The organism is Bacillus sp. FJAT-29937 (assembly GCF_001509555.1).
Lineage (GTDB): Bacteria > Bacillota > Bacilli > Bacillales > Cytobacillaceae > Cytobacillus.
In genome coordinates, this window is sequence record NZ_LMAS01000007.1 from 1 (window position 1) to 115,343 (window position 115,343).

132 protein-coding genes, 2 pseudogenes and 1 riboswitch (1 of these 135 running past the window's edge) are annotated in these 115,343 nt (G+C 33.8%); of the genes and pseudogenes, 74 read left to right on the top strand and 60 right to left on the bottom strand.

Annotated elements, in window-relative coordinates; genetic code table 11:
* The 25 genes and pseudogenes from AR328_RS22860 to AR328_RS15680 all read left to right on the top strand — a co-directional run.
* Positions 1-1,089 (top strand): hypothetical protein (locus tag AR328_RS22860; protein WP_066297373.1); only part of this gene is annotated, 1,089 nt, incomplete at its 5' end.
* A 102-nt stretch (positions 1,090-1,191) separates the two neighbouring features.
* Positions 1,192-2,142 carry a hypothetical protein gene (locus tag AR328_RS15565; protein WP_066297376.1) on the top strand — a complete coding sequence of 317 codons (951 nt, stop codon included), beginning with the start codon at positions 1,192-1,194 and terminating at the stop codon, positions 2,140-2,142.
* A gap of 168 nt (positions 2,143-2,310) precedes the next feature.
* Positions 2,311-2,601, top strand: a pseudogene (locus AR328_RS15570) (aminotransferase class I/II-fold pyridoxal phosphate-dependent enzyme); the annotation flags it as partial.
* Between the two features lie 82 nt (positions 2,602-2,683).
* Positions 2,684-2,726, top strand: a riboswitch (PreQ1 riboswitch).
* 54 nt (positions 2,727-2,780) lie between these two features.
* Positions 2,781-3,440, top strand: coding sequence for a 7-cyano-7-deazaguanine synthase QueC (gene queC, locus AR328_RS15575; RefSeq protein WP_066297387.1), 660 nt, complete (start codon positions 2,781-2,783; stop codon positions 3,438-3,440).
* A gap of 3 nt (positions 3,441-3,443) precedes the next feature.
* A complete protein-coding gene (gene queD / locus AR328_RS15580) occupies positions 3,444-3,917 on the top strand; it encodes a 6-carboxytetrahydropterin synthase QueD (RefSeq protein ID WP_066297389.1) in 474 nt (157 codons plus the stop codon).
* The gene (gene queE, locus AR328_RS15585) at positions 3,910-4,626 is read left to right on the top strand and encodes a 7-carboxy-7-deazaguanine synthase QueE (protein ID WP_066297391.1); all 717 of its coding nucleotides are present in this window, start codon (positions 3,910-3,912) and stop codon (positions 4,624-4,626) included. Before queD ends, queE begins: the two co-directional genes overlap by 8 nt.
* 369 nt (positions 4,627-4,995) lie before the next feature.
* A complete protein-coding gene (locus AR328_RS23515) occupies positions 4,996-5,088 on the top strand; it encodes a putative holin-like toxin (RefSeq protein WP_335354603.1) in 93 nt (30 codons plus the stop codon).
* Between the two features lie 754 nt (positions 5,089-5,842).
* Positions 5,843-7,033, top strand: coding sequence for a replication initiation protein (locus tag AR328_RS15590; RefSeq protein ID WP_066297399.1), 1,191 nt, complete (start codon positions 5,843-5,845; stop codon positions 7,031-7,033).
* A gap of 124 nt (positions 7,034-7,157) precedes the next feature.
* A complete protein-coding gene (locus AR328_RS15595; RefSeq protein ID WP_066297401.1) occupies positions 7,158-7,799 on the top strand; it encodes a hypothetical protein in 642 nt (213 codons plus the stop codon).
* A 297-nt stretch (positions 7,800-8,096) separates the two neighbouring features.
* Positions 8,097-8,558 carry a hypothetical protein gene (locus AR328_RS15600; protein ID WP_066297403.1) on the top strand — a complete coding sequence of 154 codons (462 nt, stop codon included), beginning with the start codon at positions 8,097-8,099 and terminating at the stop codon, positions 8,556-8,558.
* Entirely contained in the window at positions 8,542-9,168 is a 627-nt protein-coding gene (locus AR328_RS15605) for a hypothetical protein (protein WP_066297409.1), read from the top strand. Before AR328_RS15600 ends, AR328_RS15605 begins: the two co-directional genes overlap by 17 nt.
* Positions 9,169-9,326: 158 nt before the next feature.
* Positions 9,327-9,596 (top strand): hypothetical protein, encoded by a 270-nt coding sequence (locus tag AR328_RS15610; RefSeq protein ID WP_066297411.1) that lies wholly within the window; start codon positions 9,327-9,329, stop codon positions 9,594-9,596.
* A gap of 632 nt (positions 9,597-10,228) precedes the next feature.
* A complete protein-coding gene (locus tag AR328_RS15615) occupies positions 10,229-11,674 on the top strand; it encodes a hypothetical protein (RefSeq protein ID WP_066297413.1) in 1,446 nt (481 codons plus the stop codon).
* A gap of 763 nt (positions 11,675-12,437) precedes the next feature.
* Positions 12,438-13,835, top strand: coding sequence for a CHC2 zinc finger domain-containing protein (locus AR328_RS15620; protein WP_066297415.1), 1,398 nt, complete (start codon positions 12,438-12,440; stop codon positions 13,833-13,835).
* Between the two features lie 11 nt (positions 13,836-13,846).
* Positions 13,847-14,155, top strand: coding sequence for a single-stranded DNA-binding protein (locus AR328_RS15625; RefSeq protein WP_066297419.1), 309 nt, complete (start codon positions 13,847-13,849; stop codon positions 14,153-14,155).
* Positions 14,156-14,190: 35 nt separating this feature from the next.
* Positions 14,191-14,676 carry a single-stranded DNA-binding protein gene (ssb, locus tag AR328_RS15630; protein WP_066297425.1) on the top strand — a complete coding sequence of 162 codons (486 nt, stop codon included), beginning with the start codon at positions 14,191-14,193 and terminating at the stop codon, positions 14,674-14,676.
* A 191-nt stretch (positions 14,677-14,867) separates the two neighbouring features.
* Entirely contained in the window at positions 14,868-15,986 is a 1,119-nt protein-coding gene (gene dnaN, locus AR328_RS15635; protein ID WP_066297427.1) for a DNA polymerase III subunit beta, read from the top strand.
* A gap of 301 nt (positions 15,987-16,287) precedes the next feature.
* Positions 16,288-16,716, top strand: a complete 429-nt coding sequence (locus tag AR328_RS15640) for a hypothetical protein (RefSeq protein ID WP_066297430.1) — start codon at positions 16,288-16,290, stop codon at positions 16,714-16,716.
* Positions 16,717-16,737: 21 nt separating this feature from the next.
* Complete coding sequence (locus AR328_RS15645; RefSeq protein ID WP_066297438.1) at positions 16,738-17,091, top strand: hypothetical protein; 354 nt, start codon at positions 16,738-16,740, stop codon at positions 17,089-17,091.
* A 72-nt stretch (positions 17,092-17,163) separates the two neighbouring features.
* Complete coding sequence (locus tag AR328_RS15650) at positions 17,164-18,408, top strand: hypothetical protein (protein ID WP_066297442.1); 1,245 nt, start codon at positions 17,164-17,166, stop codon at positions 18,406-18,408.
* Between the two features lie 47 nt (positions 18,409-18,455).
* On the top strand, positions 18,456-18,638 hold the full coding sequence (locus AR328_RS15655; protein ID WP_066297443.1) for a hypothetical protein: 183 nt from the start codon (positions 18,456-18,458) through the stop codon (positions 18,636-18,638).
* A 569-nt stretch (positions 18,639-19,207) separates the two neighbouring features.
* The gene (locus AR328_RS15665; RefSeq protein ID WP_066297449.1) at positions 19,208-19,525 is read left to right on the top strand and encodes a hypothetical protein; all 318 of its coding nucleotides are present in this window, start codon (positions 19,208-19,210) and stop codon (positions 19,523-19,525) included.
* The gene (locus AR328_RS15670) at positions 19,526-20,656 is read left to right on the top strand and encodes a PD-(D/E)XK nuclease family protein (RefSeq protein ID WP_066297451.1); all 1,131 of its coding nucleotides are present in this window, start codon (positions 19,526-19,528) and stop codon (positions 20,654-20,656) included. It abuts the gene before it with no gap.
* A gap of 79 nt (positions 20,657-20,735) precedes the next feature.
* Positions 20,736-21,110: a DUF4262 domain-containing protein gene (locus tag AR328_RS15675; protein ID WP_066297456.1), complete on the top strand. Its 375-nt coding sequence runs from the start codon at positions 20,736-20,738 to the stop codon at positions 21,108-21,110.
* A gap of 28 nt (positions 21,111-21,138) precedes the next feature.
* Entirely contained in the window at positions 21,139-21,498 is a 360-nt protein-coding gene (locus AR328_RS15680) for a hypothetical protein (protein WP_156422705.1), read from the top strand.
* A gap of 247 nt (positions 21,499-21,745) precedes the next feature.
* Here the strand turns inward: AR328_RS15680 and AR328_RS15685 are convergent, their stop codons facing one another.
* Together AR328_RS15685 and AR328_RS15690 are read right to left on the bottom strand one after the other, a co-directional pair.
* A complete protein-coding gene (locus AR328_RS15685; RefSeq protein WP_066297461.1) occupies positions 21,746-22,027 on the bottom strand; it encodes an HU family DNA-binding protein in 282 nt (93 codons plus the stop codon).
* Between the two features lie 117 nt (positions 22,028-22,144).
* Positions 22,145-23,170 (bottom strand): hypothetical protein, encoded by a 1,026-nt coding sequence (locus AR328_RS15690; RefSeq protein WP_066297462.1) that lies wholly within the window; start codon positions 23,168-23,170, stop codon positions 22,145-22,147.
* Between the two features lie 368 nt (positions 23,171-23,538).
* On the opposite strand from AR328_RS15690, the gene AR328_RS15695 reads away from it, so the two are divergent.
* From AR328_RS15695 to AR328_RS15750, 12 genes are all read left to right on the top strand, one after another.
* Positions 23,539-23,832 carry a hypothetical protein gene (locus AR328_RS15695; RefSeq protein WP_066297470.1) on the top strand — a complete coding sequence of 98 codons (294 nt, stop codon included), beginning with the start codon at positions 23,539-23,541 and terminating at the stop codon, positions 23,830-23,832.
* Positions 23,833-23,845: 13 nt separating this feature from the next.
* A complete protein-coding gene (locus tag AR328_RS15700) occupies positions 23,846-24,769 on the top strand; it encodes a 5'-3' exonuclease (RefSeq protein ID WP_066297472.1) in 924 nt (307 codons plus the stop codon).
* Positions 24,770-24,883: 114 nt separating this feature from the next.
* Complete coding sequence (locus tag AR328_RS15705) at positions 24,884-25,087, top strand: hypothetical protein (protein WP_066297475.1); 204 nt, start codon at positions 24,884-24,886, stop codon at positions 25,085-25,087.
* Between the two features lie 87 nt (positions 25,088-25,174).
* The gene (locus AR328_RS15710) at positions 25,175-25,510 is read left to right on the top strand and encodes a hypothetical protein (RefSeq protein WP_066297481.1); all 336 of its coding nucleotides are present in this window, start codon (positions 25,175-25,177) and stop codon (positions 25,508-25,510) included.
* Between the two features lie 13 nt (positions 25,511-25,523).
* Positions 25,524-26,066 carry a hypothetical protein gene (locus AR328_RS15715; protein WP_066297489.1) on the top strand — a complete coding sequence of 181 codons (543 nt, stop codon included), beginning with the start codon at positions 25,524-25,526 and terminating at the stop codon, positions 26,064-26,066.
* The gene (locus AR328_RS15720) at positions 26,067-27,167 is read left to right on the top strand and encodes a hypothetical protein (RefSeq protein ID WP_066297494.1); all 1,101 of its coding nucleotides are present in this window, start codon (positions 26,067-26,069) and stop codon (positions 27,165-27,167) included.
* Positions 27,168-27,379: 212 nt separating this feature from the next.
* Positions 27,380-27,733 (top strand): phage minor head protein, encoded by a 354-nt coding sequence (locus AR328_RS15725; RefSeq protein WP_066297499.1) that lies wholly within the window; start codon positions 27,380-27,382, stop codon positions 27,731-27,733.
* 398 nt (positions 27,734-28,131) lie between these two features.
* Complete coding sequence (locus tag AR328_RS15730) at positions 28,132-28,491, top strand: hypothetical protein (RefSeq protein WP_066297502.1); 360 nt, start codon at positions 28,132-28,134, stop codon at positions 28,489-28,491.
* Positions 28,482-29,129, top strand: coding sequence for a hypothetical protein (locus AR328_RS15735; RefSeq protein ID WP_066297513.1), 648 nt, complete (start codon positions 28,482-28,484; stop codon positions 29,127-29,129). The genes AR328_RS15730 and AR328_RS15735 overlap by 10 nt, the downstream gene beginning before the upstream one ends.
* 52 nt (positions 29,130-29,181) lie before the next feature.
* Positions 29,182-30,069 (top strand): ThiF family adenylyltransferase, encoded by an 888-nt coding sequence (locus AR328_RS15740; protein WP_066297521.1) that lies wholly within the window; start codon positions 29,182-29,184, stop codon positions 30,067-30,069.
* Between the two features lie 12 nt (positions 30,070-30,081).
* Positions 30,082-32,055: a DNA polymerase III subunit gamma/tau gene (gene dnaX, locus AR328_RS15745; RefSeq protein WP_066297532.1), complete on the top strand. Its 1,974-nt coding sequence runs from the start codon at positions 30,082-30,084 to the stop codon at positions 32,053-32,055.
* A gap of 138 nt (positions 32,056-32,193) precedes the next feature.
* Positions 32,194-32,382, top strand: a complete 189-nt coding sequence (locus tag AR328_RS15750; RefSeq protein ID WP_066297547.1) for a hypothetical protein — start codon at positions 32,194-32,196, stop codon at positions 32,380-32,382.
* 127 nt (positions 32,383-32,509) lie between these two features.
* Here AR328_RS15750 and AR328_RS22590 read toward each other — a convergent pair whose 3' ends face one another.
* Positions 32,510-32,683, bottom strand: a complete 174-nt coding sequence (locus AR328_RS22590; protein WP_156422706.1) for a hypothetical protein — start codon at positions 32,681-32,683, stop codon at positions 32,510-32,512.
* Positions 32,684-33,022: 339 nt separating this feature from the next.
* Here AR328_RS22590 and holB point away from each other — a divergent pair, with 339 nt between their 5' ends.
* The 26 genes from holB to AR328_RS15880 all read left to right on the top strand — a co-directional run bounded on the left by holB (position 33,023) and on the right by AR328_RS15880 (position 59,620).
* Entirely contained in the window at positions 33,023-34,021 is a 999-nt protein-coding gene (gene holB, locus AR328_RS15755) for a DNA polymerase III subunit delta' (RefSeq protein WP_066297551.1), read from the top strand.
* 260 nt (positions 34,022-34,281) lie between these two features.
* Positions 34,282-34,542: a hypothetical protein gene (locus AR328_RS15765; RefSeq protein ID WP_156422707.1), complete on the top strand. Its 261-nt coding sequence runs from the start codon at positions 34,282-34,284 to the stop codon at positions 34,540-34,542.
* A 260-nt stretch (positions 34,543-34,802) separates the two neighbouring features.
* Positions 34,803-34,976 carry a hypothetical protein gene (locus tag AR328_RS22600; RefSeq protein ID WP_156422709.1) on the top strand — a complete coding sequence of 58 codons (174 nt, stop codon included), beginning with the start codon at positions 34,803-34,805 and terminating at the stop codon, positions 34,974-34,976.
* Positions 34,977-35,213: 237 nt separating this feature from the next.
* Complete coding sequence (locus AR328_RS15770) at positions 35,214-36,332, top strand: hypothetical protein (RefSeq protein ID WP_066297563.1); 1,119 nt, start codon at positions 35,214-35,216, stop codon at positions 36,330-36,332.
* Positions 36,333-36,388: 56 nt separating this feature from the next.
* Positions 36,389-38,611: a DEAD/DEAH box helicase gene (locus AR328_RS15775; RefSeq protein ID WP_066297565.1), complete on the top strand. Its 2,223-nt coding sequence runs from the start codon at positions 36,389-36,391 to the stop codon at positions 38,609-38,611.
* Positions 38,612-38,639: 28 nt separating this feature from the next.
* Positions 38,640-39,707 carry a hypothetical protein gene (locus AR328_RS15780; RefSeq protein WP_066297567.1) on the top strand — a complete coding sequence of 356 codons (1,068 nt, stop codon included), beginning with the start codon at positions 38,640-38,642 and terminating at the stop codon, positions 39,705-39,707.
* A gap of 406 nt (positions 39,708-40,113) precedes the next feature.
* Positions 40,114-40,995, top strand: a complete 882-nt coding sequence (locus AR328_RS15785; protein WP_066297570.1) for a helix-turn-helix domain-containing protein — start codon at positions 40,114-40,116, stop codon at positions 40,993-40,995.
* A 259-nt stretch (positions 40,996-41,254) separates the two neighbouring features.
* Positions 41,255-41,800 carry a hypothetical protein gene (locus AR328_RS15790; RefSeq protein WP_066297573.1) on the top strand — a complete coding sequence of 182 codons (546 nt, stop codon included), beginning with the start codon at positions 41,255-41,257 and terminating at the stop codon, positions 41,798-41,800.
* Positions 41,801-41,812: 12 nt separating this feature from the next.
* The gene (locus AR328_RS15795) at positions 41,813-42,832 is read left to right on the top strand and encodes a hypothetical protein (RefSeq protein WP_066297576.1); all 1,020 of its coding nucleotides are present in this window, start codon (positions 41,813-41,815) and stop codon (positions 42,830-42,832) included.
* Positions 42,833-42,860: 28 nt separating this feature from the next.
* Positions 42,861-43,583 (top strand): hypothetical protein, encoded by a 723-nt coding sequence (locus AR328_RS15800; RefSeq protein ID WP_066297578.1) that lies wholly within the window; start codon positions 42,861-42,863, stop codon positions 43,581-43,583.
* A 341-nt stretch (positions 43,584-43,924) separates the two neighbouring features.
* Positions 43,925-44,713, top strand: a complete 789-nt coding sequence (locus tag AR328_RS15805; RefSeq protein WP_066297587.1) for a hypothetical protein — start codon at positions 43,925-43,927, stop codon at positions 44,711-44,713.
* Positions 44,714-45,054: 341 nt separating this feature from the next.
* The gene (locus AR328_RS15810) at positions 45,055-45,462 is read left to right on the top strand and encodes a hypothetical protein (RefSeq protein WP_066297590.1); all 408 of its coding nucleotides are present in this window, start codon (positions 45,055-45,057) and stop codon (positions 45,460-45,462) included.
* A gap of 139 nt (positions 45,463-45,601) precedes the next feature.
* Positions 45,602-45,895 carry a hypothetical protein gene (locus tag AR328_RS15815; protein WP_066297594.1) on the top strand — a complete coding sequence of 98 codons (294 nt, stop codon included), beginning with the start codon at positions 45,602-45,604 and terminating at the stop codon, positions 45,893-45,895.
* Positions 45,896-45,952: 57 nt separating this feature from the next.
* Complete coding sequence (locus AR328_RS15820) at positions 45,953-46,258, top strand: PrgI family mobile element protein (protein ID WP_066297597.1); 306 nt, start codon at positions 45,953-45,955, stop codon at positions 46,256-46,258.
* A 14-nt stretch (positions 46,259-46,272) separates the two neighbouring features.
* A complete protein-coding gene (locus AR328_RS15825; protein ID WP_066297600.1) occupies positions 46,273-47,211 on the top strand; it encodes a hypothetical protein in 939 nt (312 codons plus the stop codon).
* Positions 47,168-49,132 (top strand): VirB4 family type IV secretion system protein, encoded by a 1,965-nt coding sequence (locus AR328_RS15830; RefSeq protein WP_082677272.1) that lies wholly within the window; start codon positions 47,168-47,170, stop codon positions 49,130-49,132. The genes AR328_RS15825 and AR328_RS15830 overlap by 44 nt, the downstream gene beginning before the upstream one ends.
* Positions 49,132-51,417: a hypothetical protein gene (locus AR328_RS15835; protein WP_066297603.1), complete on the top strand. Its 2,286-nt coding sequence runs from the start codon at positions 49,132-49,134 to the stop codon at positions 51,415-51,417. Before AR328_RS15830 ends, AR328_RS15835 begins: the two co-directional genes overlap by 1 nt.
* A 41-nt stretch (positions 51,418-51,458) precedes the next feature.
* A complete protein-coding gene (locus AR328_RS15840) occupies positions 51,459-53,450 on the top strand; it encodes a hypothetical protein (protein WP_066297605.1) in 1,992 nt (663 codons plus the stop codon).
* 15 nt (positions 53,451-53,465) lie between these two features.
* Positions 53,466-55,547: a peptidoglycan DD-metalloendopeptidase family protein gene (locus tag AR328_RS15845; protein WP_066297607.1), complete on the top strand. Its 2,082-nt coding sequence runs from the start codon at positions 53,466-53,468 to the stop codon at positions 55,545-55,547.
* A gap of 19 nt (positions 55,548-55,566) precedes the next feature.
* On the top strand, positions 55,567-56,190 hold the full coding sequence (locus AR328_RS15850; RefSeq protein ID WP_066297610.1) for a hypothetical protein: 624 nt from the start codon (positions 55,567-55,569) through the stop codon (positions 56,188-56,190).
* Between the two features lie 5 nt (positions 56,191-56,195).
* Positions 56,196-56,681: a hypothetical protein gene (locus AR328_RS15855; protein WP_066297613.1), complete on the top strand. Its 486-nt coding sequence runs from the start codon at positions 56,196-56,198 to the stop codon at positions 56,679-56,681.
* A 203-nt stretch (positions 56,682-56,884) separates the two neighbouring features.
* Positions 56,885-57,448 carry an AbrB/MazE/SpoVT family DNA-binding domain-containing protein gene (locus AR328_RS15860; protein WP_066297616.1) on the top strand — a complete coding sequence of 188 codons (564 nt, stop codon included), beginning with the start codon at positions 56,885-56,887 and terminating at the stop codon, positions 57,446-57,448.
* Between the two features lie 49 nt (positions 57,449-57,497).
* A complete protein-coding gene (locus tag AR328_RS15865; RefSeq protein WP_197414477.1) occupies positions 57,498-58,127 on the top strand; it encodes an XF1762 family protein in 630 nt (209 codons plus the stop codon).
* Between the two features lie 27 nt (positions 58,128-58,154).
* On the top strand, positions 58,155-58,757 hold the full coding sequence (locus AR328_RS15870; RefSeq protein WP_066297622.1) for a hypothetical protein: 603 nt from the start codon (positions 58,155-58,157) through the stop codon (positions 58,755-58,757).
* Positions 58,754-59,320: a hypothetical protein gene (locus AR328_RS15875; protein WP_156422710.1), complete on the top strand. Its 567-nt coding sequence runs from the start codon at positions 58,754-58,756 to the stop codon at positions 59,318-59,320. The genes AR328_RS15870 and AR328_RS15875 overlap by 4 nt, the downstream gene beginning before the upstream one ends.
* A 6-nt stretch (positions 59,321-59,326) precedes the next feature.
* Positions 59,327-59,620, top strand: coding sequence for a hypothetical protein (locus tag AR328_RS15880; protein WP_066297629.1), 294 nt, complete (start codon positions 59,327-59,329; stop codon positions 59,618-59,620).
* Positions 59,621-60,070: 450 nt separating this feature from the next.
* Here AR328_RS15880 and AR328_RS22305 read toward each other — a convergent pair whose 3' ends face one another.
* Positions 60,071-60,244: an aspartyl-phosphate phosphatase Spo0E family protein gene (locus AR328_RS22305; RefSeq protein WP_082677273.1), complete on the bottom strand. Its 174-nt coding sequence runs from the start codon at positions 60,242-60,244 to the stop codon at positions 60,071-60,073.
* Between the two features lie 161 nt (positions 60,245-60,405).
* Between AR328_RS22305 and AR328_RS15885 the strand changes: the two genes are divergently transcribed.
* From AR328_RS15885 to AR328_RS15895, 3 genes are all read left to right on the top strand, one after another.
* Complete coding sequence (locus AR328_RS15885) at positions 60,406-60,612, top strand: hypothetical protein (protein ID WP_066297635.1); 207 nt, start codon at positions 60,406-60,408, stop codon at positions 60,610-60,612.
* 51 nt (positions 60,613-60,663) lie between these two features.
* Positions 60,664-61,626, top strand: coding sequence for a DNA/RNA non-specific endonuclease (locus AR328_RS15890; RefSeq protein WP_231734916.1), 963 nt, complete (start codon positions 60,664-60,666; stop codon positions 61,624-61,626).
* Positions 61,627-61,853: 227 nt separating this feature from the next.
* The gene (locus AR328_RS15895; RefSeq protein ID WP_066297644.1) at positions 61,854-62,051 is read left to right on the top strand and encodes a hypothetical protein; all 198 of its coding nucleotides are present in this window, start codon (positions 61,854-61,856) and stop codon (positions 62,049-62,051) included.
* Positions 62,052-62,496: 445 nt separating this feature from the next.
* Here the strand turns inward: AR328_RS15895 and AR328_RS15905 are convergent, their stop codons facing one another.
* Together AR328_RS15905 and AR328_RS15910 are read right to left on the bottom strand one after the other, a co-directional pair.
* Positions 62,497-63,756 carry a Y-family DNA polymerase gene (locus tag AR328_RS15905; RefSeq protein ID WP_066297651.1) on the bottom strand — a complete coding sequence of 420 codons (1,260 nt, stop codon included), beginning with the start codon at positions 63,754-63,756 and terminating at the stop codon, positions 62,497-62,499.
* A 9-nt stretch (positions 63,757-63,765) separates the two neighbouring features.
* Complete coding sequence (locus AR328_RS15910) at positions 63,766-64,098, bottom strand: YolD-like family protein (RefSeq protein WP_066297656.1); 333 nt, start codon at positions 64,096-64,098, stop codon at positions 63,766-63,768.
* Between the two features lie 178 nt (positions 64,099-64,276).
* Here AR328_RS15910 and AR328_RS15915 point away from each other — a divergent pair, with 178 nt between their 5' ends.
* From AR328_RS15915 to AR328_RS15930, 3 genes are all read left to right on the top strand, one after another.
* A complete protein-coding gene (locus AR328_RS15915; RefSeq protein WP_231734919.1) occupies positions 64,277-64,531 on the top strand; it encodes a YolD-like family protein in 255 nt (84 codons plus the stop codon).
* Positions 64,532-64,851: 320 nt separating this feature from the next.
* Positions 64,852-65,838, top strand: a complete 987-nt coding sequence (locus tag AR328_RS15920; protein ID WP_066297663.1) for a hypothetical protein — start codon at positions 64,852-64,854, stop codon at positions 65,836-65,838.
* A gap of 355 nt (positions 65,839-66,193) precedes the next feature.
* Complete coding sequence (locus AR328_RS15930; RefSeq protein ID WP_066297674.1) at positions 66,194-66,394, top strand: hypothetical protein; 201 nt, start codon at positions 66,194-66,196, stop codon at positions 66,392-66,394.
* Between the two features lie 58 nt (positions 66,395-66,452).
* Here the strand turns inward: AR328_RS15930 and xerS are convergent, their stop codons facing one another.
* The 23 genes and pseudogenes from xerS to AR328_RS16035 all read right to left on the bottom strand — a co-directional run bounded on the left by xerS (position 66,453) and on the right by AR328_RS16035 (position 85,561).
* A complete protein-coding gene (xerS, locus tag AR328_RS15935) occupies positions 66,453-67,562 on the bottom strand; it encodes a tyrosine recombinase XerS (protein WP_066297681.1) in 1,110 nt (369 codons plus the stop codon).
* A gap of 148 nt (positions 67,563-67,710) precedes the next feature.
* Complete coding sequence (locus AR328_RS15940; RefSeq protein WP_066297684.1) at positions 67,711-68,763, bottom strand: RES domain-containing protein; 1,053 nt, start codon at positions 68,761-68,763, stop codon at positions 67,711-67,713.
* Positions 68,764-68,858: 95 nt separating this feature from the next.
* On the bottom strand, positions 68,859-69,176 hold the full coding sequence (locus AR328_RS15945; protein ID WP_066297689.1) for a DUF3895 domain-containing protein: 318 nt from the start codon (positions 69,174-69,176) through the stop codon (positions 68,859-68,861).
* A 47-nt stretch (positions 69,177-69,223) separates the two neighbouring features.
* Complete coding sequence (locus tag AR328_RS23120) at positions 69,224-69,985, bottom strand: NERD domain-containing protein (RefSeq protein WP_066297693.1); 762 nt, start codon at positions 69,983-69,985, stop codon at positions 69,224-69,226.
* Positions 69,986-70,158: 173 nt separating this feature from the next.
* The gene (locus AR328_RS15955) at positions 70,159-70,704 is read right to left on the bottom strand and encodes a hypothetical protein (protein WP_066297698.1); all 546 of its coding nucleotides are present in this window, start codon (positions 70,702-70,704) and stop codon (positions 70,159-70,161) included.
* Positions 70,705-71,472: 768 nt separating this feature from the next.
* The gene (locus AR328_RS15960; RefSeq protein ID WP_066297714.1) at positions 71,473-72,168 is read right to left on the bottom strand and encodes a GNAT family N-acetyltransferase; all 696 of its coding nucleotides are present in this window, start codon (positions 72,166-72,168) and stop codon (positions 71,473-71,475) included.
* A 161-nt stretch (positions 72,169-72,329) separates the two neighbouring features.
* The gene (locus AR328_RS15965) at positions 72,330-73,268 is read right to left on the bottom strand and encodes a hypothetical protein (RefSeq protein ID WP_066297716.1); all 939 of its coding nucleotides are present in this window, start codon (positions 73,266-73,268) and stop codon (positions 72,330-72,332) included.
* 26 nt (positions 73,269-73,294) lie between these two features.
* A complete protein-coding gene (locus AR328_RS15970) occupies positions 73,295-73,876 on the bottom strand; it encodes a hypothetical protein (RefSeq protein ID WP_066297724.1) in 582 nt (193 codons plus the stop codon).
* A gap of 51 nt (positions 73,877-73,927) precedes the next feature.
* Positions 73,928-74,080 (bottom strand): hypothetical protein, encoded by a 153-nt coding sequence (locus AR328_RS22605; RefSeq protein WP_156422711.1) that lies wholly within the window; start codon positions 74,078-74,080, stop codon positions 73,928-73,930.
* A 109-nt stretch (positions 74,081-74,189) separates the two neighbouring features.
* Entirely contained in the window at positions 74,190-75,107 is a 918-nt protein-coding gene (locus tag AR328_RS15975) for a DUF4359 domain-containing protein (RefSeq protein ID WP_066297726.1), read from the bottom strand.
* 204 nt (positions 75,108-75,311) lie between these two features.
* Entirely contained in the window at positions 75,312-75,884 is a 573-nt protein-coding gene (locus AR328_RS15980) for a hypothetical protein (RefSeq protein WP_066297729.1), read from the bottom strand.
* Positions 75,885-76,018: 134 nt separating this feature from the next.
* Positions 76,019-76,294 carry a hypothetical protein gene (locus AR328_RS15985; RefSeq protein ID WP_066297734.1) on the bottom strand — a complete coding sequence of 92 codons (276 nt, stop codon included), beginning with the start codon at positions 76,292-76,294 and terminating at the stop codon, positions 76,019-76,021.
* Positions 76,295-76,664: 370 nt separating this feature from the next.
* Positions 76,665-77,627: a methyl-accepting chemotaxis protein gene (locus AR328_RS23520; protein WP_442854459.1), complete on the bottom strand. Its 963-nt coding sequence runs from the start codon at positions 77,625-77,627 to the stop codon at positions 76,665-76,667.
* Positions 77,622-78,788, bottom strand: a pseudogene (locus AR328_RS23525) (HAMP domain-containing protein); the annotation flags it as partial. The gene AR328_RS23520 and the pseudogene AR328_RS23525, both read right to left, overlap by 6 nt.
* 40 nt (positions 78,789-78,828) lie before the next feature.
* Complete coding sequence (locus AR328_RS15995) at positions 78,829-80,076, bottom strand: PcsB-like coiled-coil domain-containing protein (RefSeq protein WP_066297738.1); 1,248 nt, start codon at positions 80,074-80,076, stop codon at positions 78,829-78,831.
* 33 nt (positions 80,077-80,109) lie between these two features.
* Positions 80,110-80,277, bottom strand: coding sequence for a hypothetical protein (locus AR328_RS22610; RefSeq protein WP_156422712.1), 168 nt, complete (start codon positions 80,275-80,277; stop codon positions 80,110-80,112).
* Between the two features lie 86 nt (positions 80,278-80,363).
* Entirely contained in the window at positions 80,364-80,552 is a 189-nt protein-coding gene (locus AR328_RS16000; protein ID WP_066297742.1) for a hypothetical protein, read from the bottom strand.
* A 43-nt stretch (positions 80,553-80,595) separates the two neighbouring features.
* Entirely contained in the window at positions 80,596-81,483 is an 888-nt protein-coding gene (locus AR328_RS16005; protein ID WP_231734921.1) for a helix-turn-helix transcriptional regulator, read from the bottom strand.
* 515 nt (positions 81,484-81,998) lie between these two features.
* Positions 81,999-82,514 carry a hypothetical protein gene (locus tag AR328_RS16015; protein ID WP_066297747.1) on the bottom strand — a complete coding sequence of 172 codons (516 nt, stop codon included), beginning with the start codon at positions 82,512-82,514 and terminating at the stop codon, positions 81,999-82,001.
* A gap of 12 nt (positions 82,515-82,526) precedes the next feature.
* Complete coding sequence (locus AR328_RS16020) at positions 82,527-83,102, bottom strand: hypothetical protein (protein WP_066297750.1); 576 nt, start codon at positions 83,100-83,102, stop codon at positions 82,527-82,529.
* A gap of 220 nt (positions 83,103-83,322) precedes the next feature.
* The gene (locus tag AR328_RS16025) at positions 83,323-83,688 is read right to left on the bottom strand and encodes a hypothetical protein (protein ID WP_066297755.1); all 366 of its coding nucleotides are present in this window, start codon (positions 83,686-83,688) and stop codon (positions 83,323-83,325) included.
* A 96-nt stretch (positions 83,689-83,784) separates the two neighbouring features.
* Positions 83,785-85,116: a helix-turn-helix domain-containing protein gene (locus AR328_RS16030; protein WP_066297757.1), complete on the bottom strand. Its 1,332-nt coding sequence runs from the start codon at positions 85,114-85,116 to the stop codon at positions 83,785-83,787.
* A 115-nt stretch (positions 85,117-85,231) separates the two neighbouring features.
* Positions 85,232-85,561, bottom strand: coding sequence for a hypothetical protein (locus AR328_RS16035; RefSeq protein ID WP_066297759.1), 330 nt, complete (start codon positions 85,559-85,561; stop codon positions 85,232-85,234).
* A 358-nt stretch (positions 85,562-85,919) separates the two neighbouring features.
* Here AR328_RS16035 and AR328_RS16040 point away from each other — a divergent pair, with 358 nt between their 5' ends.
* Positions 85,920-86,804: a hypothetical protein gene (locus AR328_RS16040; RefSeq protein ID WP_066297761.1), complete on the top strand. Its 885-nt coding sequence runs from the start codon at positions 85,920-85,922 to the stop codon at positions 86,802-86,804.
* A gap of 100 nt (positions 86,805-86,904) precedes the next feature.
* Positions 86,905-87,099, top strand: a complete 195-nt coding sequence (locus tag AR328_RS16045) for a hypothetical protein (protein ID WP_066297763.1) — start codon at positions 86,905-86,907, stop codon at positions 87,097-87,099.
* A 164-nt stretch (positions 87,100-87,263) separates the two neighbouring features.
* Here the strand turns inward: AR328_RS16045 and AR328_RS16050 are convergent, their stop codons facing one another.
* The 5 genes from AR328_RS16050 to holA all read right to left on the bottom strand — a co-directional run bounded on the left by AR328_RS16050 (position 87,264) and on the right by holA (position 92,649).
* Positions 87,264-87,509, bottom strand: coding sequence for a hypothetical protein (locus AR328_RS16050; RefSeq protein WP_066297765.1), 246 nt, complete (start codon positions 87,507-87,509; stop codon positions 87,264-87,266).
* Between the two features lie 31 nt (positions 87,510-87,540).
* A complete protein-coding gene (locus AR328_RS16055) occupies positions 87,541-89,598 on the bottom strand; it encodes an ATP-dependent helicase (RefSeq protein ID WP_066297767.1) in 2,058 nt (685 codons plus the stop codon).
* An 18-nt stretch (positions 89,599-89,616) separates the two neighbouring features.
* Positions 89,617-91,317: a phosphoadenosine phosphosulfate reductase domain-containing protein gene (locus tag AR328_RS16060; protein WP_066297769.1), complete on the bottom strand. Its 1,701-nt coding sequence runs from the start codon at positions 91,315-91,317 to the stop codon at positions 89,617-89,619.
* Positions 91,318-91,433: 116 nt separating this feature from the next.
* Positions 91,434-91,643, bottom strand: coding sequence for a hypothetical protein (locus AR328_RS16065; RefSeq protein ID WP_066297776.1), 210 nt, complete (start codon positions 91,641-91,643; stop codon positions 91,434-91,436).
* 31 nt (positions 91,644-91,674) lie between these two features.
* Positions 91,675-92,649, bottom strand: a complete 975-nt coding sequence (gene holA / locus AR328_RS16070) for a DNA polymerase III subunit delta (RefSeq protein ID WP_066297779.1) — start codon at positions 92,647-92,649, stop codon at positions 91,675-91,677.
* A 91-nt stretch (positions 92,650-92,740) separates the two neighbouring features.
* Between holA and AR328_RS23125 the strand changes: the two genes are divergently transcribed.
* Complete coding sequence (locus AR328_RS23125; protein ID WP_082677276.1) at positions 92,741-92,929, top strand: hypothetical protein; 189 nt, start codon at positions 92,741-92,743, stop codon at positions 92,927-92,929.
* Positions 92,930-93,149: 220 nt separating this feature from the next.
* Here the strand turns inward: AR328_RS23125 and AR328_RS22615 are convergent, their stop codons facing one another.
* The 6 genes from AR328_RS22615 to AR328_RS16090 all read right to left on the bottom strand — a co-directional run bounded on the left by AR328_RS22615 (position 93,150) and on the right by AR328_RS16090 (position 97,983).
* A complete protein-coding gene (locus AR328_RS22615) occupies positions 93,150-93,305 on the bottom strand; it encodes a hypothetical protein (protein ID WP_156422713.1) in 156 nt (51 codons plus the stop codon).
* Positions 93,306-93,366: 61 nt separating this feature from the next.
* Complete coding sequence (locus tag AR328_RS16075) at positions 93,367-93,564, bottom strand: hypothetical protein (RefSeq protein ID WP_066297781.1); 198 nt, start codon at positions 93,562-93,564, stop codon at positions 93,367-93,369.
* The gene (locus AR328_RS16080) at positions 93,554-95,152 is read right to left on the bottom strand and encodes a DNA cytosine methyltransferase (protein ID WP_066297787.1); all 1,599 of its coding nucleotides are present in this window, start codon (positions 95,150-95,152) and stop codon (positions 93,554-93,556) included. Before AR328_RS16080 ends, AR328_RS16075 begins: the two co-directional genes overlap by 11 nt.
* Before the next feature lie 738 nt (positions 95,153-95,890).
* Positions 95,891-96,709 carry a DUF7828 domain-containing protein gene (locus AR328_RS16085; protein WP_066297790.1) on the bottom strand — a complete coding sequence of 273 codons (819 nt, stop codon included), beginning with the start codon at positions 96,707-96,709 and terminating at the stop codon, positions 95,891-95,893.
* A 48-nt stretch (positions 96,710-96,757) separates the two neighbouring features.
* Positions 96,758-96,928 (bottom strand): hypothetical protein, encoded by a 171-nt coding sequence (locus AR328_RS22620; protein WP_156422714.1) that lies wholly within the window; start codon positions 96,926-96,928, stop codon positions 96,758-96,760.
* A gap of 125 nt (positions 96,929-97,053) precedes the next feature.
* Positions 97,054-97,983 carry a hypothetical protein gene (locus AR328_RS16090; protein ID WP_066297793.1) on the bottom strand — a complete coding sequence of 310 codons (930 nt, stop codon included), beginning with the start codon at positions 97,981-97,983 and terminating at the stop codon, positions 97,054-97,056.
* A 217-nt stretch (positions 97,984-98,200) separates the two neighbouring features.
* On the opposite strand from AR328_RS16090, the gene AR328_RS16095 reads away from it, so the two are divergent.
* Positions 98,201-98,626, top strand: coding sequence for a hypothetical protein (locus AR328_RS16095; protein WP_066297796.1), 426 nt, complete (start codon positions 98,201-98,203; stop codon positions 98,624-98,626).
* A 425-nt stretch (positions 98,627-99,051) separates the two neighbouring features.
* Here the strand turns inward: AR328_RS16095 and AR328_RS16105 are convergent, their stop codons facing one another.
* From AR328_RS16105 to AR328_RS16180, 15 genes are all read right to left on the bottom strand, one after another.
* Positions 99,052-99,237 carry a hypothetical protein gene (locus AR328_RS16105; protein ID WP_066297798.1) on the bottom strand — a complete coding sequence of 62 codons (186 nt, stop codon included), beginning with the start codon at positions 99,235-99,237 and terminating at the stop codon, positions 99,052-99,054.
* Positions 99,238-99,495: 258 nt separating this feature from the next.
* The gene (locus tag AR328_RS16110; protein ID WP_066297806.1) at positions 99,496-99,675 is read right to left on the bottom strand and encodes a hypothetical protein; all 180 of its coding nucleotides are present in this window, start codon (positions 99,673-99,675) and stop codon (positions 99,496-99,498) included.
* Between the two features lie 77 nt (positions 99,676-99,752).
* A complete protein-coding gene (locus AR328_RS16115; protein ID WP_066297809.1) occupies positions 99,753-100,106 on the bottom strand; it encodes a hypothetical protein in 354 nt (117 codons plus the stop codon).
* A gap of 727 nt (positions 100,107-100,833) precedes the next feature.
* The gene (locus AR328_RS16125) at positions 100,834-101,061 is read right to left on the bottom strand and encodes a hypothetical protein (RefSeq protein WP_066297814.1); all 228 of its coding nucleotides are present in this window, start codon (positions 101,059-101,061) and stop codon (positions 100,834-100,836) included.
* Positions 101,062-101,139: 78 nt separating this feature from the next.
* Positions 101,140-101,910 (bottom strand): hypothetical protein, encoded by a 771-nt coding sequence (locus AR328_RS16130; RefSeq protein WP_231734924.1) that lies wholly within the window; start codon positions 101,908-101,910, stop codon positions 101,140-101,142.
* Positions 101,911-102,453: 543 nt separating this feature from the next.
* The gene (locus tag AR328_RS16135; protein WP_231734927.1) at positions 102,454-102,912 is read right to left on the bottom strand and encodes a hypothetical protein; all 459 of its coding nucleotides are present in this window, start codon (positions 102,910-102,912) and stop codon (positions 102,454-102,456) included.
* A 63-nt stretch (positions 102,913-102,975) separates the two neighbouring features.
* The gene (locus AR328_RS16140) at positions 102,976-103,188 is read right to left on the bottom strand and encodes a DUF2187 family protein (protein ID WP_066297823.1); all 213 of its coding nucleotides are present in this window, start codon (positions 103,186-103,188) and stop codon (positions 102,976-102,978) included.
* Between the two features lie 264 nt (positions 103,189-103,452).
* Positions 103,453-104,691, bottom strand: coding sequence for a hypothetical protein (locus AR328_RS16145; RefSeq protein WP_231734945.1), 1,239 nt, complete (start codon positions 104,689-104,691; stop codon positions 103,453-103,455).
* A 319-nt stretch (positions 104,692-105,010) separates the two neighbouring features.
* The gene (locus AR328_RS22625) at positions 105,011-105,157 is read right to left on the bottom strand and encodes a helix-turn-helix domain-containing protein (RefSeq protein ID WP_156422715.1); all 147 of its coding nucleotides are present in this window, start codon (positions 105,155-105,157) and stop codon (positions 105,011-105,013) included.
* 898 nt (positions 105,158-106,055) lie between these two features.
* Positions 106,056-106,562 (bottom strand): hypothetical protein, encoded by a 507-nt coding sequence (locus AR328_RS16155; protein ID WP_066297830.1) that lies wholly within the window; start codon positions 106,560-106,562, stop codon positions 106,056-106,058.
* A 91-nt stretch (positions 106,563-106,653) separates the two neighbouring features.
* Positions 106,654-106,869: a hypothetical protein gene (locus AR328_RS16160; protein WP_066297833.1), complete on the bottom strand. Its 216-nt coding sequence runs from the start codon at positions 106,867-106,869 to the stop codon at positions 106,654-106,656.
* 118 nt (positions 106,870-106,987) lie between these two features.
* Positions 106,988-107,368: a DUF4258 domain-containing protein gene (locus AR328_RS16165; protein ID WP_066297836.1), complete on the bottom strand. Its 381-nt coding sequence runs from the start codon at positions 107,366-107,368 to the stop codon at positions 106,988-106,990.
* A gap of 58 nt (positions 107,369-107,426) precedes the next feature.
* Positions 107,427-107,714, bottom strand: a complete 288-nt coding sequence (locus AR328_RS16170) for a hypothetical protein (protein WP_066297837.1) — start codon at positions 107,712-107,714, stop codon at positions 107,427-107,429.
* A gap of 312 nt (positions 107,715-108,026) precedes the next feature.
* Entirely contained in the window at positions 108,027-108,980 is a 954-nt protein-coding gene (locus AR328_RS16175) for a helix-turn-helix domain-containing protein (protein WP_066297840.1), read from the bottom strand.
* A 106-nt stretch (positions 108,981-109,086) separates the two neighbouring features.
* A complete protein-coding gene (locus AR328_RS16180) occupies positions 109,087-109,371 on the bottom strand; it encodes a hypothetical protein (protein ID WP_066297842.1) in 285 nt (94 codons plus the stop codon).
* 290 nt (positions 109,372-109,661) lie between these two features.
* Between AR328_RS16180 and AR328_RS16185 the strand changes: the two genes are divergently transcribed.
* Positions 109,662-110,810 carry a tyrosine-type recombinase/integrase gene (locus AR328_RS16185; protein ID WP_066297843.1) on the top strand — a complete coding sequence of 383 codons (1,149 nt, stop codon included), beginning with the start codon at positions 109,662-109,664 and terminating at the stop codon, positions 110,808-110,810.
* Between the two features lie 189 nt (positions 110,811-110,999).
* On the opposite strand, the gene AR328_RS16190 is transcribed toward AR328_RS16185, so the two are convergent.
* The 5 genes from AR328_RS16190 to AR328_RS16215 all read right to left on the bottom strand — a co-directional run.
* Entirely contained in the window at positions 111,000-111,464 is a 465-nt protein-coding gene (locus AR328_RS16190; RefSeq protein WP_066297844.1) for a hypothetical protein, read from the bottom strand.
* A 754-nt stretch (positions 111,465-112,218) separates the two neighbouring features.
* Positions 112,219-112,419 (bottom strand): cold-shock protein, encoded by a 201-nt coding sequence (locus tag AR328_RS16200; RefSeq protein WP_057775982.1) that lies wholly within the window; start codon positions 112,417-112,419, stop codon positions 112,219-112,221.
* 715 nt (positions 112,420-113,134) lie between these two features.
* The gene (locus tag AR328_RS16205; protein ID WP_066297855.1) at positions 113,135-114,628 is read right to left on the bottom strand and encodes an ATP-binding protein; all 1,494 of its coding nucleotides are present in this window, start codon (positions 114,626-114,628) and stop codon (positions 113,135-113,137) included.
* 179 nt (positions 114,629-114,807) lie between these two features.
* Positions 114,808-115,077: a hypothetical protein gene (locus AR328_RS16210; protein WP_066297857.1), complete on the bottom strand. Its 270-nt coding sequence runs from the start codon at positions 115,075-115,077 to the stop codon at positions 114,808-114,810.
* A 120-nt stretch (positions 115,078-115,197) separates the two neighbouring features.
* Positions 115,198-115,343, bottom strand: partial view of a hypothetical protein gene (locus tag AR328_RS16215; protein ID WP_066297859.1) — the 3' end only. 460 nt of this gene lie beyond the right edge of the window; the window shows 146 of its 606 coding nt (coding positions 461-606); its start codon lies beyond the right edge, outside the window; it ends in the stop codon at positions 115,198-115,200.

Here is a 115,343-nt window from a genome sequence, read left to right on the forward strand (position 1 = left end):
TATAATTATTTTGCCCGATATTATTTGGGCGATATTCTTACAACCCTGATAAAATTTGGATTAACAAATTCCGCCCAAGCTATTGACAGGATACAATTGAACCGATTTATCTATGAAGTATCGGATAAGCTAGAATTGCCTATGTTAATTCATTCAGCTGGTATAACTCCGCTTCAGCTCATGTTTGAGAAGAAATTGGTATATAACAGTCGTTTTGCCGATTGTTCCAAGCTGCTTAAAATGAAAGTAGCAAGTGATTATCTAAAGAAGGGGATTGTCCCTAAAATAGAAAAGTGGCATAATAAGCATTTTCTTAAACATAGTGACTTCACAACGAACGCTAAATTGTACTTCGGTATTGATTTTTTTGAAGCTCACCGGAAAAATTCGATAAAAACCAACTGGCTTCCTTACACTACCGAGTTTCCTTTAATCGAAAATTTCATTGATAACAATGAGGTATTAGAACGTCATTCAATCCTCTTGCCAGAGTTGTATCGGTTAGGTTTTAGTCACAATAATTGTGCTGCTAAATGTGTCAAAGCTGGTGCTGGGCACTACCTGAACTTCGCTAAAAAGATGCCAAATGAATTCAAGAAACACATGGAGGAAGAACATTATCTAAAGCTATATGTATCTTCTTACCGTTATATCAAAGCCATTCAATCCGATGGCAGAGATGGCTGGGATGAAGATGTTCGTCAATCATTATATTCCGAATTGGATGACGCTTATCGCGATTATTTCTACGGTAGAGCAGAGAAACCCAAGGTTTATGTACATCCCTGTATAACAGCTACTCCTGAATACAGCTACTTAAATCAGTATATATTTATCATTAATAAAGCTGATAGAACAGTAAGAAGAAGGGCTTCTAAACCGCACAGAAAAGTGTATACAGAACACATGAACTTGAGACATTATAGTTTTATGAAAAAAGGCGGTAAGCCTTATCCTCTTACTCAATTTATGAGGGATCTAGGAAAGAGTCCTAAAAAAATTGATAAATTTGATATTGCAGGCTGCGGATGTTTTGTTGAGTTTGAAAATAGCTCGTTTGATGATGGACAATTATCATTAAACATTTAGAAAGCTTGCAGCAAAACTTAGATAACTAAAGAGTAATTATTCAAAGACAGGATGGTAACCCATTCTGTCTTTTTATTTATAAAATGAGCGGGAGAGGTTAATATGAACACTTTTTTTAATAATGGAAAAATGCTTTTTGCCACTTCTTATCGGGAAGACGAAATTACATGTTTAAAGGCTGTAAAACCACCACATATCTTAGCTTCTTTTGCTATGTGGAGAAATGACAAGGAAGATAAGCATCTTCAACATAATCTATTAGATCGAATAGGGTATAGGCCTGAAACGCTGTATATAGATTGTGGATCCTTTACCTTTAAGGACACTGATTATGGCTTATGGGAAATGATAAATACATATCAAGAAATGAGGGAGGAAGATGGATTCACATTTAATATTCATGATGACCAGGATTTGGTGATGTTTTCTCATTGGTGGTTTAGCCAGTTTGATGAAGATGCATATGTAGAAGATAAGAGTCAATTTAATCTATTTGAACAATACTTAAACTTCTTATGGATGAATAGAGGCTTATATGATTATTGTTTTGCGTTTGACCGACTAGGGGATAACCAGGAGTCCCTACTTGCCTTTCGCATCATGGATGCTTTAGGTTTACCTGTTATACCTGTTTATCAGGCAACTTATTTCCAAGTAAACAAAGAGGGCCAGCAACAGCTCGTTCCCAATACTCTTGACTATGACATTTTAGACTACTATGCTGCCAAATGTGATTATATCGCTATTGGTGGAACCGCCGCATCAAAAGTGAAAGGATTTACTAAAAATATTAGAATTGAAATAGTAAACAATATCCTTAGTAAGTATCAAGATAAGAGCTTCCATTTGCTTGGCACTTTGGATCCCTATATTATTAATGCTTGTCCCAATCTTTATTCAGTAGACGGACAAGCATGGTTACAAAAAGTTGAAAAAGAGAAAAAGATTAGTGCCTCGATTAAATATCTAAATAATAAACTAGCCTGGTTTGAATCAAAAAGAAACCAAGATATTTATGCAAATAACCAAGGACAATTACAGTTTATTATTTAATGCGGCCTTATTTTTAAGGTGAATGTAAAAAAAAATAAAAAGGATAGATGAACAGGGGATATATTAAATAGACTAAAATAATAAGAGGATATTTGTTCAATATATGAGCAAATATCCTCTTTTCTTATGCATATAAACTGGTTAATCAACTATACTTATTTAAGGTGCCGCCGCAGAAATTATATTGTGCAATCCTTTAATGAAATCGGCTTGACATGTCATATTCTAGGAGGGGATTTTTATGCTTTTCCTTCCATTGATTCAACAGGACTAAGCTCAGAACAATTTGCTGAAAGATTGTTAATCGAAGAAGGTGTAGCCGTTGTGCCTGGAAATGACTTTGGTGAGAGTGGTCAGGGCCATATTCGCTGTTCGTATGCAACGTCGCTGGAGCAGCTTCAAGAAGCAGTGGAGCGAATAAAGCGATTCATCGAAAAATTGGACTGCAAAACCTTCTAAATAGTTCGATTCTTTTTGCATTAATGTTTTGAAATTTTTATCTGATATAATAATTGATGAATGATATATAAAATCCGCAAATGCGGTAGAGGTTCTAGCTACCCTCTCAAAAAAACTAAGGAAAACAGGTCTGCTTTCTTAGTGGAGCTGTTTTTTCTTTTTAAAAGGAGATTTTTAACATGAAAAATGATAAAGCCGTTGTCGTATTTAGCGGAGGCCAGGATAGCACAACATGTTTATTCTGGGCATTAGAGAATTTTAAAGAAGTCGTTGCTGTTACATTTGACTATAATCAAAGACATGTTTCCGAAATTGAATGTGCTCAAAACATAACAAAAGAACTTGGGATCAAACATTATATTTTGGATATGAGTCTATTAAATCAATTAGCACCTAATGCATTAACAAGGGATGATATCGAGGTGAAGGATGGAGAGAATGGGGAGCTCCCATCTACTTTTGTTCCAGGGAGGAACCTGCTATTCATTTCTTTTGCAGGTGTATTGGCAAGTCAAGTGGGGGCTAAGCATATCATTACAGGCGTGTGTGAGACAGACTTCAGTGGCTATCCTGATTGCCGTGACGTCTTCATTAAATCTTTAAATGTATCATTAAATCTGTCAATGGAACAGGGCTTTGTTATTCATACCCCATTAATGTGGTTAAATAAAGCAGAAGCATGGAAGCTTGCTGATGAGCTTGGCGCATTCGATTTTGTCCGTGAAAAAACTTTAACATGCTATAACGGGATTATTGCGGATGGCTGTGGCGAATGCCCGGCTTGTATACTCAGAAAAAATGGTTTAGAAGAGTATTTACTGGAAAGAGGGGAGTTTTAGATTATGTATGGTTTTCGCATCGTTGACAAACTCCAAAAAATAGATGTTGATATTAAAAGAGATCAATTGAAGTATCATAATAAGCGTGTGCTAGTCAGTAAAGAATTTACATTTGATTCCGCACACCACTTACATGACTATGAAGGAAAGTGCAAAAACCTTCATGGGCACACGTATAAAGTAATCTTTGGCATTAGCGGTTTTGTAGATGATCGTGGGTTATTAATCGATTTCGGTGATATTAAAGAGATTTGGAAAAATGACATCGAAATTTATTTAGATCATCGATATCTGAACGAAACACTGCCGCCAATGAATACAACAGCTGAGAATATGGTTGTTTGGATCTATGAAAAAATGCAAGAAAGTCTAGATCGCCAAGAAAACGAGGGCGATGCAAGGGTTGAATTTGTTCGATTATATGAAACTCCAACTAGCTATGCAGAAGCAAGAAGGGAGTGGATGAGCGTTGAGTAAAGTACCTGTAATGGAAATTTTTGGACCAACGATTCAAGGGGAAGGAATGGTTATTGGCCAGAAGACCATGTTTGTCAGAACAGCAGGCTGTGACTATTCATGTGCTTGGTGTGATTCTGCTTTTACATGGGACGGTTCTGGCAAGGATTTAATCAAACAAATGGATGCAGAGGAAATTTGGGCTGAACTCAAAAGAGTTGGAGGAGACCGATTTTCATTTGTTACCATTTCAGGAGGAAATCCTGCTTTATTGAAAAACTTGAATGAATTGATTCATCTGTTAAAGAAAAATTCAATTAAAATTGGACTTGAAACCCAAGGCAGCAAATGGCAGGACTGGTTTTACGAAATCGATGAATTGACGATTTCCCCAAAACCACCAAGCTCAAAGATGAAAACGAATTTTGACGTATTAGATGAGATCATTGGAAAGCTTCCATTGAACCAAATGAGTCTAAAAGTAGTTATCTTTGATGATGAAGATTATCTTTATGCAAAGAAAGTTCATGAGCGCTATCCTCATGTTCCGTTCTATTTACAGGTGGGGAATGATGATATTACGACAGCAGATCAAGATACGCTTGTTAATCAATTAATAGAAAAATATACTTGGCTGATTGATAAAGTGGTAGAAGACAGCGATCTAAATAATGTAAAAGTGCTTCCGCAGCTGCATACGTATATTTGGGGGAATAAGCGGGGAGTATAGCTAGCATTTTGTTAGCAAGATTAATTGGATACTGAAATATAATTGCTGATAATAATATTATGCAAACTACAAAGTAATCATTTCGGAATAACCCTGCGTAGCTAACTGCCCCTATAAATGGGAATAATACTAAGAACATAAGGGCGATGTTATAGTTCCCGCCTGTACTATCTACAATGTATCCCATGATTGTTATCACAAAACGACCCACGATGTTCAGAACTCCCATGATACCAACAGCTTTTCCTGTATCTTTTGGATTGGAATACTTAACGAAATTAGATATTAGGTACAAATAACCAACTTATTTTCGCTTGTATAGGACAAGCTGGAATCTGGGAAGGCTGAAGGTAAGGAGGCGATGTATGGATGGAGACGTTTGAAGCGTTGTCGTTGATGATTAGCTTTGGGATGTTGGTAATCGCCGTTCTACAATTTAAAGATAAGGATAAGAATTCTTGAACACGCTGAATTAGCGTGTTTTTTGTTTAAGGGGAATCACTTAGGGAGGTTGGTTGTAGTTGTAAATCAATGAACAACAAAGGGGCTACAGCCGGGAACATAGTTCTATTCCTTTTTTGGTTCTAAAATTAACCTTCTTATAAAAATAGTTAATGATAATAACTTGCTGCTTAGTAATAAAACAAAAAAATAAATAATAAATAATAAATATATACATTAGCGCATATGTTTTATTGTTTTATATATATTTATATTGTTTTAATATAATGTTTTAATGTTTTATATGTTTTATAGGGTCTTAAAACGCTGATAGAGATAGCTTTATAGCCATTTAATATCACAAAAATAACGTTAAGTATCACGAATATAACTGAATCTATCACTTTTTTAACTTTTCCAATCACAAATATAACGCAAACTATCACAAAAATAACGTGTAAGTATCACAAAATTAACGTTAACCCTCACAAATTTAACTTTAATACTATGTATCATCACAAATATAACGCCAGACTAAATACAGTCTAAAATATATTGCTTTAATGAAAAAAACATGCTCATTTTTGGAAAAATTTATCGAAAAATGGTTGATTCTACGGTCTTTTAATGGGATTAATCATATTAAGTATCACAAAAATAACGCTGAACTATCACAAAAATAACGCTAAATATTGATTGATATTTAGTATCACAAAGTGTAAGTTTAGTGATAGATACACTTGATAGATTGCATATCCAGGGGGAAGCTTCGCAAATGATGGAAAAATTAAATGCAGATATTTATGAAATTGATACCAAAGACTGGATCACAAAGTCAAATTCGATTATTGAGTCACAATATAAACTTACTCTGCAGGAACAAAGGATCTTATTAATTACAGCAAGCAAAGTGCAACCAAGTGACGAAGATTTTAAGCCCTACAAGTTTCGAGTAACCGACTTAATTGAGAAAATGGGTGTAGGTAGTCAAACGAGTATGTACTCTTACATAAAAAATGTCGTAAAGGGATTGCAAAGTAAGACGGTTGAATTTAAAAAGGGGAACAGGACCATGATAGCCAACTGGCTGGTTACCTCTATTTATGAAGATCAAGAAGGTACAGTCATATTAAAGTTTAATCCCGATTTAAAAGACTTCTTTTTACAGTTAAAAGAGCGATTTACTACATATCAATTAGAAAATGTCATACAACTTAATTCCGTTTACTCTATTCGTATTTATGAGCTATTAAAGCAATACGAGAACCTTAAAAAGAGAAGTTTTACGATAGATGAGCTTCGCGATAAGCTTGGAATTGAAAAAACAAAATATAAACAATATGGTCACTTTAAGGACAGAGTAATAAATGCAGCACAACAAGAATTAGCAGAAAAAACAGATATTAGTTTTACGTTTGAAGAAGAAAAGAAGGGTCGAAAAGTTGTTGGCATAATATTTCGTATAAATGGTAAAAAGGGAACCATACCAAAACAGCAGCATATTGCCACAATCATTGAGAAATCCGAAGAAAAAGAGTTAAAAGACCGACTGAAAGATTTAGAAGTAAATGAGCGTTTATTTGATTATATTTTTAATGCTTTTTCCTATGAACAAATTAGAAGAAATATTGTTTATTCTGAGGAACGAAAGGGATCTGTTACCTCCATTGGTGGATTTACTTATAAGGCCATTACATCGGATTATGCTTTAACCAAGGAAGAGTCAATTACTGTCGAAAACAGTGTTAAAATTGATAAGCAAGAGGATATACTCTTTCATTTAATTAAATATTGGCGTAAAACAAAGGAACCTCTTACGTATTGGCTAGTAGATGAAATTTCAGTAGAAGAGATCCAAAGATTTTGCAACATGACTACTGAAGAAGCACTGTCTGCATATGATCAGATAAAAAATGAACTTTGTTTGGTAATAAAGGTTAAAAGACCTTCTGCCAGTCACCAGTAGCTTAAGTTTGCATCACAAAAATTGATATTATGTTTAACTAATAATCTATAATAAACTTCCTCCCCCTTATTATTAGAAATGGTATAATTTTCAAAGAATTATTAATATTGGGGGAAGATAAATCGTGTTTAAGCCTAAAGAACTTCAAAGTATTATTGAGGGAATTACAGAAATCCAAACAGATGAATTTGCATTTCGCTTGGCTCAAAGCAGCATGGAGAACTATATGCGAGACGTACTTATCATGAGACTTCAAAAAAAAATAGGAACGAAGAATCCAAATGAACTTGTTATTCCGGAATGGGATAGATACGACATTTCTATTCATAGTTCCTATCAGTTAAGGAATAATCCTTCTCTTGTTATAGAATTAAAATGGAGTACAGTGGGTTTTGCATTAATGGGTCATCCTATTGATTTTTTGGATAAGGAAATTAAAAAAGATGTAGATGGTTTATTAGAATTATCAGTAGCCAGCCCTAAATATCAAATCTTTTTTATGCGGCATCCACAGACATTACCAGGAAGTAATTATTCCACTTTTATAAAAGGCTATGACCATCATGAAAAAGGTTTTTCTATCCTTAAAGATTACAATGTTACGAACAGATCATCATATTCGTTTGAGCAACTTCTGCACCTAAAAATGGAAGGTTACTATAAGAATCTCGATCCAAGGATAAACGTTGATATATTTCAAATTCCTAGTGGAGAAGTACTTGGTACAGATTGGAGTATTTATGTGACCATAGCAACTATTCCCTGAAAAGCAAAGACAGTGCACTTGAATGTACACTGTCTTTTTAATATACCAGCTATTTGATTTTTACTTTCACTACTTTGGAACCCGTTTTTTTATTTGCATTGAGCATTCCCTCTAGGAATTTCTTTTTTATCTCTTTTTCTTCTTTTTTCTTCTTCATTACTCTCACCCTCATATAACCTATTTGTTACTCATTCTCGCCAGGTTCATATTTTTTATTCAAAAATGGTTCTAAATTTATTCATAGACTCTTATATTGATATAAATTGGAAAAATGACCATGAGAAAAGAGGGTCCTTTATGAATAATATTAACCCGCTCTTTGCTGAATTGAATCAGTACACTCCTGAAAAGATTAAAGTTCAACGACCGGTAAAAGTTAGAGCTGAAAGAAGGGACAAGCAGCATAATGTAAAATTCCCTGTGGATCACCTATTTCATATGAAATTACGAACCCTTTGCAAGCAGCTCGAACCACTCTATAAACAAAAATATCAAAAGCCGCTTTCTCAAACTAAATTCAATACTCTTCTTCTTAGGTACGTCCTTAATCATAAAGAAATGGTTGATTGGGACCTAGAATATGTAGATTCAAAAAGGTACATGCACACGAACCTTTTAAAGCTTGAATACAGGGAAATTGGAGGCTCCTATGGGATTGCCATTAGAAAAGGGTATTCAGATAGAAAAACTGTCTATCTGATGATGAGAGCGGGTTTGGCGTGGGTTGAAAGAGGTGGGGATATTGAAAAAATCATTTAGTCAACTAAACTTATTACAGAAAAAGCTCTCAAATATCGGTGAGAAAAGCTGGTTTGATAATTTTTTCACCTCCAAATATCGTTTTATAGAATTAAAATTGCCCCTATATGAATATTTACGTGGAAAGGTGTTCATTGAGGATATAGTAGATTTATATGAAGAGGAAGAAGAATCTATAGATATTTCTATCAATCAATTGATCGACATATTATATATTGATTTTTTATCCCAGATTAAAAAAGGCGTAAGTTTTGAAAATATGGCCAACTATTTAGTTAGTAAAAAACAACAGTATTTAAGTCCTCCAACTAGTCAAAAACGCATTATGAAAAGAGTGAATACAAATCTATTTACATTTAAAACTGTAGAAGAAGAAGTCTCCATAACACCCGAAGAAGAATCACAGCATGCCTATATAACATTAAAGATCAAGGAAGCTGCTTTACTACGAGGTGAGGTCTTTTTACACGATTTAACTCCTTATCTTGCTGGTCACTCCTTGCAAATCGAAGAAGTGATTATTATCCTTTATCTGGATTTTATCGAAAAAATAAAAGACAAGGGGAATAATTTAGAAGTGATGAAAGCCATCGTAAATAGGCTAGAATAGTTATCCCTCCATAAAGGCATCTTGACAAATAGAAGTCTATTAAGGATAATAAAGACAACTTTATAGCAAAATGAATGTGAAAAATCTGGAAGCACCAGGCACATGGGTACCTACTACCCGTGTGCCTTTTTTCATTATCTTGGAGGTAAGTTTGTACTATGGTAACAGTTTCCTTAGAGGATATTGACCAAGCTTTAAAGGCTAAAAGTATTTCTAAAGAACATTTGATTAGCCACTTTCAAAATATTTTTATTAGTACAGGGGTAGATGATTTTTTTATTCATTATCAAATTGAGGCACTGGAAGCAGCATTTGAAGAATCAAAAAGTAAGGATCTACGAAGTATTCTATTAAAAGTATTAGAAATAACCAGCCAAGATATAAACTCTATTGGCTTAAGAAATCTAGCAACAATTTTAATAAAATAGACAAAGCAAAAGCCCTTCACCAGAGGTAAAGGGCCTTCGCAACCGAGATATAATATTAAGTTACCCCTATTATAATTGGATAGAAGAAGGAAGTCAACCACTTTGTACCAAAAATTTCTTTTACTATTTTAGTAGGTTATGGTAGAATGGAAACAACCGAGATTTCTAGATAGATACGTCTATCCTTAACGGGATAAGTGTATACTTTTCTAGGGCTATTTGACGCATTCTTTATCTCGGTTGATGATATGATGCGTTTTTTATTTTTCTTAAAATATAAAATAAAAAAGCCGGCCGCTACCAACGGACCGACTGGAATTTAAAATGGATGTCCATCAAAACTACCAATTTTGATAGACAGGTGAATTAGTTTGCTACCAACAATCTAATTCAAGAGTCTTTTACCAAAACTTAAACTTAAAACTTTAAAACTTTAAAACTAAATAAAATAAAAACCTTCGAAAAAAAATTAACACTTCGAGGGCGTCTTTCTTATTGCCTTATTTAACTGTTACTTACATTATATCATTTTCTTTAATATAAGCAATGCTTTTCACTACTACATATAGTACTTTTGTTAGCAAATTATTACACAAATAGACAAATAATTTTGGGAAAGGAGCGGGACAGACATGATCTATGAAGAAACTTATCGATATTTATTAACCAACGTGTCTTCAACTGAGTTTGATGTCTGTCTCTATTCCTTATTAAATACTGATTGGGATGGCCATGTACGAGTATCAATGAATGAAATAGCTGAAAGAATTGGTACTACTAAGAAATATATGAAAGAGATGATGAGGAAATTTACCTCAAAAGCTAAGGGAAGATTTGTGTTTGTTCCAGAAAGAGCAATAGATGGGGATGTTTACCGCTTTAACTTAGGGAAAACAGGGAACTTAGACTTTAACGAAAACACAGATAGATACTGCAAAAAATACAACTTCTTTTATACTGAGGAATTTCGTCAATTGCCTATTAATGCAAAAAGACTTGTTTTAATGGGTGCGTTTCGTATGTCTACATCCAAATCTGAACTTATATCAATTCCAGTAGACACTATTGTTCCTAACACAAAAAATAAAAGTATCCTCCCATTTACAAAACAAAGACTATCAGCAGCTATTGAGGAGATTAATTCTTCTAAACTGAACCAAGTAGTAAATGTATCGTTAGCTAGTAATGTCTTTACACGAGAAGAATTGGTTATTTTAACGTTTAAACCTGGAACATTACATAACTTTAAAAATAATCATACGGAAAGATTCATGCTGCGAAAGAAATTATTTGAAGCAGGCTATCAATCGTTTCTACCTGATGCATTTTGCATTGAAATAGAAAAGGTAGGAAAATTTATATATAACTCCTTGCTACGCATTGAAAAAGAAAATGCGAAAAAACAAGGTGTTATTTCTAATGCAAAAAATGAGATGTTGCAGCTGGCACGTTTTATTTATAATGCGGCCATCGTAAAATTAGCTCATGCTTTAAATTCCAAAAAGGAAGAGTTATCAGAACCCAAACAGGTATCTGCTTATTTTAGTTCCATTGTATATGAGTTAGCATTAGAAGAAATGACTAAATATTCTCACCAAGCAGAAAGTGTTAGAAGTTTGCTAGAGATGGAGCATCTACATAAAGATATTTGTTCTCAAGAACAAGAACGTGAGGTTGACTATTTAGAGGTCCGTAATTTTATTTCTCCGATCAGAGAAAAATATAAATTCCTTTCTCACATAGCTTTGGTTTTAGAAAACTGGTGTGAAGAATGGGTGGTTGCCCGCGTCAATACATTGAATGAAGATATTCAAGCCATTGCACAGGATCCAGACAATGAAGCAGTAAAGGAAAAGAGAGGTTGGTCAGCTCCGTTAGATGGAGAAGAACAACGAAATAATTTGAAACACAGCATACTTGAAAAGCTTTCAACTCTTTCACATTGGTTGTCCAATAATGGGAATGCTGCCGTTGAAAAGAAAGAGCGTGGAAAACTCTTAACCCAAATGCAAGAATCACTGGTTTCCTATTTTGCAATAAATTCAGATAATCAAAAAAATAAACGTTTGGCATTTTAAGACAACACTGGCTCTGAGGGCGAGTGTGCTTTGTGCTGTATCTTTCTCAGATTAAACCTCCACTTCCTATTGATCTAAGTGATTTTACTCAATTATGAACCTGATATTAGCTATATATTTTATGTAATAAAGTGAACTGTGACCAGTTCCTTTATTTTTTTATCGCTAAAACGTCTGTGAATTGCAAAGAAAAGTTGTGATTAAATGATTACTTATGGGAATTGTATTCGTATACTGTTGATTCATATTACTAGCATGTTATTTAAAAATTTTTACATCTGAATAAGAATTAAGTTATGTGAAAATGAACTGTCGAGACTAAACGGCTTTTTATTTTTGCTGAAGGCATTGATATAACAAGGTTTTTATTAAAAAGTTATTAAAGGTACTAAATCTTATTGTTCTAAAAGTGGTACTGGTCAAAGAAATAATAATAGATATTAATAATTCACTTAAAAAATGTATATATTTCTATTAATAATAAATAATTAAATCTATTTAAATTGACTCAACAATGGTTCTCTTTTTCTATGATTAAAAATTGTTTATCAAATAAAGAATAATATGGTATAGTATTCATATAATTTCTTATTTTCCTTTATCAACCCATGCGGGATGATAGTTGTATCCGATTTAGAGAAACACTCCTAGAGTGATCGAACGTATCTTTTTTCATGATACGAATGTTCGATTTTTCTAGGGGTGTTTTTTTGTTTTTTGCACTCAAACCCAATAAGGAGTAATAAAAAAAGGAGGGAGGAATTTGGCTTTTATCAGCAAAGAAACCATCGAAGCTGTGAATCAAGCATCCATTCTTGATTTAGCCAATGCATTTGGAGATCATCCAAGAAGGGTTGGAAAACAACATCAAGTATATTGTCCTAATCCTGGACATGATGAAAAAACCCCTGATACCTATATTGAGCCAAACAAGAATATTTTCACCTGTTTTGGTGGAGGCGGTTGTGGCGCAAAAGGATCAAATGTTTTTTCATATTATTATTGGCATGAATATGGAAGAGCATACGACAAAAACAATAAAGAAGATCGAAAGAACTTTCCTATTGTTATTGAAAAAATTGCTCAATTATTAGGCATTCCCATTAAGTATGAAGATGGTCAAACTGTAAATCCATCGGGAGGTACCTATTCACCACGAAGGAAACAAGTAAAAGAACTTGAGCCGCAGTCAGATGAGATTTGTGACAAGGTTTATCGAGCTTTCTTATCCATGTGTCCTATACGGAAAGAACATGCTGTTGAATGGTTAAAGGAGCGGCAGTATTCTCAAGAGGAAGTAGTCACACTTGGATTTCGTTCAGTCCCTACTGGTGAAGAATTAATGAAGATTCTCTATCAGTTGGTTACGAAAAACTATCCTTTGGAAAGGGTACCAGGATTCGTTCAACGGTTGGTTCCTGAAAATTTAGCAGTGCAGTATCCCCGCGAACTAGTTGAAGAAGATCCGCAGGGCAGAGGATTCTGGGTTTGGACCATTACTGCAGCAAAAGGATACTTTATTCCCGTTCGAGATAGAAAGGGGCGATTTATTCGATTGCGTGTACGTCGTGATGAAGGCAAACCAAAATATCTTTGGTTCAGCTCCTACGATAATACAGCTATTGAAAAAGAAAAGTATCAATTGCGAAAAAATGGAGTATCCAGTGGATCACCACTTCATATCGCTCCCCCAGTTTCTCAAGTAAGAATTTGGGAAATCGGTACTGAACTGTCAGATATCTACAATGTTCAGGTAGTTATAGGCAGTGAGGGAGAACATAAGGCACAAATTTCCGCTAATAAGCTTGGGGCTACCGTAATAGGTATACCAGGGGTAGGGAATTTCCGAGAAGTTCTACCTTTATTAAGTGAATGGGGAACCCAAAAATTTATTTTGGCCTATGATATGGATTCGCTCAAACGGGAAGACGATAGTGTGAAATCACAGAAAAAACAGCAGAATCTCTTTGATAAACTCACGGAGTTTGCTAAGGAGGTTATGAAGTTGGGAATCGATTGTTACCTTTGGACCTGGGATATTAAAGACGGTAAAGGGCTTGATGATTTGTTACAAGGTTCTAAAAAATTACCTATGGAAATTAATTTACGCACCGGCCAACGCAAATTGGTAGACTTAAAAGAGCTCTATCATATTGCTTAGGAGGATTACCAATGCAAAATTTCCACGCAATTGGACGATTAACACGGGCGCCTAAATTAGTTTATTCAGGGGAAAAACCTCGTTGTGAAATGGTACTTGCTGTAGAGGACCGAGAAAGAAATAGAACTGATTTTTTTCCCATTGTGGCTTGGCATCAGCAAGCTATTAATTGTGCCAACTACTTAGTCAAGGGACAAGAAGTGTCCATTTATGGTAAATGGAGAAGTTCAAATTATAAAAAAGATGGTCAGCCAATGATCAAATTTGAAGTAGAAATTACAGAAATAAAATTCTTACAAGCGCCTAAACAGGCGAATTGAATTAAAAAACAAAACTTTTTAAGGAGATGTTTCAGATGATGAATCGCTGTGTACTAGTCGGGCGTATGGTAAAGGATGTTGATTTAAGATACACCCCAAATGGAGTAGCAGTTGCTTCTTTTACTCTTGCAGTAAATCGTACATTTACAAATCAACAAGGTGAAAGAGAAGCTGACTTTATCAATTGTGTTGTTTGGAGAAAAGCTGCGGAAAACACTGCTAATTTCTGTAAAAAAGGTAGTCTTGTTGGTGTTGATGGAAGAATTCAGACACGGTCTTTTGATGGTCAAGATGGAAAAAAAGTGTATGTCACTGAGGTTTTAGCTGAGAGTGTTCAATTTTTGGAATCACGTAGTTCACAAAACAAAGAAAACTCAAGTGATCAGAGTAATTTAAATAATAATACCAAAAATAATCACTCACATCAACGTGAGCATAACCAGGGGTATTCATCTGTTGATGAGGATCCCTTTGCAAACAGAGGTGGTCAAATCGACATTAACGATGATTTGCCCTTTTGAAAGATGAACACTGTTAAAACGGTTGATTTGTAAGTAAAAGTTCTTAACCCCGCCGACAGGGTGCAAAATTATCTGTTCCCGGTCGGCTTTGGGGCAACGAAGAGGAACATAACTTCACTTTATTGTTCCTCCAAACTTATGAATGGTAAGTAAACCAATAAACCAAAAACTTTTTAGGGAGAGATTTAAATATGAAAGTTTCAATTCAAAAAGATGTCTTTATTAAGGCAATGTCAGATGTAACGAGGGCAATCGGTGGAAAAGTTTCGTTACCAATTCTATCAGGTGTAAAAATTTCCACCAGTAATGAAGGAATTATCCTCATATGTTCAAATGGGGATATTAGTATTGAACGAAAGATTCCTCTTGAACAAGGTGGGGATGAAAAAGCAACTATTTCAAGTGAGGGAACTGTCGTATTAAATGCAAGGTTTTTAAATGACGTGGTTAAAAAGTTGCCAGGTAATGACGTATTAATTGAGGTTGACCAGAATAACGTTACAAAAGTCTCCTCCGGTAAATCTATATTCAGCCTAAACGGGATGCCAGCTGATGAGTATCCAAATCTTCCTGAAATTGAAGGAGATGAGGATATTATTCTTTCAGCCTCTGACCTAAGCATCCTAGTTAAGCAGACGGCTTTTGCTGTTGCAGCATCAGAAACAAGACCTATTTTACAAGGAGTGAATTTATCCTTTAAAGATGGTTTTAAAGCCGTAGCAACAGATTCTCATAGATTAGCACAAAAACAGTTGAAGATTACTGGAAAAGAGGAACGTCAAGTAACAGTTCCAGCAAAAGCATTAGTAGAATTATCGAAAATTATTGAGGATCCAGAAGAGAAAATTGAGGTTATTCTTACTAATAATCAAGCACTCTTCAAAACTCATAATTTATTGTTTTATTCACGCTTATTAGATGGGTCGTATCCGGATACTTCAAGATTGATTCCTACTTCCTTCTCGACTACTTTAAATATCAATCTTAAAGAATTAATGGCTGCTCTAGACCGTTGTAATTTATTTGAATTGAAGAAAAAGGTAGCTACTTTAGAGGTAAAAGATAAACAGGCTGTATTAACAGTTACTTCCCCTGAAGTAGGAAAAGTTGAGGAATTTTTAGAGGATATTGAAATTGACGGGGATGACTTAAAACTAACATTTTCTATTAAATTTACAATAGATGCGCTAAAAGCTTTTGAGTCAGAAAAAGTGAAAATAGAATTTACAGGTCCATTAAGACCCTTTATTATCTCGACTGAAAATGATCCAACTATGATTCAGTTAGTTTTACCAGTTAAAACTAATTAAACAAAAAGCCTATCAAATTTTTTTTATTTGATAGGCTTTTTTATATAAAGCAATTAAAAGAATAATCTATTTTGTTATATATAATCTTGTGGAATATTATGATATGATTGGTTTATATTTCATATATTATATTCACTTTCACCTATGCAGGGGAAATTTTCTAATTGTTAAATGCGCTTTTATTTAAGTGATACAACTCTTTTGAATGCTGCTTATTGCAGTTATTAGTTGTTCATTTAAATAGAGGCGTGTTTTTTTTGCTCTCTATTATGCAATTAAACTTTTTAAGGAGGAATTTATTATGGGTAGTGCTTCAAGATGGAGTGCGATCAAACGTTTTATCTCAAAGCATGAGGAAGATTTATTAAAGGAGTATTCTTTCCTTATAGGAAGGAAAATTCTAAGCGTAGCGGGAGTGGATGTTAATTATTATGTTTCCGCAGACATTATACTGTCTGATGAAAGGACTGTAACAAGTCATTATCGTTGGAGTAGTGAAGAAGAAAATTATGAAGGAATAGAGTTAGATTCTGAATTTAAGCCATTGGAAGAGTATTACGAGGAGAATCTTATTGGTAAAACCATTACTCATATCAAAATCGGTTCATATCGAGATGACGAAGTTTATGTTCTTGCCTTTATTGCTGAAGATGAAAAACACTGTTTGGAAATTCCCCTGGGGGTTGATCCAGAATGTGTGGATTCTGATGGAAATGTCATTGAACGGTAAATTGGAAATGAGGTTGAACTGATGGATGCTCTGAATTGGAGTAAAAGTACGTTTAAAAATGAAAAACTACAAAATTATCTGGAAGAAAAGGTGAGATCTTTATTAAAGGGCCCTCTCCGTAATCACAGCGATTATGCACAGGAGAAATGCATTAAATCCTTTTGCGAAGGGTTAGGCTATTTAGAAAGTGTTCTCCTTTATCAAAGAGAAATCCATCCTCACAAACTTGAATTAAGTTATTGGCAAGGAAGGGAAGAGGAATATAAAAAATATTGGTTAGAGGTAGAAGGGATCATTTTAAATTCTATTAATCGTCAATTTAGACATTTCTTAGAATTTTTGTCCTTACCCAATAAAGACACAATAGTACATTAAAAATGAATGAGTAATTAACTAAGTAAGGAGTTCTCTATTATTAGAGGACTCTTTTATTTTTGAGGTGAAAATATGGGATATAACATAGAAGAATTAGTTGGAGAAAAGAAAGAGCAAATAGTTCAAATAATGGGGCATCCTCTTTTCGTTCCATTTCCAAGATCGATTGAAGATTCATATCATTTTGGATGGGCTCGTGGCATTTGTTTATTTGCAGATACTATTTACCATAGCAATTGGTTTAACTGGCTTTCGATTTTGGGAAAAGGGGAATGGAAGTTAGGAGATCCAACTCCGAAAATTGATATGAGTCCTAGTGGAAATGATGAAGTAAGGAAAATGATGAAAAAATCATATGAGCCGCTCTCCCATCGCGGATTAAGGGCATATGAGTTTCTCGAATGGATTGGTTATGCTATTGGATTATCATGGTTTAAAAAACCATCTATTGATGAAAAAAGTTGGAAACATTTATATGAAACTTTTGATTTCAGTAAGTTTTATGAATTTCCTAGCGACTACTTCAGCATGTTTTTAGCTGAAAATGGCCAGTCAGGAGTTGCCGATTATTTTCCAACTCCCCTACACGTCACAATTTTTATGAATAAAATTTTAGAATGTAATGACAGAGAAGATGAAGGTTCTTTTATCGATACAGTATGGGAACCTTGCGTTGGGACTGGTGCTATGACCTTACCATCAACAAGTCTTAATATTGTTGCAGCTGATCTAAATCATATAATGGTTCGAGCTGCAGCCATTCAAGCTTTTTTTTATAAGCCTTCAATGCTTTATGTACCAAGACCAGTTGTTGGTATTCATGCTGATCCAAAAACTTTAACGATAAATAGATATTATGAGTTTAACACAGATACTCGAATTTTCAATGGAAATAGTCTTCTAGGTGAGTTTTCTTGTCCAAAATCTATTTTTCTAGAAGATAGTGAATTTGTCGAAGTATATTTTGGGGCTATAGATTTAGAAAAACATGAAATCTATCAGTTTGAGGATGAATTAGAAAAGCCTTGGGAGACATTAGATAAAGAATTACAAATAAAAATTGTACAGGCCATGTCACGAGAAATTCAACCTCAAAAAGTAATGACGAATCCACCTTTCAATATGAAGCTACCTTCCTTTGAAAAGGCACGTATAGAGGAGATTCATAAAAGAAACGAAGTCTTTCTTGAAATGAGGGAAAGTAAGAAACGTTTAGCTTTATTTCAAAGTATTGAAAAAGAAGTGGAAGAAAAGATTAAGATTGCTGCTTCAGATGACCGAAAAACAGGGAAGGAACAGCTCATGTTTGTATTTTAACCTGGAGCGGGATTAATGTAACGCTCGAAAAAGAATGGGGTTATCGTATGCCATTATTTAAAATGGAAAAAATGAAAAACTTTGTTAACCAGGACCGATTGTTAAATATGGTCTATAAAGATTTGTGTAAAAGAAATAGCAGCATGACTGATGAAGAAGTACTAGAAATTGTATTTAACAGCTATGTGCTTGGAGATTCAGTAATGGAAGATATTTATTCCAAACTATAAAAATGGAGGGAGAGAGTAAATAAATGTTTAATAGTTATAAGAGTTATGTATTAGTGAATGCCATATCATTTTTTGTGATGGTGATTTTATTGTTAATCTTCATCAGTCAACCAGCAGATGGTTTAACAATAAACCTGTTTATGAAGAAACTCGCTCTGAGTTCTTTAATTTTCACATTAATAATGACTATTTTTATTAATTTAGGTATTTATTTTGTTTCCAAAAGATGATTTTAAATTCACTCTTTACGAAATTTATAAATAAAATCGTATTAATACAAAAGTAGTAAGGCCTTTAATTAATATTATTTAATAGGAGCTTTCTCTATAGATTTAAAGTAGAGAAGGCTTCTTCTTTAATATAAAATAGTTACAATAAGGGGATTTTATGTTAATATTAATCTATCTTTATTATTTATTTTTTACATTCACCCAAGCGGGAGAATTTACTTGTATTTAAAAGCGCTTTTTAGAAAGCGAACAACTATTAATGCCAGAAATGGTTTGTTGTTCTTTTTCTGAAAAGCGTTTTTTTTTTGCTTTTCAAATACTTTTTAAGGAGGGATTCCATTGTTAATTGAAACTACTTATAACAATGGCACAGCAATTTATTCTCTAACGGAGAATGGAAAGGAAATTAGCCAAATTTGTATAACGGATGGGAAGTATACAGGCTATAGTATTGTTCCCATCATTACCAACTTGAATGGGAAGTCAACAGGTATTCTTGTAATATTAAACTGGATAATATCTAAGTTAAAGTCTCCATTATTGGCTGATTTAAAGTTTTCGATTTTACTTGATTATGGTTTTAGGCATCATGAAACAGGTTTAGTTTGGGACAATAATTTTGAAGATGCTGAGGAGTTAATGGCGGTGAGTTCATAAATGACTGCTATTCCTCAAAACGAACCATTAATTGAACAAAAGACAAAAGAGAAAATCAAAAAGTGGAGTTTTTCACGCTTGTCAATGTTTGAAGGCTGCCAACGACAATTCTACTATAAATACATTTTAGAATTACCGTATCCATCGGCTTACCCTATGCGTATAGGGAAAATATTCCACACAGCCATTGATTTAATGGTAAAGGAAGGATACTCCCCTCATGAGGCTTTATATTACTCAATTGGGGTTAATGAAGGCTTGCCTGAAGGCGAAAAAACAAGTTTCTTGCTCTATATGTTACGAAAAGCGTATGAACGTATTCCGAATCTTGAGTATGCCGAAATTTCATCAGAAGTTCATTTAGAAATAAAAACAACCAAAGGAATTGTCCACGGATATATTGATTTGATAATTGATGATCCCTCCCAGGACCTTATTGAATTATGGGATTATAAAACCAGTTGGCATGCTTTTTCAGCTGAAACGCATATGCAGCTCCCTTTATATGGGTGGTTATATCAGCAATTGAAATATACAGGCAGCAACTTTAAGGGGAGGCTGATTTTCCCTCGGTTGGATCCTGAAAACGATACAGTTGTTGATTTAACTGTAGATAAGCTTACAGAAGCAAGGAATTGGTTAGTAAGAACAATTAATCAAATTGAAGCGAAAAATCCAGATGTCTTAGAGGATTGGGAAATGTGTAAGGATCGCTCAAAATGTGATTACTGCCCGTTTGTCTCTCGCTGTGCAGGAACATTGTTGAATGGACTTCCAAGTACAGGTGAGCCCACTTCTATTAAGGAAGCAGAACAAATCGGAGCATTTATATTAGCTCAAGAGACGGCTTTAAAAAACATGAAAAATGGTCTTAAAAAATGGGTGGAGGAAAACGATCCTGTAAAGGTTGGCGCTGGTAGTTGGGTACATCAGGCATCAGAGCCCAAGGCTAAATGTGAAGATGTTGAAGCTCTTGTTGATTATGCAATTCGTTACGGATTGGATATAAAAGAGGCTTTATCGGCTAAATCAGCCACTTTAGATAAGTGGTTGCAGCAAGATGAAACAGGAGAATTAAATCAATTAATCTCTTATTCAAAAGGGCGAAAATCTTTACGTTTCGTCAATTAATTAAGATACCTATCAGTGAGTAGCTGATAGGTGTTTTTTGAATAAAACAAATTTGAAAACACTTGGAGGAAAATTAAAAATGGCAAATTGGACTGTACATTATGTATTTGAAACAGAGCTTTGTGAGTTTGGGGGTCTATGTAACTATCATACACACGGACTTAAAGAAAACTATGACCATCTAGATTTTCAAGTTGTTTTACCGTTGAATCCCAAAACGATAGATCCTATCCTTGGAATGATGGTAAATCAGATAAAAGAAGGAAGAGTATTTGAATCTGATAAGAAAGCTGGTCAAGTATTAAGAGGTTTTGATGTCTTATTCAAAGAATTTCATGATGGCAATCGCAAAGTTTTACGCTTAATTCTACCTGATCCAAATGGGAAATTCCCAGGAGATGAAGGCTGCCAAGAGCCATATTCTCGACAACTAGAAGAGTTACCTCTTGTTTAAAATTTTCTATAGGAGCGGGGTTGTTAATATGAATTGGAGACAAAATACGCTTACAAGATGGAGTCAGATTGAACCCAATAAGTGGGGGAGTAAAGTAAAAGGGACAAATTATTTATTTATTATTATTGAACCTTTGCAGGACGGAATATACACACTGACATATATGGATGCTGATTTAAAAGATTATACAAAGGAGGAAAAAGAAACTGTTCTTAATGAGTATAAACTTTCTCCTTATTCAGAAAGGAAGTTAGCTTTAAAGTTAATGGAGCATTACGGTCATTATGAGTGGAAAGAAACCTTAAATAGTAAACAAGAGTTGTTGAATCACTTAGAAGGTTGGACATCTTTTGAACTGTCATTATTAAGAAATTTAAAGGAAAACTAATCTGCCATTTATTATGGATACTATTTGGATAATAAATAATGGCGCTTTAAGTGAAACAATACCGAGTTGGCTAAATGAAAAGATAAAGAATTATCATGCAAACGAAAAATCCCCATGTAGTTTCCGCTACATGGGGATTTTCGTCAAAAAGTTTTTTTGCTTTTTCAAACCCAAAAACTTTTTAAGGAGTAATATTAAGTTATCATGTTCAAATCTTTTAGTCAATTAATCTGGAATAATTGAAACTTTAAGCTTCCACTTTGACGGCATCGCGTAACGCTTTTCCTGGTTTAAAAGTAGGCAACTTACTAGCCTGAATTTCAATCTCTTCACCAGTTTGAGGGTTTCTTCCTTTTCTAGCTGCTCTTTCACGAACCTCAAAATTTCCGAAACCTATTAATTGAACTTTATCTCCATTTTTTAATGCATCTTCAATAGCCTGAAAAACTGCATCTACAGCTTTGTTAGAATCCTTCTTAGATAGTTCACTTATTTCAGCAACCGCATTTACTAATTCAGTCTTATTCATAAAAAACACGTCCTTTTGTTTAGTCAATACAATCAATAGATTGTTTAATATATTTGTAACACAGGGCTCATTTGTTCGCAAATTTTCCAAAAAATAATAGGATCAAATTTGATCCTATTAAAAAGTTTGTTTTCTCCGTTTACTTAGGTCAATGACGTTTGAATTTTTTGACCTTGATTTTATTGTTTGTTTCTTTTCCTCTTTTGCCCACTCCTGCAGCTTTTCTTCAGTATAATGTTCCATGCTTTCAGCCCAATCAGGAATTTCCTTAGAAGGGTATGGATAAGGAGCTAAAGCTGGGTTAGAGTAATTTTGAATGATTTCAGAAACAAATACATTCCCTTGTAACATATTCGTATACCGCTGTCTTTTCTCCCGCTCCGCTTCCCACGCAGAAATTATGGTTTTTCCTTTCTCTTGATCAGGGAACAGTTCTCTCCACAAAATTTGAGGCTCTACTTCTCCGAAATGTTGTTTAATGGTTTGGTTTATTTTTTTATATCTCATTTCTAAGTAACCTTGTAATTTCATAGAGGAGTATAGGGCAAAGTAGATGACACCTGGTATGGTGAATCTTTCCCAGCCACTAATCCAATTATCCATACTATGAAGAGTTACAAAAGAGAACCAGAGGAACCCAATACTAAAGGCTGCCAGTGTAATGAATAGATCCTTAATTCCAATCACTTTCCATAAAGAGGGACGCTCTATTGGTAGTTTTCTTTGTATTTGTCCATGAATATAAATTCTGTCCCTAAAGAAACTGACCACCATCTGATAAAATCGGTTATCCGTAATTTTTCTTAAGTCACCTGAAACAGCTTGAGGTGGATTCATTAAATAGTAAAACATTAGAGGTGGAACATAAGGTGTTTCGGCCCATCTTTCTAATTCACTAAGAAGGCGATTCCGTCTTACTAATTCCATTGTTTCATATTTAACTTCAGCTATGTTTTTGGAAATTAAATATGAGAGTAAAAGGATAAGCAACCAATCCCACCATTGATATAAATACTGGTAGGAGATTTGTAGGAAACTTTGATAGGTTTCAAATATAGGAATTTTTAATAATTTTTCTATCAACCACGATAGAGGATAAGCAATAACGGCCCATACTAAAACTTTTTTCAGCTTACTCAGCATCTAACTCACTCTCCTTAAAAAATAAGAAAAGCACCCCTTTGAATATGGATTTGTGATAAACACAAATAATCATTCAAAGGAATGCTTCTCGTTAAAAGTAATTTCCTCCCGCTAGGGTGGAAAGGAATAAAATTCATAAAGTATAGCTTTATGATAACATGATATTTAAAAATATTGTACCAATATTTAATAGGCGTGCTATAATATTACATATATATTTTAATTTTTATTACCAACCTACGCAGGATGGTCAAACTAGTTATAAAAGGCTCTATAAGAGTTACCAATTGAGGAATCCACATTCATTGGTGATTGTTATAGGGCTTTTTTGTGTTTTCAGCTCTATAAATTTTTTAAGGAGGAATATGATGAATCCCAGTAATAGCACAACAAAAACGGGATTTAGTAAAGCGGGTTTCGGGTGCTGCTCTTTTTGGAATGTATGTAATATGGGTAAAGGCGCTTGTTATTACCAAGAGAGTGATCTGGAAGTTAAAAACTATTGTCGATGTTATCAACGTAAACATTCTAAGAATGTAAAACCAGTAACTAAGAAAATAGTTAAACAACCTGTTCAACAGGATTTATTTTCTTCAAGTGATTCAAAGGAAGAGAAAAAAATTAGTAATAGGGATGAAATGACCCAATTAAGTCTTTTTTGAGGAGGAAGAACATATGCAAATGTCTATATTTGATTTGGTTTCCCATGAGGAAAAAGATGTAAGTGATAATGCGGCTCTTTTAATCGATGGGAATAATTTATTAAACCGAGCATTTTATGCGACAAGAGAGTCGATGAAGCAGTCACCAAATGGTAAATACACAAATGGTGTTAATATGTTTTTACAGATGATGTTGAAGTATAAACGGGACCTTAATGTATCGCATTTAGCGGTATTTTTTGATAAAACTAGAGGGTTTCGTGAAAATTTGTACCCAGGCTATAAAGGAACTCGTAATACTCAACCTGAAGAACTTAAAGAGCAATTCCCTTTATTAGAGGAGCTGCTAAAAGCAATGAATGTATCTGTTTTTGCAGATGAAGAAATGTATGAGGCGGATGATTTAATAGCTTCACTGGCTAAACAATTGGAATCTCATATGAAAGTATATTTGTTATCGAATGATGAAGATTTACTTCAATTAGTAACAGATCAAGTCATTCAAATTTGTAGGAAGGGGAAAGAGGACGTTTTCTTTGATAGAGATGTTTTTTATCAAAATTATGGACTTCAGCCTTTTCAGATGATTGACCTTAAAGGTCTTATGGGAGATACATCAGATGAGTATCCTGGAGTACCTGGAATAGGGGAAAAAGGTGCACAAAAATTATTGCAAAAGTATGGAACGGTTGAATCTATCTATGATAACCTTCCAACCTTGCCAAAGGAATTTAATCGTTATAAGAAAAAATTAGAAAATGGGAAAGATGAAGGGTTCTTATCTAAGAAACTTGCTACTCTAGTAAGTAGTATTCAAGTAATTGAAAACAGAAGTGAAATACAAATACAATGGGATATGAACTCCTTACTTGATTATTGTAGAAACCTGGGTTTACGCCGGTTACAAATGGAAGTAGAGTCAGGGAGATATTCTTAATACTTTCTTCTATCCTCATTGTTTTAACTTCAAGTTAATGGTAAAATAATTTACTAGGATGTTCGAGGAGAAAGTAGAGAGACAGAATCTTTTTAGAGATTGAGAGGGAGCATAATGAATGCTGCAAGTTACTGGTTTGTAGTTGTAGATAATCAAACAGGTACTTTTTTAAATGCTCAAATGGCCAATAACAGTAATAATTACGATGATGCTGTTATCAAGTTCGAAAGGAAGTTTCCTATTTACACTGTTTTAGAGGGTGGAGAGGGAATTGAAAATCGACCAGAGGCATTTGTTAATTTACCATATGTTTCTTAGTATAAATAAAACACTCGTTTTGGAGTGATGAATGGATTAAGCCTTTCATTACCTCAAGACGGGTGTTTTTTATTTGGAGGGATCACTGTGTCGAGAGTAGATAAGGTATGGGACCAGATCATGGAATTTCCAGAACCAAATAATGACCGGATGTTAACTATTTTTAATGAGTTGATTTTTTCTTCTAAAACTAAATTTAAGGATATAAGGGATTTAGTAGAGAGAGTGGATTTGGAAACGTTTCGTTTAGCCATTCATGAAATAGAATCAATCCCTCCTATGGAGGTTTCTGAAGAAGAGGATGAAGATGAATCCAGATACTCTCTATATGGTAATTATTTTAGAGAGCGATATCTAATGCCTAACATTATGGAGATAATTTGGGGAAAAGCTAAACCCAAAAATAAAAAAAACTTTTTTTAAGGAGAGTTATTAAATGAGTTTTATAAGTGAGGCAGATAAAGAGCTATATATTAGAACCATTGATACTGTAATTCAGGCAAAAATATTATTGGAAAAGCGCGGTCTTTATCCTAATGAATTGGAATTCTATAACTATACCAATCCATATTTCACCTCCACAGACGAGGGCTTAGATCCTTTCTTAAAAATACTTGAGTTAGGAACAGGTTGGGTTACTAACGGTGAAACTAATATAAATAATTCTGGAAATGTAATTCAAATTTTACATATTCCAGAACTGAGTGTTCTTTTCGATTTGATGGCAACCTTTACTGAAAAACAGGCCGATTTTTTTAATGACACGATCGAAAATATGAAAACCTTCACTGAAGACGAAATTGGTTATGCTGAAATCAAACTCATTTTCGGTACGGATGGAAATGTTGCGTTATATTCGGAGTATTTCTCGGGAGGTTTAAGTGGTTTTTTGGAAAAGTTGTTGGATTTCCAAGATCAATTAAAAAATCTGTTAAGTGAAGTTAATTCTCAGAAACTTAAGAATGAGGTGGCAGCTTAAATGACAAATTCATTAGTTGTTACATTAGAAAACGATAATTTTGTACAGGTACAAAAAATAGAAAATGGATTACCTACTGGTAAGAGAAAGCTACTTACAGATGACTTTTTAATTTGTATGTTAGGTTTAATGGAAGATAAGGAACTTCTAAGTTTCTTAATGACAAAGGATTTTATTGAAACCATTAAAACATATATGGAAGATGGAGAAGATGACGAGATATTTAACAATATCATGCAAATAGTATTAGACCGGGTAGAGAAAGAAACTGAACTGCTTGAAAATGAGCCTTTATATGTAGAGCTGCTAATTCAATTGCTTGAAAAGGTTGACATTCAAAAAGTGAAAGTAGGCTCGATGGAGAAAATTCTTGAATCTGTATTTAAAAAAGTGGAACATTTAAATGATGATGTGACAATCTTTCAGAAACTTTTATTATTGCTGTTGGAAAAGGGGCAGGTATCATCTGAATTAAAAACGCCAGTTATTTCAAAAATATTAAATGTTGCTACAAAAAAAGCTCTTTCAACTGAGAATCAAGAAGAGTTGCTCCTTTTATTGGAAGCAATACTAGAAAAAGCGGATGGGAAATTGGTTGAGAAAACACTATCAAAGAGTAACCCAGATAGAGTTATATATAATGGGTTTATGCCGAAAAATATTGTTTATTATGCTAAGACGTTTAGTAGTGAAGTAGTGGTCATTGACGTTCCAAAGGGGCGGCATAATATTAAGTACCACGATGTTCAGTATAAGGATGTGGGACATCCAAGATTACTATTTATCTTTAATGTTAAAGAAGGAAGGATAAGGTCCATTCGTATAGTTGCCGTAAAGGATAAAATTCTTTCTGAAAACACACAACTTTACCGTTATCCTTATTCAAATGTTCACGATTCGGGGGGAGTTTGTTGGAGTTATAGCCAATATCATATTGATCAATTAGAAAAATTGCAGCATATTCCATATATCTTTCTTAGTACACCAAACAATTCACATTTAAGTGATAATGTAAGAGAAACGTATGCTAGGTTTGAAAAAAATGATTTTGATGATGAGATATTAAGACCAATGGATTTAACATTTAGACAGATTGTTTAAAGAAGTTAATCAGTTGCATTAATAAGAGCATGTTTTGATCAAAGTTTTTTGTCAAAACATGCTCTTTCTTTATATATCAAGGATTTTGGTGATATTTTTGAGGGCTGACTTTGACTGTTAACTGTATTAGTTTTTGATATTTCGACTGAAAATTTCCAAAATACGAAAATTAACTTTATAATAAAATCAATTAAAAATGCGAGGTGTACATAATGGGTTTTGATAGATACCAAGTTGCAAAAGAAAAACTTGAAAAAGCACAAAACGGGAATTCGCAAGGTGTTTTAATGGCATTTACAGTAAACACATTAGAAGACCAAAGAGTTTGTTCCGATTGTTTAAAATTTGAAGGCTATACCGCAAATGTGTCAGAGGCAGTTATAGGAAAAAATCACCCTCCTTTTCATGATGATTGTCGCTGTTTTGCTACATACAGCATAGAAGGTATAAGGAAACAAGAACCTAAAACAAAAGAAATACCAGTAAAAGAAGTAGATATGCAAACAAAAGAAGAACCTCGAAAAAAATCATTAGCTATGTTAATCAAAGAAAAATTCAAAAGGTAACTGTAGCAGAGGATAGTCTTTTACTATCCTTTTTTTATTTAATGTAACAAAAGAGATAAAAGCTTACGCAAAAAAATGATATATTAAGTGGAATTGACCATTCTCATTAAAATACAAGATTGTGAAATTAAATATTTTAATCACACTTTGGCAGGCTATTTTTTGTCGCTATTATTTATCTTAAATATTCAATAATAGGTAAAGTTTTTATTATTTTATGTTATAATAGTCACATAATAAATTATTTAATTTACTCAACCCATGCGGGATGACGTTTATCTTTATTTAAAGCACTTTTACAAAAGTGATTGACTCTTAATCTGCTAATTTCGGCAGCGTCGATGACTTTTGTGAGGGTGCTTTTTGCATTTTCAAAAACTTTTTAAGGAGTGTTTTACATGGAAGAAAGTTTATCTATTTTTGATTTAGGAGTAAAAGATGTTGAGAAGAAGGAAGTTACTGTTCCTTCAAAAGCGGTATCTAAAACAGCAAGTCCGAAACCCGCTCCTAAGCCAAAAGAAGAAGTAAAGGTAACTGATGAGTGGACTATTCACTTTGCCACAGAATCATTTAATGTTTCTGATTTTGTGGATGAGATCCCAGAAGAAGGAGTTACTTTGGAAGTTCTAAGAGCTGAGATGGAAAAAGTGTACTTCCAATTCACCGCAACTAGAACGAAATGGGATATCGACAAAGATAACAAACGATTATTTCCAGATGCAACAGGAGCGGCAAAGGGGGCCATTAGATGTCCTTAATCTCTTACCATTGGCGAGTTAAGGATTTCCTTGATTCAAAGAAAAAAGGAATATCTTATGTAGCTTCAGCGGATGGACAGATTTATGAGGTTAGAGATTCAGAAATTGGAAGAATGGTAGCAAAACCTACTAAGATTCAAACATTGGATTCAGTGGAAGTCGGATTTCAATTTCGCCTTCCGAAAATTCCAGAATCTATCTTTCATCAAATCTACTCATTTTTTAAGTATTATTGTGACTTATCAGATGTAGAAGTGATGCTGCAGTTGTTTTTTGATAAAGAAACAAAACAGTATTTTTTAGAGTGCCCGGTCCAGCATGTGTCGAAGACGCGGGTAAACGCTCAAGAAGATATAAGATTTTTAGGAAGAAATAGTCTCAGATATATACAAGTAGCTCAATTTCATTCGCACAATAGTATGAGTGCCTATTTTTCAGAAGTAGATGATTTAGATGAAAAGGCATATATGATCTATGGCGTATTTGGGTTGTTGAATCAAGATAGGCCATCTGTCAGATTTAGAGTAAAAGCGAATGACACCTATCTGTACCTTAACGGAGAGGACATATTTGAAAGTCTCAGTTTCCAGAAAATAAATTTTCCTCGCGAATGGGTAGAGCGTGTAATTTCTAAATAAAAGATGAGAAGGGGAGCACGCTCCTCTTCTTTTTTTAAGGAGAGAGTCAAACATGGGATTAAAAGTTTATGAGGATGAAAAAAAACCATATTTTCATATAGTGATACTTGGAACCGGAGCGAATGGCAGCCATTTTTTTCGGTCTTTATGCCAAGATATTGCTACATATTATGGTACGAAGGGTTCGGTATATTCCAATGCTTATCCGTTCCACTTTGAAATCTATTTAGTAGATGAAGATAAAGTTGAATCTAAAAATCTACGAAACCAGTTATTTGATCAAGACGATATTGGAGAATATAAAGTGGAAGCTTTAAGGGAGAGATACGGGGAGCATTATAGTATTCCAGTAAAATCTGTTCCTAAGTATATCACAGAGCTTGAATCACTTCAAAAATTATTTGATGTAAAGGAATATCCAAATTGCATTCCTGTACTTTGTGGAATGGTCGATAATAACCGGACTAGGCAGCTGATGGATGAATTCTTCCACAGTGAATACTTAGAAGATTTAATCTATATAGATGCCGGCGTTGAAGGGGTTTTCATGGTCCCTGGTAAGACGGAAAAGGAGTTTACTCCAGAGGAAGAGAAAATTGCAGACCGTTCAGGGTTTTCTGGCCAAATTGTAGTGGGTTACAAGAAAAAGGGGCAGGTATGGTTAAATCCAATTGGACGGGTGTATGGAGATATTTTAGCGGATGAGGAGTCTGTGTTCCCAGGACAATCTTGTGGAGAGGCTATCTTTAATAATCCTCAACGCTGTGCAACGAATAAGTTTGCAGCTCAAATCGCTAATAACATCATGAATAACTTATTCCATTCAAGAGAAATAGATATTCACAAAGTAGATTTTAATGCGCGAGTATGTGGGGCAAATCCCGTATATGTACCCAAAGCAATTGAGCGGGAATATAAAGAGTTTTTAAATACGATTTAAGGAGTGTTGGAAATGGCTCACTTAGCCCTTTATAGAAAATATAGACCTAATGGTTTTGGACATTTGTTAGGCCAAGAACATATTAAAAGGACATTATTAAATGCAATTAATCAGGATTCCATTTCACACGCTTACCTCTTTTCCGGGCCACGTGGTACAGGAAAAACGAGTTCAGCTAAATTATTTGCAAAGGCTGTTAGCTGCTCACAAGCAGTAAATGGTGAGCCTTGTGGGAAATGTGATACTTGTTCTGAAAGTAATCCTGACATTATTGAGATCGATGCAGCTTCTAATAACGGAGTGGATGAAATTCGAGATTTAAGGGACAAGATTGGTTATACGCCTGTATACGGTAAGTATAAGGTTTATATTATCGACGAAGTGCATATGCTCACTATTGGCGCCTTTAACGCATTACTAAAGACGTTAGAAGAGCCGCCAAAGCACGCTATTTTTATCTTAGCAACTACGGAACCGCATAAAATACCTCTTACTATTCTTTCTAGATTGCAAAGGTATGATTTTAAAAGAATCCCAGATAAGGTAATCGTTGAAAGAATGAAATATATTATCAAACAGGAGAATGTCGAGGTAGAAGAATCCGCTCTTGAAATAATCGCAAGGGTTGCTCAAGGTGGAATGCGTGACGCCTTAAGTTTATTGGACCAGGCGCTAGCTCATGCAGATGGTAAGGTAATTGTACAGGATATCATCGAACTAACGGGAACTGTTGATTTGTCCAAGATTAGTGATGTGATTCGAGCGATAGATACATGTGATACTTCATTTGTTTTAGATTTGCTTGATCAAATAGTTGAATCGGGCAAAGAGCCTAAGTTTTTCTTGGATGATTTACTAGCCTATTATCGCGATATTCTTGTTTACAGACGTGTAGGAGATAAAGCTAATTTGACAAAGGCTTTAACAGACCAGTCATTTAAAGAGGTTGCTAAATTGGTTAATGAGGAGCGAATTTATAGCATCATTGAGATTCTATCCAAATGCCAAAGTCAGATCAAATATAGTGGACAGGATAAAGTCATTTTAGAAGTTGCTTTAATTAAAGCTTGTACGGAGTCAAGTAAGCAAGATGAGCTGGCTGAACTCAGGAAAGAAATAGAAACATTAAAAGGAATGATGGCTACAGGCTTTGTACCACCAATTAAGGAAAACTCAGAAAAGGTTGAGGAAGTAAATGCGATTGAACCCCAAGTAGAAATTTGGACAGGAGCTCAAGAAGCAGACATATCCTTAGAAGAAATCTCGAGTATTTTCAAAGAGAAGGTGGAAAATAGTCCAATTGAACAGGAAATAGCTCATCGTGAGGAAAAAGAAGAAGTCGCTCAGGTGAAGGAATCGTTAAATCAAAATGTTGAAGAAGAAGCATTTAATCTTTTGGCACAAATTGAATCTGATTTAGCTCAAAGTAATGCTGATAACACTTCTAATCAACCAGTTGAAGAAGTTACTGCTTCAGAATCTCAAAAAGAAGAACCTCGTGAAACTGAAACATTCTTGGATGTTATTCAAAAGGATATTGAAGAGGGAGCTGAATATATTCAATTTGCAGATGATGCACACCCGGCTCTCAGCGATCAATCACCGCCTCCACAACTAGAGGAGGAGGAGGCAATTCGAACTGATATCACTTCTGATAAACATAAAGCGGTTTTAGATGTTTTAAAGGTAGCGAAAAGGGAATATCGAATTGAGTATAAAGAGAAAAATGATGAGATTCTTTCAACGCTAAAACAGGAACGTATGTCATTGATGACTTTATACCGCGAAGCTATGGTCGAAGCAATTAGTGACAATCATATTGTTGTTACTTATAAAGCGAAACCTCAAATTAAGCTTCTTGAAAAAGTAATGAACAGAAGTATTGTTCAATCTGTATTAGAAGAAGTTCTTGGCCGTCACTTAGAATTAATAGTCTTAGACGACAATGAGTGGCTTGCTATTAAAGAAATGTATAAAAGAACATGATAATTTTTGTACATCTCAAAATAAATAATTTTGAGGGAGAGAATCAAACAAAGTACCTTAGAGTTTTATGCACGAGTAAGTAACTTGCTACTGAAGTGTGATAAAATTGATAATAATCAGATAGCGAAGGAGGAGTATATGTTAAAAATGACGGGTTGGAAAGATATTGATGAACTAATCATTAGCAGCCATAAATTGCGTGAAGAATGCAGTGAATTGGATAAGAGAATAGAACAAATCAATAAATTTTCACCTATTAAGACATATAGACGGACTCCAGGGAAAACGAGGTTTATGGGTATTAAAAAACGGAATGTACTAAATTAATATTAAAGGGGAGAGTAGATGAGTTTTCATTCTCTCCTCTTTTTTATAGATTGGATTGAAAACTTAAGAAGATTATCTTCAGAAATCAAATTTCGTTGTATACAAAGTAAATCACTTTTTAAAAAAATTATTGATTATTATTATTTTGTTTATATATAAATGCATAACATTGAAGGGCAAGACCTGACAAGAAAACTAAAAAACACCATAAGGTATCAATCTTATAGAATATCAATAAGAAAGTCGAAGCCATTATAAACCTACCTACCCATGAAATGATTTTGGCTTTTTTCATATTCATAGATGGACCCCCTTTTTCGTTAAGTTGTTTTAATTTTACTATTTTTTCTCAAAAACTTCGATTAGTTCGTTGATAGATTGTAGAAAACCACTATAAAGTTTGTATAAACATATGCTATAATTAAGTTGAATTTTTCTATTCTATTAATCTGACCCAAGCGGGACAGACATTTATTGATTAAAAAACACTTTTAGAAGTGAACGAATGTAACCAATTTGGTTCAAATTCATTCGTCCCTTTCTGAAAGTGTTTTTTTGTTATAACAACACTTTAAACTTTTTAAGGAGAGATGGACATGAAAAAAATGAAGTTATCCTACGTGAGTAAGGTGGTTGTATTATGAGTATTTTAAAGATGCAACCAAAAGTAGGAAGTTTAATTCAAAAAGCATTTAGAAATCAAAAACTGGTACATGCTTATCTGTTTTCCGGTGAAGCGGGAGTAGGGAAGAAAGATATGGCTTTTTGGATGGCCAAAAGATTTTTTTGTTTAGAACAATCAAATAATGAACCCTGTCATCAATGTGGGAATTGTAAAAGAATTGATTCTATGAATCACCCAGATCTTCATTTTGTTGAACCGGATGGACAGAGCATTAAGATTGACCAAATTCGAATGCTCCAAAAGGAGTTTCAGTATAAGGGCGTTGAATCTGAAAAGAAATGCTATATCATCCAGGACGTTGATAAGATGACAGTCCAAGCTGCTAACAGTCTATTAAAGTTTTTGGAGGAACCCAATGGACATTCATTGGCCATTCTCCTTACGGAAAATAGACATCGAATGTTGGATACTATATTATCACGCGTTCAAGTGTATCAGTTCCAACCCCTAAATGAAAAAGACTTATTAACTTCCTATTTAGATTTAGGGCTTGATGAAGATTCGGCATTCCTCTTGTCTAAATCAACGACAAGTTTTTCATTGGGTCAGACCTATTTAGAAGATAATTGGTTTCAACAGGCTAAATCATTACTGTTTCAAACAATGGATGAATTCATTCAGAATCCTTACGGAGCTACAGTAACTATTCAAACTGAATGGCCGGCTCTTTTTTCTGATAAGGAGAAACAGCAGATTAGCATTAAACTTTTAACCATTTGGTTTCAACAAATCGTGAATGCAACTCTAAATAGAGAAGTCGGAATTAAAAATGAACATGCTCTATTAAAGGATTACAAGGAAAGAATAGGAGTAGTTCAGGCAACAGAAATATTAGATGAACTCATCTATTCGAAGGGCAAATTGAGGTCCAACACTCATTATATTTTAGTGTTAGAACAAATATGTAAAGTGTTGATCGATTGCTTCAATCCAGAAGAGTTGGAAATCCGATGATTGTAAAACCAATGAGAGAGGGTAAAAAAATGAAAACAATATATGTCAGTCAATTTCCTATCGATATATGTAATCAGATTTATAACGATGTTCGAAATGCTCTTTATGAATTGGGATATAGAGGTAGGATGCTTGACCAATTGATAAATGATGCTATGAACAGTAAACTATGTGATTTAGAAAATACAATTGATATTACAAAATATCAGAACTGATAAATAGAATTGACATAAATAACGAAATAAGGTGGTTATTAATTGTTGAGTCAAATTGAAGTTAATAAAAGCAGGGTAATAATTATGGAAAATAAGCAAATTTCTATTTTTGATGTACTCGAAGATGATATAAAAAAAGAATTTGGAATTGCAGAACATGAGCTATTACCGTGGTATTTGGATCCTAGCCATGAATGGTATCACGATTATTCTATTTGTGCTGTGTGTGATGAAAAAATTTGGACCAGAGATCGCCGCTTTGGTCAGCAAAATTATAAAAAAGTTCATATTGAGTGTATGTCGTAGTTCGATAGGACTTAGTTTTAGTGATTAATGCTCATTTATTAGCTTTAACACATGAAGACGATTTGGTCATGGGCATTACAGAAGGGATGTTTATAGCCAGTCGCTTTATGAATGGTGTTAGAATGTATCCTTATGTAAATATTGATGGGATATATCATTATTTAGAAGGTGAACATTAATTTAAATTTAATAATTAAAAAGCTATTTCAAAATACGATTCGAAATGAATTAATGACACTTGAAACGAAGGAGAGAGAATAATGAAACATATCGGCAGGGTGTTTGAATATTTTACTCATAATGGCTCTAAAAGAATTGCGACATGCAAGAAAATTGAGTTTCATCAAGGATTAGGAAAGCCAATTTTTATAGGTCTTTCACCATTCGGCAATGAAGTAAGGCTGACGAAAGATGAAATTCACAAGTTCAGATGATGTACATCACGATAAGAAAGTGAAAATTATATCATACTGCGCCGCTAGTAATTCATAAAAACCTTGATACTGCTAGGGAATAAAGGTAGAATTAACTTATAGATTATTTTACCTTTATTCCACCCAAGCGGGAGGATATGACTTTATTAAAATACGCCTATGATGGTGATTTGTTTTATACAATTCGCTGTCATAGGCGTTTTTTTATTTTTATTAACTTTTTAAGGAGGAATAACAATGTTTAACGTAAAAGGTGAGGTATTACAACAAACTGTAACAGCTTTGGTAAAAGGAGCAAAAAAAGCCCGTTTAGGAGAGAAAGCCTGTTTTATTAAAACAGAAGGAAGCTTTGTCTCTTTTTATTTTAATGGTGATGACCTCCAAGTAGAGAAAAAAATCGAGGCTGTAATATCAGGGGATCTATCTATTGCTACAGGAATGGCGGAATTAGAACTTAAAGTTTCCGCTCTACCTTCAGATGAAGAAATTACAGTTGAATTAGAAGGAACGTTATTAAACTTAAGATGGGGCCGCTCTTCTAAAATCACATGCGAGACAATAGCGGAAACCGCTCCACTTATCGAGGTACCAGCAGTGGTTGAATATATCACTTGGAAACCTGGCCTGTTGCATACGTTCGCTAGAGGCCTTACTCCATTTGCAGCTAAAACAGGAACCGAGAGTGCGAAGAGGTACCCTTGTACTGCTGGAATTAACTTTTCGAAAGATAGTGATATTGGAGAAGTTTCCGTTAAGGTTGGAAATGGATATTTAGGTACTATTCTTCGTTCAGAGAGTACGGAATGGTTTGATGAACTTAATCTTTCTATTCCAACTGAAAGCCTCCAAGGGTTGTCTGATATTTTACCATCAGACTGTGAGGTTTCGGTTGGAATTAATGAATCTCGCACTTTATTAATCTTTCAGGCGGGTTTAACTACAGCAGTTAGTCGCCTCCTTGTTGGGAATTTTCCACCGATAGAAAGGTTTTGTGCCGATGTTAATAATGTGAAAACCAAATGGACATTTGATCGCATGGAGTTAATTGATCTATGTAAGAGAGTACGAACATTAGCTATGACAAGCGCTTCTGGTCGAGCGGTATTGTACATTAAGTCAGAAGGCGCTAAGGTAACTGCTAAATCAGAAAATAGTGTTCTTGTACAGCAGGTGGGGGCTATGGTGGAAGGTAATGCCTTTGAATTTGGCATGAATGCTCACCATGTTGAATTAGCCGCCAGTTTATTTAGAACTGAAGAGGTTCAGATCTTATTTGAACATGATAAATCGCCTCTTACCATTGTTTGTGAAGAAACTGACCACATCAAGGTTTTTGTAGGCCAAATGCAGAGATAATCTGAAATAAGGGGGTGAAAAGCACTTCGCAAAATTTGCGAGGTGCTTTTATATTTATGACAAAAATGATTTATCATTCAAAAGGAATTGATTTTAAAACCAATAATCTATTAGATTCAATAACTAAAAATGAGTGTATGGTTCATTCGAGTAATCACGAAAAACATTTTTCTTTTACTGTAACAAATAAAAATGGTGAAGAGAAAACAGTGTTTAGAACGACAAATCCATTGTCTTGGCACTTTATGATAAAAAATAATTATTTGGATTTAAAAGTGAATGCAGCTGTAGAAGCAATGGAAAATTGGGGATTTGATGTCAGTCAGTCATCTATTTCAAAAACGCAGGAAGTTTTGGATTCAAAATATAAACAATATCTGTGGAATAAGAAGGCCTTAGAGGAAGTTCGTCATACCCAACAATTTCAGAAAGCCTTAGAAATGGTTGAAATGAAATACGGTGGACCCTTATCAGACGGGAGAAAATTGTTTCCCTATCAAAAAGAGGCAGCAGCATTTTTAATTGCAAAAAAGAGATTGCTATTAGGGTTCGAAATGGGGCTGGGTAAAACAATCACTTCCCTCGTTGGAACAACCGCTGATGAAACGAATAAAAAAATCTTAATCATTACAATGAGCAGAAACGTAAATGATTGGATAAGAGAAATAAAATTATTAGGGCTTGAGGATGATTATGTGTTTCTTCAAAACCCTCGTGATTTACATTCGAATAAGCGGATTCATCTTGTAAGTTATGAAAAGTGGGCTAATGATCGTATCAAATTTATCAATATTATACCTGATAAATGTCCAGATTGCGATAGTACGCTTAATTTTGACCAGCATTTACAATATTGTTTCCGTTGTAAGGAAAAAGCCGTTTCTCCTACTATTTCATACAGTTTGGATTCTCTACCTGAGAAGTGTCCATGTTGTAAAAAGGAATGGAAGAAGAAGAAACTGTTTTGCTCTTGTGGATTTACAGTGGTTAAAGCACGTAAAAAACCTTTATTCACTTTTTTCCACAGAGGATACGATGCGTCTATAGTTGATGAAGGACATTACCTGAAAAATGGGAATTCTAACCGTAGCAAATCCATTGTCCGTAAAGTGAAAACGAAAACACGTGTAATTCTTACGGGTACGCCAGCTGAAAACGGCAGTGAGGACCTTTACTGGCCTTTGGTTTGGTTAACTGGTTGTGGTTCACATTTTGAGGATCCATTATTTAGAGAACCATTTACGGGATATGGGAAAGTTGGAGAAGAAAATTTCCGAACTTATTATGGTGGAGGCTCGAAAAGGACTCTGCTTGAATCGGATAATGTTAAAGCCCGAGTATCTCACCATGAAGAACTATGGGATTTATTAGACTCATTGATGATCAGAAAAACTCAGCAGGATAAGGATGTAAAAGATTCAATTAAGGTCCCAGAACCTGTTCATATTCGTAGACACCTGGAATTAACTGAAGCCGATAGAAGTCTTTATGAAGATATTCTTCAACAATTTAGAACTTGGTACCAAGAAGAACATATGAAAAGAGATGCGGCTCTTGCTAGGGGAGATAAATACCGAATTAACTCCATAGAGGTTTGTACTTGGTTAAATAAACTAAGACAAGCTGCAAGTTGCCCTTGGACATTTAAAGAATATAAAGCTTCCAAAAGTGAGCAACCAACTAAAATTCGGTTTCTTATCGAGAAAGCAAAGTCGTATTTAAGAGCTGGCAAAAAGATGTTAATCTTTACTTCCCATAAGGCGACCGCAGAACAATTAGGGGTTTTGCTTGATGGGATATTGCCAGGTAAACAGGCTGGATATATACATGGCAGCGTAGATATGAAGTATCGTTTTGAGTTAATGGATCGATTTCAGAATCCTAACGATAACTTAAGTATCTTGATCATGACAACAAAAACCGGCGCAGAAAGTTATACATTAACAGAAGCAAAAGCAGTATTTTTGTTCGACCTTGACTGGAACGCCAAAAAAATTCAGCAATGTTATTCAAGAGCTGTTCGTTTAGGGCAAAGGTCAATTGTTGACATCTACTGGCTTATTTCTGTAGGGACAATCGATTCGAATATGCACTCTCTCATTCTTTCAAAACTATCTGGGGTTGATTTAGCGATAGACCGGAAAGAATTAGACTTTAGCAAGATTGCTATGGAGTTTGAGGGTGATGAATCAATAGAACCTGAAAATATAGATTATGAAGCGTTTGCAGCTGAAATGCTAAGTAGTGGGACAAAGAGTTCTGATGTGTATTCAGCGTAAATTAATATCTTTTTAAGGAGTGTTATGAATGGAACCAAGATATGAAGAATCATCAGGCCATTTAATAATTGAATGGATGGAATCCATAAAAGGGGAATCACCAAAACATCATTATTACAATAAAAAACCATTAAAGTTACAGTTTCATCCAAAGGAGAAAGATAGACTCGTTCGTGGCTATTTTTCTGGCGCTTTACCAGGATGGATGAAACGTTATGCCGATCTTCATAAATTTGAAGTTCAGCAAGTTAACCATGAAGGTAAGTCAGGTTGGTGGCTCTCTAAGTGGGGGGGATTTGATGAAAATCCTTTCTCCGCTCCAACCATAAAAGGAGCAGTAAGACAGTTTTGTAAGCAGATTCCCTTTGTTTGCGATGACTTGGTAGAAAAGGTGAAGGATAATCTGAATGTTATCGAAAGAAATTTATTTATTGACCCTTCCGCGTTTGAACAATGCGGACTATATTTCTCTAAAGAAATCGTTGAACAAAAGCAAGGATGTTTATTATTAGAGGAAGGTGTTATCCCGAATCGGGAGACAGATGAATCGGATGAGGATTATCGAAACAGAATTGAAGCAACAGGAAAATTAGCAGAACTCGTTTGGGAAATCACAACACCGCTCCCTGAACCTGAAGTAGATACAGAGGAACTTGTTACAGAAATGGAACTAGAAGAAATAGAAGACATAATCGAAGAAGATGCTGGGGTAATTGACCTTGACATCGAATTAGAAATGGAAGAAGAAATGATCAGTATTAATCCTATTGAGGAAGAAAAGGAAGAATTATTAATACAGAACGAAGATGGAGATTTCTTTGAAGAACCCATTGTCCTTTTAGAAGAAGAAACAGTTGAACAAATGTTTGAACTTCCGGAGGATTCAGGGGAAGTTGAGGAGATTAATGAAGAATTAAATGACCAAACATCCCTTGAAGAGGAATTGTTAACAGAGGAGATGGAAGAAAACGAAATTCAGGAAGAAGAAATAATAGATGAGCAGCAAGATGATAAATCAATATTTAGCGAACCAATTGTGATTGAACAAGATGAGAAAAAGTCAAAAGCATTGGCTGGCCAAATGATGCTGTTTTAATTAGGAGGAAAACTCACGGAGCAATACCGTGAGTTTTCTTATTTACTAGACTTATGGAGTGAGTCTTTATAATAATTAGATTGGAGATTAGTTTAAAAGTAGGAAATTATATCAAAAAATTAGTGTTGATCTGGAAAATCGAGGGGTTTAATTTCAAAAGGGATTAATCCATCCGCAATAACATTTACACATAAAGTTAAAGAAAACAAAAGTAGTAGTTTGATAGTATGTTTTTTCATAGTTTCCTCCTAGAAATTGTTACTTTTATACTATTTTAGATTCTTTAATTTGTAAAACTTGAAATTAGGGTGTATATGTAATAAATGGTTACATATTCCTGTTTTCTTTAGTTTGTTAAACCCGAACTAAGATTTTTATGAAAATACTCATATGAGGTGAAGAGATTATGGGGATCGAAACTATAGGGGAAAGAATAAAAAAATTGAGAAAAAAGGCCAATATTTCACAAAAGGCATTAAGTTATAACATATGCTCACAATCTGAAATAAGTCGTATTGAAAATAATAGTATAAACCCATCATCATTTATTTTGCAGAAAATTGCTGAAAGGCTGGGAGTTAATGTTGAGTATTTCTACCATGATAGAGACTCTATACGACAAGATTATATAGATGAGATCAAGAGACAGTTAGAAAGATATAGAAGACTAAGGGATTATAAAGAAATAGAGAAAATTTTAATATATGAATCCAAAAGTCCTGTAATATTGAAAAATGAGTATATGAAAAAGTACATACAATGGCATAAAGGAATTGTCGCATATCATTTATATAGCAATCCTGAACTTGCCTTAAAAGAATTAGAGGAAATTATAAATACAGAGAACATATACTCTGAATTAAAGGTTGATGTATTAAATAGTATTGGAATAATTTGTAGGAATCTAAAGGATTTAAAGAAAGCAGCTTTTTATCTTGAGAAGGGCTTAAAGATAGTTATTGATATGCCTTTCGTAAATAAAAATCGAATATTTTTAAAGATCAACTATAACTTATCTAAAGTATATACAGATATGAATTGTATAGATAAATCACTAGATTTATGTTCAAAAGGCATAAATTACTGCAAATTATATGAAGATATGTATCTGTTTTCTGAATTTCACTATCAAAGTGGGCGAAATTGGTTGATTAAAGGAAATACACAAATGGGGTTAAATTTTTGGAATAAGGCAATTGAAATATTAAAGATTGAGGGTAAAACTGAATTAGCAAAAATCATCGAGTATGAGTCACAACAGTATAAATTTAATAGTACGATTGTATAAAAAGTTCCTACTACCCAGGGACTTTTTTCTAATAGTGTCAATTTTACTTTTATATTAAAAATAAATAAATAACAGCACTATATTAAAAATATGATTAAAAGCATATTTTTACATAAAATTTATGAAAGGATAAAAATATGTCGCAAAAGTATAGAAGGAATATGGAAATTTCAGTCTTTCTTGGGATAGACAATGTAAATAACTCATATATAATAATTCTTAATATTCCAAGAAAATACAAAATATTACAAAAAGGGCGGTGGCTCCTATTAATAAAACAGTCATTAAAGCTATTAGTATACTTTCATTAATTTTTCTATCAGTGATTATATCTTATATAAATAAAGATAAGTATTCCGAGCTGTCAAATGAGTCCATTAAAGAATGGGCTAATAAGTCAGGTTATCTAATAATAGATACGGTAAGTTTTGATGGTAAAAAACCCTATACTTTAATTTTTGTAAATAGAAATGATCAGGTGGGAACCTTTATAGGAACTATGAAAAATAATAAAGAAGAATTTGTAGAGGAACTTTTAATACAAAGGAATCCAGAGACTCCAGTGCAAACTCTAGGGGTAAGGGAAGGGGCAAGTAATCCTTATCTTGTATTCGTTATAAATGATCTAAATTTGTTACAACAAGCATCTGAGTTAAAAGTGAATTTCAAAGATGGAAGTGTAGAAAAAATACCTGTGAAAAACAATCAGTCTATATACTTTTTATTAAAAGAGCAGAAACAAGCATTGAGTGACTTTTTAATTTACGACAATCAAAATAGTATTATTTATGAAAATATACTGTAAAGGAAGAGTTAATTGGTTAAATCTAATAAAAAATATCAGTTTTACAGTATTGTAATCCTATTAATTTTAATGTTTATTACAACAATATATTGTGTTTACTCAATTGTAACTAGTGATTCCAATGTAACACATGCACAATTGGATAATTCCATTGAAAGCAAAAATCTATCAAATCAGCAAGATAAAAAAACTGATTTGTATGCAGTTTCCTATGCAATGAATTCAAAAAAAATATTAGGAGATTTAGGGGAAGATGAAAAAAACAATCTAATACTTCAAATTGAAAAAGATAATTTAGAGGAACTAATTGATATAAATTACAGAGGTACATTATATGACTTATGGCTTTATATAAAGCTTTGTGAGGAACTTGAAATGCAGCCTAAATATGGCGATGAGATTTCTAAGATTTTAGAAAAACTATGGAATAATGAAGGCTTTTATAAAGCATATAAAGATGAAACCATTAAGCAACCAGCTCCATCATTTTTATTATCAACAAAAATGGCTTTGGATATTTATGAATCTATCAATATTCCTATTCCTAGTTTGGATGTTACTAAAAATTGGGTAAAGGGAGTTTTTAAATCAGTTGAAGCTGACAGTAATTACGACTTTATATCCAAGGGTAGTTTTTTAGTACTTATAAATGAAATTGATATTTTGATATCTGATGAAAATATATTACCGAAGGAGAAATACGAAGTTTTAAAGGGAGAACTTGTTTCCCTGTTTGAAGATTCAGAAGATAGTGTTGAAAAATTCAAAGTAGGTTTACAGATTAATGAATTATATAATGATGAAATCATTATTTTAGAGACAGAAAATATTAAAGATTATTTATATAATATTCAACTTCCTAATGGTGCATTTCCTATGTTCGGGAAGGGGCAACCAGACATTCTTTCTACGTCAATATCCCTTTCTATTATGAATGATTTAAGTATAGAAATACTCAACAAAGATGCTCTAATAACGTATTTGGACCAAGTAGTACAAAGTGGCCTAACTAGCGGTATCAATAAAAATTGATATAAAAAATTAAAAGGAGAGGTCAGTTATGTTTAAAAAAGGAGTTTTGGGGGCTCTAGTTCTTTCAGTTACTTTAGCATTGGCCCCAATTCACGGTGCGGAAGCTGCCGAGACTGAAAACGAACTTACGAAAATTAGTACAGAAACCCTAACGTATGAAGGGGAAACATTTGAACTAGAAAAATGGAAAGATGAGAATGACGTTGAAATTTATACTATTGCTACTGATGTGGAAAACAAGGAAGCTATTGCGGAATTTGTAAATCAATTAATAAATGAACCTGTTATTTCACCAATGGGGTTTAAAAACAATTGGTCAAAAAGTTTTTATGATGTAGATAGTTGGGGTAAATTTGATTGGAATCCATCTGGGTTTAATGAGCAAGCATATTTAGCTCCAATTACTGCAGATAGAATATATATAAATGCAGGGAATTTAAATGCTTATTATACTGGGTCTGGTCTCCCAGATAAATTGGTAGTTTTCTATAGTTATGAGTTTAGTGGATTCTCCCTACTAATTGGTGCTGCTCCGGCTGCTAGTAAAAGTAGTAATACAGTTTCTTGGAAATCAGAACCGGTTACAGGAACTTGGTACATTAATACTAAAAGTCACTGGGCAGAAGCAAAAGCTCATGGTCCAACTTTAGTAGGAGTTACATTATCTGGAGGAGCAGATGTATATAAAGGATCTAACATATATAGACCATACGATTCGCAGTATGTACGTTTCCTTGATGTGAATCCTTAATAGTTAAGAATTAGTTTTTAAAAAGCAGTAGATTTTTAATCTACTGCTTTTTGTAATTGTTGAAATTATAATTATCACTTGATATTCAAGTAAACGTTGTTAATTTGTCATATATTTGCTAAGATATTTATATAATGATTTAAATGTTTATCTTAACCCATGCGGGATAAGAGTTTCCAACTATTAATTGCTTTTTAAAGCTTTTTTACTTTTAAATCTGATTGTTTTTAATAACAATACTGTATAAATATTCAAAGCCCATAAGGGAAGTAATTCGCTAGCCGAATATTCCTTTGTGGGCTTTTTTATATATAAAAAACTTTTTTAAGGAGGAAGTAAAATTGGAGCTAACAGGAGTACATGCAATATGGATATTTCTTGGATCTATCGCATTAATTGGTGCATTTCCAGTATTACTAGAAACGTATTATGAGAATAAGCCATCAAAATGGCAATCGGAACAGCATATGCGAGTGGCTACTTACCATGCTCCCGCTGTTTATCTTGAGCAGAGCAAGGAGGATAAAGAAATTCAAGATTTTATCTCCCTCGCAACCAAATCGGACATTCAGCCATCTCTTCCGATAGCAACTTCGGATATCCCTGTTTTTTCGGCTGATGAAATTACGAAAGAAAATATGGTACATAGTATCCCTACAGACGACATGCTTGAGCATGTGGATGAATTACTGTCTATGACAAAAGACGAAGAAGATTATAGTTCGCTTTTTCAATTCAATAATGAAATTGTAGAGTTTGAACGTGAAAATGTAATGGCTGAAGGAGATGTAATCGTACAATCTCCACTTTCGCTTGAAGAATATAACATGATCGAGAAGAAATTTGGGACTAAGGTGGCCGATATGGTAACCGCAACTCCAACAGGGACATTTGTTTCCGGTATTGTTACCATGATTGGTCGAGTCATTTTAAGAGGGGACGATGTTTTTCTCAAATATAGTGACGAGCTAATCAAAATGGTAGGTAATGACTTGCCAAGATATAACGATGAGATCGTGTTAATTTCAGGACACTTTATTGAACCTGAGTCATTCAATGTTCAAGGTTGGGAAGATCCAGAAATAATTCAATATGGCTATGCAGATAAGGAATACCAAGCAGTCATATAAAAATGAAATGAGAAATAGAATCCCCCTTCTATTTCTCTTTCTATGCTTTTAATTATTGAAGGTATAGAAAGGGAAATAGATAGTCAAAAGCGCGAAATTAGTTAAAAAGATACAGGTAAAAAGAATTAGATAATAAAATTATACGGAAAAAATAACAAAATCAACGAAAAATTGTCAAATATTGTTGAATCAGCAGTTCGTATATACTATAATAAAAAATGAAATTTCACAATAAAAATCATTTAAACTCTTTTGAAATATGAACAAAACATTTTACTTCAACTCAGAATGATACCGTATGGCTATATAGATACATGATAAAGAAAGAAGGGGAGAGAAAAATGGTTCAAAAAATAATTGAGTCAAACTACAATTTAGCACATCAAATCAAGGAAACCTTACAAAATGATAATGCGGTAAAGAAATCCTGTCAGACAAATCCTTCTGGCGAAATTACATTTTCTATCCGTGATGGTGAGCTGCAAATTATAACTTTTAAGCGGTCAAAAGAATTAATTTCCCAAGGTGAAATGCTTGAAAAGGATTCAGCTAGTGGGATGAAGGAAGAGTCTTTCAAATCATTAGTAGGATTACTATCAAACTATGTAAAAAAACATAATGATCACCTGTATCACCTTAAAATTATTTTAAATTATCAAATGAATAAAAATGGTACATCCTTTGATGGGCTATCAGCTGGGGAAATACATGAATTTCATTATAAAAGAAGGCAGACTAAAAACGCATAGTACATATTGACATCGTTTTTAACATAATAGATAATTATGGTAATCAAATATTCTATTAAAAAGAGGAAGCACCTCAATACTGGGATTAAACCCTTTATTGAGCGTGCTTCTTTTTTTTTATCCAGAAGGAGGTGAGATAATGGGAAACTTTATGAATTCTCTAGTGCTGGGACAAATCGGTAAGGATATTTACGATGTTGGTAACAATGAAATTAATAATTCATTAATGAAAATCATTAAGATAGTTGGCGGCGTTGGAACTGGTGCTTTTACTCTAGCAATTTTAATTATTGCATTGGTAATTATTTTTGGATCTATTAGTTCAGCAAAAATGAGAACCATTTGGATGGCATTAATAAGTTGCTGTGCAGGGGCGTTTATTTTTTTCACTGCATACTTATTAGCGCCAGCAATTGCGAAGATGGCCGGTTAAATCAGAGGAGGGATGGACTATAATCCATCCCTCTTTTTTAAAGGAGGGTAAACAGATTTGAGTGAAGTAGTAGTGCCAATCGATTTGACTGAGGAAGAAAAAGAAATACTCGCTATTTTTTCAAAGAGACAATTTATGATTGTTTTCCCTACTATTTTTGTCGCTTTGTCCTTTTTGATATTCGGTAACTTGCCATTTGTTCATGGATTTACGGATATTATCATTCGGTTCATCTTCTCATTAGGATTTTTTATTCTTGCTATATGTTTGGCTTTCATCAAGCTAGATAAATATGAACAATACCTTTCAGAGTTTGTGCTTACAAGAATAAAGTTCAAGCGTTCTCAGAAAGTCTATTTTTAAAGGGAGGCGCGAACATGTTTTTTGATATTTTCGTTTGGTTTTTAATGATTGTAACAGTCGCAACATTATGCTTTTTATATATTGCTAAGAAGAGAATGGATAATAACGAGCCAGTTGCCGGGTGGAAAAGAAAGCAATTTTTAGAAGAACAGAGGCAAATGGAATCGGGTGATGTGGTTTCCCAGCCTACAGAACGAACAGTTAAGAAGAATAAAATAGATAAAAAAGAAGAATCATTAAAGGATTTAATCGGTATAAAGGACATTCGATATGGTATTTTTGAAAAATCCAAAAATGAGTATTCCTTAATCATAGCAACCGATTATGTGAATTTTGATTTACTTAATACATCTGAGCAGCAAAGTATCATTCTTGGTTATCAATCACTATGGAAGGTTATCAATTTCCGTATACAACTTCTTGGCCAAGCCGTCAGGCAAGACTTAAGAAAAGACGAGGCCCGGTTTAAAAAGAACTTAAAAAATGTTAATCCTCAAACGAGAGATTATAATGAGCGGGTTATTGGTTACATCAAAAATCGAGCAGTTAATGATTTTCGCCTAACAAGAAAAGCTTATTACTTAGTTAGTTACATTTATGAGCCTTCTAAAATGGGGAAATTAACTCCTGAACAAAAGGAAAGAAGAATTGCAGAGTCACTCTATCAAGCTGCAACGATTGTGCAAAAAATGTTAGCTAGGGCAAAAATCACTTCCGAAATATTAGATTCCTTAGAAGGGATGGAAGTATTAAAAAGATCCTTAAATCGAGATCGTATGTTAACTCACCCTATTGAAAGTGTCGTTGAACCAGGTAGGGAAAAAATTACTAGCTTTATTACTGCAGATCCTGAAAGCCTTCCAGGGTTTGAGGATTTAGTTCAAGATTTAGGGGAGGTCATGGAAGAGTATGAGGAATTTGTTCCGCAAGAAAAAGAAGAAAGAATCTCCTAAACCTGTAACGGTTGATAAAGAAATTTCATTTCCTTCACTTATTGATAATGCAATGAATGATGGAATTACTTTTCATGACGACCATTTCAAAATTCAAACTGGCTTAGGCAATATCAAGTACGGAAGGTCTTTCTTTATTAAACCAAGTGGTTATCCACGGACGGTAATCATTAACTGGTTAGATGGATTATTTAACGGAGATGACATGGATGTTTCGGTTCATGTGGAACCTTTTCAAAGAACTGAAGCTTTGAGGAAACTTAAAAATAAGATTGACCAATTAGAGACTGTTTACTACAGTGCCTCAAAAAATGAAAATATTGCTCGTATCGAAGAAACACTTCAAAAATTAAATGATACAAAGTTTTTAAGGGATCAGATAAGAAACAACCAAAATGGACTTTACTATGTAAGTATTCAAGCTACTGTATATGCAGATACGTTATCGGAATTAAACCAAAGGTGTGTTGATGTGGACACCACTTTAGGCGGAGAATCCATTGAGCTTATCAATGCATATGGGCGACAAAAAGAAGGGTTTTTATCAACCTTACCTTTAGGTCAAAATTATTTGGATAAGTCTTCGCGAAACCTAGACCAAATGGCTTTGACATTTATCTTCCCACATACATCAAGTAAGTTGAATCATACTGGCGGGATGCCAATAGGTGTATATGGCAATGAATATGTTTACTTCAACAACTTTGACCAAAAATTAAACAATTATAATGTTGGAATTTTTGGAGAGTCAGGGGCTGGAAAAGGGGTTTTTGTTAAACAGCTTATAGGTAGAGGATTCATGGATGGAATCAATCGCGTTGTTATATTTGATGTTGAGCCAGAGTACGTTGATTTGACTCTAGCGCTCGGAGGAGTCGTAATTGTTCTACGTTCTGATTCCTTTAAGGGGAAATCAAGTCGTATTAATCCTCTTGATATTTATGTAGAAAGAGAAATTGTTAATAAAAATACCCCAGATGAACACTTCATAGAAAAAGTGAATATTAACGAGAAGGTAAAGGAAGCAATTGAGTTTTTTAAAGTAATGAAGGAATCTGCGACAGGTGATGGTGCAGCTAACTTAACTCCTGTTGAATTAGGAAATTTAGATGAAATTTTAAATAAATTGTATGCGGACAAAGGGATAACAGAAGATCCATCCTCCATCTATCGTGAAGTGGAAGAAATCGGCCCAAATAATAACATTATATGGGTTAAAAAATATATCGATATGCCAACTATATCTGATGTTTATCATGAAATTAATAAGCGGATTGAAGATGGCATAGGTGATCTAGCAAATTTAAGTAATATTGTAGGGCTTTTTACCAAGGGTAGGGCATTTGGAATGTTTGATGGACAGACGGAACTAATTACTGATATGCCGATTGATTTGGATTCTGCCCCTATTATTAATTTTGATATTTCTCGTTTAAGTTCAAACGGTATTGAAAGACCATTAGCGCAACATGTTTTGAACATTTGGACATGGAATCGTTTCATTAAAAATGACCCGAAACCTAAAAAACGGGTTGTTCAAGATGAGGCGTGGATGATGCTGAAGTATCCTTCGATGATGGAGTTTTTCAAATTATTATCTGCACGGGGAAGGAAATGGAATGTAAGTTTAACTCTTGTTTCTCAGCGTTATGAAATGTTCCATAGAACCGAAGAAGCACAGGATGTAATTGCCCAATTAAACACAGTGGCGTTTATGAAGCAATCGGATCAAGATATCATGCCTATTTTAGAAACATTTAAGTTTTCTGATGAGGTTGGTCAAATGATTCGGACAGCGGATACCGGGGATGTCATTTTAAAGGCTGGTAAAGAGATTGTTGCTTTTAGAAGTGAACCTACTCCAGATGAATGGGTGTACTTAAACACGAACCAAAATATCTCGGTAGTTGGAGGGACATAATGAAAAAGTTCATTGCCGTCCTGATTCTAATGATCATTTTGTTCAGTTTCCCATTAAACATAGCGAAGGCTGAGAGTCTCAATAATGTCGTTCCTACCTATACCTGGGATTGTGGAAATCCCCTTGTAAATGAGGAAATGAATAAAGAGATTGATGACTACAAAGAAAATGATGCAAATATGGCTGAAAAGTTTCTAGCAAGTCAAGTACAAAACATTATGAATATCGGTTCAGTTGCAGGGTTAAATACATTAGTTTACGGAAATCCCTATTGCGTATGGATGGATAAACAAGATTCTTTATCAAAGGATGGTATTTTTACGGTCACTGAGAGAGAGAAAATTGTGGACCCTATGCTAAAGATGTTTAGTGCTATTTATGTTTCTTTATTAACACTTGCTATCCTTATATCTGCATTAAAAATGGGCTTCGGGGCAATGAATCCTCAAGCTAAAGCTGAATTTTGGCAGGATTCGCGAATGTGGATTGTATCCGGCTTATTAATGGCACTTTATATACCTGTCACAAATATAATCTTTGGAATGAATACGGCTGTCGTTCAATCCATAAGGAATGTACTCATTTCAAATGGAGTGGGTGTTGATGGTGTTTCCATTATCGCAGGTTGGAAAGATATGATTACCATCATGCCCGTCATGAGCTTATTGATAACGTTTCTTGGTGAATGGCTATTAGCAGTCATTCTAAATTTTATCTACATTGCAAGAAAAATCATCATATTAGTCTTATTAGTATTAGGTCCAATTGGTGCCTATTCTTTACTCTTTAATCGTACACGAGCCTTTTTTGGTGTTTGGCTAAAAGAAATGGTTGGGAATGTATTTCTCCAGAGTATTCATGGAATCGTGTTATTTGCTTTTGCCATGCTTTCCTCTCTTGGAGCGGGAGTATTAATGAAGTTAGGACTTATGATGATGTTTATCCCAGTGAGCGGTATGATCTCGCGCTGGTTAAATATTGGAGATTCCTCTTCAAAAATGGGTCAAATGATGACTATGGCTGGAGCAGGTGGAATTTTAAGTACCATCATGGTTGCTCAACATGCAGGCAGCATCCTTCGTGGTGGAAATATCGCTAACAATAATTCCAACGGAGGCACAACGATGAACAGTGCTGAAAATGCACTAATTAATGCTGGCGGGGGGTCTGATTCTAACATCACGAAAATTTCCAATATGGCTACTGGTGATAATTCAGCCAAATGGCAGTCAGTTAAAAAAGGCGCTGGGGCTCTAGGTGCTTTTGTTGGTGGAGCGGCTGGGATGGTTACAATGAATCCAATGATTGCAGCAGCAACAGCTAAAGCAGGTCAGTCAATCGCGACAGGTACCGCTCAATTTGGAAGAAATGTCATAGCTGGCGGTACGAATATGATTCAAACCGGAAAAAATGCTCTTAATTATGCTGGTCCCATGGGAACAGGTCTTAAGGGATTATCGAAGGACTTATCGGCAAGAAGAGAATTCTTCGGTGATATGGGAGAATCTGTAGGAAGTCTTGTGGGGCTTGGTCAGGCGGGAAGAAAACTGGGACATGGATTATCAGGGGTTTCTCGAACTCGACTTGCCGATACGCCATTTCATCAAGGTGGGATGTCCTTCACTGGTCCTAATGGAGAAGCTCAACCAGTGACTTGGAATACTTTGTCTAAAGTCAACCCAGGGGCAGAAGTAATGCATTTACAAACAAATAAAGGTTCTTCTTTCTGGATGAAAAACCAGGACGGAGGATGGACTTCTGTGGGATTGAAAGGGCAGGCTGACCCAACTTTGAAAAATGGCCATGTGCGTAGTACAAGCTTTAAATTAGGGAATCCTGTACAAGGTGGATTGGAATTACAACCCAATGGAGCCTATCGCCAAAGACTAGATACCCAAAACCAAGGTATGATTCAAATGGGTGCGGGAAGTGAACCGCAAGGGAATTCTTCTTCCATTGTTGGTTTACCAGGATCTACTCCTCATTTAATGCGAACAGGTAATTCTTATATTGTAGGCGGTGGTAATGCTAATGGACAGATTAACCAAACTTCCATTAACGCTGCCTTAACCAGTGAGAGATTCTCAGATACGAATTACGATGCTTCGAAGATTAATCCTGATAGTTATGTTGCATTTACTTCTTTAAATCATAAAGCAAATACAGGCAGTGATCATATGGCTGACCTTGTTTACAGTGGTCAAAAAGGAATGAAGAATGCAACAGGTTGGGTAGCGTCCAAGGTTAGAAACAATAAGACTTCAAGAAATAGAGAAGTGATATAGGCTTTTTCCTATATCCTTCTCCTGCCATTGGGGGTGAGGCTTTGAAGAGAGCAATATTAGCTTTATTAATTCTATTAAATTTTCTATTAATACCAAGTATCGTAAGTGCTGAGGGAAATCAATCAAAGGGCTCTTGTGAACCTGTTTTTAATACGGGTGTTGAAGAAAAAATGAAAGAATATAAGGAAGAAGATGCTTCATTACCTGAATCTTATGCAATTGATTATATAACAAGTTTTGTCAACATCGCGGGAATTAATTCTATGGCTAATTTAATATTTGGAAATCCCTATTGTATATGGAGTTCTGAAGAAAAAGTATTAATACATGGGATTTTTACAAGTGATGAACAAACAAAAATTATTGAACCTATGATCAAGTTAGTAAAATCAATATTTGTTTCAATCCTTGTTCTTTCGATGATGTTTTCAGGAATAAAGGTAGGTTTCAGTGGTTTAACGGGGAAGTCCAGAGCAGAGTTTTGGGAAGATGTGAAAATGTGGTTCATGGTGACCATTTTCCTTTTTTCTTATGATTTCTTAATAGAGCAATTATTTGTATTAAATACAGCTGTCATTAATTCATTTAAAAGTTTAATGGATTCAAATGGACTAGATTACAAGACTGTTAGTTTAATGACTGCCAATTCCAAATTTGCATTTACTGATATTGTTGTCTTCTTGGCTGAATGGCTTTTAGCGTTATATATGAACTTCATTTACATATTTAGAAAAGTCGTTATTCTCATTCTCATGATTTTAGGACCTGTTGCAGGAATTTCACTATTATTTACACAGACTCGAACTTTTTTCTCAACTTGGATAAAAGAATTATGCGGGCTCATTTTTCTTCAAAGTTTCCATTCTTTTATTCTAACCATATTTATCTTTTTCTCTACGTTGTTAAGCGGTATAAACGGTACCATGTTTAAAATGGCTCTATTAGTAATGTTTATTCCGCTTACAGGTATGTTGATGTCATGGATGAAGTTGTCTGAAACCTCTTCTAACTTAGATAAGTTTGGCATGATGGGGGTTAAATCAGTCGCTGCAGCTGCGAACGTTACTAGATTTGCAGCTGCAAAAAGTCCTATAGGGAAAAAAATCCCTGACTTTGCAAAACAAAATAATACTCGAATTAGCGAACTTGCTCAAGGTAAACACTCTAAGGTCTGGATTGCTATGAAATCGGGAGCGGGTATGAGTGGTGCTATTCTGGGTGGTACTGCTGGCCTTGTTTTAGGACCACAGGGAGTAATGTTGGGAGCTATGGCAGGAAAAGGTATAACAGCGGGTTTTTTACAAGGATCTAGGAATCTTTCTGCATTTGGCGTAAATACTTTTAAAAATTTTAAGGATATCAAGAATAGCGGAGGATTTAAACAAAGCTTTAAGGATATTGGGAAAAGACGTGAGTTCTTTGGAAATATGGGAGAGTCTGCAGGGGCGCTAATAGGTTTAGGTGGACTTGGAAGAAGTGCAGGACATGCTCTTAGTGGTGTATCAAGACAAAGACTATTGAATTCATCTGAACCTGGTGGATTTGGCGGTATGAACCTTCAAAAGTTAAGCGAGACGCATGCTGACCAAAATGTGAAATGGATTCAGGACCAAAAGGGGAGCGCTTTTTTTCTTGATAAAGGGAATGACAATCTCGAAAGAATAAGCCCTTGGGGGGCTGCGGATCCTTCTTTAGGAGCTGGCATACAAAGAGAAGTTGATTATAAATTTGGAAATCCGCTTCAAAGCTTAGGGTATTCACCAAACGGAACATACAGTGTTCCTCAAATGGATGCATTAGCGGGATCCTCATCCACTTTACAAAGGTCATCAGAAGCGGTGTTAAGAGGCCAAAATGGAAGTATCGTAGATTCGAATTTTAAAGCTGATGGCTTAAATCCTGACTCCTATTTTTCACCAGGAATGAAAGGAGCAGATACGCGATCAAGTGGAGATAGAGTAGCAGATTCTATACATGGTTTAGGAAATAGGTTTAGAAATAATGAAGCTCCTAGACATAGAGGATTTTTATAGTTAGGAGGGTAAGTCTTGAGCACAAATAATAGTCAAGATATAGGAAAACAAACAGCAGATCAGTTAGGTCAAATCGGGAAAAGTGCGGTAAAAAATAAAAGAGTACGGAAATTGGCGGTAAAAGGATTTAAAGCTGTTACGAAGCTATTTAAATTTTTTATTCAGAGATTAATTCCAGCACTCCTTAAAACTGTTCTTTCTTTCGTGGGCCCATATTTGCTCGTTATTATCCTCCTAATTGTCTTGTTGCTTATTGTAATCGAGGGAGTAGCAAGTTTTGACTTCTTTCAATTAGGGGGCGAAAGGAATAAAGCTGAGGAATTATTTGATAATACCATAAAGACTGTTGTAGTGGACCGAACCGAACAGTTAGCAGATCCATTAACTTCTCAAATTCGTGGGCAGCAGGATGAATTCCCTTACCCTCCGGTAAGTGAAGCATGGTTACAAAGACTTTCAGATAAGATGACCCCTAGTTGGGCAATGACAGGTATTCTCTATTCCTATAAAAATCTGAAACATATAAACTATCGACCCTGGCATAAGGATTTTAGCAACACACCAATGGAAACCCCAGGAGACCAAAGTGCAGCTCAAAGTAAGTTTTATAATGTTATCAGTGCAGAATATGATTATTACTTTAATCACCCAAGCATGCAAGTACAAATGACAATGGGACAATCATCTGGAGAGAAAGTGGATATCCGTGAAGAAACATCGTGTACCATAGAAGACTTGGATGAAGAGGGAAATGTAATAAATACAAGAACTGAAACGACTATTACAACGAGAACAGAGCCGCTTCCTTCTCGTGAAATAGTATTAGATTCAACCCTTTTATATGCACAGGCGGAATTTGCTTATTATTGGCATGATACAGACTGGCTGGATAGTGGGGAAACAGAGTCAGGAAATTGTAAAACTAAAACGTTTAAAAAGTATCATTTATATCTGATCGATGACGGCTCAGAACCTCCTGTTACATATGATGTAAATCGTTTATTATCCTTCTTATTGATTGATAATCCTCAAGGGAAGCTTGCTAGATTAGTAAAGGTTAAAGACTTTGAATATGTAATTGAAATGGCCCAAACTCTGGATGAGAATTTTCCTAGGTTTACCATAGATTACAAGGGGCTAAAAAGCTGTGCAAAGGGTGGTAATCTGGCCATGTGTATTGGTCAGTTTGTTTCGAGTATTGGTGCCTATTGTTCACCGAATAAGGAAATCGAACAATCTTCATGGAATTCAATGTTTACAAATGCAGGGGTATTAAGTTCTTATGGCAACGTTATTCTTAAAAAAGCAGAAAAACACGGGATTGATCCCGTTCTGTTTGCTGCCATTGCCTTTCATGAAAGCGGATTTGGAACTTCTGCAGCTATCAAAGAAAAGAATAATCCAGGTGGTTTAATGGGGAAAAATGGGCTTATGATATTTTCTACATTGGATGATGGATTAGAGAGTATGGCCAGAACGTTGCACAATCGAATTATTAATGACGGATTAACCACTGTAGAAAAACTAGGTTCAAAGTATGCCCCTGTTGGAGCAAGTAACGATCCGACTGGTTTAAATAATCATTGGGTGCCTAATGTTTCAAAAATTGTTAGCCAACTCGGCGGCTTGACGATGAATTGTGAATCTTATGGTGATTACAATGGAGGATTTCCATTGCCAGTTGGTGATGAAACCTTTATGACTCCTACCGTTGGAAGGGTTACCTCTAATTATGGCCCTAGATGGGGAACAATGCATTACGGAGTAGATATTGCAAAGAAAGGAGCGGGTGTCCCAATTGTTGCTGCAGCTGATGGTGACGTCTCTAGATCAAGAAGAGAAAGTTCATATGGAAATGTCGTATTTATTAGGCACAACATCAACGGACATACCTATGAAACGGTATACGCTCATATGTCTGAAAGAAAAGTTTCTGTAGGGGATCAGGTTACCAAAGGTCAGCTTATTGGTTTTATGGGGAATACAGGTGATTCAACAGGTCAACACTTACATTTTGAAATCCACAGACCATTTTACAAGTATCGTCCGACCAATAGTGTGAACCCATTACTCTATATTGCTCCCCCAAGTCCATAATGAAATGAGAGTGTGATCATTGAGGAGAAAAATAATAGCAACGGTAATCATAACACTACTTCTGGTCTCCGCTTATTTAATTGTAAAAGTGGCAGTTCAATCAAAGGTTTCGACTTTTGAAAAAAGCAACATAGAGTTAAATGAGATTGCACAAATGGAGAAAAACTTAACGATGCAAGCAGGCGAAGAACCTGATGAGGAATTTGAAAAATATCTGAAAGAAAAATATTCAAAGCCAGAGGCTGCGATTGAATATTTATTTTCGATAGCGTTACAGAATGACGTGAATAATTACCCAAGTGCGTTTTCTCAAGAACAACTTCAAACTGATTTGTTCGAAAGGAAAGAACAAGATAAAGAACAATTAGTCAAAGATATTATGTCCCGACTAACAAGGAATGGCATGTTGACTTCAGTTAAAGTCATAAAAGGGATGATGGTGTTTGAAAAAGATAGTATTAGGGTGATTTGTGACCTGAATTATAAAGATCTTAAGTCCCCAATCAGAGTCAATATAAAGGTTAAGAAAGAAAAAATGGAGCATTTTCAGCATGGAGATAATGATTTCCATGATACCTCAGAATACTATTATATTGATTCTTCAGTTTGGGAACTCATTAATAAGATTGAGAATAGTAGGTGAAAAATATGGCGGTAAATATCATGCTCGAAAATGGAATTCGACTGTTCCAACTTCTATTTGTACCGTTATTCGGTTTAATATTTCTGATTGCGCTCTTCTTCTTTTTGTTTGCTTTCAAAAATCCATTTAAACGCAGAAAAGCTTACTTGTTTTCAATTGGCGGTTCAGTCGGGATGCTACTAGCCCTGTATATGCCATTGATCATTACATATTACATGGGAACATATAAGCCAAAAGAAAATTCGGATGCAACAATACGAGATGTAGTGGATATTACTTTGCCCTGGGGAGAGGTTGTTTACGAAGTCATAAAGGTTCTTTTTGAGCCGATGATTTATGCTGGTTTCTTCATTGGAATGGGAGTATGGTTACTGGCTGCTAAAAATCCCGCTCGAAAAAGGATTGGTATGGGGATGGTCTTCGGAGCTCCATTGATTTGGACATTCTTGCAGATTTCACCTGATATATACTACTTTTTTGTACCGAGATAACTTTAATATAAAATGTCACTACTTTTAATATAAAATGTCATCAATGTTTAATATAGAGTGTCACTAAGAAAACATCACTAAGCAAGAAGAGAGGACTTACTATGTATTTCCTCTCTTTTATCTATGGTAAAAAAGTTAAAGGTTGACAAATTCCTTACAATTCCTTACCATACAAAGTAAGGAATTGTTATAGGAGGATTAATATGGCTAAAGCTAGTGTTACAAGTAAAGGGCAAATTACCATACCTAAAGAAATAAGAGATTATTTGGAGCTCGAAGATGGAAATAGCTCTGTAAAGTTTACGATTCAACAATTTCCTAAAGCGGTTTTGATGGAAAAAGTGGAAGAAAAGATTAAATGTCCGATTTGCAAAGGTCAAGGCCTTTTTCATATGTATAGTCTCCCTTGTTTTGTGTGTGATCAAACAGGTTATATAGATGCGAATGTTCCAGCTCTACGCTTGTTGGTTGAAATCCCTAGGGATTATAAAGTTGGTATCTCAATCATTCAACAGGAAATAGACAATGAAGGGAATTACTTTTTAAAAACTATACCCGAAGTGCAAATTAAGAGTAATCAATACAATTCATCGATTTTAGAGATAGTTCATGATTTTTTTCAAATGAAATTAATTGAGGAGTTTGCTCCTAGAGATAAACAAGAGCCTACTAAGTTTATGAATTCATCAGATGAAATTATAGAAGGAATTCTAGGTTTGTTAATAAAGGAAGAATCAAAAGAAATTGTTAAAAAGTGGTTTAGGTAAATATGAGACAATTTTAGATTTTTTAATAGGCTAACGGGGAGTGAGAATCATGTGGTATTGGTTATTTATCAAAGAGAAAACGAATCAATTTATTGTTCTTTCTGATGAACAGTTAGACCAAGAGAACCGTTGGATTCTTATACGAGATGATTATGAGTTAATTTCTGATTCTTTTCGGTCCGTAAAAGATGCTGAAGAATATGCAAAAACATGGTATAGAGCAACAAAGCTTAAATTAGAAACTATGCCGGTAACATTAAAATCTGCAGGAGAGTTTGTCAATCAACATCATCGTCATCACAAGTCTCCTCAAGGGCATAAATTTTCAGTCGCATTATCAGATGGAGATTTAATGGTAGGAGTGGTCATTGCTGGCCGCCCTGTATCAAGACATCATGATGATGGTTACACACTTGAAATTACCCGATGTTGTGTGAAAGAGATTTACAAAAATGGTATCAGTAAGCTTTATTCTTCTGTTTGTCAGATTGCGAAGGCAATGGGGTATAAAAAAGTTATTACCTATACACTTGTTGAAGAACCTGGTAATTCGCTAAGAGCTTCAGGCTTTAATTTAGAAAGAGTTAGTAACGGAGGATCCTGGGATAGTCTAGCTAGAAAAAGAATAGATAAACATCCAACTGGCAAGAAAAATCTTTGGTTACGAAAAATTAGTTAAGGAAGCTTTTTAGTTGAGGTGGTAGTAGTGGGACATAAAGAGAGTCTAGAATTATACCAATCTTTAATAAAAGAATTAACGGCAGCCTTTCCAGAAGGGTCAGTGGAAAATACGGAAACTCCAAGTCGAGCTTCCATCCCTGTTCAAGCCTACATACAAAGATTAGAGGAAGTTGCAGGTAATCTTTGGTCATGGAAAACAACCGGTGATCCGATTATCTACGAAAAAGAAGAACAAATTCAAATTAAGGGTGTTTTAAAGATACTCGATGCCGAGAGAGAAGGGATTGGGTTTTCTAATTTTCAAAGATACGCTGATTCGGGTAAAATCATGAATTTAAAGCATTCTATCCTTTCAGCAGAAAGTGATGCACTTAGAAAAGCATGTGATAAATTTCGAATGGGTTGGGTGGATTTAGCGCCATATAGAAAGTGGGGAAGTAACCCGGGCATTGGTATTGAAGTTAATAATACTAAAACTGGGACTCAATCTAATTCGGTAAAATGTGTAAAGTGCGACCGAACTCTCACAATAGATGAGATGAATTTCTTGAAAAATAATAATATCAAAATCAATTTTTGTAAGAATGATATTCCTGAACAATTATTAAAAAATAGGAGGAATAAATGATGAAAAAAATCCATCCAACTTGTACTTTATGTCAGCATTTTGATAGTAATCAAAAAATGTGTGGTTTCTATAAAATCGAAGTGGATCCATTGGGGTATGAAATGGCCAGTCAATGTAAGTCTGCTGGAGGGTTTGTACGTAATCTAAATGTATTACCGGAAAGTTATCATTACTTTAAAGATAATGAGGATATTCCGTTTGGTTGGGAACCAGAATTAAAAAGTTTGCCAACAGATAAAGACGGTGTTCCGCTCTTTGTATATACAAAGAGGGGATTAGAGCGAGCGATACCTGCTGCGCCTGGCGTGGAATTAGTAGGTGACATCCTTGTGGGTGTTAAAAAAATTACGACTTATCAAGGTCAACGTGAAATAATCTATGATTTAGGTGTTGAAATTGCAGAAAATGAAGCGGAAAAAGCTGGGGTCGATCTTTTCGTATTGCCTGAAGAAGAGGGAAGTATAGGAATTCCTGAATTGAAAGAAGTGTATAAACAAAAGCAAGGAAGGTATCGTAACCCCAAAAATGCTTGGTTTAGTGATAAGCCTATAGAAAGCTGGTAATTTCACATGAACGAGAAAACAAATGATATTCGGTCAAATCTCATATTCTTAATGTATAAAATTTATTCTATCTTAAAGGAAAAACAGCTTTCTTCATCAGGTGAGTGGCTGCAGGAGGACTATTCTTTAACATGGGATGGACAGCAGACTTTGATTCTATTTAAAAAGTCATTATTAATTGCGGAAGTTCGTACTGGTCAAGTTAATTTAGACCCTTCTATTCAGGAATACTATCATGTACCTTACTCATGGCTTCTTAATATAAAAGATTTGTTAGGTTCTGCTGATAATACATTGTAGAAATGTAGGATTTATCGAAATTAATTTTCTTTTGACAGCTTATGTGACGTAAGGGATTTGGGGGAAATAGGGAAGTATTCAAATGATTATATTGAGTTATCTAAAGAAATCAGGGAAATGCGCGGAAGAACCTTCTCACTATTATTTATAATTGGTGTTATTTGGATTGTACTTCAATAGCAAAAACCTTATTAACAGGAAGTGAAGCAGAGGGAATACTTTTGAAGGAATTTTTGTTATAATAACCGTTTTTACAGTTGTCTTATTGATTTACGTATTTTTTTCTATTGGCAGTTGTATAGAAGCTAAGCTAAAAATTAATAAGTTATAATGTCGCTTTTCAAAATAACTGCAAACAAAGTAAACTGTGAGTATTTCAGAGCAAGACAGCTGTAGAAAGGATTTGGATCACAACTTGCCCTGTTAACTATTGTTGGGTTAAAGGAATAACTATGAAGTTTTTTGATATAAGAAAATCAATTTATCTAGTTGTTGGCTGATTTCAATGGTTTGGTTACTGTTTATTCCTTCTGTTACCCCAATTTCAATTAATTGAGCTCGATAGAATTCAATTGTTTTCAAAAGGGTATCTTTAGATATTAGTGAGTAATCAGTACTATTCAAATCTTCACCTTCTGGGTATTAAGTATTATTCACGAATACTATAATACCAGTATTAAACAAAAATGGAATATGGATTAATAAAGAATAAAAATAGGGAATATTACGAGTAATCAGAATGATGGAACGCGTATAGTAATCACAAATTACAGGGAGTTATTGAAATGATTAAACAATATGAATATGTAGATCCAGACGTAACTAGACAGGAAATGGCTAAGGTCCTTATAAAAGGGCTAGGTCGCTCTTTAACTGAACAAGAAATAAGAACAATTTATTGGTTAGGTGATATAGAGTATAAATCGAGAGGAATCATCCTAGATCTTTTCAAGGAGCTTAATGAACGAATTGAATATTTTAAGGAAGATTAGTCGTTTTGCTTTAGAATGAACAATATGAAACTATTATAGGAGAGTTGTAAAGTGAAAAAGAAAATGAAATATTTAATCTTACTTTTAACGATCATCTTTATGGTTGGTTGTGCCAACGTAGAAGATGCATCCATTACAGATAAAGAAACAGATTCACAAGATGTAACCACAGTTGAAACAAATTCAAATAATAGCGAAAAGGAAGAGACGAACACTACGGTTGTAGATGAACCAGTAGTGGAAGAAACGCCAACCGAACAAAATAATGACCTGTTCTCGGGATACAATCTTATTGAAGTTGATGGTGGTGATTTGTCTGGATATCGTGAACCGAACGTGGTCGTTGACATTGGCTATGGGGACCGGAAGTATTGGGCTTTCACGAATGAACATGGGCAACTGGTCCGTGTCATTGCTGACGAAATCGTTCTACAAGATGACCGTACCGAACCTGTAACATCGTCTGGCAGATACTACTCTGATGAAGCAAAAGTTCCTGGTGTCGAAAGAGCAGATTTAGATGAAGGACATATCATTGCGGATTCTCTCGGAGGGGTATCAAATGCTTACAATATTACTCCACAAGAAAGTACGCTTAACCGACATGGAGATCAAGCATATATGGAAGACGCGATCCGTAAGGCGGGTGGAGCTACTAAATTTGAAGCTATTATCACATATCCGAATACAAAAACGCAGATTCCTTCAAGTTATCAGTATACCTATACTTTAAAGGGCAACGTGATTGTAGATAAATTCGACAATGTGAACCCTGATGAAGTAAACGCAAAACTCGGTTTAACAGACAGTAAGCCCTCCGATTCAACTAGTTCAAACACGAATTCAACTAGCTCAAACGCAGACGGTGATATTTCTCGAGTTGATACAAATGGTAATGGGAAGGTAACGATTAAAGAAGCGAAAGATGCAGGTTTTAGTATGCCCATAACGTCTGACCATTGGTTATACAAATACATGGATGATCGTGATGGTGACGGGATGGTAGGTGAATAAGCCGCTAAAACTTTGAGGCAAAATAAATGAACGAAAGACATTACCAAATTTACGTAAAACAATTGAGAAAAGTTAAAAATCATGGTACGATATATGTAATAAAATAGTAGACAATTTATTGTGTGGAAGCACCGCCAATATCCTCTTTTGGGTATTGGCGTTTTTTATTACTCTCTGAGGGATATCTAAAGTTGCTATAGATTTATAAAATATTAAGGGGGGAAATTATGTTAATGCAGCCAAGTGTTAAAAGATTTATTTTATCGTATCCTTCTAGCTTTAAAATAATTGGATTAATGGTAGGCATATTACAGGTGAATTTATTGGATGGTGAAGACAATTTTTCAATGGATATTCGTTTAGGCCATAAAGACGAACCTGTTGATATTTCTCCATTCTTAGAAAATGTTAAAATAGTGTCATAATAGTTTAAGGGGCGTTATAAAAATGTTCGTGTACTTTCGTAAAATATGGGTAAGTATTGTATTTTTAATCATTCTCTTTTCAATACAGCAGTTCCAGTTAAGTTTGATTGGTTTTGCAGTGTTATGTTTTTTATCGGGGAGTTACATAACATATATCTTAAGGCACAAACTTATCTATAAAAGGGCTAATGAAAAAAGAATCAAGGATTTAAATAGCTTTAGTCATATTGAAAGTACCGAACATTTGATATTTCCATTTATGGAGACAATCATTATTACGGCTTTGGTGAATCTATGTTACTTTGTAAGCTCACCAACTGTTTCGGTTATCATGTTTGCTGCAGGTTCAATCTATCTGTTACTTGCCCATTTTGTAAAAAATAAAGAAGAATATTACTTTTATACGGAAAACTTGATATAAGCTCATTTTAGCCCCGATTTGGGGCTATTTTTTATGACCACCTATAAGTGTGGATCTTGTTAATGCAGTGCCAGCAGGAGTATATGAAACAGCTCGCAGGAGGGCGGTAGAACCATATTTTTTTCTAATTTCGTCAACCACATATCCAATTTTTCGTTTTTTCCATCCATTTTTATCAAAGAGATCTAGTTGCACTTCATAATCATCAACAAGGTTAGTGATAGCAATGGATATTTGTCGTACAGATTTACCATTATAGTTTTCTTTTAATAATTCAAGACATACTTTGTAAATATCCATTGTGACATTTGTTGGTTTTTCAATTGTTCTGGAGCGGTGGAACCCGCCACCATATTCATCTTTGCTATAACCAAGACCAAAACTGATCGTTCTTCCAGCCTTTCGTGCAGCACGTGCTCTTCGGGCAACTTCTTCACAGATTTCTAATATGCCAGTTTTAACTTCTTCAGAGTTGTAATTTCTTAAAAGAATTTGGCTTTTACCAAAACTAACTTGCCCCTTCAATATAGGCGCCCCTATTTCGGAGCAGTCTATACCCCAGGCATGATGATATAGTTGGTTTCCCATAATCCCAAATTTCTTTTCTAATAATGCTAAATCGTAATTTGCAAGTTGACCTATCGTAAATATTCCCATGCTATTCAATGTTTTTTCCACGCGGGGGCCAATACCCCACATGTCACTTAAAGGTGAAATTCTCCACAATTTAGTAGGGATATCAGCATAAGTCCAGGTTGCAATTCCGTTAGGTGCTTTTTTAGATTCAAGATCTAACGCTAGTTTTGCTATTAACATATTAGGACCGATACCAACAGTGGAAGGAAGTCCAAAATCATTTTTTATGTCAAACTGTATTTGTTTGGCCACGATTTCTGCCTGTTCCTGGGATGTTTTTGGCCCTAATTGAAGGAACGATTCGTCTATTGAGTAGGTGTGAACGCATGAAGGAGGTACGTATCGATAAAACAATTTTGTGAGCTCCGTTGATACTTTTATAAACAAACTCATTTGAGGGTCAACAATATGGATTCGTGGGTCGTTTGGGACCTCAAACAGACGGGAACCAGTCTTGATATTGAAATCTCTTTTAAGAGCGGCGGAAGCTGCTAATACCACACTACCCTGGCGATCTGTGCTCCCAACTACGGCAAGGTAACAAGTAAGCGGGTCCAATCCTTTTTCGATAGCCGCAACGCTTGCATAAAAGCTTTTCTGATCTATGCATAGAATGGTTTGCTCTGGAAATTGGGTATAGTCAAACATGGTATTACCTCACAATTGTTGTATGTTAATTAAATTTTTGAAAGGTATATGATGAAAAATATCATCCGGATCTTTAATAATCAATTGACTCTTTAAGTGGTTGATATAGGTTACAGTTCCTTTTATTGTTTTTACAAATCCATTATCAAAAATTTCAAGGACAAGACTATTGTTAAATTCCATTGATTCACAAATGGTCATTTCAAACTGTTGTATTGCTTGCTCATCCAGTTCAGGTTTCTCCATTATTTGTTCATCAATTAAAGCTGCCTTTAAAGAATGCACATGTTCAGGTAACATTAAAGCAGCGTTCCATTTTATAATTCCTCTATCCTTAAGCATTCAATCCATCTCCTTTTTATATATTATACAAGAACATCCGTTCTTTATTCAATTGAATTAGAACGAATGTTCCTGTATAATTATTGGTAAATGGAGATCCGATTGAAAGTGGGATTACTAATGATCGCTGCAAAGTATGATGCAAAATAGCCCAAAAAGGTGAGGAGAGAGCGTAATCATGGGAGTAAAGATGCCGAAAAAAGTTAAGCCGCAACGTCCAACCCGGGATGAATACGAGCTAGAGGAATTAGGAAATTCTCTTGTAGAGGCTTATGAAGAAAAGAATGAGGTTTGTTTGGCTGTTTGGCAAAAAGACCCGATTAGGGGGAAAATTGTGAAACTTGATGGTCAAACTCAACTTGTCCATATTGAAAGTGAATTTAAGACAATTAAGGTGAAATTTATCGATATACTAAAAGTTGAAAGTATATAAAGTGGATGAATGTTTTCTTATTGAAAACTTAGCATGTTGAGGTAAGAGATTAAACTATAGATTTACTTTATATCCAAGATATAGTAATCTATCAATATACTATATTTTCCACTTTTAACTTCACCCATGAGGGAGAAGATTGAGTTATTTTAATCCTTTTCAGGTCCTAATTATGTATAAAACAATTAATTGTATATTTAAATTTAAAAGCCCACTAGGGAAATGAATCGTTTAACGATCACTCTTAGTGGGCTTTATTTATTGACCTGGTGATTAAAGTTAGGGAGGAAGTATAGAAAACCATATAAGGAGGGGTGTGTATGAAAACAAGAAGTTGGTTACTGGCGATATTTGCAGTAGTTGAGATTACAAGGTTATTTGCACTTGAAGTAATTAAAGACAAACTTTCTTCAATAATTGTTGAGAATGCATTTGTTGAATATGTTATGTCTATTTTTGAGTTAGAAATCCCAATTGGTCTTGCTATTATTATTGCTATTGGAATATCGATGGGAGTTCAGCATTTCACGGAAAAATCTTCAACAGATAAGTATAATAGAAATCTCAATAGAAGAAGGAACTTTTTTCACTATATTCTTCAGGGAAGGTATACTCCTACTGTGTTATCACCTGACCAAAAAGATGAAATAAAAACGACATTTAAGGGTATAATGGATAAAAATGACGAAATTGCAGGGATTCAAATTTACCAAGTAGAACATGAAAATGATACAACTGAAATCAATTTTAAGTTGAATCCTTTAGTTAGTTATACCACGGAGGGTAGTAACGAAATAAATTCTACTTTATCAATCAATGTTAGTACTATTAAAGAATTCTTTGATGCTTTGCAGTCAACAGAGGATAAAGCGAATTTTTATGAAAAGACAATAAAACATCTTAATAATAAAACATTTAGTTCTAAAAACTTGGGGTTGTATATGTTATTAGATGTATTAATTGAAGATGATTATAAAAATTCTTCTGGTGTTATTCCAAGGGATAAACAGATTTTAAATGATAAAAATAAAGATAATCGCTATAAACAAGCATCAAAGTTAGGGCTTTTAAAAGCCTATTTTGGTAGGGCGGTAAGTGAGGATATATATACGTTTGAAAAGATGGATGGAAGTAACGATAAAAAGAATCGGAATTATGTTGTTATCAATATGAATGACCAACAGCATCTGATTTCGATAATCTTAAAAAACTCTGTTCCACATGACCAAAAGGCTAAGGTAATTAAAACAGCAACAATAAGAGTAAAACGGAAATTGAGGAAAATAGAAAAAACGGCTATTAGTTAACATATTTTCTCAATTAATAAAATGTGTTATAATAATAATAATAAGATTGGCCGGAGGGATGGATTATTATGAAACTAAGACACATATTATCCAGAGTTTATCCTCAACAATTTGAGAGTGAACCAATCAAACATCTTAAGAGTCTGGGCGTAAATTTCCATGAAGATAATAAGAAAAACTTTATTCCTGTTGTAAAAGTTAAACAGGATAGAAGTTTTAATATCAGGGAAAAGTTAAAAAGGACCTCTACATACTAATGTAGAGGTTTTTTTGTTTAGGAATGAATACTCGAAAGTAATCCACAATAAAGTGTAAGCATATAAATATAGTATAAATACTTTATGGTGGTGGGACTGTGGGTCTAAAGCATTTTTTAGCATTAAAATTCCCAAAATATTTTGAAGATAAACGGATCACGCAATTAAAAAGATTAGGTGTTAACTTTAATGAGGATGTACCAGGTAACTTTATACCGGTTAAGCACCGTAAAACTGTAAAAGTTATTAGCAAGTCTAATATTGAAGAAATATTAAACAGTGCTAATAAGAAGGACTAATAACTATTAAAAGAGGAGCCGCTCCAGTAGAAGCGCCCCCTAGATTATGATATATTCATTATTTTCGTCTTTTTCCCATTTTAGCTGCAGCCTCCTGTGCTTTGTCTAACTCAGGGTTGTCATATAAAGCAGCAGTTGTAGTTGATGTATGCCCCAATTGAGTCATTAGCATATGAATATCCTTTTCTTGGGCCATTAGATTGGTAGCGTATGTATGCCTAAGTTTATGAGGGGACATTGACTTATTTGTTTTAAAGGCTTTAGTATATTTTTTCACTAACGTTTCTACGGTCCGATTGGATAATGGAGTAGCGGTATTTTGTGTCTTAGTAACAAAAACAAATTCATTTTCATCATCTGTTGCATTGTACCTTTGGCAACGTACATTCAAATATTCTTTTACATCCAGCATTGACTCAGGTGTTACTGGAACAACATCACTTTTGTCTCCTTTTCTAATCACCCATATACGATTTTTTTCAAAATCTAAATCTCTTAGTCTTAAATTTGTTAACTCATTAACTCGAATCCCTGAACCGAGAAATAAAGAGAGAATAGCATAGTCTCTTTCTTTATCGCGTTTAAAATAGATTTTACTTCTTGAACCCTCACCCAATTTATTTTCATATTCATTCTTTATGAAATCTAGGAATAAAACGTCATCATTATTATGAAATATCTTCTGAGATATTCTGGAGGCCCTGGCACTAAGAGTCTCTTTTACTTTTGTAACCTCGATTTTCAACATAACATTTCTGTAAAAATAGGGCTCACCATCATCTTTTTCGGTTTGAGTTGTTAAGTATTTAAAAAGGGAACGGAGAGCGGAAATTTTGCGATTTACGCTCTCTTTTTCAGGTTTTTTTGTTTCTTTTTTGTTCACCTGTATATCGCGCCGGTTAAGATCTCTTATAAAGGCTTTGGCTTGCTCTAATTTTAGATTTTCTAAAACTGAGTAGGGTATATCTTTAATCTCGCTGCATTTAACGATTTTCTTTTTAATTAACCATTCAAAGAAAAGTTTATAGTCTAAAACATAATTATATAGAGTAGAAGGAGAGCGGGTATCCAGCTTATCATCTACATATTCAGAAACATAGGAGGGCATTATCTCTAATAGTTCCATTAATTTTTGTTCATGAAGTAGGTGTTGTCGTGTATTGGACAAGAATAAAAACTCCTTTCCCTTGTTGTCGTTTTTTGTCGAAACTATGCGTAAAATTCAATTTTTAGGCATAGTTGGGATCTTAATTATCTTTTAACCAATCATTTTTAAGAGATTGGTTATTGTAATATATCAAGTTTAAAAATACTTATTAAATTGTGAAACTAGTACTGTAACGAACATCTTTAACATCAAGGAAGTCAATACTTTCAATGGTTACATTTTTCTCATTAAAGATAACATAGTTCTCTTTAGGACCTAATGCACTTTGAAACAGAAAACCATCGTAGCCTTGATTCTTAATTAGTTCTGCTAAATATTGTGTCGGTAAGTAATCTAATTCGGAATTACTGGGATTTACTGGTTTTGATAAATCTTTTATTAATTTTTCTAAAAGTAAAAAGGACTCCATACTCTGTATCAAATTACCCTTAAATTGAAAAGGGGATACTAAGGTTCCTCCCACGTTTAGTCTCACTAATTTTAAGGGCTTACTGGTTATCATAGTAGCCATGGTTATTTTGGCAGATTTATAGGGTCTAAGTTCAGCTACACACGTGTCTATATCTTTTGAAGCATATAGATACGATATGCCCCTTGGATTAGCACGGCCTGGTGTAGCTTTATCCATAGGTGGTGCTCCCATTTTAATTATTGGTTGTCGATCTAATCGCCCTCTATAAATAATAGAGTTATTTGGAAGAACATATTCATTTTCTTGAAAAATAGCTATAAGGTTATCATTTATATAAGCTTTGGTAGGAAAAAAACGATTACCATGCTTAATCTCATTTGTGAAATCATTCCAGATTTCCACAGAAGTTTCAAAAGTAAAAGCCTCTGCAGCTCTAACATATAAATCATCCTCATCAAATCCACCATTGAAGGTTTCTACAATATCAGTTAAAAGAACCTTTGCCATGTTTCCTTCTATATGGATTGAAAAAACTCCCCATTCTGATTGAATAAGCTCATAGAGGCTCTCTCCTACCTCTGTTGGGTCCTGTTCCCCATAAATGAAGTTCTCTCCATGCTCAAGCTTTTCATAATATCCATTAAACCGTTCAAAGTGCATGCTTAATTCAGCAATATCTATTGTATATACATTTTGGTGACCACAATAATCACAGTTTCCAATAGTATTTTGCTTTTTAATAATAGAAATCATATAACGATCTTTAAAACATTTTTCACAGCTATTCAAAGAATTTCACCCCTGATTTTTTGCTCTATATTTTATTTGCTTGATGCTTTTGTAAAGAAAATCTAAACCCTTTAGTCTCAAATTAGTCCACCTTATTAATCTTTTAAATTGGTTGTTTCTTTTATTCGATAAATTCTATCAGACCTATCTTTATCCTCAATAAATTCGATGCTATTGTGTAGAACCATTTCGTCCAGGATGACACACACCTTCGGATAGGCCTTTGGCTTATTTGTAGAGAATCTTTCATTGGATAATAAACCATCTTTAATTAATCGTTCACAAATTTCCAATGCACTAGTAATATTCAACTCTAGTAACTCCAAAATGGTTGTATGTAAAGGGGAAGTGGACGAGCTGCTACTATTTTTAGGCTCTTCCTCGAATAAATTATCAAATGATATCTGATTCAATATAAACACTCCTCATGGTAAAAAGTTTTCAATCTTTAAAATACACTTTATTTAGTAAATCTACACTTAGGAAAATTGCTACAGCCCTTAAAGGTTCCATTTTTTCCGGTTCTTGTAACAAGTTGACCTCCACATCGAGGACATATGTTATTTCTCACTTTTTTGTCGTGATTTTCTATATCCTTTTTAATGTCAGAAATATGTTTTTTACCGACTTGTTTCTTTATTTTCTTATCTTCAATTTTAAGTTCAGTAAGTAGTTGTGTTATTTTTTGTCTTCTAAACGGGGAGACAAAGGTTGTTTCAGGCTCATTTCGAATGACCGATAGTAAATTATTAATTCCAATCACTTTTGCGCGGGTAAAGGGTTGTTTAAATTTTAAAGTTGCTTGTGTTCCAAAAACTATAACTGAGTAAATTGGAACATTTGCAACGGTGTCTCCAAGGTGTTCTTGCAATGCTTTAATATGTCCAGCGTTTTGCCATATAGGATTATAGAATTTTTCTTTTCGTTTATAAATAACCTGGGTCCAATGCTGGGACTTTTCTGAACCTAATATCCAACCATTATAATTCTTTGTTTCTATGACAAAAATTCCTTTGTGAGAAAGTAGTATATGATCAATTTGTGTGGTTTGGCCATTTTCCTTCGGAATATATAAATCATTGAGTAAAGAATAATTATTAGGATCAAGTGTACTTAAATGTTTAGAAACTTTTCTTTCTCCGATGCTACCTTTAATGGTCGCAAAGTTTCTTTTTAACAGCCATATTAATAGGATAATAACAATGAAAACTAAATAAGACATGTAGACCTCCAAACGGGAATATTATAGAATTTATGTGAGATATTTCCTATAAATATATTATACCAAACATACATTCTTTAGGTCTATTCATTTTTTCGTAAAATAGGCATTTTACGCATAATTGATAAAAAAGAAATAGAGGAGAATTCTCCTCCCCTGTTTTAACTTTTTTATTAGGATGATGGAACACTAATCTTCACTAATAAATCTCCGCTATCCCTTTTGCAGTAACATACAAATCCTTTCTTTTCAAAATACATTCTTAATTCATCCAGGATGATAGGGTTTTCCTTAATACATTCCGAAAAAAAACTTTTTCTCATAGAATAAAAATAAAAATCATTTACTTTTTTATCTAATTCATAAATTTTAACTTTTTTATATTTTTCGCGTCTTTTAAAGAACAAACCGAAAAAGCAGATGTCGTTTAAATAAAGATGAACTGCCAGTTGTAAACTAATTCTCAACTCGTTGTGAGCTAATAGATCATACTCTTTAATGTGAAGTGTTGGAGAATATGAATAATACAATCTTATGTAAAAACCATTGAATCCTTTTGCTAATGAAAGCTTAAAATTATCATTAATAACTTTATCTAATTTATCTAGTTGTGTGTATAGAGTGTTACGTAAGGTTCCAACAATAATTTCTTTATAGACTTGAATATCTTCATTTACCTGCTGCTTAACTTTTTTAAGTTCTTCAATATTGCTGTTCATCTTTATCCCCTCCTTCATTTTATCTGTTTAATACTCCATCGGAACATAAATGTTGTACCATCTATCAATTCTCGTCATTCCCTTTGAAAATTTTGAAATTTATCTTCTATCCAACTTAATAGGACCAAAACAATACTTTCAATGTAGGTATGGAGCTGTAAAGAGTATTATAGTCAGGAATATGGCTATGCTTGGGTTCAACAAATGTTAGTATATTATTTTAATCTAAACACAAGGGATCTAGAAAATCCTGGTAAGTTGATTCCTTAAATTATACCATTTATTAACATACACAAATATGTTTCTACAATTTTTCATTTCACTAAATTATTTTTTTGTGAAATGAAAAATTAATTTGAAGAGTCTTCTAAATCTCCCCTATTGTTATATTCAAAGTAAGTTGTACTCTATTGAAAGTAAGTTATTCCCTTTGGAAGTAAGTTGTACTCTAAAACATCCAAGAAACCTCATTAAATCGGTTTAATAATACCTAGAGTACAACTTAGTTATTGTCTCCAGACAACTCAGTCGTGATCAATACACATCAGTAGTGACCAATACAATTTAGTCATGACATAATAAACGCATTGAAATCAAGTTTTCTTCAATTTAAGGGCCAATTAGTTCAAAACAGCTTGTCGCTTTATATTCATGTTGGTTAAATACCAGGTCACACTTGAGTTGTAAATATTTAAAATCCCATAAAAAAGCCCACTCTATGCTTCTGGAGCACATGAGTGGGTTGCTATTTTATCATATATTCATTGATTAATATTCAGACAACTGCTTAACCAAATGTACTTCGTCTGTACGCCCCATCGTTCTCTTGTACCCTAATGGTTCATAAAAATTAAGTAATTGATCAATCGCTTTTTCCGTCTTTTCTATGTCTAAATCTCTGTTTTCTAACTTCAAATCATCTGTTTCTGTAGGGAAAGGTTTTAACAAAATGAAATCAGTATCATGAAGTGAACAATATTCCTCAAGAGCTTCCATCGCTAGTTTTCCATAACCTTTTCTCCTAAATTCTTTTTTTATCTTGATTTCAGATAGTAGCGCCAACTTACCAAAAACATTAATTGTATTATCACTAAATGATTTATCCTCATATTGAGCTAAATCAGACACACCCATAGAACGACCATTTTGATAAATTGGATCGTCAAAACTATCATCATAATTTGAATTATCCAATCCCATCTCTTCATTGGTTTTATAATCATCTAAACTCCAATAGTCAGGGAAAACCTTAACAGCACTCATAGTTTGATACATATGTGATGATAATGCATCGCATTGTTCTCTTACATCTGCTGGAGAATTACGTTCCGCAGAAAACACATAGAAACTTCCATTGCCTATTATTTCTTCATTAAGATGTACATTGAATGTATATGCGATATATTTAATTACGTCACCTTCAATAACCGTAGAGGTAAATTCAACCTCGAAATCTTCGAACATTTATATGCCTCCTTTACATTTACAAAACATTAAACTCTTTGAACATTACTATCTATGGTATCAACATAAAAATTGATTTAACCTGAAGTACGAGTCATTTGTGGGTCAAGGAGCATAAAATATCGCTCTCTACGGTTGGTTATATCCAAGTAATGATATTTTTATTTCATAGGAATTACATGAGTATAGCCAGCTTCAAATAATTCATCTTCTGCTGACCAAACGTTTTTGGATTTGTCGTTGGAAAAACCATTAGGCTCATAAGCGTATTCTTCATTATAATGAAATAATAGAAGCACAAATAATGCTTTAGCTCTTAAACTGAGCTTTTCGTCCTCTAAACATTCAGTAATACGATTATGCCATACTACAAAATTACGCATGATGGTGTTATCGTGACAGACCATACAATCATGCAAATCCACATATTTCATATCTGTCCATTTCATGGATTCGGTTATCGCTGCCAGAACAACTTCCTTACGGTCTTTGGTGTGTGACTTGTACTCTTCAAATGAATGGCGGCATGTATTGGTGATTCTCATAAGAATAATAGCTTTTGCAGCCAGGGATAATTTTTCTTGATGTACTAAGTCCATTGCTTCGAATAAATAACCAAAATCCACCATGCATCCCTCAGAGAGATAGAGGTTTGTTTCTATATCTGTTATTGTTGGTTTGTTGTTAGGTTGAAGCCTTTTCTCTTTTACAAGCCACAAGATAATTAGGTGAAAATCAACGTGACTAAAAACAGCTTCGCATAGTGCGATGAGTGACAATGAATCATATCTATTTAAGTAATCTAAAGCCAATAATAATTCTGATAATTCTTCTGATGATTTATTGTGATGTTTATCTATAAAATTAATGAGTTCGTGTTTTAGGAACTCCTGGTTATTTTCAAGTCGTTCATGTTTTTCGGAACCTATTGGTTCTTCGGACAACAAATCTTGGTGCGCGGTATCTAGTTTTGTTATTTCACTCTTGATAACTTCAAGAAGGTCTGTGTTTTTTGATACTATACTCAAGAAAAGTGGTTTGTGCTCCATTTTAATAAAGCTAGCAGCCACTATTGCCCTTGGATTCGATATTCGTCGCATAGTTTTCCTCCGTTTTTCTTCACGTTTTAATGTTGATTTTTCCGCTCGCTCCACTTTCCTTTATGTAATAAATCTTTAGGGATGCTAGGTAGACACAATTCAACTTTAGTGCATGTTTCTCCAAAATAATTTACTTTGACGTTTGGTTTCATTATAGTTTCATCATTAACTGTATCAACTTTTTCAACTATAACACGCTCTCCGTTCTCCATTATAAAATCAACATCTGCAATAATTTTCTTAGGACCAGCCAGAAATAGAGATATTTCCTTTATATTTTCAAAAGGTGCAATCCACGTTCTTTGTCTACCTTTAACTCGTGGATCATAAGATAAGGTGGCGATGTTTAACTCTCTTAAAACAGAAGTCATATAATTAAAAATAGCTGTAGATAAAGATTTAATTAGAACATTCGGAATACTTAATTCAGATACTTCTTTTTCAATATCAATAAGATCGCAATTAACGAACATAACAAATGACTTCTTAAGTGAAGGTAAACTGATAATCACCTCATTATCTTCGCTATCTATGTATGAAATCAGAAGTTTTATCGGTTTTAGATCATCGATGTATAAATCAAAATGATAACTTTTTGTTTTTTTCACTTCTTATCTTCTCCCTATATTCTACTAAAGTTAAATGCAGATTTTCATTTATTATTCTAAATTCATGATGTTAAAATTGTGATTGTTACCGTTACTATCCTTTACTTTCTTTTCTTCGGTTCGGAGTCGGAAAATAATAAAATCATTACTTGAAGCTGCTATATCATTATCATCTACTTGATACCAATCTAAAGTTAATTCCATGAATGAATCACTCCCTTTTAATAGAGAAATATTATGGAATAAACATAAACGATTTTTTAATAATAAATGATTTATTAATATTTTTCATTAGGTATATGAAGATTCCTTGTTACAAATTATTTGAGAAATAAAACTTGTTATTTGTAAATATGTATTCTTCAATTTGCCCCTGGCTGCCAATTGGCACCATGATGACATTATCGTTAAGATTTAGTGTACTTTGGAAATACTCAGTTAAAAGTAATTTCATTGGATTTACTTCCTCTACATTCTTAACGGTTGAATAACCATATACCCAAAACTTACCCTGTGAATATCCATCACCAACTGCAATTATTACTTCTTCATTCCCATCATTATCAAAGTCATAAGTGGCAGCCTGAATGGTGTGATCTTGTGGGATTTCTCCAAGATCATCGAATACATCATAATCGTTATCTTCCAAATATAAACTTACAGGGTTATTGTCCAGGATAATTCTAAATTTAAACCCATTTGGCTTGTCTCTGCCGTACATTAAGGTCCCGCTTCGGTCATTAAACTTTACCTTTTGTTCTGTTTGTTCTAACAGCTTCTCTGGCCCCCAGTAAGATAAGCTCGGACTTCTTTTATCGTTAACTAAAATAAAAGGCATTTTATTAAAATCAGTATTATCTATTTCTACTTCACTTTCCTCTTCAGTTGTTATAGGAGCTGTAGCTGGCTGAATCTTTTGTTCTGGAAGCGGGACATCCTTTGATGTTTGTATATTAGACGATATAGGGATGAATGATTTAAAAATACCAAGTGTTGTGACTTGATTATTCATGATGGAAGTTTTATAAATGGAAAAAAGTATATAATCGCGAGGGTTGGTGGTAGTTTCAAGTACCTTTTCACCAAACCAATCAACACCGATATTTATCCATTCACTATTGCTTTTCTCTTTGATCTTGTCCTTAGCCCAGGTATAATACTCTTCCTCAGAAGGATTAGTTAGTATCAAAATAATTAATATAAGAAAAATTGCTATGAGCCATTTTTTCATTTTGAGAATCTCCCCATCAACTATAATAGACTGGCTGTTTAATACTTAGACTTTTTAGCTCGTAAATTACTAATGATTGTTTTTACAGCCAAGTTATTTGTATTTGCTATATTATAGATTCGTTCACATATAATAAAATCCTTTATAGTAAAAGGACCTATTCAAACTTCATGTGCTGTTGAATAAGTCCTTTTATTAGTTTAACTATTTGGTTTCATATTTTTGAATGAAACTTTGTATTTTCTTATAGATAAATTTATCTTTAAATATTCTTATTAAAAAGAATTGAATTGCGGGAACTATCGCTGCTTGAATGAAATTAGCGAGATAATATAGACCTAAAAAGATGAAGCCATGCCCCACTCCATCACTATTCATTCGGTCAAGATGGCTTTCTCCATATTTGTGTATAGACTCCAATTCAAACAATACCGCACAAACAAAATAACCAAAGACGATAGATAATAACATAAGTGTTCTACTCAGTTTTTTAGTTTTGTCACTTTCCGAATAACATGCTTTATAATATCTTAGATTATGAATTCCTAAAGTTAAAACTATTAATATAATAATGTTGGGAATCAAGAACATTTCCCACAGCCAATCAAACCAATCATTCATATATGATAACACTAACGCAGGTATAGCTGGTAGGAACAAGACAGCCATAATAAATGTTATGCCGTTCCCTCCTCCGCCACCACCACCAAATGCACGCTCTTCTGCATCCCTCTCTCCTATTACATAGCCAGCTGCAAAATCATCTTTATTATTCATTTAACGCATCCCTCCTTCTATTTATCTATAAACTTGAATTTTCTTTATATATATCGGTTCATAATAATAATTAATTAAAATTACCTAAATGTTTCATTAAAAATAGCCCTGTTTTACATGAGTAAATTTTTTTATCATAGAGTTTTATTATTGGGCTGCACTCCTAATAACCGCCCTTTTTTACTATTTTTCCAAAGATACAAACCAAAGAAAATACCTATTGGAAAAAGAAATATAGTTAAAGCAATCGCACCAAGAATCCAAGCACCGATAATAAGTAAGGTCGTTTCATATTCAAAAGTCAAATCGGCCAATATTACTCTTATTAATTGAATAAGATTTGCCTGGATAAACGAAAAAAGCAATGCTGTTTTTAAAACATATATCCATTTAGTTTTATTTGTTTGCAAACCAGCCACTCCTTTAATCATGGTCATAATTTATTCTATATATTTCAAAATAATCCTTCTTCAAAAGCGTATTCATTCGGTTGATCTACTTCTGATGTCTATTTAAACATCTTGATGACTTCCATCATCATCTTTGCTGCGATTCTATGGCCATAAAACTGATTAACCGTTCCTTGTAAAATAAAGATCCGTCTTTGGATGGTAAATTTAATAATCCTACTTTTAATGCCAAAAAAGGATAACGTTCATAATTTTCATATGAAGGTTATCCTTTAATTTCTCATTCATTTGTGGTGGCCTTCTCAGAATTAAGGTTCGGATCAAGACTGTAGCCGAATCCCTACTTTAGGTTGTACATCTTTAATTTTTCCTAGTTGGAGTTATTACTCAATTTAAACCTATCAACAACCTCTTTAAGTTCATTACTCAACTCAGTCAGTTGTTCAGCCGACTCTGCAACAGTCTGAATCGCTACGAGTTGCTCATCTGTTGAGGCGCTAACTTCTTCACAGGAAGCTGCAGATTGTTGTGACATGGCGGCCATAGAATATATTCCTTTAAGCACATCTGTTTTACTTTGTTCGATATGGTTCATTTCATTATGAACAAATTGAATCGATGTTCTAAGTTTATCAACGATTTCGGAAATCGAACGAAAACTTGTCTCGGTTGTTTTCACAACATCTGCTTGCTGGAAGAAAGTTTCCTTGGTCTTATTCATTGACTGTACAGCTAAAATAGCCCCGTTTTGTATAGCTTCTATGGTATTCTTCACTTCATCTGTCGCAACAACAGATTGTTCAGCTAATTTTCTAACCTCTTCTGCAACTACCGCAAATCCCTTGCCGTGTTCTCCTGCACGTGCCGCCTCTATACTCGCATTTAAGGCTAGAAGATTCGTTTGAGAGCTGATTTCAGTAATTGTGGTAATTACCAACTCAATCTGCTTAATCTTCCCTTCTAGATCATGGATGACTTCCTCCATAGAATCTAGATATTCACGGGATACCGTAAATGACTCTCTTAAATGGTTAACCTGCTGCACTCCGCTCTGATTCAGTTCCTCTGCCTTATCTGCTAAATCCGTCATTCCTGAAGCATGTGTACTAATATCCGCTATTTGCTGGCTTAACTGTTCGGATAATTGATTGGCGGACTCGGCTTCTTGTGCTGAATTTGTAGCGCCTTTTGCAACTTCGTTAATGGCAGCCGCAATTTCTTCACTGGATGCATTCGCTTCTTCCGATACGGCACTTAAACTTTCAGCCGAAACTTTAACATCATTGACAGATGAATTAACCGTGTGAATGACTGAATGGAGATTTTCGACCATTTGATTAAAATGCTTGCTTAATTCACCAATTTCATCCTTTGTATTCACAGCTGTAACAACTGTTAAATCACCATTAGCCATTTGAATAACTGCTTCCTTTAAAGAAGTAATCGGTTTTGCAATCCTTGTTGCTGCAAAATAAGTAATCGCGATAGCCAAAATTAAGGCTATTAAAGATATGATAATAATATTAATTCTTATTTCTTTTGCTCCCACTAATAAATCATCATATGTAAAAGCAGTTCCAATTTTCCATGAAGTGCTTGGCATGGTTTGGTGAACAAGAATCTTCTCTTCACCTTCATGTACATAATACGAGATCCCCTGGTTATCATCATAAATCTTTTTTATATAAGGAAGGTTCATTAAATTCTCACTACGCAAGGTAGGATGAACGATAGCTGTTCCTCCCTGAGAAAAAACAAAAGCGTACCCACTATAACCGATCTTAGCCTGCTCCACTAATTTCGTCATATTTTCTAATTGAATGTCTAAACCAATGACACCAACAACTTTATCTCCTTGTCGAATGGCATAAGAGGCTGTTACAACGTATTGGTTCGTGGCTGCATCTATGTAGGGTTCACTCCATTCAATTTCCCCAGGGTTACTGTCTGCTTGTTTATACCAATCTCTTGATGTAGGGTCAAAATCAGCTCCTAAATCAACAGCTGGCACAATCTTTAAATCTTTTTGGGCACTTGCTACATAGATAGATGCAACATCCTTGTACTTATCTAAATAATTGTTTAAGGCCCGTTCAAGCCGAACTGTAGCATCATTTCCATCTTCCCCCAAATTCCTCTCTTGAAGATAGTCAGCAGTTTCAACAGAATCAGCCATATATCTCATACTTGATTCATATTGATTCATCGCCATTTGTAGAGAATTAGTAATCTCAGCAACGATGCTTTCTGATTGGTCGATTACACTCTCCTCGATTTGACTCTTTGTCTTATGGTCAACAAAAAGACCAATTACCGCTACTGTAAAAACTAATAGAGTAGTAAATAATAAGATTAATTTTCCCTTAATGGACTTAAACATGATTACTGTCTCCCTTGATTGTATTCCATTATAATTTAGCATAAAAAAAATGAATATTAGTGCGATAGTTAACACTTTTAAATTGAAGTCATAAATAAAAATGATAACCTTCATAAAGTAATATGAGAGGGTTATCTCTTGGTATACTTCGAAGCTAATTTGAATGTACTAAGTTCTTTATTCTTTTTGCTTCATTTAAAACTTTGTCAACATACCATTGGGCATGATTGTAATGCCAAATAGCCTTTGCTGGGTCTTCGGAATAGCCATGTTTTGATAGATACCAAGCGGCACTACCTAGACTGTCTTGAAGATCGAAAGGATCCGCTTTTCCATCACCATTCATATCTTTGCCAAATCCGTTACCAGCTGCTATGACATCTAAATCGGTAATATCGATGTTTGCTGGAACCTGTCCGCTCACATTGTCGTATTTGTATCCTATCCAACTGAGCGGAAGAAACTGCATGTGGCCAAGAGCCCCTTTTGAGGAGACCATGGTTGGATGTCTACTAAAATTCGTTTCTACCGAATGTACCGCTCCAATTACAAACCAATCTACTCCAAATTTATTACCGGCCTCAATATAATAAGGTAGATATTCATAAGGAAAATCATTAGATGTAGATGAATTGGAATTGTAGTTAAAAGAGTTTAATTGGCTTGTGATTGCATTTTGACGCTCATTAAGGTCATTCTGGTGCTGTAAGTATTCTTCTTGTTCTGAAAGCGATTTAGCAATGTTTACTTTGATTTGTTCTAACAGGTTTGTTTTTTCAGTCTTTTGTTCTGTAATAATCTTGATTTGTTGCTGATATTCTCCCTCCAGGATTCTAAGTTCCGCTTGCTTTTGGTTTAATAAATCTTTCTGCAGCTCTACTTCCCTTTGGTCCTCTTTGAATTCATTTATGATTGACTGGTCTAATTCAATTATTTTAGTGACCGCCATTCCTCGTTCAATAAAGTTAGTGAAACTTTCACTTTCCAGTAGAAATGTAAAGTACCGAAGGACACCTTCATTTTCTTGAAGAATTTTTAATCTCTCATGAACCAAGCGCTTTCGCTTTTCAATTTTTTCGTTATACGAATTGAAGTCTACCCTGTATCGTTCAATGTCTTTAGTAAGATTCCATATCTGATCTTTTAAGACTGATTGTTGAATTTCTCTATCCTCAATAGAAGTATCCAAATCTCTAATCTTTTTTTCTAATTCAGTTTCATTTTGCTTCAATTCGTTAAGTTCTATATTTAACCGTTCTATTTTTGATGTTAGAGCTTTTTGATTTTCAGCAATATCTCCCTTTTCTTTTAAAATGGAGTGTATTGTTTCTGCAGCTAAGGTATTGCTACCAAAAATAAAATTAAGGACAATGGCTACAATTAGAAAATATATTTTTTTCACAATAAAATCCTCATTAATTTAGAAATCCTTAAATTAATCTTCAAGCGGATTTAAATCTGTAATTCTTTTAGGTGAATATAAGGGATTCTTCTTTTTGACATTTGTGTTAAGTTTTATTGATTGTGCATACTCTTCACGGATTATCTTCTTCTGAAATGCTAGTTGAGCCTGGTCATCTTTCCTTATATGTTTATTTTTCAAACAAACTACCTCCTCTGATTATAAAAAAAAAGCACCGCTAAACCCTTAAGGATCTAGCGGTGCTTCCGCTTAAACATACTAACTTATTAATGATGTGTTGGGATTTCATAAGTTGTGATTAATTTAGCACTATGATGAGTAGGAATTCCTGCGAGTTCAGTTACAGGTTTAACCTCATGGTGGGTAGGGATTCCTGCATGGTCCTGGTTAACAGAAGGAGAACTTACTCCTAAGATAGTTAGAGCTAGCGCTCCAGCGAAAAGAATTTTTTTCAATTTGATAACACCTCCATATAATAAGCCTTTAATATTGATATTATCATTTGTTGAGAAGTTTTTCCAACTCTTGTTCTATGTACTTTACTAGATAATCATTTTTTTGGGTTTTTAGAAAATTAATAGATGTATTAATATAATTTGTTCCAAGTTCCTTCTCACCTAACTCAATATAATTCTCTCCAGTTTGGTAATGAAATTCAGAAAAAAGATAAAGAGTTTCATATTGAATGCATAGTTCAATTCCCTTTTTACTGTATTTAAGTGATTCTTCAAATTCTTTTATATGCGTTAATGCTTGGGATAAAGCAAACATCACACGTAATTTTGATCTAGGATCGATGATATTTGGTAATCTATCTAAATTAGCTAAAGATTCTATAAGAATGGTAATAGCATGTCTGTAATCTTTTACTTCGATATGAAGAATAGCAATACTTGTTAGTATCTCAATTTCTCTTTCAGCGAGATTTTTCCTAGAAGGGTTTGTTAAATGTATAGCGGAATATAGAATTTCTTTCGCTCTATCAAATTCTTTGTCTACATGATAAGTGCATATGCCTTCATGCCAAAGAAGATATTGTTTAAGAGTGGTCTCTTTAAAAAGGGGGTTATCTCTCTCCATTTTAATAATATCTTGTATAGCCTTATAATTTCGTTCCCTCTTATACTTGTTGATTAAGTCAAATACAACTGATGTATAATTATGGGGAGTTTTAGATGTTAAGGCATAAAAATAACTCAAATCTACACTCAGCTTTACAGCAAAATTATGAAGTTGGTCAATCCGTGGATATTCTTTTTCTTTTTCAAATTTGATAAGTTCATCTTCTGTGCAAATACCTTCCGCTAACTCTTGTTTAGACATTCTTTTGTATTTTCTTAAATCGTGTAAAACTTGCCCATAGCCTAATACACTCAATATTATCACCTCGGTTGATAACTCTATTTTGATTTTAACATAGTCTTGTCATTTATAAATGTCATACTTTGTCAATAGATTTAATGTTTTGACGGAAAATGCTAGTAATCATGTATAAATTTATTAAATTATCTAACTTTTGTAAACGATTTCAGGGCTATGGAGTCCCTCTTGATCAGCTGTGTTATAATTCTAATCCAAGATTTTCAAAAATTTAACTGTTAATATTTCTGGGATTAACTTATAATATCCTCCTGAAATAAAAAAAGCACACTAGTAGAGTGTGCCTTATATTGGATAATATATCAATATTGTATTTTTGTGACAATTTCATTTTCTTTGAATGTGAATACTTGACTATGGTTAAAGTATGAACAAAAGGACTTATATTTAGTCCCAGCAATTTCATCATCTCTTAATCCTATAAGATGATAATATTTTTGTTTAGTAGGGATATGAGTTACCGTTAATAGTACAAGAACGTCTTCTTTAATATTGGGAATCATTCGGCTTTCCTCAACATTTTAGAAAAGTGTTAACTGATCGCCAGGCATATAAGGCTTATTAACGGCAAGATTTTGTATTGGTTTGAATGAAAAAGTAATATTGTCCCTAATAAGTAATTCACTGTCCTGAATCGTTATTACTTTCATAAAACTTGAATCTGATGCTTTAGTAAATTCAAAGTCTTTAATCATTGTCTCTTTTACTATTTTTAGATTTGTAGGATCCTCTTCTGTGAAAGAAATACTGCCCCTAACTTCAAAGTCATTAAATAAGTTTTCAAGTAAATAGACTTTATTAAAGAGATGTCTATAAACTTGTATGTATTGTTCAATTGATGTTTTAAGACGACCGTGAAATTTAAGCTCTCCTATTTCCGCTAGTCCTCCTCTTTCTCCTATAACCATCCAATGAACATACTCCCATCCGTGAGCTAATTTTTCCCACCCATTATCCGTTTCGATTAATGTAATTAAATTTTTTTCTTTTGTGTTATTACTCAATCTATAAGCTTTACGGTTTTTTTCAATAATCAATTGTTTCACTCCTCATATACGGGCCCTTTTGTTTTTTATTCGAAAGTAAATTGACACTTCCTCTGTATTCAATTTCAAAGGAAATTCACCCAATAAGAAAAATAAATCCTTTAGTTTGTTTATTTTAGTCTCATAAACTCTTTTATCTTTGTTGTAATAATTCGTACCTATCATGAAGTACTCAAGAGTTTGAATTATGGTAACTAAGTGCTTATCTAGACATGCACTTTCCAAATTGTCTACTTTTTCAATTACTGAATAAATCTCGAAGTCATTCAGTAATTCATTTATATTTCTGGAATTTGCAATTTTGGAGCGGTATAGTTTAATATATTCTTCAATCGTAGTCCAAATACTATCATTCCAACCTTTTGCTCTTTGCAATATTCCACCCTCCACTTGGCCAGAACGTTTCCCTATTACTCTCCATAGATCTTTTTCATTTCCAGCAGCAGCAAGGTGCCAATCACGAGCTCTAAGATTTGTATTGGATTCGTAAACATTACTATCTCCTTCTTTTATAAATAGGAGCAGCCGTTTATTTGAATCTTTGTACACCACCCGGTTATACTCAATCAAAAAAGACATTTCTATTCCTCCTTAAAAAGTTTTTTAAACAAAAAAAGCCCAACAAAGTATCGTTTAGGCATTAATAAACGATCACTCTGTTGAGCGTTTCTTGTAAAGTTGATGTTTCCCAATCCGCATGGTTTGGGGTGAAAGAAAGCAAATCTTAGTTTTATATTATCATATATTTAAGTAATAAAACTAATGAATTCTAAAACAATATTAAGTGAACAATTACAATCTAGTATTCATAAAAATGGTCACTTATATCAAAAAATAGACCGTATTTATTACGGAGCTTTAAATATTCATTTGCTGATAATCGATGCTCTAATAATTGAGATAAATGTGACTCACATAAGTAAATTTGGGTAGACTTGTTCATTTCTTGTACCTCATATTGAAGATCGGCTTTTTTACTATTACATAAGGAGCAAGGTAAGAGTTCAGTAATTTCAGTTGATAACCGAATTAATTCATCGCTTTTATTATATTCGTGGATATGTAATGTACATAATGAAATTTTGTAAGACCCATTATCTATAGTTGTTAGTAATTCTGTCGCTTGGATATTACATGAAGGAAAACTACATATTTTGTTATCCATGTTCAAGAATCTCCTTAAAAGAATTTATGACATGATGATTGTAACACTTTAAGGATAAATAGGGAAAAACAATATGTGAAAACAATAAGACATTCACTATAAAGTTATATATAGCTTCGGGTGTAAAAATTTAAACTGTACTGGATTAAAATGCTTGTTTAAAACTGAAGAATAGAATTCCTGAGCTGCTCGCTTATAACTAGATTCACTGTCCTCATTTGGACCTAATTGGGCAAGTTCAAAAAATAATATCCCCTTATAAATAGAATGGGACTCTTCTGGAAATGACTCCAATGCCATTTTTATTAACCTTTCTTGTTCTACCTGATTTGGATCAAATAACTCTACATACTTTGATTTTAGATAATATGAAAAAGAATGAGAGGCAGATTTTGGGTACTTATTTATAAAGGTGTTAATGTAATTTATTAGTATTTCAGCTTGTTCCTTGTCCTTCCGCTTCAATGCACTATTTAATAAGGCTTGCGATAGTAATATTGATAAATCTTCAGAATCGTTGATTTTAACTAATTGATTTAAATATAGTTCTAAAAAGTTAAAGATTTCTCCTATATATCTATCAAACTTTTTTACCTGTATATCATGCAGGTAGATAAAAAGAAGTAAACTTCTGATAAAAGTGTCATAATCATTATTTTTGAAAAAGTCAGACCTGAGTTGGTAAATCTTTTCGATGGGTTCACCATAATTTCCTGTTAGGACTTCTAATAAAGCTGAAAGATATTTTATTTTTGGATCATTACTAATATAAAGCCGCTCCATCTTTTCAATAATTATTTTTGACTCTGCAATATTTCCTTTTGTTGCCTGTATCACAGCAAGATTATACTGTATTTTATTCAACTCGGCTTTATCTACAATTAATTCAGATGCTTTTAATGTCATATCAAGGGCGGTATTAAAATCACCTAAAGAATAGTTGATCACGCCAGCTAATATAAGGGACTTAGATTGAATGCTTAGTTCAACTTCATTACGGGCTGTATGATTTAATATCTTTTGAAGATAAAGAAATACTCCTTTATATTCGCCCATTTTATGCGATAGTAGGGCTCTTAAATAATACAGATGAAAATGTGTAGTTTCTTCTTTTGTCATATTTTCTAATTCTTTAATTAAGTATTTTGCGTGTTCAAAAAAGTTGAGGAAAATACAATTTTCAATTTCTGAAATTTTTGAGTGAATCTCATTAAGAAATACCCTCTCATTTTCAGGCATTAATTCATCTTTTGTTACTCCGAGCCTAGCACATATCGATAATAGTTCTTTTTCGGTAATCTCTGTAATCCCGTTCTCAATATTGGACATTTTTCCAAGAGAAAAAAGCCCTGTGGCCAAATCTCTTAATGTAATGTTTTTTTCTTTTCTTACCTTTCTAATATTCAATCCTAATTTAATTCTATCCATAAACAGCAATCCCCTATAAACGTCATTTTTCTAAGTATAATCGACAAATTGGATAGTTTAAAGATATAGGATTGAAAATACAAAAAAAGGTAACTAGTAAGTCACCTTTCAATGATTATTGAAATCTATATCCCCCAAAAGCAATATGTTTAAAAATTCTAGTAACATCAGAGTTGGCGTATCCTAATTGTGCATTTCCTTCTTCTTTCGCAAATCCATGAAGTTGATATCCTACTGAAAAATAAAGTTGATCCGTCAACCTCTTCGCTTTTTCCTTGGTAAAAGGGTTTGATGACATTGAGAGAACTGAAACCAAATACGTTTTTGCTAGTGCGGTTGCTGCCTCCTCTTTGTCTAACTGTAACCATTGAATTCTATCTATTCTATCTTCTAAATTAACTTCCTGGATAAGTTCTTTTGTTCGAGGGTATTTTTCTAGATTCATTGTTAATCACCTCATATTTATTTTGTTGTCATTTTCTCATAATTAAACAGTTTAGGCAAAATACCACAAGTTTGGTATAAAAATATGTAAAACGTTACAGTCCATCCAGCAATTTATAATCATTAATTGCTTTGCAGCACTATCTATCATGATTTTCCTATTGGATGACCATTTAAGGAAAAGAAGGGGTTTTAGAAAACTTACCTAATATTTATTATATTAGAGAATTTCTTCGCCAAGGTTGGAAAATGTGAAAGTAAAGAAAGGGTTTACTAATTAAATTTATCTAGATATTTGCTTCTTTTAAATCCACATACATGGCCTATGAACTTTTATAAAATTAGAAAGAGGGGAAAACATGAAAAAGATTTTTTTGACCGCTGCAATTTTGCTACTTCTAGCAGCTTGTTCTTCTGCAACTGAGACTGTAGAGCAAGAGGTAAACGAAGCTGTACCAACCGAGGAAGAAAGGGATACATTCCTAGGAACGAACGAATTCATTGAAGAATATGAACACATTGTATCGAACGAAAATGGAGGACTAGTTTATCTTACTATTAAAATGAATGGTGATTTTAATCAGAAGAAAATAAGTGATCAATACCTGTATTTGGTCGATTTTTATGAAGATTATAATGAGAAGTTTAGAGGATTGCTTCCCAGCTTTCTAAATAGTTTAAATGTATATTTAAATGATACGGAATTTCCTACATATAGAGTAAATTTGAAGAATTTCTCATTAGTAGCGATGAACATAGATATTGCTCGAGAAATAGGCCAAAGACCGAGCGATAAACTACTACAAATACTTGATAACTTAGATATAACTCAAGTTATGTCTGGAACACAATCGGGTCTTACGCTTGCAGAAGTAGAAAGTAGAGTTGAGCCACCTATAAAAGGAACAATCATTACATCCTCAGAGGAGGTACAAGGTGCTCTTTCTTCAGGCTATGCTTCAAATTCAGGAAGTTCATCAAGTTTAAATAGCAACAAGGACTCAGAAACTTATATTGACGGAATGACCGGATATGGATGGAGAAACTTGACAGACAATCAAAAGTTTCATGCTGTATCGAACGCGTTATATAGTTTGGACCAGAATGGCTATATAATCCTAGAAAGTGAATATTTCTATATTGATGCTTTAAATGAATTTTATACCACTTCTACAACTATGGATACGTTTGTGAATGAAGCATTGGTATCGATTGGGATCATGTCAAAAACCATTACTAAATAATCCCTAATAGGTTGCAACTCCATAAATTAATTACCTATTCGGGCCTGTCAGTAAAGTGCGGAAATTCTTGATTATATTTTTATTAATAAGGGGGATGAAATTGGATAGAAAGTTATTAGGGTATATTGTAAGTTCTTTCGGATTAGGTATATTAGCAAGTGCAGTAATTTACCCAATGGGTTATTTGGAATCAGTAACTGTATTTCGTACAATGACTTTTATTGGAACTTTATTAATCGCCCTTGGAGTTTTTATACGTCCCACAGGTAAAAAAAAGAAAACAGAAGTTGAATGATACTAATTTCTAAGTTTGTGAAGAAGACTGAAATTGACTTTTTTATGGATTGAAACTTTCCTTTGCGTTGTAAATCCGCATTTTCCTTATACTACCCCTTATTGGAATAACCCTTATATACAAAAGCACTTTTCCCCTGCCGAGCAAGAGAAAGTGCTTTTGTTTTATTTCTTAAACTTCCAAAATACATTGTATCGGGAAAATGACCGACTTACACCGTCATCGTCTACAATTGTAAAACCCAATAACTCCTTATTTTTAAATTTATATTTTTTATTTGGTGTTAAACCAGCTTTATTGGGCACCTTATGAATGGGTAAACCCAAAGCAAGGGTCAAACTTGTTGTTTTTGTTGTTTCTATACCTTTGTAAACGCCATAGTTTGCTTTTTCAAAGGAAGTGTAAAACATAGTGGCTTCCTCCCTATCATAAAGCCTTTGGTCAATTAGAAAAGGCTTCAACTAAAAATCGCGATATACTGGTACTTTTTCCTCTGTAATTTTTAGGGGAAGAAATGATCAACTCTTCTTTTGCCCTGGATACGGCGACATAAGCGATCCTTCTTTCCTCTTCCAATGCATCATGTTGTTTATCAGTACTACCAGCTTCTCTACGATCCGTTTGGCCATTAGCATTGTCTATGGCTTTATGGGGAAGAATCCCATCTACTACTCCCAATAGATAGACACACGGAAATTCCAGCCCTTTAGAGCTGTGCATAGTCATTAAATGAATAGCATCTTCCCTATTATCATCCATATCTTTCTGTTTGGGTATTATTTGATTGATAAAGCTGACGAACTCCTCGATTGTTTGGAATTTTTCGGCTGCTGTTTCTAATTCATCCAGCGCATCGGTTATCCACTCTTTGCTTAACGTTAAAGTTTTACGTTTATTTATATCTAGGTACTCTTCATACCTAAAGGGGCCTTTACGAATAAATTGAATAGCCTCTTTTGGTCTCATAGACTTTAACTTTTTAATGCTGTCAATTCGATTGAATACTTGTTCCTTATGGTAGGGTTTCATTCCCTGGATTCCTAGTAGTAGCCCGAGATAGTCTAATTGCCTTTCTGAATGAGCAAACTTCATGAGATGTTGTTCTACATTTTCCTTATTTAAATAAAGGGTTGGAGCAATGTCTACAATCGCTTTTATGTTGTTAGGATCCAGCGATAATTTTAGATAAGAAAGGATTGGCTGTATTAACGGATTCTCATAAAACGACTTTTTTGAACCATGTGCGATGAAGGGAATCCCTTGTATAGTTAATTCATCTAATATCGCTCTTGATAAACTATGGGTTCTATATAGTACAGCAAAATCACTATATGCCCTTTTCCCAGCCGTTACTTCTGAAATAATGTTTTGAACAATTAGTTTAGCTTCATGATCAGCATTATATGGCCTCATATAGAGCGGGCTCATAGTTGACGGCTGAACTGATTTTAAAACCTTCCCTAACCGATTTTTATTATGTCTGATGAGAGAATTACCTAATCCAACTATGCTATCGATCGATCTATAATTTGTATCGAGAGTGATTTGAGTTAAATTAGGAAATTCATTTTTTAGATTTAGAATGATACCAATTTCACTGCCTGAAAAATGGTAAATGCACTGATCTTCGTCTCCCACTACTAATAAATTTTCATGTACTGGGTTTAAAATCATTTTTATTAATTCTTTTTGTACGAGATTACAGTCTTGAAATTCATCGACACATATATATTGAAACCGATTTTGTAATTGTTCTCTCAGCTCTTCATTATGTTTTAATAAATGTACCGATTCTAGAAGAATATCGGAAAATTCCATTAAATTTTGTTGTTCTTTCCTTTTTTCAAATAGATAATAGATTTCCTTTATCTCTTTTTCAATCAATGTACTTGCCTGAATATGATGTGGCTTCATCATTTTATTTTTATATGAGGATATGAAGGTTAAAAGTGATTCTGGCTCATATGTGTCCTTTATATTCATTTCTTTTAAAACTTGCTGTATAAGGATTTCTTTTTGCTTATTACTAGATAATATTTTTTGAGCATATCCTTGAGAGCGTAATAGTTTTAAAAATACGGAATGAAAGGTTCCAGCCACAATCTGTTCAGGGTTAAATCGACTTATACCTGGTAACTTACTAATTCTTTCAATCATTTCGTTTGCTGCCTTTTGCGTAAAGCTTAAAAGCATAATCGCATTTGCGGGAACTTTTAACACATTAAGTAAGTAGGCGGTACGGCTGGTTAAGACCCTTGTTTTCCCACTGCCAGCTCCTGCAATAACTAAGTGAGGGCCATTTTTAGCCCTCACTGCTTGTAACTGATCCTTAGTCAGGTAGATTCCTTCTTTTTCAAGAGAGCGAAAAAAGAAGGAATCGATTTCACTATTATCAACTAAATCAACGGTAGATTTATTTACTACAACTTCAGCAATAGGAAGTTTGCCTTTAGTGCTATTTAAAGGGAATTTAAATCCTTGTTTTTCTTTTACAAACATAAGAAGTCCTCCTAAAATTTATAGAGCAAAGGCTAATTGTCCCTCTTCAAATTGACTTTCAATAAGGTTTGGGATTTTATTAGGCTGCTTTTCCTGCTTCTCTGTAAGTCCTTCTGAAAGAGCGGAGAGAATCAAATGATTTATTGCCGCCTTTTGTGTTTCCTCTGTAAAATGGCCATACTGCCATCCTAGCCATTTGTATGCGTACTCATATGCTTGTTCCTGAGTCTTAATCCCTTCTTTGCATACAACAAAAGTTGCCTTATTCCATACCAGTTTTTTGTCCCTAAATTCTTGAGCTTCGGGGAAAAAGAATAAGCTTGTAAGAGTTTCGCGCTGCCTCTTTTTGAAAAACTGATAAAACTCTACTTCTTCCATATTTAATTCAACGGTAACGTAGAAGATTTTATTGGGATTTACAGTCTTTTTGTAATTGACTATTTGATATTTACGGAACCGTTCCTTTTTAAAAACAAGCTGTCCGTCATAATGAAAAGGTTCAGGATTTATTTGGTCCCGGGATATTATGATTTGATCAGTATCTTTCCATTGCTCTAATATAGCCAGAATTTCTTCTTCGGAAATTAGCGTTTCTCCAAGTTCCTGCTGTGTGTGTAGCAATGCTTTTAGTAGTATCATTCTTCCTTCAACCGTTAATGAACCAGGTTCATAGATATCGTATTTTGCCCGTTTAAAGGTTTCATAACGATTTATATCTTTAGTTGAGTCATCTAAATCAAAAAGGTCTATTTTACCCTTATCAAGCTCATACTCATTAACCTTTTTGTTATAAGTCTGCCTTCGCATAAGTTCTCTGTATCGAATATCATTTCTCATGTTGAGCATTAAATTTTTCCAATCTAATAATCCCTGGTATGGTTTACCTTCCTCAATAAATCGAAGAAGCATTGGATCATTCCCGCTAACCAATCCACAGGTCCAGCAACCAATTCTTGAACCTGAACCACCACAGGCATTCCCGACATCCGTTGATGTTTTCAGACCACATTCCAAAATATCTTCACCATACTGAAGGGTAAGGTCCTCAACACTAATGCCAAAAGGGAGCCTTCCAAAATTTAGAAGTTCAAACCATAGCTCATCACTACCTATGAACTTAATTGGTGACATAACACGAATTTCTTTGAAATCAACATGTCTTGAGAATAGTCCATTCTTAGAAATTTCAAAGTTTCTAATGTTGGCAGCTCTACGGGCTGACTCCTCCAATCGAAGGCCTAACATCAGTGTTAAAGCATGTTCTTCACCTATAGTCGTGGGAGCGGAAGCAATTAACTCCTTTAATAAATTTCTCGAAGGTGAAATCTTGAGCGCACTTGTACACCATCTAGGTGATTCCGGTGTTGGAACAAGTGTCCCTCTGCCTAAAATCTTAAACCAAAACGAACTCTTTAAAGTAGGTTCCAATTTATGCACTTGAATAGGCAGCTGATCGACCTTCCCTTGATGTTCAATTTTCTGTAAGGTACCCTTAATAAATTCGGAAATTGCGGGTACTTCCACCTTCGTATCCGATGTCATGATATGAACCGTTTTGGTTCGATTCTCTAATGGAATAGACTTCAACACTTCCCATAATAGAGCAAGCATAAGGCTAGAATCTTTCCCACCTGAGTATCCCACTACTATTGGTTTACCATCTTCTAAGTACACCTTTTTCATTTCACTTTTTATTTGTGTAATCATGTCATTCGCCATTTTTTTTTCCTCCTTAAAAAGGGAAAGCCCATTAAGGAATGTTCTATATTAAATAGAATCATTTCCCTAATGGGCCATCTTTTCTTGATTAGAAAACTCTATTAAGATTCTCGACATTAGCCATCCATAAGGCTAGCTAATAATACAATTCCAACCATGAACGCAGAGGTTAATAAACCAACTGACAAAGTATATAGACGGTTTTTGATTACTAGGTTTCGCTGCCTCTTTTCTTCTTTTGCTTTCTCTAATGCCACTTTCTGCATATTATTATTGCGAATTCTTTCTGCTAATGATTTATGCTCTACTACATAAATGTTTTTCATTGTATACCCACTCCTTAAAAAGTTTTCTCATTTAAGCTACTTGCGTTAAAAATATTTCCAAGGATAACTCTTTTGGAATTTGCCCTGTTTTCATTTTGAAATCGAGATTAGACAGGAGAGAAAGAATATTAAGTAGCTGATCTGCATTGTATTGTTCACACATATATAAGGTTGAACTTACGACGTAAGGATGCAACTTTAATTTAGATGCCATTTCCCCGTTCGATGCTCCCTGTTTTTGCAATTCCTTTAGCTGAAATATAATTCGGAACTGTCTAGCAATCAGATTAATAATCTTTATCGAATCTTCACCCTGTTTTAACATGTCATCCAGCAATTCAAAGGCTTGATTAATTTGCTTATTCATAATACTGTTGATTAATTTAAAAATATCTTGCTCCAATGTTCTGGATACTAACATTTCTACATCTTCAACCGCCAGTTCATTTCCCTTACCGATATATAGCGACATTTTCACAATTTCTTGTTCTAATTGGAAAAGGTTAGAGCCAATATAGTTAATAAGGAGATTAATAGCATCGGTTGACATAGAAATATTTTCTTTTCTTGAACGATTGTAAATCCAATCAAACAATTGACTTCCTTTTATGGATTTTGCCTCATAGACATTGGCCAATTTCTTAATATTCTTTACTACTTTTTTTCTCCCATCCATCTTTTCATAAGGAATAATGAGAATAAAAGTAGTATCTTCATTAGGAGATTCCAAATAAGAATAAAGACCGTCTAGATCGTGTTCCACTTTCTCCTTACTTTTTTCTGTAGTTAAGAAATAACAATCTTTCACAATGACGACTCGTTTACCTCCTAATAAGGAGAGGGTTTGACAATCATCAATTGCTTCTTGAATAGATGTTTCCCTCGCGTCATGAACACTTACAGCAAATTCAATCTCTTCAGGAGGAAGAGTTTTACTAATTATTTCATTTTTCTTTTGTTCTAAAAGATAAGCTTCCAATCCGTATAAAACATAAACGGGTTTCATCTTGTTTGCTCCTTCCTGCCATACAGATTTTGTAGGACCCAAGCCCATAACATCATATAAAAAGCGTTTAGGAACATCATCGGAAGATTAAATGTTAGAGTATAGATTGCTACTAACACTCCCGCATACGCCCACAGAGAAAGAAGAAAAATCCTGTACATTCACACCACTCCTTAAAAAGTTTTTAAAAAAAGGCAAAAAAAAGCACCTTTTTCAAATTGATTTAAAAGAACTACAAAAAAGTAGTTTAAATCACCTTGAAAAAAGTGCTTTTGAATAAAAATAATATTTCGCCTGCGTAGGTGAAACAAAAAAGTAAAAGGAAATATATAGTTAATTATATATTAGATTATTAAAAAAAGAAACTAACAAAACAAAAGGCCTATCAGTGATAAGCCTTTTGTTTAATACTCCGGAACAAGTTTTTTAATCTTCAAAGTATAGCGTTTTTCATAAGGTAGTCCTTATTGCAATACAATTTTGTATTGTGACACAAGTAGTTAATTAAACATTACAAATTCCTTGCCCACAGAAATCAAATCTCCATCTTCATTCGCGACAATGTATCGCTCTTCATTGGTTTCAGGAATTTGTTCTCTTGCTACAACATAACCAGCAATTTTCTGTTCATTTATAATAACTACACATTTTTTCATTTCGCTGCCACCCTAACTATTAATCTTTTAACACTTTAGGTGTCTTAAAAGAACGATAATTTTAATAATCTCTTATCAACATTGATTTCATTCGTTCTTTAATATAAATAAGAAGGAAATTGCTGTTTATACCTGTTTCTGACTCAATATTCTGCTCAATCAATTGCTGCCATTTATCTAAAAAAGCATTTAACTTTTTAAATGATAGGTTTAGTAACATAATGAGCTTTTCTGCTATTTGTAATAGATTAGCTGTCATAATCAACTTCTCCTTGTACTTCCGCATATTCGTTTTCGTTATAAGGGGTTACCCATATTTCCTCTCCAGACATTAACCATTCACCAGACTCATTTGCAAGCAATGTTCTTAACATGGTATCAGCAATGGCTTGAGCCGCTGCTGGAGGCACCATGTTGCCAATTCGCTCTCTAAATCTAGCATCACTGTTTCCTGCTAGTTTAAGTGGTTCTCCAGAGTAGAGAGTTAGAGGTAAACTTTGCAAAACACCTAATTCTAGTGTTGTTAGAGGTCTGTGCCATGTTCCATCTTCAGCAATAATAATAAATACCCCTTGTTGAGTTTCTTCTGGAATTCGCGGGTCAGCTACAGCTGCAGAACCAGCATGGATATCCCCCGCTCCAATTACAGTTTTACTTGGCTCATCCCATTTTTGAACACCCATTGTTCCAGCACGTGGGCTACAAGTTAACCGTGGATCTTCAATACTTTGTGCACCCGCCTGAATGTCTTGAGTACCTGTTACTGTTGTAGCTTGGCCGTCCCATTTAAGAACTTGCCATTTGTTTGTATACCTACCCTTTTGATGATCTAGCCTTGGATCTGCGATACATGGTGCTCCATTATTAGGACGCATAGCACCGGTAACTGTTTTACCCGTGTCATCCCATTTTTGTACCCTATAAATTGCGTGATGAGTATCACTTTTGAATCCTGTGCTTGGGTTTGATACTTTAACAGATAGGGGCCCAGGTGATTGAGTGATGATGTATTTTTCCCAATCACAATTCTCTAAGTCTCTCCAATCCCCTCCTGCTGGAATCAGCGCAAGACGAACCCAAGTTTTCCATTGAAGATTTGGTAATTGATGAAGTTTCCCGTATTTTCCTTGACCAGGGAGCGGCAAATTACCTAATACTTCACCAATACTTTTAAGTTTTAATGTGGGTGGCTTATATACAAATGCATCTAATTTTGCGGGATTCCTTGCAATCATTAAATATCTCTTTCTCTTTTGTGCCAAGCCTCCAATTTCTCCACAATCATGATAGTTATTTCTATCATCGTTTATGGCATATCCAAACAATTCAAGTTGTTGTTTAATTTGTTCTAGTAGGTGCTTCCCACGAGTCGTAATTCGTGGTACATTTTCTAGTAGAATAAGTGCTGGAAGATTATCCGAGTAAGCCTCTAAAATAAGCTGTATACTTCGAACAGTTAACTTGTTCAAGGCTTGGTACTTTTGAGTTTTTGCTGAAGCTTCAGGTAGTAAACCTGAAAAACCTTTGCAGGGAGGACTCGTAAAAATAACGTCAGGAATATCTCCCACAATTTTTCTAAGTTTCCCTGGAGTTATCTCCTCCCAACTTTCTGGTGGTTGTTTTCCATGAAATTGAATGTATTGTTCCCGACTAAATAGGTCTAAATTTTCTGCTCTATTGCCTGTTAAGTTTTGATAATCTTCACAGGCTTCAGGATCTACATCAATCCCACATATATTTTCAAATTTACCTTGAATCCCTCTATAATTTTCCTGTGCATTTGCAAATCCTATACTGCCTCCTCCAATTCCGCAGAAAAGGTGAAGAACCTTGTATGTTTTTTCCATAATCATTTACACTCCTTAAAAAGTTTTCAAATAAAAAAACAGCAAGATATACCTGCTGCTTGTTAACTATCAATTTTATGATTTTTTAACCCTTACTAAAATTTGTCGCTAAGAAAAACATAAATTTTAATTAGTGACCAAGCAGTAAAGATCAGACTGGCTATAGTTGCTACTATATTTTTCACTACCTTCAGTACAAAGACTAAAGCGACTACTCCTAGAATAAATAACCATGTTGACGATGTAGTTAATAAGGATATTAATAAATCCATATTGAATTCTCCTTTTTCATATTAGTTTTTTATGAAATTGAATATCCAACAAACTGATTTAACGGTTTGCTGGTGCAGTTATTACAGATTTGAAGCAGCTCTTGAGTGAGATCTGAGATTTTTTCATCCTCACTTACCTCTCGACCGCATCCGCAACAACTAAATTTAATTTTTTTCATAACAAATTCCACTCCTTAAAAAGTTTTTAAAAGTGTTTTAAACGAAAAAAAACACTTTCTCCAATGAATAATGTCAAAAAGACAGATTTCTGCCTTATGGCGATTATTCACTCGAAAAAGTGTTTTTATATAGAATACCCTAATCCCGCTTGGGTTTAGATTTGAATAAATTAGTAATATAGAATAATCTTACCTTTAATTTCTATATTTCTCAATACCATAATTTAAAAAAGGCCTGTTAATTCGGCCCTTTTCATTATTGTTCCTTCTGGACTAAACTATTCAATTTACCTCAGAAAATCTAAATAACTATTTGATTTGATAGCCATTTCAACTGCGCGGCCATTATAGTCATTTTTCTTTAAGAATCCATAAGCTAGTATCTTTTTATTTTCTAATTGTCCTTTACTAAAAGTAAAATGAGGAAAGTATTTTTCAAATACAACTAAAGAAAACTTTTTTTCGGTGTGAAAGGAAATGAAATAGACCTTTTCCCTTTTTATGAATTGTTTGATAGTCCCATAAACAAAATAAGGAACGGTATCATGCAATTGATTTTTCCATAAAAGATCAAAGGCTTCTTCAGGTGTAATAATAAGTTCAGTTAATGGTATTTTCTTTCCTTTAATCGTTAACATTACGGATGCCAGTAAATCAGGCTGATTTAACTCGATTAGTTTAACAATAGCCTTTAATGAAGAAATACTACTAGTTGTTGAGCTGTTTCCTTTTACCACTACTTTCGTAGGATCAAAAGGCTTTTGTTCCCTATCGACAGACCGGGGCTCGTAATCGGGGTCAATTCGATTCAAATTTAGTCTTATCATGACAGGGGGTATGTTTTTTTCTATAAATTCTGTTTGTAATTCTTGCACCTTGTTAAGGGATTCTTCAAATGTTAGGGGGCGTGCAAAAGCGCAAGCTTCATGATGTATGGAATCCCCTTTACCGGTTGTTTTAAAGTATGAGGATGTGTTTTCCGTTGCAGATACATATACAAGAGGTGAGTTGCATTTTTTATCGATACAATATATATTACCGTGCTTTTCCAATTGATATTCGTGTGCTTTAATGATCCTCCCTTGGTGATTTCTTGCACTATTCATTCCGTAGTTACCTCCTTTCAATAACCAAAACACCTTAAGATGTCTTGGTTATTGAATGCTTGAATAATAATTTTTAATTTTTATTAAATCCTCTTCTTTGTAGCTAAATCCATTTTCTATTTTAAAAATGGTACTGGGTAATAAATTACATGCATTGCCTACCTCGATTAGCAGCAAATTCCTATTTTTTCTTATTTCTTTTAAAGTTGCTGATTTCATTTGGTTCCCCCTCCTTCCATAAAAAAAGGAAACACCAAACTAATCCTTTAATAAAGGTTAGCGGTGCTTCCGCGTTTTGTTAAAATATTTTATTAATCATATATTACCATATTTATTGTAATAACTTAGTGTTTTTTGTTAATAATTTTTAATTTACTGTTCTCTTCCTGTAACTTTTCAATTTTTTCGTATAATTCCTTTGTATCCGCTCTAAATTGCGAGTAAAGAAGCTCCCTTAACTCACGTTCAATTACTAACACAGCTTTTTCTTTTGCAAGCTCAGCTTCATTTTGTATCCGAGCAATCTTTAAATCAAATTCGGCATCTTTCTGTTTCATTTCAGTCTCAAGGGAAGTTATTCTCTCTTTTAGGCTTTTATTCTCTTCATTAATAGGTTCCGACTTCTTTAGTTCTTCAATAAAATTAACAATTTGCTGATTTAATCGGTCCTTTTCTTCTTTATGATGTTTCCTTAATTCTTCTTGATCTTTAAATGTTTTCGCACGTTCTTCAGAAAACTCATTTCGTAATTTACTAATTTCAAGTTCGTTTTTTTCCTTATCTTCTTCAAGGCTTTTAATGCTTTTTCTTAATTGTTCCTCTAGCTTGTCGAATCCATCTATTTTGTTTTGAAGCTGGATAATATGATTATTGGCATCTTGAAGTTGGTCATGACTGTTTTGTAGCTGATTTTCAACATGTTGAACGTCACTTTTAAGATTTTTAATTTGTTCTTCATATTCTTTTTCTTTTGCGGAGCTTAAATTTATCCAGTTATTCTTTTCTACTGCGACACGATTCATCTGAGAAATAAATAAGGACGTAATGGAATTAGTTGCATCTTTTAGTGCAGCAAGGTCACTACTAAAGTGTCTTCGTAAATCTGCAGGTACACCGTTTTTTTCAAGCACTAGTTCATTTGTTGATATTTGATTAATGACATCTTCGAACCATTCTCCAGGTTGTTTGCCAGATTCATTTATTATCTGTTCAACAGTGTTGTTTAAACTAATAGGGACTCGAAATGATCTTACTTTATCTTTTTTTTCCTCCATGGGATCACATCCTTTATTAAAATTTTACGTAAACATAAAAACAGTATTGTTTACATGAAAAACCCACTCGCTACAAGGTGTTGACAATGTTTACATGTATATAAAAATCAAAAAATAATCCTATTTGCTGAAAGTTTATTTTAATTATATTTTGTCAATAATGGGTAACGGTTAACTTGGTTAACCGGTTTTAAAATTATAAAGGGAAATGAAAGGTATGTCTGTAACATTGGGGCAAAAAGTGGAACTGGAAGTTCGTGATAATTATAATAAACTAATAGATCAGTATCAAGCGGATGGAAGAATTTTTAAAAAAGGTGAACTGTTCGGGACCGTCTATAACGACCATCTTGAGGTTGAAAAAAAGAGGCAGTTTTTAAATTCTTGTAGTGATAATTCGCAGGAAATCAGCAGCTATTTAACTAGAATTTTTGATTTGTTGGTACAAGGAGTAGAACAACTTAAAAATAGAATGATATTGGTACAAAAACAACTTTATGAAGAATTGGCTTTACGGGATATTCGAATAAAAGAGCTGGAAACTACTATACGTATACAAAAAGAGCAACTGCAAGAGAAAATCATAGAAAATAATGACTTGAGGAAAGGTTTAGAAAGAATGATGAAAAAAACAAAGTTATGAAAAGAGAAAATCAGAGACCAATAGCCAAAAAGATTTATTAACGATAGCAGCAGCTATTTGTCTCTATCGTAACTATACTTCTCTTATAAATGAACATGCTAACGTATTAAATGCTAAATAATGTTACATTACTTTGTTTAACAAACTTTATGTAGCTGTAATTATTAAGTCAATAATTATGTTAAATCAAATAAATAAACTGTTATTATAATGGCTATGAAAGATGTAATTATCATCGATACTGTACCGGTAATAATCTTTTTCTTCTTTTCTAAAGGCATCGCAATTCGGGATATTAGCAAATAAAGATAAGTAGCAGCTCCCATTGAAACTAAAACAAAGATAATAAAAATATTTAAAATCAAAGCATACACACCCTAAGTAAAATATCTATCATTTTGAATCATTAAAGTTTAGTTACGCTTTTACGTCATATCTGCAGATTTCAAAGTTCGTTTTGCTTTGTTGAATTCCGCTCTGAATCGATCCAAAACCCATTCTCTTTCATACTGGTTTTCATCTGCAACTTCATCAAAAATCAGGAATACCTCTTCTACAAGTTCAGCAATCCGTTTCATTGCTTGTTTATAGAGCATTTCATCTTCCGTCAAGCTATCGCCCCTTTCTGCAAAATATGAGTCTAGTAAACTCTTTGCTTAATGTGTTCATCTAACTTTTTCTGATATATAAAATGATATAAATGCAATTGCAGCACCAATAAAAATACCAATGACCATTCCATGATAAAATGTCATTTAAAAAACTCCTTAATCGAACTATTGCTTATTAAATAGATGTTCTACTCATCTATCCACACTTTATTTGGGCGAAGGTGATCATTTTATTTCATATAATCTTCGTACTACGAATTATTTATTTCCTTTTTTCACAAACTCTTTCATTTTTTCAATCAGTTTTATGGCGAATTCTTTTTCAATTTTTTCTTTTTGATTCTTTGGTTTAATTTCGGATACTCCTTCTAAATAACCAAGGGAAAACATGAATATATCAGATTTTTCTTTTTCATTAAGTTCATTATCCCAATTCAATTTTCAACACTCCTTATTTCGTAGTTTGGGTCGAAAAGTCATTTTATAACCAGACATTCAACTAGTTGCAACTCAATTTAATCAGAGCTGCTGCTACCTGAATCGCTGGAATCACTGGAACTATATGAGCTAAAACTGCTAATTGGTGAACTATAATCATTGTTATTACTATAATCGTTGACGCTATTATATTTAGTTGCGTTTGTTTCAATACTACTGTTTATTTCTTCGCTGTCTTTTAATTTTTTATGTCCACTTAAATCACTAGCAGTATCCCAATAATCATAAGAGTCATTTGCATTAAGTTTTTTTGCAGTTGAAGTAGTATTACGTTTATGTCTTCTATTAGAATTATCGTTAAAAAATTTTGATAACATGATAAAAGGTAATACTAGCATGACTATCCCTAGTAATAATAAAATCATTTCCATAATTTAACCCTCTCTTTCATAATTAATACACCCTTTTTTCATATCAACGGAGAATGCTTTTCTTATGCCTACTGCTTCATCTTTTCTAATTGTGTTACTAATTCATGTATTATTATTACCTACATCTTGCTCCTTAAAGCCATTAAAGAACTAAAATAGAATAAGATATGTTCCAAGAGTAGCAAAAATTGATAAAAATAGAGCAAGCAACACACCTTTGATACTCTTTTTTTAAATTGCTGGTATGCCAAAAACTAATGCTGAAATTAAAAACAAAAAGATTAAAAGAATTCCTGGCTCAGCAGTAGTAGGGATCAAATTGATTTTATCTATTAGCATATTTCTCTCCTTACTTATGATCTCTTACTAGAGAACGGATTTGAGTTTAACCGCTTCTAAATACCACGAAGGGGTGAAGTTAAGAACATTCTCTTTTTGAATGGTGTGTATAATGATTCATCTTGATGATGTAACGGGAAAAATTTATGTGAAAATCTAAATACCTTGCCTTGGGCGTATACAATCCAATTCCAGTCAATTGAAATAATGTTAGAATACTCACAGATTTTCTTGATGACTTCTTCAGTTTGTTGTTTGCTAGGTTGTCTTGATCCCAGATCAAAAAGATGAATGTGATTTGACCTTGGATCAATGTGGATTTCAAATTTGTTAACGAGCTCAAGGGGTAAATTTATCATTATTTCTCCTTTTTACATTTTCTTCTTTATTATCGGATTGTGAGTTCTTCATCAGAAATGTTTAATTCATATTTTGCCTGTTCAATAGCATCCAAGTTAATGGCTGAACCGATTTCAGGATACAAAACCTTTAATTCTAATTTTGCTTTCTGTTTTTCTTCTTCTGTACCGTAATTAAGCATTCCGTTCAAAACGATCATCTTTTGCAGCATGACCGCTGTATCTAATTGATTTAAACCATTAATAGTCGGTTTCATAAATAACCCTCCTAAAATTTGTATTAATTGTATAGTAAATCAATATTACAAATTAAAGCAAAAAACCTAACAAGCAAATCAAAGAAATTGAAGGACCTGGCGTAGATAATGTTGTATTTCCTTTACACGATGAGCAGCATCATCAGCAATCTGTTTTAAATGGATCTCTCCTTCTGGAGTAATTCTTAGAAACCGTTTTGTCCTTTTCTCACTTTCCCACTGGCCAACCATAGAACCGCGGGACTCCATTTCTGATGCAATATCGTAGATATAGCCATTACTTGCTATCCAGCCAAATTTCATTTTGAGCAATTCACCAATTTCCCCCATATATACGCTTGTTCTTTTTGAAGCTGTTCTCAAAGTCACATATCGAACAAGGTCTTTTACGGAAATAATTTTAGAGAAATATCTTCTGTATTCTTCGGGCAGTTCCTCTTCCACAGGTGTATGTTCACCGGATCCTGTTAAATCGAATACAAATCGGTCGATGACCTTTTTTATCTCTAACAACCGCTCCTTAAAATTCTGCTGATACCAATCGTATAATTTTTTCCCTTTGGCAGAGATTTCATAAAAATTGCGTCCCGCTTCCCTGGACAAAAGTAAATCACCGCTATCAGCAAGCCCTTTGGCCGTTTTACATAAATAATCATAACTATGAACTTTACCTGAAAAATTGGATGTTAGTAAGTTGTACAGAGCCCTTGGATAATTGGGTCCTGAATCTTTTAGTTCCTTCAAAATAAATAATGTAAGAAACTCTCTTTGACTTAATCCAAGAGTTTCGACAGAAACTATTTTTTCATCTTTCTTCATCTTTTGCTGCACTCCTCTCGTGTTTTTCACAAAAACGCTCCAACTATTTTTCAGCAACAAAGGCCAATAAGAGGGGAGAACCTTATCGTTTTTTACTGCGTCACCATAAACCTCGATAGAATATATATTCTCTGGCCGTCCCCATTTGTCCTGCCTTCTCTACTTCATCTCCCCTTAAACCGCCTGTTTTTCTTTTTATTTTACCGGATTTATTTCATCGATCCGAATCATTCAATACTTCGGATTTATTTAATTATTTAATTCCTTCGAATCCATTCAATTATTCCGTACCATTAAATTCTTCGAATTTATTTATCGAAGGGTTGGGTGAGGGTTTGTCGCGCGTCTGGGCACTAGCTGCAGCAAAACCGAAAAACAAACGCCCTCCCACAGCATAGAGTCAAAAGCGGGCGGTTTAAGGAGGTTCATCGAACCGACAAAGAAATAACAAGTTGTCTAGAGCATTGCATAGGGAGGAGCGGGAGATCGGGGAATGCTACCAAGAGTAGATATATTCTATCGAGGTTTCCTTTGTAATATGTTATAGCAAGTAAGACTTGATAAGGGAGCGGGTTATGGAGATTCATTGGCTGATTTCTTACTCCCCTTCTGTAGCAGCTCTACTTTTAGTCGTACCCATTGGAAGAAGGAACGGATTTTAACCTTCGGTATCATTTTCTCAGGAAGGTCCCTTACTAGTTGCTCCATATCATCTTTTTCAAGGTATAAGTTAATAGATTTTATGTCCGTGATCGGTGTGAAAAATTCAATATTGATGACGATCTGCTCACCAGGAGCGGGTCTATATAATGTGTAACTCCAGTAGGTATGAGCAATCACCGCACGAAGAAAATCCGCTTTTTGAATTTCTTCCTTTATTAATCCTTGAACTGTCAGCTCAGGCAGTAAATTCACCTTAAATGCAGCGTTATTAGAATGTGTAATGACATCTAGTAAACTTCTTTGGACTCTTGTTAAGGTTTTCTTTATGTATAGTTTATTTTGACAATCATTGGATTCAATGGATTTCAAGAATTCCTTCAGCATTGTTTGTACCTACCTGACCAGTAGGTAGTTCCCCTCACTTTACTTGTTTTAAACGGGCATCTTTTTGTTAGCTTTCTTGGATACAGTATAGTTTTTATGTGCGACAATTGTTTTATTGGTTTCTAGATTAAGGAGTTCTCTATCCTTTTGAGAGATTTCAACCAATACGCTATTATCACGGACCAGGTAGACAATCCCTGTCATTTTGCAATCCTTTCTATTGAAAGTAACGTGATCACCAATATCAGCTTTTTTAGACATGCTTATTCCCCCTTAAATTTCTTGATAAAAAAGAAAAAGCACCGAATAGAAGGGGTTCCCTTCCATTCAGTGCTTCTGAATATTCATATTTTACCATTCTACTAGACAATTTTCAATGGCGATTAATTTAGCGTAAATTATCTAACCGTCATGAAAACGGAAAGCCTTCTTGCTTAAGATTTATGATATTTCCTTGGGTAATAAGCTAATTGCTAAAAAAGTAATTAGCAAAACTAAGAATACTTCTTTAAAGTTACCCATTTTTCATTCCTTCTCAAATGAGTACTCTACTTTAATCATATTAGAATCTTCTGCATCTCCTATTCCTAAGTAGTAATCTGGATTCGAAGATGGAGAGTGTAATACTACCCCTTTAAAATAGCTAGGAACAGCAGATTCCCCTAGCATCTGAAAGGATAAAATAAATCTTTTGTTCTTTGTATCGTATACTGGGTTTACTAACCTGTATTCTTTAGTAGAAAAATCGGGCGCTTGATAAAGACCCAATGGTATTCTACCAATATTAGCGTATGCATCCCATAACTCTTGGTCAATTGTTCCATTATAGATATACACTTTGAAAATACCCTTATCAGTCTCACTTATACCTTTTGTACTTATTTTATATCCGTTAAATTTACCATTATCGATAAATACTTGACCGCCGTCCGTAGGATTACTCTGACCTGACTCGTTATCTACCTTATACTCACCCTTCAACGCTAACGCTAATCGGTCTAATAGACGTTGTTTTGTTTTCGCGTCTTTTAGCACACCAATATCAAATTTCGCTTGGTTCGCTTGGTTATCGATTTTAGATTGGGATTCGTTAGCTCCTACCATCTTCGCTACTTTATCAACCGACATTTTCGCCGTAATTAATTGAGCATGTTGTTTTAGAATAGTCTCACCTGGGCTCTTATAAACCCTTAGAATTTCAGAGCGTGTTGATTGCCCATATACTTTGTAAAGTAATGTCGCTTGTTTACGAATTTCAGCAGAGATAGCATGATACTCCATTTCTGTCGCATTTGAAATAGGATCCGTTTTAAATAAAGTATTGAACTCATTAGCCCTATCAACGATCTTCCTACCCGATGTTATAGCATCGATATATGCTTGAGCACGTTGATAATATACTTTTACATTATCGTTTAGCTGTTTTAGCAAAGCTGTTTTGGCAGAAGAATTAGGTAAACGATCTAATGCCTGTTGAGCTTTAATCATAGAATCTTTCACATTATTATAAATAGACATATCAGGTTGAGTAATTGGGTTTTTAGGGTACTTTTGATTTCGATAGTCAATTGAAATTTCCCATTTTAATGCTCCCGCATGAGTTTCTGCTTTCTTTATGTAATCTTCAACTTGATTGGACTTTATTTGAGCTGCTTGTGTTTCTTTAGGAGTTAATATAGTATGTGTACTAGTAAAAGCAATAATAGAAGCTACTGTTAATTTGTTCACACTCATTAATACACGTTTTAATCCAATTTTTCTCACCAATTTATTTTTCCTCCTAGTTAAATTCACTTATATCCATAGTAGTAAAAAAGATATATATTTTATAACTCATTAATCCCTAAAGATAGTTAAAACGAGTCACTTTTATCAACTGAACTTCCTTACGAGATGATACGGGTAAACCTCTGGAACCTTGCCATATTAATAACCTGCAATACTAATATAACTAAAGTACATAATTCGACGAATTTCGGATTTATTCCTTCAAATTACCTATTTCTATATTAATACCTAGGGATTTTTAGTCGAAAAAGAAAATATAAAGCCCGATTATTAAAAATCGAGCCTCTAATTATTATTACTGATTAAACTTATCTCTAATTTTTGTAACTTCCTCTACAGGTAGTTTTAATTTTTTTGCAATTTCCTCTACAGGCACTTGCTTAAGTAGCAACTTAATGACATTGATGGTTTCGTCTATTATTTCTTCATCATAAGAAAACACTTTCCACCCTCCCACATGTAAATATTCAACGGCGATACACCGTGTAAAATACAAAAGCCCAGAGGAATTGCGTGTTAACCCCCCCTTTGAGCAGTCTATACTCAATAACTATTCCTATTAAGATTCCCAAAATCACCATTATAAGGATTAAAAAAATAACTTTCTTCTGTACGCTTAGAATAAAACACATAGACCTTCTCATTCTTATATTTTTGAAAATGTGTATATACTAACGAATCTTGCTGTCTATCTTCTAAAGAATTTAAAGCTTCCCCTACTGTATACTCGGGCTTAAATAAAAATATCGGTATTGGTATTAGTAGTAAGACTATTAACGATATTGTCTGAACAAACAGGCTCTTAAATCTTGATACCGGCCTTAAGAAAAGGATTATATTAAAGATTATTATAATGATTAAGTAAACTGATATTTTACCAATCCACATTATTTCTCCATATTTATCATTCACAAGGAAGATCAATAGATATTCAAATATACTAATGAAAATAATACTTAAAAATATTAGTTTTTTCGTCACTATTCAACACTCCATCTAGTGGAAATTGTTTACCTTGCGAATTCAGAAGAATCATGAACTGTGTCTCGCTCTCACTCAATTGATAAGCTACCACCGAATTCGATTAAAATGTCATCTATTGTTCCAATTATGTAAAATGTACCATCCTTATAAAATAATGTAAATATAGTCAACTGCTCCACCAAATATAGCAAACTTGATGTTTTCAGTGGAGACCGATACCTCCTACTTCTCTATTTAGCAGTATTAATCTTTCCACTACATCATCTTTTGTTTCAATAATATAGGATTCTTTCAACCTACGTTCCTCCAACAAAAAAAGACATCCGTTATTTCGATAACGGATGTCCTTCTAAATATTATTTTTTATCTTTTTTATTGATTATCTCCCAAACCTTAATTGTAGCATTTAATTCCTTTGCTAACTCTTCTGAGTTTTCATGGATATAAATTTTTGACTGTTTAGATGATTGCTCTTTCAGCAACATATCCAACTTTTCTTCAATTTTTTTATACCTTTCCGCTTCTTCTTGCTCTTTGATTAACCTTACCTTCTCATCTTGTTTTCTTTGAGAATACATTAGGGTAAATGAAAATAACGATAAAACAATGGAAAAATAGGCCATAAAGGTAGCAGTTAAATGAACGAATATTTTCAAACTATTTGCCCATCTTTTCTCCAAGGCTTCCTCTACATCTATTTTTTCTTGTTGCAGTTCCTCCGCGATTATTTCATTAAAGACCTTTAGTTCGTCCTGGTAAATGTTATAGTAATAATAGCCAACTACAAACAATAATAATGTTAACCCTATACCCAGAACTAAGTAAGTCCTTTCATAGAAGGTATTAGTAAATATTTTTTTCATTAATCATTCTCCTCTCTGTTTTTACTAAAATAGTATTTATAGTTTAAAAACATAAAAGGTTTACCACTAAAGGCAAACCTTAACTTAATTCTTATATTAGATTTTCGGTAGGGACATGCTCATACAATTGACTGAGCTGTTCGAACTCCATATACATTATGTCCTCTGACATCTTTTTTGAATAATCCTCAATCATCAGGAACGGTCTAAAAGCGATTTTTGTTTCACAATCGCACCGCTCAGCTGGTACATTATGAATCACTAATTTCCCTCTTGATGTGAGTTTTTCCTTAGTCACAGTAATCATGTGATAGTTTCCTCCGCACCTATGGCATTTCATCTTTTCCCGCTCCCCTATCATTTTAGGGGAAGTATAACATAAATAGTGTTACTCCTTAAAAAGTGTTATTAAACTCCTCAAAAAATTATGCTAAGAACCGGTTTTTCATTTTATCTTCCCTAAATACCGTGGCCAGACTCCTTATCATTGGTGTAGAACCGTTATAATATAAATTCACGCCTACTACCAGAATCCCATTGGAATTTTCAAAAGCGACTGTTCTTTTTAGATCGGGATTGCGATACCCGGGATAATTTCCGATGTCGTAGCCCTCGACTACTTTGCCGTTTAGTAAAGCTGCCGCTACCTCTTGAACGGATATTTTTCTTATTTCCATCTGTTCAAGAATATGTGTAGTTAAAATATTTTCTCCACTTAAAACAGCATGACGAATGGCTTGCATTTCCTTATCCCAATCACTCTGCATGTGATTATTGAATAATGCTTTCTTTTTCTGTTTTCTCATCTTATCTCCCTCCTTTAACAAATAAAAAAACCGCTAAATAGAGATAAGTAACATTTCTCTACCCAGCGGTATTTTTTGAAATTTCTCGAACCGAGACAATTTCAGTATTAACATAATCTTCAGCTCTTGTTGCTCCTTCTGGCCATAGAATAACATAATTAATACCTACTCTATCGTCATGCCAAAAGCCGCGAACCTCAAAGATTCCCTTTCCTTCACCTTCTATCTCAATTTCATAGATTTTTACTTGCTCAAGCAATTCCCAAGGTTTTTTATTCTTTCGAATAGGCCTTATATGCTTAGAAGGATTGAATTGAGGGTCAGTAAAGAAAGGATTAAAAATCATTCCAAATCACCTCCTTTAAAATAAAAAAGCCCTATGTAGGGAAAATGCCTAAAAAAAGCATTAATCACCTACATAGGGCGTATTGAAAAAAAGGATTACCTTCTCGCTTGAGATGGTATAAGAAATTTACTAAAAATATATAACTATTATATCCATTCCAGTCATGAAATTACAAGCAAGACTTTATATTATAAACAATTCTAAACTTGCATTTTTCTTAGCCGTTATTAGATAAACATTGATACTCTCTTTGCACTTATAAAGGTTGAACATAAACATATCCCTTATCCTCTTTTATTATAAGTTGCTAATTTAATCAATGATCTTACTCAACTCCCGCTCAACCCATTGACTCATAGTAATTTTTTCATTATCTGCTAATTGCTTAATAGTATCTAGCATTTTAATCGGTAATTCCAAATTGGTTTTTTTATACGCGCTTCTGACAATTAACAAATTCTCCGAAATTTCTAGTGTGCCTTCTTTAATAAATGGCTGCAAGTCATTAACGGTAAATGGAACGTTAACAAATTCCATTTCTCCCGTTTTAAGAGTGATTAATATAGATGATTGGTGCTCCCTAATCCCAATATTCTCAACGCCCCAAACTTGATATAAATAATCAATAAAAGGATATAATATATCAGCTGTATACGGTATTTGAAGATAAACATATCCCTGTGCTGGTATTGAGTTCTGATGAATTTGATACACCGGTTTTAACTTATACTCTTGGATTCCTTCTTCATATGGAATCCACTTTTGGCTTAACGGTAGGGAAAATCCCCAATCCAACGATTCATTTTTCGTAACTCGTGCTGTCTGAACAAGAGGAGAGTGAAAATGCTGAAATAGAGCTACGTCATATACTGAATTAAAGTATTCCCCTTTTCTAATTCGATCAAATACCCCAGGTTGTAGTATTTTTTTAGCTTCCTCAAAAGCCTCATCGGTGATGATATATGAGATCCTTTCGTCTCCAAAGGGTACTTCCTCTGCCCTAATGGTTCCATTTTGAATATATTTTAGGATGCTTTGAACAGAAAGCCCCAAGAGCTTGGCCACTTCTGATGGGCGCATACCCGTAGGTTGCTGCACTCTCATAGAAACTAATTCATCAATCTCCTTTTTCTCATACCTTACTTCCTTATATATACGGTGCGGATCAGGGATTTTCTTTATTTTTCCTTGTTTGGCATAATGATAGACGGTAGCCTTTGTAACCCCTAAAAGTTCAGCCGCTTCTTTTTGTGTATACCATTCCATTTTTTTATAAACTCCCTATTGCTTTTTAGATTATTGGCATTCGCTAATGTCCATCATACTCGTTGTATAAACTTACTAATTATCAAATCTAACACTAGATTTTGTTTTAGATGGTAATTTCATGATGGTACAAAAATACTTCCCTCTCTTTAAACAAGGTTTTATATTGTAACCGAGGTTTTTTAATAATCTCTTTTATAATTCCTTGCTTCCCCTCCCACTCTTTTAGGTAATGATAACTCTCCGGATCTTCTTCTTCAGTAATTGATAAATGAATTCGTATCTTATCTCCAATTTCATAAGGAAGAATATCATCAGGCTCGGAATTCCGATTAACCACCTTTTTTTCATTATCATTAAATAACGATAGTTGTTCATCATTAGATAACAAAGAATCACCACCAATATTTATATTCATAATAATAAATAACTTTATATATAATTTAATTTTATCATATAATAGATAAAATCTTCTGTAACATTGTATATAAATAAAAAAATAATATAAAATTATTTATTATTAATCTAACATAAACAAAGGGAACATTTTTTTATGTTAGTCAGATTATGAATAAAAAAATAATTTGATATACTGTAAATATAAGAGTTTATAAAATATAATTAATAATTTGTTATCAAAAGATAGATGATTATATTTTTTGAAACGGATGGTGTTTAAGTATGCAGGAGATTGTAAATAGCAATATTGATTTAGGGATAATTGATTGGAAAAAGGCAATCTCTGATAGATTAAGTATTCCTGTGCTCCAGGAGCGGATTGATTTAGCGGAGAAATTTCAAAATGAGCCTTTCGCGGACTTTTCAGATTTGGACATAATAAAGTGGTTCCTTTACAGAAAAGAGCATATTGATCAACAGCATGATAAATCGGAGAGGACTATAAAAGAATATAAGCGGGAGCTTACACAATTTGTCGAGCAGCTGATTAAGTTTTCGGCAGAAATTAACCTAGATATAGACAATATAATAGAAGGTTCTTTATTTAAATCGCTGGCACCGAGACATATAAGAAGATACCAGGAGTGGCTAGCGGATAAGAGTCCTTATGTTCAAAAGAACGGCTCCTACTCTCCCGCCACTTTAGCAAGAAAAACTACAATCATAAAAAATTTTCTAAGCTTCTTATATGAAGTCAAATATATATCAGAACCTATTTATAAAGGATTAAAGATTGCCACTGTTAGAAAAGATGATCGCCCTAATAGAGATCTTGGGCCGATGGAAGTAATACAATTACTGGATCATTTTCGAAATATTAATCATCCTATCGTTTTTACGATTATTCATGTTTTGACAACCACTGGCCTAAGAAATGAAGAATTTTGTAGGCTAAACGTGGAAGACCTTCAATATGATTCTATTAATAACCACTATTACCTTAATGTATTAGGGAAAGGAAATAAACGTAGACAAATTCCATTGAAAGAAAAAAGCATGAATAGCATACGGATGTTTCGATATGCTAGAGGGTTGCCAGAGCTGGCAGCGGCTGACAAAAAGAGTACTTTGTTTACGACTAATTCCGGAAAAGCTTATTCACCTTCGTATCTATCACAGTTTCTAACTAAGAAGATAACAGAATCACAATTGTCATTTCTTTTTCATCGTACTTCGCCAGTTGGACCTCACACCTTTAGACATGCTTTCGCTATAATCTCCCACATTAGTGGAGTTGATATTTATAAAATCATGAGAAGCCTCGGACATGAAAAGATCGAAACAACCATGATTTACCTAGAAAAAATATTTGAAAAAGAACGACATGCTATTCATGAATGGACCTCTGATGTATTTGGCGATTATATATAAAGTTTGGTTGCTGAAAAGAAAAGAAACGATAAATTCATAAGTTAATAAGGGGTAGCGTCAGGAAAATCTAAGAAGTTCATTCCATAAAAAAGTCGATTTCCTGTGTCGTTTAAGGAATCGACTTTTTACTTATCTTGTTAAACTAAAGCCCCCGTTAGTTCAATATGAATTTATAATGATGGAGGGCTATCAGACAGACAAATCGATAAATTCTAGTTCCATTTCTGCTGCTGCTTTCGAACGATAAACGGTAATTTTATCATAGGGTTTCAAGTTTTCTTGCCATGATCCTATATTACTCAGAAAATCTTCTCCGTTTTCAGAAATTATCAAGCACTCTAAATGCCTATTGATATAACAAATTGGTGCGTCACTTTTCAAATCACATTGTTGACCAACAGTTCCGATAAATCCACCTTTACTATCTTTTGCCATAATATCTACATATGGAACCGTATAAAATTCTAAATGTGGAATATCATCGTCAAAGATAAATTGAATATCATAATCGTTAGCATATTTTTGATACTCCTCATTTTTATGATAAACACTCATAGGATAAATTGTTGTACCTGTTGATATAACCTCAGTATCTTTTAAATTTACATTTATGGCTCCAGTTAATTCTGTTCTATCTAGATAAACTTTTCGCATCTCAACCTCCGTTTAATCTTATTTTAAAGTAAATGCTTATTACTTTTGTGATTTCTTATTGAACTAACCTGATCCTTTACTTCCATCAGAAAAAGCCATTCTCCTTCTTGAAGAATAGCACCCGTTACTTGAATAAAGGATTTATTAAAACAAATCCGCAATATATAACAATATACCGAAAATAGTACCTATAATAATCAAAATAGTGGTTTTCTTTGAAAGTTCTCTTTCCCATTTACGTACAAACTTCCTTGATAAACCCCTATCATCATTATTGGTTTCCATTTTAAGTTCCTTATGAAACCTATATGACTGGAAAGTTAAATATAAAAATATACCTATCGAAATTATAGCAGATATTATTCTTAACCAATTCATCAATTTCACCCTTAATATTAAAGTGTTTCCTTTATACATTTCCCTGCGATATATGATTTACTCAAGTTAAACTAACCTGCCCCGTTAGTACAATAAGAAAAAAGACCGCCGCAGCGATCACTTTCTGTAACTCTTGCACCCTTTAATTTAAGTGGAAATCTTTACATTTAGCACTTTTTCGTTAGGTTCTATATTTAGCAGATACTTTCAATTTAGGACGTAATTAGGAACCTTACAAATTATATGGTACAATGTGTTCACCATTTGATTTACTGTTTTCATGTTCCCTACTCATTCGTGAGTGGGGTTTTGTGTATTTTTAAGAAAAATAAAAAACAGACTCTAAAAAAGAGTCTGTTCATGTTTGGCATTATAATTAAGCCTTATGAACGTTCGCTGCTTGTGCTCCACGCTGACCTTGCTCAACATCAAAAGTCACTTCTTGACCTTCTTCTAATGTTTTGTACCCTTCGCCTTGGATAGCTGAGAAATGAACGAATACGTCTTCTCCACCCTCACGTTCGATGAAACCGAAGCCTTTTTCGCCATTAAACCATTTTACTTTACCTTTTTCCATGTTTGTTGCCTCCTATTGTGTTAGCACACACAATGTATTACTATCCTTGTTCTCAGTGATCATCAAGACGAAAAGTTTTACTAATACTATCCTTTACACCGAACAAAAATAATTCATATTTAGAATAGCCTTTTTTGAAATTGTTTGCAAGGCCCAAAGAACCCCAACTAAAGTGCCTATTTCTAAGTAGAAACCTTACAAACTTTTCTACACTTTAACATATCCATTCCCTTAAATGTATGGGTCCTGAAACTTGACTATAAAGGAAAAAACTGTCTTGTTAGAGAAAAGTGCTAAATTAGTATAATCAATAAGTACTAATGAGAATAATAATATTCTTGAGCAAGGTGTGACTTCACTATCCATGAATAAAACAACTTCACCTTGTTCCCTTATTATTATAGGCTATACCCTAAACATTATTAAGTAATTGACATAGACTGTTCTTAAGCAAAAAATTTAGCCTTCCGCCAGTTTCCTTAAGGCGCCTAAAAAAGGCGCCTTTTCTATTGTGATTCAAATAAGCCCTCCCGTATAAGCGGATTTATGGCTGCTTCTCGGATGAACCGTTCGTTGAAATCCCAATTCTCACTCACTTAACGGATACTTACTCATAGGTATCGAATTTTTTAAAGATGTTATTCCTGAATATGGCCCTTTTCATGAAGAAAGACGCCTTCCTTATTTCAGAAAAGCGCCCGGTTATGGAAGAACTTTACCTCTTGCTAGAATTCAAAATATTAAGACATTCCTTTAGAATAGCTTCATTATTAAAAATAATTAGATGAAGTTTTTTTCTTGCTCTAGTTACCATCTGAAAAAGCATTTTTGTTGGATGGTAATAAGGCTCAGATTTCCATCCCTGAGTAGATAGCTTACTGTCTTGTCCATAGAAAAAATGTTTATCTAAAACAGCAACTACCTTATCAAACTCCTGACCAATAATTTGATGTGAACTTTCATCTCCACCAATGTGAAATTCATCATATGGGTTACTAGAATATCTAGTAGGTGTGAAATTTATTATTTTCCACCCCTGACTTTTTAGTATTTCCATTTCTTTTATTACACCACGAGAAGTTGTAAAGTATGAGACATCAATATTAGGATACTCTTGATTTGGATTTCGACTGCGTAAATTAAACAAATTTTTTATAAATGATGCTATTTCTTGGTTAGTTCTAATTTTCTCTGTTAATTTGAAATGTTTAGGAGAAACTTGCTCCTTAATATATTGAGGTATATTTCTCTTGATTTCCCAACTAGCAAGACATTGCTGAAAATCATGCGAGAAAATGTACATTGCATTAGTTTCCTTAGCCTTTAATAATATTTCATCTATTTCATCCATACCTATTCGTTGAGTTTCATCTAAAATTATAAGGTCATAATCATTAAAATTATAATTTTTATGATACTGGCTTTGTGTAATTTTCCAAGAATAATTATTTTTTAGTTTTATGTGGCCATTATTTAAAGCACCACAGTGAAAAATGAGAACCCTTTCTGACCTATTGCGATATTCCTTCGCAATATCATAAATTAGTAGTGTTTTTCCAGTGCCTGCGTTCCCTTCAATCGAGATAAAGCATGGTTCAGTTTCCCTATTTAACTTTAAAATACTTTTTTTTATGTTCTCTTGATGGTCAGTTAAAAAATACTTATTATCAATAAATTTTTCTGTTGAATTAAAGGGTGAAACTAAGTAATTCGAAGGGTCGAAATGCTTATGTATATCTTCAATTTCAATTAACTTTTGTTCCCAAAGTTCAGATATTAAAAAAGAAATTTCAACCTCAGTCAGCTTTTCACTTTCATCTAGGTAAAATAACTTCTTCTCCTCAGCAACATACGTGAAATTCAGTACCTTTTTATCTAAGAATCCAAGGTAATATTTATTTTTAATGAGCTGCTCCTTGATTCTATCTCCAGTATCCTCTTTTTTTAGTTCAATATTAATAATATTATTATTTCCAAATCTTAAGAGATCAAATTCCTTTCCTATCTGGTTTATTGTGTAACCTACATAAAATCTTTCTAGAATATTAACCTCTTTTATGTTATCTAGAAGCTCTTTCACTAGTGATCTTAAATCCTCTAATTCACTCTTTTTAATCTTGATGTCAAAATAGGTAATATATGAATTAAAGACTTCAGGTGTTAATTTTCTATTTGCATTTAGTAATGATAATAAATTTATGGGTTTCAACGTATTTTTTCCTTTCAATTTGGTTTTATTTCTATCTGGTAATCCTTATATTAGGTAGTTTATCATTTTCCTATAATTGGCAATATATATATATTATATTTAAAAATCTGGCCCTTAACATAAAGAAAGAGCACAATTCTTATTGCAGAATCATGCCCCGTAAGTAGGATAATGAACTTTTACAAATACCCTTTTTCCTTAAGCTCACGGTACCGTGAGTCGGTAATGAGAAAATCTCCTTTCATAGGAAAAGGCATTATACCCTGGACCTTATCTATAAGATTATTGTATAAAAAAATTTCTAAAGCCTTGTTTACCTTGGTTTCTTCATATCCATCTTGGGCAGCCAATTCAATTATCTCACCTTGACTGTTAATTCGTTCCTTAAATATCATTTCACAAAGAAAAGCCTTTAAGCCTTCATCCATGTTTTTCAATTCATTTAACATAATTATCATCCTTCCGTATTAATTACTATTAATATAGCAGAAAAGAAAGATAACTTTAGGTAAAATCCAAATTTTTACTTAGAATTTCCTCGTTAGCATTAGTAAATCTTATTCCGTAATTTAAGATATTTTTTCTATCGATGGCAAGACGGCACATTGTTTTTTTGAGAACAAAAAACAATTTGTTTCTGTAAATATTTCGAAGTGGGAAAGATTACCTTCTATCCTTTTAACTTCTTCTGTATTAATGACTGTTGTAATCGTTC

Bases quoted from the DNA above. Each gene is read 5' to 3' on its own strand.
- AR328_RS15670 (WP_066297451.1), top strand. From the start codon at position 19,526: ATGACTGCTATTCCTCAAAACGAACCATTAATTGAACAAAAGACAAAA.
- AR328_RS16095 (WP_066297796.1), top strand. From the start codon at position 98,201: ATGTCTGTAACATTGGGGCAAAAAGTGGAACTGGAAGTTCGTGATAAT.
- holB (WP_066297551.1), top strand. From the start codon at position 33,023: ATGAGTATTTTAAAGATGCAACCAAAAGTAGGAAGTTTAATTCAAAAA.
- AR328_RS15830 (WP_082677272.1), top strand. From the start codon at position 47,168: ATGAGGAATTTGTTCCGCAAGAAAAAGAAGAAAGAATCTCCTAAACCT.
- AR328_RS23125 (WP_082677276.1), top strand. From the start codon at position 92,741: ATGTTAGAGTATAGATTGCTACTAACACTCCCGCATACGCCCACAGAG.
- AR328_RS15865 (WP_197414477.1), top strand. From the start codon at position 57,498: ATGTGGTATTGGTTATTTATCAAAGAGAAAACGAATCAATTTATTGTT.
- AR328_RS15610 (WP_066297411.1), top strand. From the start codon at position 9,327: ATGGTAACAGTTTCCTTAGAGGATATTGACCAAGCTTTAAAGGCTAAA.
- AR328_RS15680 (WP_156422705.1), top strand. From the start codon at position 21,139: ATGAATTGGAGACAAAATACGCTTACAAGATGGAGTCAGATTGAACCC.
- AR328_RS15860 (WP_066297616.1), top strand. From the start codon at position 56,885: ATGGCTAAAGCTAGTGTTACAAGTAAAGGGCAAATTACCATACCTAAA.
- AR328_RS15675 (WP_066297456.1), top strand. From the start codon at position 20,736: ATGGCAAATTGGACTGTACATTATGTATTTGAAACAGAGCTTTGTGAG.
- AR328_RS15650 (WP_066297442.1), top strand. From the start codon at position 17,164: ATGGGATATAACATAGAAGAATTAGTTGGAGAAAAGAAAGAGCAAATA.
- AR328_RS16055 (WP_066297767.1), bottom strand. From the start codon at position 89,598: ATGTTTGTAAAAGAAAAACAAGGATTTAAATTCCCTTTAAATAGCACT.
- AR328_RS22620 (WP_156422714.1), bottom strand. From the start codon at position 96,928: ATGAAATCAGCAACTTTAAAAGAAATAAGAAAAAATAGGAATTTGCTG.
- AR328_RS15730 (WP_066297502.1), top strand. From the start codon at position 28,132: ATGGAAGAAAGTTTATCTATTTTTGATTTAGGAGTAAAAGATGTTGAG.
- AR328_RS16020 (WP_066297750.1), bottom strand. From the start codon at position 83,102: ATGTCTTTTTTGATTGAGTATAACCGGGTGGTGTACAAAGATTCAAAT.
- holA (WP_066297779.1), bottom strand. From the start codon at position 92,649: ATGAAACCCGTTTATGTTTTATACGGATTGGAAGCTTATCTTTTAGAA.
- dnaN (WP_066297427.1), top strand. From the start codon at position 14,868: ATGAAAGTTTCAATTCAAAAAGATGTCTTTATTAAGGCAATGTCAGAT.
- AR328_RS15770 (WP_066297563.1), top strand. From the start codon at position 35,214: ATGTTTAACGTAAAAGGTGAGGTATTACAACAAACTGTAACAGCTTTG.
- AR328_RS15915 (WP_231734919.1), top strand. From the start codon at position 64,277: ATGGGAGTAAAGATGCCGAAAAAAGTTAAGCCGCAACGTCCAACCCGG.
- AR328_RS15600 (WP_066297403.1), top strand. From the start codon at position 8,097: ATGAATAATATTAACCCGCTCTTTGCTGAATTGAATCAGTACACTCCT.
- AR328_RS15690 (WP_066297462.1), bottom strand. From the start codon at position 23,170: ATGCTGAGTAAGCTGAAAAAAGTTTTAGTATGGGCCGTTATTGCTTAT.
- AR328_RS15615 (WP_066297413.1), top strand. From the start codon at position 10,229: ATGATCTATGAAGAAACTTATCGATATTTATTAACCAACGTGTCTTCA.
- AR328_RS15735 (WP_066297513.1), top strand. From the start codon at position 28,482: ATGTCCTTAATCTCTTACCATTGGCGAGTTAAGGATTTCCTTGATTCA.
- AR328_RS15910 (WP_066297656.1), bottom strand. From the start codon at position 64,098: ATGCTTAAGGATAGAGGAATTATAAAATGGAACGCTGCTTTAATGTTA.
- AR328_RS15810 (WP_066297590.1), top strand. From the start codon at position 45,055: ATGGTTCAAAAAATAATTGAGTCAAACTACAATTTAGCACATCAAATC.
- AR328_RS15960 (WP_066297714.1), bottom strand. From the start codon at position 72,168: ATGTTCGAAGATTTCGAGGTTGAATTTACCTCTACGGTTATTGAAGGT.
- AR328_RS22605 (WP_156422711.1), bottom strand. From the start codon at position 74,080: ATGGAATTAACTTTAGATTGGTATCAAGTAGATGATAATGATATAGCA.
- AR328_RS16125 (WP_066297814.1), bottom strand. From the start codon at position 101,061: ATGAAACCGACTATTAATGGTTTAAATCAATTAGATACAGCGGTCATG.
- AR328_RS16080 (WP_066297787.1), bottom strand. From the start codon at position 95,152: ATGGAAAAAACATACAAGGTTCTTCACCTTTTCTGCGGAATTGGAGGA.
- AR328_RS15885 (WP_066297635.1), top strand. From the start codon at position 60,406: ATGATTAAACAATATGAATATGTAGATCCAGACGTAACTAGACAGGAA.
- AR328_RS15965 (WP_066297716.1), bottom strand. From the start codon at position 73,268: ATGCGACGAATATCGAATCCAAGGGCAATAGTGGCTGCTAGCTTTATT.
- AR328_RS16035 (WP_066297759.1), bottom strand. From the start codon at position 85,561: ATGAATCTAGAAAAATACCCTCGAACAAAAGAACTTATCCAGGAAGTT.
- AR328_RS15720 (WP_066297494.1), top strand. From the start codon at position 26,067: ATGACAAATTCATTAGTTGTTACATTAGAAAACGATAATTTTGTACAG.
- AR328_RS22600 (WP_156422709.1), top strand. From the start codon at position 34,803: ATGAAACATATCGGCAGGGTGTTTGAATATTTTACTCATAATGGCTCT.
- AR328_RS23120 (WP_066297693.1), bottom strand. From the start codon at position 69,985: ATGTCTTATTTAGTTTTCATTGTTATTATCCTATTAATATGGCTGTTA.
- AR328_RS15825 (WP_066297600.1), top strand. From the start codon at position 46,273: ATGTTTTTTGATATTTTCGTTTGGTTTTTAATGATTGTAACAGTCGCA.
- AR328_RS15565 (WP_066297376.1), top strand. From the start codon at position 1,192: ATGAACACTTTTTTTAATAATGGAAAAATGCTTTTTGCCACTTCTTAT.
- AR328_RS15880 (WP_066297629.1), top strand. From the start codon at position 59,327: ATGAACGAGAAAACAAATGATATTCGGTCAAATCTCATATTCTTAATG.
- AR328_RS15705 (WP_066297475.1), top strand. From the start codon at position 24,884: ATGAATGCTGCAAGTTACTGGTTTGTAGTTGTAGATAATCAAACAGGT.
- AR328_RS16040 (WP_066297761.1), top strand. From the start codon at position 85,920: ATGAAAAAGATTTTTTTGACCGCTGCAATTTTGCTACTTCTAGCAGCT.
- AR328_RS16175 (WP_066297840.1), bottom strand. From the start codon at position 108,980: ATGGAATGGTATACACAAAAAGAAGCGGCTGAACTTTTAGGGGTTACA.
- AR328_RS16050 (WP_066297765.1), bottom strand. From the start codon at position 87,509: ATGTTTTACACTTCCTTTGAAAAAGCAAACTATGGCGTTTACAAAGGT.
- AR328_RS15740 (WP_066297521.1), top strand. From the start codon at position 29,182: ATGGGATTAAAAGTTTATGAGGATGAAAAAAAACCATATTTTCATATA.
- AR328_RS16165 (WP_066297836.1), bottom strand. From the start codon at position 107,368: ATGAGAAAACAGAAAAAGAAAGCATTATTCAATAATCACATGCAGAGT.
- AR328_RS16030 (WP_066297757.1), bottom strand. From the start codon at position 85,116: ATGGATAGAATTAAATTAGGATTGAATATTAGAAAGGTAAGAAAAGAA.
- AR328_RS16115 (WP_066297809.1), bottom strand. From the start codon at position 100,106: ATGGAAATGATTTTATTATTACTAGGGATAGTCATGCTAGTATTACCT.
- AR328_RS15625 (WP_066297419.1), top strand. From the start codon at position 13,847: ATGCAAAATTTCCACGCAATTGGACGATTAACACGGGCGCCTAAATTA.
- AR328_RS16200 (WP_057775982.1), bottom strand. From the start codon at position 112,419: ATGGAAAAAGGTAAAGTAAAATGGTTTAATGGCGAAAAAGGCTTCGGT.
- AR328_RS15775 (WP_066297565.1), top strand. From the start codon at position 36,389: ATGACAAAAATGATTTATCATTCAAAAGGAATTGATTTTAAAACCAAT.
- AR328_RS15975 (WP_066297726.1), bottom strand. From the start codon at position 75,107: ATGAAAAAATGGCTCATAGCAATTTTTCTTATATTAATTATTTTGATA.
- AR328_RS16090 (WP_066297793.1), bottom strand. From the start codon at position 97,983: ATGGAGGAAAAAAAAGATAAAGTAAGATCATTTCGAGTCCCTATTAGT.
- AR328_RS16060 (WP_066297769.1), bottom strand. From the start codon at position 91,317: ATGGCGAATGACATGATTACACAAATAAAAAGTGAAATGAAAAAGGTG.
- AR328_RS15695 (WP_066297470.1), top strand. From the start codon at position 23,539: ATGAATCCCAGTAATAGCACAACAAAAACGGGATTTAGTAAAGCGGGT.
- AR328_RS15815 (WP_066297594.1), top strand. From the start codon at position 45,602: ATGGGAAACTTTATGAATTCTCTAGTGCTGGGACAAATCGGTAAGGAT.
- AR328_RS15835 (WP_066297603.1), top strand. From the start codon at position 49,132: ATGAAAAAGTTCATTGCCGTCCTGATTCTAATGATCATTTTGTTCAGT.
- AR328_RS16210 (WP_066297857.1), bottom strand. From the start codon at position 115,077: ATGTTAAATGAATTGAAAAACATGGATGAAGGCTTAAAGGCTTTTCTT.
- AR328_RS15800 (WP_066297578.1), top strand. From the start codon at position 42,861: ATGTTTAAAAAAGGAGTTTTGGGGGCTCTAGTTCTTTCAGTTACTTTA.
- AR328_RS15980 (WP_066297729.1), bottom strand. From the start codon at position 75,884: ATGAATAATAAAGATGATTTTGCAGCTGGCTATGTAATAGGAGAGAGG.
- AR328_RS15895 (WP_066297644.1), top strand. From the start codon at position 61,854: ATGTTAATGCAGCCAAGTGTTAAAAGATTTATTTTATCGTATCCTTCT.
- AR328_RS15700 (WP_066297472.1), top strand. From the start codon at position 23,846: ATGCAAATGTCTATATTTGATTTGGTTTCCCATGAGGAAAAAGATGTA.
- AR328_RS22615 (WP_156422713.1), bottom strand. From the start codon at position 93,305: ATGAAAAAATGTGTAGTTATTATAAATGAACAGAAAATTGCTGGTTAT.
- AR328_RS16155 (WP_066297830.1), bottom strand. From the start codon at position 106,562: ATGAAAAAAATATTTACTAATACCTTCTATGAAAGGACTTACTTAGTT.
- AR328_RS15955 (WP_066297698.1), bottom strand. From the start codon at position 70,704: ATGAACAGCAATATTGAAGAACTTAAAAAAGTTAAGCAGCAGGTAAAT.
- AR328_RS15780 (WP_066297567.1), top strand. From the start codon at position 38,640: ATGGAACCAAGATATGAAGAATCATCAGGCCATTTAATAATTGAATGG.
- queD (WP_066297389.1), top strand. From the start codon at position 3,444: ATGTATGGTTTTCGCATCGTTGACAAACTCCAAAAAATAGATGTTGAT.
- AR328_RS15685 (WP_066297461.1), bottom strand. From the start codon at position 22,027: ATGAATAAGACTGAATTAGTAAATGCGGTTGCTGAAATAAGTGAACTA.
- AR328_RS15905 (WP_066297651.1), bottom strand. From the start codon at position 63,756: ATGTTTGACTATACCCAATTTCCAGAGCAAACCATTCTATGCATAGAT.
- AR328_RS16085 (WP_066297790.1), bottom strand. From the start codon at position 96,709: ATGAATAGTGCAAGAAATCACCAAGGGAGGATCATTAAAGCACACGAA.
- AR328_RS16025 (WP_066297755.1), bottom strand. From the start codon at position 83,688: ATGGATAACAAAATATGTAGTTTTCCTTCATGTAATATCCAAGCGACA.
- ssb (WP_066297425.1), top strand. From the start codon at position 14,191: ATGATGAATCGCTGTGTACTAGTCGGGCGTATGGTAAAGGATGTTGAT.
- AR328_RS15640 (WP_066297430.1), top strand. From the start codon at position 16,288: ATGGGTAGTGCTTCAAGATGGAGTGCGATCAAACGTTTTATCTCAAAG.
- AR328_RS23520 (WP_442854459.1), bottom strand. From the start codon at position 77,627: ATGGTCGAAAATCTCCATTCAGTCATTCACACGGTTAATTCATCTGTC.
- AR328_RS16170 (WP_066297837.1), bottom strand. From the start codon at position 107,714: ATGATTTTTAATCCTTTCTTTACTGACCCTCAATTCAATCCTTCTAAG.
- AR328_RS15750 (WP_066297547.1), top strand. From the start codon at position 32,194: ATGTTAAAAATGACGGGTTGGAAAGATATTGATGAACTAATCATTAGC.
- AR328_RS23515 (WP_335354603.1), top strand. From the start codon at position 4,996: ATGGAGACGTTTGAAGCGTTGTCGTTGATGATTAGCTTTGGGATGTTG.
- AR328_RS15655 (WP_066297443.1), top strand. From the start codon at position 18,456: ATGCCATTATTTAAAATGGAAAAAATGAAAAACTTTGTTAACCAGGAC.
- AR328_RS15645 (WP_066297438.1), top strand. From the start codon at position 16,738: ATGGATGCTCTGAATTGGAGTAAAAGTACGTTTAAAAATGAAAAACTA.
- AR328_RS16160 (WP_066297833.1), bottom strand. From the start codon at position 106,869: ATGATTACTGTGACTAAGGAAAAACTCACATCAAGAGGGAAATTAGTG.
- AR328_RS22590 (WP_156422706.1), bottom strand. From the start codon at position 32,683: ATGAATATGAAAAAAGCCAAAATCATTTCATGGGTAGGTAGGTTTATA.
- AR328_RS16185 (WP_066297843.1), top strand. From the start codon at position 109,662: ATGCAGGAGATTGTAAATAGCAATATTGATTTAGGGATAATTGATTGG.
- AR328_RS15715 (WP_066297489.1), top strand. From the start codon at position 25,524: ATGAGTTTTATAAGTGAGGCAGATAAAGAGCTATATATTAGAACCATT.
- AR328_RS16190 (WP_066297844.1), bottom strand. From the start codon at position 111,464: ATGCGAAAAGTTTATCTAGATAGAACAGAATTAACTGGAGCCATAAAT.
- AR328_RS15920 (WP_066297663.1), top strand. From the start codon at position 64,852: ATGAAAACAAGAAGTTGGTTACTGGCGATATTTGCAGTAGTTGAGATT.
- AR328_RS16140 (WP_066297823.1), bottom strand. From the start codon at position 103,188: ATGTCTAAAAAAGCTGATATTGGTGATCACGTTACTTTCAATAGAAAG.
- dnaX (WP_066297532.1), top strand. From the start codon at position 30,082: ATGGCTCACTTAGCCCTTTATAGAAAATATAGACCTAATGGTTTTGGA.
- AR328_RS16065 (WP_066297776.1), bottom strand. From the start codon at position 91,643: ATGAAAAACATTTATGTAGTAGAGCATAAATCATTAGCAGAAAGAATT.
- AR328_RS15590 (WP_066297399.1), top strand. From the start codon at position 5,843: ATGATGGAAAAATTAAATGCAGATATTTATGAAATTGATACCAAAGAC.
- AR328_RS15875 (WP_156422710.1), top strand. From the start codon at position 58,754: ATGATGAAAAAAATCCATCCAACTTGTACTTTATGTCAGCATTTTGAT.
- AR328_RS16075 (WP_066297781.1), bottom strand. From the start codon at position 93,564: ATGACAGCTAATCTATTACAAATAGCAGAAAAGCTCATTATGTTACTA.
- AR328_RS15725 (WP_066297499.1), top strand. From the start codon at position 27,380: ATGGGTTTTGATAGATACCAAGTTGCAAAAGAAAAACTTGAAAAAGCA.
- AR328_RS15855 (WP_066297613.1), top strand. From the start codon at position 56,196: ATGGCGGTAAATATCATGCTCGAAAATGGAATTCGACTGTTCCAACTT.
- AR328_RS15785 (WP_066297570.1), top strand. From the start codon at position 40,114: ATGGGGATCGAAACTATAGGGGAAAGAATAAAAAAATTGAGAAAAAAG.
- queC (WP_066297387.1), top strand. From the start codon at position 2,781: ATGAAAAATGATAAAGCCGTTGTCGTATTTAGCGGAGGCCAGGATAGC.